Genomic DNA, 115343 nt, shown 5'->3' with positions numbered 1-115343 from the left:
AATCTTTTAATATAAAATGAAGATTAAATAGTTGATTATTTGCCTTTGCTTGTAGTCGGGTGTTTTCTGTTTTTTCGCCTATTTCTAAAGCCTCTAATGCATACTTTTGAGCATCTTCTAGCTCATTTAGCTTCATACAAGTAGCACTTAATGTTATTAAGCTTCTTCCTTTGTTATAATCATCTTTAAGATTTGTAAATAATTTATAGGTTTCTAAGTGTATGTTTTTTGCCTCTATTAACTTATCGTTCAGGTAAAAAAGTTCTCCTTTGCTAAACAACAACAAAGCCCTGTTTTTAGAATTTTGTTTCTTTTCTAATAAACTATCTATTTTTCTTAATCCTTCTTTTGGTTTTTGTTGAGAAATACTATCAACAGCTAATAAATATTCTTGTAAATCTTTATCTACATCATTTCTTTTACAGGCTGAAAAAACTAAAAGGGTACAGACGATATATAAAAAGTAGCTTCTTTTAAACAATGGCATTTTTTTGTAAGTAATTAGCCAACTAAAATAATTATATATTTTCATTTCACCTCCTTATCCACCACTTTAACAAAACGTTTATAAAATAATAGTATGCGTTTATAAAACACCTAAAAGCCAGCCCCAAATTTCTAAGATATTTGACTAAAAAATTAAATTATTAATAATGAGTACAGTTGAAACTATAGAAGAAGTTATTAAAACAGGATCTTGTAATTTAACGAGTTTTGAAAAGATTGAGGAAATTTCTAAACCAAAGGTTAGTATTGATGGGGCTTATCTTTTAATTTATAATTGGCCAGACGATCCCAGTGGTGCTAACACTACTATTCACGTTGATCTTACCTATTTATTTATACATAACGACCAAGAATACAAAGCTGTAACAAGAACAAAGTTTTATGATTTTGATGTTGCTAAGTTTGAAAACTTACCTAAAAAATACTTTATAACCGAATATCATAAATTAGTAGAGCAAGCTTTGATATTATCTAAACAAAAAATAGAAGAAAAATTTGAAGAACCTTTAAGCTCTATTATTCCGTTTAGTTTTAGCCGAGAAGATTCTATTTTATTAGCTATAAATGCAGGATATTCTAGACAGATTGATTACGTATAGGCACCCAAACTAGGTGTTGATGATTCCCCTAACTCTCTCAGTTATCAATGTGCATACATTGGTAACTGATTTTTTTAGTCCTTTAATACAAACTCATACAGTTTACTGCTTCCTATTTTATCAGCTTCATCTGTTATATAAAGAGTTCTTTCATCTTTAAAAGTAACGCCTTCTTTTTGAGATATATGATTGAATGTGTGTTCTTTTACGTCTCCACTAAAAAAATCATCTCCGTTAAAATTAGTAAATACTAAAACAGATTGATGTGTTAGCAAAACCACTTTTTGTTTATCTGGTGATATTGCTGCTGCTGTTATTGCACAATGAACATCGTTACAGTTTGTATACTCAGATATATACCGAGCTATATACTCTCCTTTTGTAGCTGGAACTTTGTATAACATTGTTTTTCCGTGCTTATTTTTAACTCTACTTTTTGTAAAAATATAGAGAGCTCCATCTTTATAAATTAAAGACTCTGCATCAAAAAAACGGTCTTTCTTTTTAGGCGGAAACTTGGTTTGATTAGGGTATGAAAATTTTATTTTTTCTACCTCAACATCATCTCCATTTAACAAATCTTCTTCCTTTATTTTTAGAATTACTAAGTTCTTTCTTTTGTTATTATTGTTACCAAAATCGGCAATGTATATGTTTCCTTTGTCATCAGAAGTTATGTCTTCCCAATCGTGGTTTTTTACTGATAATACTCTTTTTTGTAATATCTTACCTTGGGTACTAACTTTAAATACTTTAGCTGCATTACCACTATCGTTATGCATCCATAGCATTTTTAAATCTTGGCTTTTCTCTACTCCTGAAACTTCCTTTAAATCTTCCGATAAATAAGACACTAACTTAAGCTGCCCATAATTGGTACAACTGGCAATTAATAAAATGGTTAATAATAAGAGAACTAGCTTTTTCATATTGGAGTATTTATGTTAACAAAGATAACTCTAAATACAATAAATAAGTAAACGATCTGCCTTGCTATATAACAGCATAAAAAAGGAGTAGAAACCTACTCCTTTTTTATGTTTAATCAACTATTGGTCTTGTATCTTCTTTTAAATAAGCGTTAATAACTATTGAATCTCCTTTTTTTATTCTAAGTTTTTTAATTTTAAGTGGTAGTAACCCTGGAGAAGATATTTCTATTTTATATTTATTATTAGGAATTGTTTTTATTTCTATGGGAAGTATATTTTCATTTTCATATTTACCAAGAATACAAACCCCATTAACCGTTACAAAAGCTAAAATTTTGTCTTTGTATTTATCATCATAAAAAGAATTGATAATTATACTTGAAAATCCACTTTTAGAACTATGTTTTTCTTGATAATATAAAGTAGAAGAATCTCTATTACTTCTAGTAGTAGCACAACCAGTTATAAATAGATAGATAGATAGATAAAATTACGGACATTTAGTACTTTTCGCATCGCTTCTTGCATATCTTTCATTTTTAATTATTTTTTGTATTGCTGTTTTTTTTTGTGCTACTTAATGCTTTATATGCATCTGAACTTTCCAACCCTCCCCAACTCATAGCAGTATAATACTCCATAAGCTGTTGGTGATTGTCGTAAGCGGAATAATAAAGAATAGATTTAAATAAGGAGTAGAAACCTACTCCTTATTTATGTTTAATCAACTATTGGTGTAGGGTCTTGCTTTAAGTAGGCATTAATAACTATAGAATCTCCTTGTTTGATAACCAAGTCTTTTATATTTATAGTTATTTTACCTATGAAAGCTATTTCCACATTATGCTTACCAACTCCAACATTAAACAAATTATTATTTAAAAAATGAATATTATTTAGCACGACTATTGGTGTAATTGGCTCATTATAAAAACCTTTATCAAAAGTATTTACTTTAAGTAATGTTTCTCTATTTTTAGATTTATAATTTTTAATCGTGTAATTACTAGTATTAATACTACCTATCTCTTTCACTTTGCATGATAGGAAAATACATAACACTATTATCCATAACTTAGGAATACTTAATCTTTTTCGAGTTACTTTTAGCATATCTTTTTTTTATTCCAAACAAAAGGGTAAAGCTTAATATACTTGTCCTTTATAATCTCTTAAATGGGCCTTTATAATTATAGAGTCCCCTAGTTCTATTCGTAAATCTTCAATTTTTAAGCCTACTTTATTAAAAAAATCAACAGAAATATCAAAACTACCAGCTTTAACATTAAATACTTTTTTCTTTTTGAAAATAAGGTTATTAATTCTTACTGTTGCAGGTATAGGATTCTCAAAAATTTCTTTATCATAAGTTTTTACTGTAATCCAAGAATCTAATGAATCTAATGTTTTAAACTTTTCTGTTGAATATTCACTTTTTTGCTGTTCTGAAATTTTTTTAACCCCACAGTTTATAAACATTAAAAACATAAATAAATAAATAATTTTATTTACATTTAGTACTTTTCGCATCACTTCTTGCATATCTTTCATTTTTTATAATTTTTTCTATTGCTGTTTTATTCGGTAGTTTTTTATAAGTATCTGACGATTCTAATCCTCCCCAACTCATGGCTGTATAATAGTCCATAGGTTGTTGTTGATTGTCGTAAGCGGAATAAAAAGAATAGATTTAAATAAGGAGTAGAAACCTACTCCTTATTTATGTTTAATCAACTATTGGTGTAGGGTCTTGCTTTAAGTAGGCATTAATAACTATAGAATCTCCTTTTTTTACAACTAGATCTTTTATAGTTATTGGTATTTTACCAATATGAGAAATCTGTATGTTATGCTTTGATTCTACTACGTTAAATGTTTTAATACCATCATTAAAAAAATATAATTTATTAATCTTTATAATAGGTATAAGTTTACCATATGAAATTTCATTATCATATGCATTTATAGTAATCCAGTTATCTGATGATTTAAATTTTTTTATTTCATAACTGGAACTCGGTATTTTATTATTAATAGTATTTTTACTTGTATGACAACTCATTATAAGTATACAAGTAAATAAACAAATAAAATTACGGGCATTTAGTACTTTTTGCATCGCTTTTTGCATATCGTTCATTATTAATTATTCTATCCAAACTAAACTCGAACAAATAACTTTCCATTTAGATTTTTCTTTTTTGAGCAACATAAAATTTCCACCATATCTTTGAGTATTATAATATAATGCCATAGTATTATTTCTAAATAAGATAGGTACCGAAATATGGGAAGTTTCAATATCTTTCTTTTTTCTCGTTACTTTTTCCTTTATATCTAATGGTAGTTTATATAAATTTACAACTTCTAGTTGTTGTTTCTTTAAAAAAGATATTTCATCAGGCGTTATAACTTCATTTTCGCAAAATTGAAATTCCATTTCATTAGAAATATAAGCCTCTATAGGCTTTTCTAAATCATTAACTATTGTTTTATAATAAATATTATTATTTGATGAGTGAAGAATTTCATTTAAAACATTTATTTGATTTTCACTAATTAATAACTTTTTCGAAGAGCATGATATCGTTATTAAATAAATAAAGAAACAAATAAAATTACGGACATTTAGTACTTTTCGCATCGCTTTTTGCATATCTTTCATTTTTAATTATTTTTTGTATTGCTATTTTTTTGTGCTACTTAATGCTTTATATGCATCTGAACTTTCCAACCCTCCCCAACTCATAGCAGTATAATACTCCATAAGCTGTTGGTGATTGTCGTAAGCGGAATAAAAAGAATAGATTTAAATAAGGAGTAGAAACCTACTCCTTATTTATGTTTAATCAACTATTGGTGTAGGGTATTGCTTTAAGTAGGCATTAATAACTATAGAATCTCCTTGTTTGATAACCAAGTCTTTTATATTTATAGTTATTTTACCTATGAAAGCTATTTCCAGAACCATCTTCAAGAATGTATTTTCGCTATTATTAATATCAAATAATATATAAATAGTTTCTTTCTTTTCTTGACTATATATACTGGAGATAGATAAATTTTTCATATATCTAATTTATTTCATACCATATTTCAACCTCAATAAACGTTTTGTTTTTTACTAAAAAATATACTTTATAACCATCATTTTTAAAGTATGTAAATAATTCAAAATCATAAAACATGTTATTATCGTAATAAGCGCCTGACTTTTCAATAATTTTTTTTTAAACACTGTTGTTTTTGTCTTATTTTTATGTTTTTTAATATTTTTTTTTCTTTAAAGTAAACAATATCTTCCTTATTATCTAGATCTTTTATCGTATAATAAAATTCCTTCGTTACTGGGTTTTGTAATCTTTTAGATATCGTTTTATCATATTTAATAAACAAGGTATCTTGTTTTTCTTCTTGTGCTCTCACAAGAAAGGAACTAGTTAGTAGTAAGATAATAAATAAATTTTTCATGATTAATCATCGATAACATCAATTACTTGCATTTTTATATACGTTTTTTTACACACAAAAAAAATAACATAATTACTTAAGTAACTACTTAATGTCCAATCATCTATTTTATCATTAAAATTATTAACTAAAAAGTCTTGAAAATTAATTGGTTCAGTTTTTTTTGAAATATTAGTATATTTATTTTTCTCCTCAAAACGAATATATTCGGAAGATCTATGCTTTCTGTCTTTAATTAAGTAGCTAATTTCCCTACTAACTGGATTTCTTCTTTTTAAAAAGATATCTTTATCATATTTAATAAATAATGTGTCTTTTATTTGTTTAGGGTATTTTTTTTTGTTAGCATATTTTATTGGGTAAAATGAATGATAATAATTTTCATATGGACTTTGTCTTATTTTAATAAAATCATTATCATCCGTAGTAAAAAAAACTTTATATTTATTAAAAAGTTCTTTTTTTAAAATATTAACATCTACTATTTTATTGTATTTTCCAGGATAGTAAAACTTCCTAGTCTCAACATATTTTTTTAATGAAAAGACCTTTTTAGGAGACAAATTATAGAGAGTATCTACTGCTTTTAGCATAAAATACCCTTGAGTATTAGTTAAATTAATATTTTTTAAAATTTCGTTTTCATAATCTTTATATGATAAATCCCACCATTTCTTATAATCGTCATAAAAAAGCACATAATTTTTATCATATTTAAAAAAAATAGTGTCCTGTTTTCCCTCTTGTGCTTTCACAAGAAAGGAACTAGTTAGTAGTAAAATAATAAATAAATTTTTCATGATTATTGTGGACAGTTTTTGGTTAAACTATAAAAATAGATATCTAATGCTTCTTTTAATGCCTTTTTTTTAGTATCTGACAACTCTGTATATGCTTGAACGTCGTGACCTTTCAATCCTTGCCAAGCCAAAGCTTCGTATAAATTATCGAGTGATTTGGCACCATCTTGTGACAAGTAATTGTACTCTCTTAACAAAATAGCTTGGTGTATTTCTTTTAAGGCAGTAGCCATGGAATTTACATACAGTTTTGCCATGCTTTCATGTTGAAGATTATTAGGCTTAAAGTTTTCACTTTTAAACTTATTGTATGTTTCTTTAAAATCTTTTATATCCGAGTTACTAATACCTTCTTTAGTATATAACTTTCTAAACATATCGGCATGAATATATTCGTGGAGTATGGTTCGAATACCCGACAACACGGAATTATTAGAAATTTTATCTGCACTAATTTTAATATAAATCATATCATCGCCTTTTGTATATGAGGTTTCTCCATTTACATAATCATTAACATTAGTTGAAAATATTTTATCAACGGAAGAAATATTAATATTAAACTCAGAAACTCCTTCAAAATTCGCTAATAAATCTTTTACAAAAGTATTACCATCTTTTGTTAGCTTATCATGCAAACATTTTATTTTTTCGTCTTTTATTTCATTTATAATTCTATCATCAAAATCTACTTCACCACCATTCGCTAACGCTTTAATGGCTTGTTCGGCAAATGTTTTGGCTTCTGAGGTAAGTTGTTTATTTTCATCTTCATTTGCTATAATAAAGTTTACTATTTTAAAAGACTCTAGTGGATGTGTATCTATCCATTCTAACTCTGAATCACTTAATGTACCTCCTAAAGATTTGTTTATTCCTAATGCTGTATCTGTATAAATAGCTTCCGTAGGATCAGTTTGTGCTGAACCTGATGAGCCTCCTGAATCTAACCCTCCACTTACTCCATCTAAATCTCCAGGTTCCCCATTACTGCCTCCTCCACTACAACTAAACTCCATATCGTACCCTAACAAAGGACTTCCTTTACAACACCATGCTCCTGAAGGAGCATGACCATTGGCACTTCCACCACAGCCACAAGGTGCATAAAAAGCTTTTAATATAGTTTCACAAGACGATTTTGAAGCATAACTCTTTTTGGAACGCCCTTCTTTATCTATTAACTCAAAACTTCCTTCATACTTCTCTTTTTTATTTGATAACCAATTAGAAGACGGTGTATACTTAATCACACCTACATATAATTTTCCTTTATATTCTTGAAATAACAAATTAAAAAAACTATGTTCTTCTTTCTCTAAATTAGTAATTATAGGAAAAGTATAGGTTTTTATCGTATCATTATAAAATAAAATTCCTTGTGAGGTATACACCTTTAATATATAATTATAAGGTATAAACTCATTTACCTTTTTTTGCTCACTACTCCTTATAAAGTTTTTTTCAAGTACATTGTATAATTCTTCATTTGATAAAACTTCCTTTAATGTTATTTTCTTTTTAAAGTATTTTTGAGGAATTCCAAAATGTTCATTTTCTAATCCGTGATTAACTTCTTCTTGCTTTTCACAACTCCATAACAACAACGAAACACCAAACAGGAAAACACCTAATTTTAAAAGGTTAGCAATTTGTTTCTTTCTTTTTTTCATTTTTTTTTTACTTAAATTAATTACAATTTTTTATTCAAAAGTAGTTGGTCATAGTTTTTTATACAATAAGGGTTTTCCCTAGTTCACTTAAATTCTTCTCAGGGATAACCCTGAGTTTTCTTTAACATTTCAATATAAAACCTTAATTTACTGCTACTTGAACTCAAAGTAAAGTATAAAAAATTAGAAACAGGTAAGTCAGTGACTTACTAAAAGTAGGTCAGTGACCTACTTTTTCAGTACGTCAATTGTACGGTTATCAGTATTTTAACTCTCAAAAAAAAGGCTTTTTATACATTTTTTCATAGAAACCATCAGCGAAGCTCGTTGAACGTTCCTCAACGCAACAAAACCATCAGCGAAGCTCGCTGAACGTTCCTCAACATAACAAAACCATCAGCGAAGCTCGCTGAACGTTCCTCAATACAACGAAACCGTCAGCGAAGTTCGCTGAACATTCCTCAACACAACGAAACCGTCAGCGAAGTTCGCTGAACATTCCTCAACATAACAAAACCATCAGCGAAGCTCGCTGAACGTTCCTTTAAATAACAAAATTCTCCATAAGTATCTTCACAACCTACTTAGTAGGCAAACTTTAACAATTGTTAACTTTTTTAGAAACTTTTATACTCTTAAATTGCTAATGCTATGAAAGTTACCAAATCACTTTCTATAAATATTTAGTATTAATTTAAAAAATTAGCTTATGAACAGTCCGTATTTAAATCGGTATCGTAACGGTGAATATCTACAATACATGAAAGATATTTTACAACTTGTAAACTTACAAGATGTTGATGCATTAGCATTAACAAACCCCACTAACGAATTAACAACTATTGTTAATCGTATTGATTCTTTGTACCAACAAGTACAAGGTAGCAGCCTAACACAAGAAATAATAGCCCTTGACACTAGAAGAGATAAAGCTATTACAGGAATTAGAACACTTGTGAGTGCTTATACTAATCATTTTAACGAAGCTACAATAAGTGCCGCAAACGCACTACTTGCTACAGTAAATACTTATGGCACTGATATAGCTCGTAAAAGTTACCAAGAACAAACCGCTATTTTAGATAGTATTAGTAAAGATTTTGAAACTGAACCTGAGCTTATTCAGGCTATTTCTTTACTTGATATAGCTACTTGGGTTGCTGAATTAAAAAATGCTAATACCGAATTTTCTGCCAAGTATATTGAGCGTGTAGGTGAAACAGCAGCTTCACCAGAAAACAATATTCAAGAGTTGCGTACTGAAGCTTCACTTACTTACAGAAAACTTGTATTACATATTGAAGCACATGCAACACTTTCTGAAAATGAAGCCTACCCAACCTTACTTAATGAGATTGATGTGTTGGCTAAGCAATATAATTTGGTAGTAGATAACAGATCCAAGTCTAGCACCCCTGCTACTGAAGAAGCATAACATTAGTTGATTTCGTATATCTTTTATAGCATACAAAAAGGCTCCTGAGTTATTCAGGAGCCTTTGATATGTTCTTATAATATATAATTATAAGGTTACTGTTTTTCCTATACTATTTGAATAGGTTTTATTGGTAACAGTATCAACAAAGTTCCAATCAGTTTGTATACCTGCAGCTGTTACTGTAAGTTTCATATATCCTCTTTGAGATAAATTACCGTATTGTAAATCGTCTATTAACAAGCCTAATGCAGCTTCTAAATCTGTTGCAGACGCTCCTAAATAAGTTTCTAGTCCTGGTGACGATACTGAGCTTGTAGCTACTTCTACTGCTACTTTTTCTCCAGAATTATCTTTTAAATCGCTATACCACGCATTGTGAGTATCTCCTGCTAGCACCACTACATTTTTACTTTTAAAGCTTGCTAAAATGCGTTCTCTTTCCATAAAATAACCATCCCAAGCATCTAAGTTATACGGTAATACCGTTTCTATTCTTGCTTTCTCTTCTGCTGTTAACGTAGGATCGTTTTGTAAAGCTCTTGTTTTAATCGTTACCAACTCTGTAATAGAGGTTTTAAGCAAATTAAACGTTTCTTCACTTGCTGATCCTGTAGCAGATACTTCTGCCAATAGTTTAGCTAAGAGTGTTAATAGTTCGGCAGGAATTAACATTTTTCCCATTAAAACTTGCTGTCCTATAATTTGCCACGTACTATTACTAGCTGCTAATTCACTTTCTAACCACCCTAATTGGGTAACTCCTAAAAGTGTACGTTGCGGATTTAACCATGCTTGTTGAAAAGCTGCTGAATCAAATGCTCCATTTTCACCGTAAAATGCTGAATATTCTAGCTGCTTATCTCTTCCAATAATACGCGTATCTAACATAATTAAATCTACCAAACTACCTATTTTTAAGTTTCTGTAAATAATTGAATTATCTACAAGATTCGTCATGTTAGGTAAGTATTCGCTGTATGCTTTTAACGCATTTTGTTTTCTTGAAGTAAAGCTTCCTTCATCTTCTTGATGGTTTTCAGCTCCGTCTTTATACGTATCGTTTGCTACTTCATGATCGTCCCAAACACAGATAAAAGGTTTTCTTCTATGTAACTCTTTTAATTGCTCGTCTGAACGATATTGACGGTAACGGGTACGATAATCATCTAACGAAATAATTTCTCCTTTAGGCTCTGGTGTTCTAAACGAACCGTAAGTGTTCTCACCATACTCATAGATATAATCTCCTAGATGGATAACAACATCTGCATCAGATTTTTTTATCTCTTCGTATACGTTAAAGTAACCGTAAGCAAAGTTTGCACAAGATGCTACTGCTAACTTTACTTCGCTTATTGATTCGCTAAACGTTAGGGTTTCTCCTACTGGTGATGTTGCTTTATCGTCAGCACTTACAAAACGGTAGTATAATTTTTGTCCTGCGTCTAAATCTTTAATTTCAACAGCTACAGTAAAATCTCTTGAAGCATCGGTAGTTACTTCTGCTTGACGAACAACCTCTTTAAAGTTTTTGTCTTTTGCTATTTGCCAAATTAAGGTTGCCGAAGTTTGTTTGGTACTATAACGAGTCCAAATAATAACTTGTGAGTTTGTAGGATCAAAACTAGCAACGCCTTGCTCAAAATTTTTCTCTGCTAAGTTATCTGGAATTGGTAATTCATCAATATCATCATCTTTACAACTAATAAAATTAGGGACTAAAAGTAGTCCTCCAGTTGCTAATAATGAGTTTCTTAAAAAGCTTCTTCTTTTAATGTTAGTCTTCATACGTAAGGGTCATTTAATTTCCCTGCATAAGTACTATTTCAACATTGCTTTAACGTTAACTAACCTTTACTAAATAAATGAAGTTACTACCAACCTCCAGTAGCACCACCGCCGCCAAAGCCGCCGCCGCCGAAACCTCCTCCGAAGCCACCGCCACCTCCAAAACCTCCTGACGATCCTCCACCGAAGCTTCCTCCGCCAAAACCGCCTCTTCCTGCGTTGCTTAAAATAATGGTTTCTAAAATACCTCTTGCAACATCTGATTTCCTGTAGCCTCTTCCACCACCACGGTTTCCTTTACTACCGCTTGAAATAATGATAAAAAATACTATAAGAATGATGATAAAGATAATAAAGCTAAAATCTGTTTTTTTAGATTGTTTTCTAGAGCCTTTATATTCACCACTCATTACCTTAAAAACAGCATCTACTCCACTGTTTAACCCAGCGTAATAATCGCCTTGTTTAAAGTAAGGGATAATGTCGTACTCTATAATTTGTCGAGAAACATAATCGGTTAATAAGTGTTCGGTTCCATAACCTGTTCTGATGGTTATTTTGCGATCGTCTTTTGCCAGTAACATGAACACTCCGTTATCCTGCTCTTTGCTTCCTCCTATTCCCCATTCATGCGCCCAATTGGTAGCTAAATACCCTATTTCTTCACCTTCGGTTGAACTTATAATTGCCACTACTACTTGTGTTGAAGTAGTATCAGCATATTTAATTAGCTTATTTTCTAAGCTTCTCTTTTGATTGGGTGATAAAAGGTTGACATAATCGTAAACACTTGTTTGAAACTTAGGGGTCTCAGGAATTTGAAACCCTTGTGAGAAAAGAGTGTGTCCACATAAAAATGCAACAAAAAAAAGAACAACTTTTAAGTTCTGCAACTTGTTTGTTCTTTTATATAATGACGTTAATTTTCTTATCATGTTTCTTCCTTCTGTGAAGGTTTTAGCCTTTTGATATTTCATTACTTAGCTCATCTTCATCATCGGTAGTCCAAGGGAAGTGAGCCTTTAATTCTTTTCCTGCTTTCAGCACACCATCTATAATTCCTTGTTTAAAGTTTCCTTGTTTAAACTGATTTTGGATGGCTTCTTTAGTTGTTTCCCAAAAATTTGTAGGAACAACTGCATTAATACCTTCATCACCATAAATTACAAACTTATGGTCATCAACAGCAATGTATATTAATACACCGTTTCGCTGTTGGGTATTAAACATTTTAAGCATTTGAAATACTTCTAGTGCTCGGTCATAATGAGAAACCTCGGTAGTCTTTTCAATATGTACACGAATTTCACCAGAAGTACTTCGTTCTGCTTGCCTAATAGCTTGAACGATTTCCTCTTCTTCTTTGGCAGTAAGAAAATCTTCTACTTTAGACATATTTTTTAGAATTTAAAATCTACATCAGGAGCATTCTCTGAACCTGCATCTGATTTGTAACGCGTCATTTCTGTTAAGTTAAACATACCTGCTAGCATGTTTCCTGGAAACATTTTAATGTGCTTATTGTAAACATTTACAGCTTCGTTGTAACGATCACGTGCTACATTAATTCTATTTTCTGTTCCTTCTAACTGACTTTGTAATTCTAAGAAATTTTTGTTTGCTTTGATATCTGGATAACGTTCTACAGACACTAATAACTTAGATAAAGCTCCGCTTAACCCTGTTTGTGCTTGTTGAAACTGTGCCATTTTTTCTGGCGTTAAATCACCAGCATTAATATTTACTGAAGTTGCTTTTGCTCTTGCATTAATTACGTCTGTTAACGTGCTTTTTTCAAAATCGGCAGCTCCTTGTACAGTCTTAACTAAATTACCAATTAAATCGTTTCTTCGTTGGTAAGAACTCTCTACATTAGACCATGTAGTTTTAGCATCTTCTTGGTATGTTACTGCTGTATTATAAAATCCTTTCGCCCATGAATAAATTCCAAATACTAGAACTCCTATAATAATTAAAGGCACTAACCATTTTTTCATAATTTTTGATTTTTTGTAATTATAATTGATTTTTGATTTTTATTAACTCTGCTTTTACAGTTTCTAATCTACTAATAATTTCCTGATTATTTAAGACTCCCTCTGGGTTTTTCTTTAGCTTTTGTTTTGCACCATCTAAAGTAAATCCTCTTTCTTTTACAAGGTTGTAAATAATTTTAAAGTTTTTTACGTCTTCTTGTGTAAACAACCGATCGCCTTTAGCATTTTTTTTAGGATTGATAATTTCAAACTCTTTATCCCAAAATCGTATAAGTGAACTATTCACCCCAAAAGCTTTTGCAACTTCTCCTATTTTGTAATATCGTTTATCGGGTAAGTCTACATACATTTTTCACAGCTTGTTACGTGTTTAGTCATACGACTGACCTTTTTGTTGTGAAGCCTTTTGCATAGCTATAAACTCCTCTGGAGTTAAATCTCCATAATAATAGTAAATAGGGTTTACAGGTCTTCCGTTTTTATGCACTTCGTAGTGTAGGTGTGGTGCTGCCGAACGACCAGTGTTTCCAACATAACCTATTAAATCACCACGTTTTACTTTTTGTCCTCTTCTGGCTAAAATTTTACTCATGTGAGCATAAATGGTTTGGTACCCATATCCATGATTTATATAAACCACTTTACCAAAAGTAGAACTTCTGTGTGCTTTTTTAACAATACCGTTTCCTGATGCAAAAATTGGTGTACCTGTTGGAGCAGTAAAATCCATTCCGTTATGCATGCGCCACGATTTTAATATAGGGTGTAAACGCATTCCATAACCTGATGCCATTCTTTTTAAATCTTGATTTTTTACAGGCTGAATAGCAGGTATTGAAGCTAACATTTTTTCTTTTTCTTTGGCTAGCTCAACAATCTCATCCAATGATTTTGATTGTACTACCATTTGTTTTGATAAAATGTCTAACTCCTTAGTTACTTTCTTTACCATTGAACTATTATCAAAACCGTCTAAGTGTTTATATCTGTTAACACCTCCAAAACCAGCTTTTCTTTGCTCTTCTGGTATTGGACTAGCCTCAAAATATGTTCGGTAAATATTGTTATCTCTTTCTTGTAAATCGGTTAAGATTTCAGCGCTTTCTTCCATTTTTTTTGAAAGCAACTCATAATGTAATTTTAAGTTTTCTAATTCTCTCTTTTGAGCTCGCTCTTTTGGAGACATTAAAAACTGGCTAAAACCTATAAAACCAAAAAAAGCAATTAATAAAAAACTAAGTAGCCCAAAAAAAGTTTTCTTATACTTTTCACTTCTTTTAACCTCTATCTTTCTATATGATAAAGTGTCTGGGTCATAATAATATTTTACTTTTGCCATAATGCTAAATGTACTATTTTTGTGCTTTTTAAATTAAGCATCCTTAGAGGGGATGTACAATTTGAAAACTCACAAATTTACAAAATCTTTTAAAACTTCTTTTTATAAGCAGTTTTTTAAACATATTTTAACAAAATCCAGATACCCAGAGTTGTATGAAATCTCAAGATATTAGAGCTAAATTTTTAGATTTTTTTAAATCAAAACAACACGAAATAGTTCCTTCAGCACCAATGGTGTTAAAAAACGACCCTACTTTAATGTTTACCAACGCTGGTATGGTGCCATTTAAAGAGTTTTTCTTAGGAAACTCAACTCCTAAAAATGGTAGAGTTTCTGATAGCCAAAAGTGTTTACGTGTTTCTGGTAAACATAATGACTTGGAAGAGGTTGGTTACGATACTTACCACCACACCATGTTTGAAATGTTAGGTAACTGGAGTTTTGGTGATTACTTTAAGAAAGAAGCTATTGCTTGGGCCTGGGAATTATTAACTGAAGTTTACAAAGTAGATAAAGACATTTTGTACGTAACTGTTTTTGAAGGTGATGAAAAGGATGGTACAAAAATGGATCAAGAGGCATACGATATTTGGAAGCAGTACATTGCTGAAGATCGTATCTTAATGGGTAATAAAAAGGATAACTTCTGGGAAATGGGCGAGCAAGGTCCTTGTGGTCCGTGTTCTGAGATACATGTAGATATTCGTTCAGCAGAAGAAAAAGCTAAAGTTGACGGAAAATCGTTAGTAAATGAAGATCATCCTCAGGTTGTTGAAATCTGGAACTTAGTATTCATGCAATACAACCGTAAAGCAGATGGTTCTTTAGTTGAACTTCCTGCGAAACACATCGATACTGGTATGGGGTTTGAGCGTTTATGTATGGTTTTACAAGGTGTTCAATCTAACTACGATACTGATGTTTTTACTCCTTTAATTCGTGAAATAGGAACAATTACTGGTGCTAAATATGGAAAAGATGAAAAAATTGACATTGCTATTCGTGTAATTGCCGACCACGTTCGTGCTGTTGCTTTTGCTATTGCAGACGGTCAATTACCAAGTAATAATGGTGCAGGTTATGTAATACGTAGAATTTTACGTCGTGCTATTCGTTATGGTTTTACTTTCTTAAACCAAAAAGAGCCTTTTATTTATAAGTTAGTAGAAACTTTAGCATACCAAATGGGAAGTGCTTTCCCTGAAATTAGAAAACAAAACACTTTAGTACACAATGTAATTAAAGAAGAAGAAACTTCTTTCTTACGCACATTAGATCAAGGGTTATTATTATTAGACCAAGTTATAGCAACTACTAATGGTAAAACTGTATCTGGTAAACGTGCTTTTGAATTATATGACACCTATGGGTTCCCTTTAGATTTAACGCAGTTAATTGCTCGTGAAAAGGGGTATGAAATTAATGAAGAGGAATTTAATGCAGGTATGAAAGCTCAAAAAGAGCGTTCTCGTGCAGCTTCTGCAAGTGAAACGGGTGATTGGGTTGTTTTACTAGACGATGATGTTGAAGAATTTATTGGATACGACATACTAGCTACTAATGTAAAACTTACTCGTTACAGAAAAGTTAGTACCAAAAAAGGTGGTGACCAATATCAACTGGTATTCAACATGACTCCTTTTTATCCAGAAGGTGGTGGACAGGTTGGTGACAAAGGATATATTGAATCTCCTAATGGTGATATTATTTACGTGCTTGACACCAAAAAAGAGAATAATGTTATCATTCATTTTGCTAAGAATTTACCTAAAAACTTAAACGAAACTTTTAAGGCTGTTGTAAATAAAGAACATAGAAGTTTAGCTGCTAGTAATCACTCAGCTACTCACTTATTACACCAAGCTTTACGTACTATTTTAGGAGATCATGTAGAACAAAAAGGTTCGTTGGTTAGTCCTGATTATTTACGTTTTGATTTTTCTCACTTCTCTAAAGTAGACAATGATCAATTAGAGGCTGTTGAGGAATTCGTAAATGCTCGTATTCGTGAAAATCTTCCATTACAAGAGCAAAGAAATATACCGATGCAACAAGCTATTGACGAAGGTGCTGTAGCTTTATTTGGTGAAAAGTATGGAGACAGTGTTCGTACCATTCGTTTTGGACAATCAATGGAATTATGTGGAGGTACACACGTACAACAAACTGGTGATATTTGGTATTTCAAAATAAAATCGGAAGGTGCTGTTGCTGCTGGTATTCGTCGTATTGAAGCAATTACTAATGTAGCTGTTGGTAATTATTTTGAAGATGTTGAGCGTAATTACGATGCTGTAAAACAGTTATTAAAGAATCCTAAAGATGTAACCAAATCAGTTAGTAGCTTACAAGACGAAAATGCTGCTTTAAAAAAGCAAGTTGAGCAACTATTAAAGGATAAAGCTAAAAACATGAAAGGCGAACTTAAAAACCAATTACAAGAGGTAAATGGAGTTCAGTTTTTAGCAACTAAAGTAGATTTAGACCCTAACAGCATTAAAAACTTATTATTTGAATTGGGTGGAGAAATTAACAATTTATTTGTAGTATTTGCCACTGCCCCTTCTGCTGAAAAGGCTATGTTAACTTGCTATATATCTAAAGACTTGGCTAATGAAAAAGGATATGATGCAGGAAAAGTAGTTAGAGAATTAGGAAAACTAATCCATGGTGGTGGAGGTGGACAAAACTTCTTTGCTACCGCAGGAGGTAAAAACCCTGGTGGAATTCCAAAAGCATTAGAAAGAGCAAAAGATTATATCGCTTAATACATACTAAAAAGGTTCAGAAAATTCTGAACCTTTTTTATTGCAGTGCATTTTTATATGTACTTATCGCTCGTTCTCTCGCAAACTTGTGTTCTACCATTGGTTGCGGATAGGTTAGTTCATCAAAATCTTTTATCCATTTTCTAACATACTGCAAATCTTTATCAAACTTTTTTAACTGTGATTCTGGGTTGAATACTCTAAAATACGGAGCTGCATCGCAACCCGTACCTGCTGCCCATTGCCAATTTCCGTTATTTGCTGAAAGATCATAATCCAACAGCTTTTCTGCAAAATACGCTTCTCCCCAACGCCAATCTATTAATAAATGTTTACATAAAAACCCAGCAGTAATCATTCGTACTCTGTTATGCATGTATCCTGTTTCATTTAACTCTCGCATACCTGCATCTACCATAGGATACCCTGTGTTACCTTCACACCATTTTCTAAACTCTTCTTCCTTATTCCTCCAAGGAACTGCATCGTACTTTTGTTTGAAGTTCTGAGTAACTACTTTTGGAAAATGATATAAAATCTGCATAAAAAACTCACGCCAAATCAGTTCACTTAAAAAAGTTTCGTTTGTTGTTAACGCAAATCGAACCATTTTTCGAGTACTTACCAATCCGAAACGCAGGTATGGCGACAAGTATGAAGTTTTATCTTCAGCAGGAAAATCTCTCACCTCATCATACAAATCTAAATTAGATAAGTTATATGGTTTTACTTTAATTGTACTTTCTTCAAAACCTACGAAAGCTAATGATGGAAATTCAGATGAAAACTGATAAAAGTTAACAAAGTCAATCGTAAAACCTTGTGTATCTTTCTTTTCAAAAAAGTTTTGCAACCATTTGTTTTTATAGGGTGTGAAAACTGTATATGGAGTTCCGTCGTTTTTTAAAACTTCGTTTTCTTCAAAAATTACTTGATCTTTAAAAGCATTAAATCTTATTCCTTTTGATGTTAAAAAGTCAGCTATTTCCTTGTCTCTTTTAGTTGCGTAAGGTTCGTAATCTTTATTTGTATAAACTCCCTGAATTGTATATTCTTCTATAAGTTCCCTCCATACTTCTAAAGGCTTTCCTTTTTTTATTATAAGAGATGATTGATGTTTTCTTAACTCTTTATCTATTTTTTGTAGCGTTTGATAAATAAACGTTACACGCGCATCATTTTTAGGAAGATTTTCTAAAATATCTTTATCAAAAATAAATAATGGTATTACCTTATGACCTGATTGTAGGGCTTCATGTAGTCCTTTGTTATCTTCTAAACGTAAATCTCGACGAAACCAAAAAACCGATACTTTATTTTCCATTAAATAGTTTTTCTAACGTACTATAACGATGTTCAAAAATTCCTTTTAACTGCCTTTTTATAAAGATTGACTGGGCTATATGCCCTAAAAAACCAAAAGGTATTTTGTATGATATTTTGTCTTTCATCAATGTTTTTCCATTTGGCAACTCTTCAAACCAGTGTTCGTGATGCCACATGCTATAAGGACCGAATCGCTGTTCATCTATAAAAAACTGTTGTTCTTTTACCTGTGTTATTTCAGTAACCCAACTAGACTTTATACCTGGTAAAATCCCTACTTTGTAGGTAATTATTTGTCCTGCATACGCTTTTTTATCAACTTCAGAAGTAATTTGAAACCCCATGTGTGAAGGGGTTATTTTTTGTAAGTTTTCTGGAGAACTAAAAAAATCCCACGCTTGCTTCAACGGAACGTTTAAAATTTGCTCTGTTGATAAAGTATAAATTCCTGAATGTTTTTTGAAATGAATCATTATAACAGTTTGGTGATTTTCTTACTCATTGGTTTGGTAATTGAATAAAAAACATCAATTAGCCTTCCTTCTTCATCTACCAAATATTTTTGAAAATTCCATTTTACTGAAGAGCTCATTTTTCCATTTTTCTCTTTTTGTGTTAACCATTGGTACAACGGGTGTTGATTTTCTCCTTTAACCTCAATTTTTTCTGTCATAGGAAAATCTACTCCATAGGTTACACTACAAAATGATTGAATTTCTTTTATTGTTCCTGGTTCTTGCCCACCAAATTGATTACATGGTAAACCTACAATTACTAACTTATCTTTGTGTTTTGAGTATAGTTCTTGTAAACCTTCATACTGATTTGTAAAGCCACATTTTGATGCTACATTTACAAATAGTATTTTCTTTCCTTTAAATTGATTAAGGTCTAAATTTTCCCCATCAATTCCCTCTATTTTTATATCGTATAACGATTCTTTAGGAGCAACTGTTTGTGCTTTTCCTGAAAAACTAAATAATGCCATGATTAAGAATATTTTTACTGTGTTCATTTTATTGAATTGCTATTTTTATTATTTCTAACGAAAATTTTTCATCCTTTTTGTTTCCTATTAAAACTGCTACTTCTTTTATTTGGTTAGCAGAAAAATTACCAAAATTTAACTTTCTACCTCTAAAAGCGGGATAAAATCCTTTTAGTGGTAGTACAATTTCTTGTTCTTGTTTGTTGGTTCTGAATGCTTGCACATAAGAATAACGTTGAGATTCGTCTGACTTTAATCGTAATTGATATTGCTTATCATCTCCTTTTACTCTTAATATAATTTTTGAATGTTGGTCATTTAAATTTATAGCCGTTGACATTCTGGTCATAGCAAACCCTCCATTATTCTCAGTTGAAACTCTTCCTGAGAAAACAAGATTTCCTTCATTATTAATCTTAACGGATGAATTAGAAACACCGCCCATTACAGTATCGTTAGTGATATACCACTTTTGTGTGTTGTTGTCTTTATCAAAAATTATAATTTCATCATTCAAACACATAAGAAAACTTAGAATTAAAAACCATTTCATTTTCTACATTTTTACACTTACAATTCCAGCATCAATGGGAATTATTTGTCCTGTCATTGACGCAGCTGCGTCTGAAAGTAAAAAGGTTGCTAATCCTGCTACTTCTTCTGCTTTTAAATATTTTTTTAGCGGATGCCTATTTTGTAAACTTTCTTGTTGTTTTTCATTTCGTAATAAACGAGCAGCCAATGGTGTATCGGTTACTGTAGGAGCAATGGCATTAAATCGGATTTTAGTTGCATATTCTGCCGCTAATGATTTTGTTAATCCTTCAATTGCTGATTTACTTGTTGCGACACTTGCATGAAAAGGCATTCCTAAAAACGAAGCTACAGTACTAAACAACACAACGCTTCCATTATTTTTTGTCAAAGCCCCTTCATAAGCTTTCAGTGTTTTAATTGCTCCTATTACGTTTATTTCTAAATCAGCTTGAAAATCAGCTATTTTTAATCTTGAAAATGATTTTAAATTAATGCTTCCCGGGCAATATACCAATCCATGTACTTCCTCTAACTCTGGAAGTCCATCTTTTGTTATATCACAAGTGTAATGTGTTATATGTTGATGAGTTTCTGGCTGGGTTCTACTTATATTGATAATTTTATGAGTGTCTTTTAAATCATCAATAATTGCTTTACCAATACCGCTACTGCCTCCTACTACTACAATTGTTTTCATAATTACGCTTTTATTAAATGATTAATCATTCCTTTAAATACAAATGCGTGAAAAGGTAAAACGCTATACCAATACATTCTCCCCAAAATTCCTTTGGGTCTAAAAATGGCTCTTTGATGTAGCCTACCTTTTTCTATTTTAAATTCTAACCATGCTTCACCTGGTAACTTCATTTCAGCAAATAAAATCAATCGTTTATTTTTTTTATCTGCTAACAATACTCTCCAAAAATCGAGTGGGTCTCCTGGCTCTAATTCTGTGGGATGTCTTCTACCTCTTCGCAATCCAACACCTCCAAAAAGTTTATCCACGTATCCTCTTATCTTCCAAAGAGAATTAAACTTGTACCACCCTGTTTCTCCTCCGATGCTCCAAATTTTGTGTAATGTATTCTCCTCGTTTTGTATTTCTCTAACTCTTATATCTTTAAAACAGCCGTATTGAGGTATTTGTATATGTTTTGCCAATTGATCGTGAAAAATTCCACTACTCATGGCATCTTTCCAGCTAGAAATTACTTCGTTTTGCTCTATTTTTTGAAACGCTAGTGCTACTGCTTCTTTATAGGTTATGGGCTCCACATTAAGTAACGTATTAATGTTACTTGGTTTTGCGATTACTTCAACCTTCATACTATCCACTAGGGCTTGTGCTAGGTTAAAAGATGTAGATGTTACAAAATACAGCCAATAAGAAGATAGTTTTGGTGTTAATACTGGAAGTGTATAAATGTATCTTTTAAACCCTCTTACCTCTGCAAACTGTAACAACATTTCCTTATAAGTTAATATCTCAGGACCGCAGATGTCAAAAGATTTATTGTAGACCTCTTTAACTTGTAAACTGTTCTCTAAAAATGCTAATACATCTCTAACTGCAATAGGCTGTGTTTTCGTTTTTAACCATTTTGGTGTTACCATTACTGGAAGCTTTTCTACAATATCTCTTATAATTTCAAAAGAAGCACTTCCACTTCCTACAATAATTCCTGCTCTAAAGGTCGTTAAGGCATAACTGTTTGATTGTAACTCTTTTTCTACTTCGTATCTTGATTTTAGGTGCTTGGACAGCGAATTGTCATTAACTATTCCGCTTAAATACACCACTTGCTTACAATTAGTAGATTCTACTAGTTTTTTAAAATTCTGTGCACAGGTTAATTCTAAGTTTTCAAAATTTTCTGATGTCGTCGCCATCGAATGAATTAAATAGTACGCAGCATCGATATCTTTAGGAAAAACTGTATTTTCTGTATTTAAAAAATCTACTTTTATAAAAGTAACATTCGGATTATTTTCAAACTCATCTGGTATTCTATCTAAATCACGAACACAACAGACTAATTGATGGTTATTTTCCAGCAACCTAACAATTAATCGTTTTCCTATATAACCTGTTGTGCCTGTAACTAAGATCTTCATTCCTTTGGTCTTTGATATGATAATCTTGTATAGTTTTCTGCAACCATATAGGTATCTAATCCATTAATTGCAGCTACTTTTTCTTTGGATAGGTTTAAAAAACCATCTTCTGAAAGCATATTGTCTTTAAAATACAAATCAGTAACTTTTCCTAGAACTAAAATAGTTCCGTTAGCTTTTATATGATGTTCTTCTAAAAACTTCATTCCTATTTGTAAGGGTGAATCTGCTACAAATGGAGCATGGAAGTTGTTTTTAAATTCTTCCGAAAGTGCTGTTTTATCAAATTCTGAAATTTCTGACGGATATTTAGCCGAGGTATGATGCGCCTCTTCTATCATTGCTTCATTAATAGCATTAATTGTGTAGTAACCCGTTTCTTTGATATTGTTATATGTATTCCTCACAACGGTTGTAGGACGCAATACAAAACCTAGTATTGCTGGGCTTGAACCATAATGCACTACAGAGCTAAACACCGCTACATTGGTAATATCGTCATTAGATTTTGTCGCAATAAGATTTGCTGGTTTGTAACCAGAAATACTATTCATCAAATTTATTTTATAAAGATGAGGAAACTCGTCTATTTCTTGACGCGTAAAATGCATTATATTGTATTAAAATTATTTATTTTTACCTTGTTTGCTTTTAAATCGTGCATTAGGTTATACAAACCAAAAAATGTTCTATTAATATAAATAAAGTGTTTTGACCCTCTATTTCCGTTCATCTTTTTTAGTTCTGTACTCTTGGCATATTTTTGACCTAAATCAGCTATTTTTCCGAAGAAAACGGCATCAGAAAAATCAAATTCTTCTTGCTGAAAAGGTTGTGTAAAGAGTGATAACATCTCATAAAAAAGCGACTTAAAAAAGGTTATTTCTTCTGGAGTATCGTCTTTTCTTAAAATTTCTAACTCATACAGTTTGCTTTCAAAGAAAGCAGGATTATCTATATTCTCTCGTTTTGCTAATTCAAAATAAGGCACATAAAAACTTTCAGGAACTTCTTTCATGCATCCAAAATCAATTACAATAAGTTCGTTTGATTTGGATACTAAAAAGTTTCCTGGATGCGGGTCTGCATGTACTTTTTTTAGCTTGTGCATTTGGTACATGTAAAAATCCCACAAAGCCTGCCCTAGTTTGTTTGAAACATCTTCAGTTTGTTCTTCTTTAGTAAATTCTGACAGGTGAACCCCATCCATCCAGTCCATCGTTAAAATTCTATCTGATGACAAGTCTGGATAGTAGCTTGGAAATTTTAAATTTGGAATATGTTTACATGCATCAGCAATTTCATTACTCTGAGCTAGCTCTAATTCATAATTAGTTTCCTCCAAAAGCTTGTCTTCAACTTCTTTGAAATATTCGTCAGAGCCTTCGCCTTTGATGTTAAACATTTTCATTGCAATGGGTTTTACCATCGCTAAATCGGTTGAAATACTATCCGCTACTCCAGGGTACTGAATTTTTACAGCTAACTTTTTTCCGTCTTTCGTCGCTTTATGAACTTGTCCTATGCTTGCTGCATTTACTGATTCTGCTGTAAACGTGTCAAAAACTTCATTAGGTGTTTTGCTGAAGTATTTTTTAAATGTTTTGGTTACTAAAGGTCCTGATAATGGTGGTACTGAAAACTGAGATAATGAGAATTTTTCTACATAAGCATTGGGTAAAATATTCTTTTCCATACTTAGCATTTGCGCTACTTTTAATGCTGAACCTTTTAGCTCTTTTAACCCATCATAAATATCGGTAGCATTATCTTCATTAAGCTGCTTTTTAGCTTCCTCTTCTGATTTAGTGATTTTATTACCGTAATATTTAGCATAATTTACACCTACTTTTACTCCTGTTGAAACTAGTTTTGTAGCTCGTTCTATTTTTGAGGTTGGTATTTTATTTAGCGTTTTCATACCATTGGTGATTTTTCTTTCCACAAAAACTTTGCTAAATCAATCACACTTTTTACAGGTGCTATTTGCTGAATATCAAAACTTGCTTTGACTGATTTTTCTATAAAAAGATCTGTTTTTTCAAAGCTAGGTGATTCATCATCTATCCAAAATTTTAAGATCATTAGTAACTGCATCCAATATCCTTCTGCAACAGTTTTATCTTGAATTTTATTTACTTTTTCATTTTTAAAGTCAATTTTTTCAAGATCTAATCCGTTTACAAAATCAATAAATTCTACTCGCAACTCTTTCAATACAGATAATCTTGAAAAGTCGGTTTTCATTTCCTTGAATTGTAACAACACGTACGATCTGTTAGCTGTTAACAGTTCAAAAAAAGTAAAGTAAAAACTTAATAATTTATCTTTTGATGAATAATCTTTGTATGCTTCTGTTTTGTGTAATAAGTGAATAGTTTCTTTAGCAAAAACTCCGAAAATAGCTTTTTCTAAACTTTCAAAACTTGAAAAATGTTTGTAAAAATCTGCCTCTTCAAAGTTGTTTTCTTGTGCGAAAGAAAATATGGAGTTTGGTTTACCTGCTGATAGTACAGCGTTCATATACCATTCTATTATTTTTTCTTGAGTTATATTCTTTTTTTTTGCCATGATTTAATTGTTTAATACGATGTATGCGTTGAGACTAGTTGCAATCGTCATCCATATTAGATATGGAAGAATAAATAGTGTATACCATTTTACTTTTTTTAAATACTCAAAAGTGAAATAACCTACAAGTATCCACAATAAAGCGATTACTACTAAACCTAGTTTTGTTAAATGTTGATTGAAGAAAATATAATTCCAGCTTACATTTAAAATCCATTGGTCTATATATAAAATGAGTGCTTTTTTGTTTAAAAATCCATGTTGAAAACTCACTCTAGTCATATATACAGAAAACAATACCATAATGGTTGTCCATGCTGCTCCAAAAACCCAACCCGCTGGTGTCCATGGAGCTTTGTTTAAAGATAAGTACCAATCTGTTCTTGGTCCTTCGTTCATTAACCAAGCTCCAATAGCTAAAGCTGAAAAATTAGCTATTAGGAATATTAAAAATCGTATGTATTTATTTTCTTTCAAGTTTTTTTCTTTTTAAAGAATTGAAGATTAACTGTACTGAAAACAACATTGTAAATGCATAAAAAATGTCTTCAATAGGTATCGTAAAAATTCTAAAATCTAAATTCTCTGCGTTATTGTACCAAACTACTGGCTCTTCTATAAAGCTTCCTGTTAAAATTCCGTTGACAAGTAAAAAAGGAACTAATATTACCAAGAAGCTTGGGTAATATTCTTGTAACGTATTCAAATGATATTTTAACGCATAGCCCAACAGCAATAAGAATAGTATGAAGTTAACTGTTGTATACCATTTTCCGAAGTTAAAAACCAATAATAAACTCACTAAAACTATGAGTAAAAAGCTTATGATTACTGTCATTGACTTTGACATTTTAAACTTTGGATATAAAAATTTTAATGCTTCATGTGTAAATAGACATGCATAGGGTATACAAAAGAAGAACATCCATTCTTCTATTGGCATGTGCAGTAATTTTAAGGATAAATGGTAATCAGGGTTAAAACCCCACACTCCTATTTGCGTAAACCAACTGTCCCAAATCAAAAAAAACAAGGCGACTAATAAAATACTAAGCGCTGCTTGTTTGAAATATTGTATAAAGTGTAATTTTTTTTCAAAAACACTATATAATAGCGGAATACTTAAACTACCTAGGTTTAATATTAGATACAAATACTGACTCACTGTCTTTTATTAAAGTATTTAAAGGGCACAAACAACATACCGAAACATTCTCCGTCGTGTTTTCCCAAATGTTTATGATGAATTTTATGTGCTTTTCGTAATCCTTTTAAGTATTGGTTATTTGTTTTGTCAAACCACTTAAACCTTCTGTGAATTAATACGTCGTGTACCAAGAAATAAGCTATACCATAAAACAATATTCCCAGACCTATAAAGAACAAAACATTTAATTCTGGATGAATTCCAAAGTAAAAAAGCAACATACTAGGAATAGCAAAAACCACAAAAAAGGCATCGTTTTTTTCAAACACATGTGGATATCCTGGTTGATGGTGATCTTCATGTAAATACCATCCAAAACCATGCATTACATATTTATGAGTACACCAAGTAACTCCTTCCATAACAATAAATGTTAGTGCAGTAACTGCTATGTAAATTGCTATATTCATAATGATGTATTGTTAATTATATATGTATGTAAATAATTTGTACTGTCTTTTTTTTGGAGTTCTTCTTTTAAAAACTGTTTATCTTTTTTTATAGAAGACTTATATCCTAAAATACTTGGTGTATTTTCTTGTATTACTAAGCGAACATATCTTAAATGAATGTTGTTAGGATTCTTTGAAATTAGTGTTTCTAGTTTATGCTTTTCTGTATTAAAAACTTTCAATTTACTCCACGGCATCATTTTATATTTTGCCTGTTTCATTTGTAAAGAAATTACGTAGGCTTGTATACTTACTTCTTTACTCTTTTTATATTTTTTTATGTAAGATAACTCTGCTTCTTTTGTAGCTAATTCATGGTACTCTATAACAAAATTAGGTGCATTATTGAAGCCTATAATCGACATAAAAAACAGTACTCCTAAGATACCACTTTTTATCATATTAAATTCAATTTATACCTTACATAACTTCTTGCTAGAAGATTAATTTTCATAGGGTTTGAAATTCGAATTCTAGTATCCATAATTTTTGTTGAAGGCGTATCTTGTAGCTTCTTTAACAACTTTTTATAATATCTATACGCCATGTAAACTCCGAATTTTGCTTCAACTGGCAGCTTTAAAATACCGTTTTTATAAGCAAAGTCAAAATCGTCTTCTATTTCTTTAATAATCGTATTTTTTCCTTCCGCACTTAAATCCCCAAAATTGATATTTGGAAAATAAGACCTATTCAATTCATTAAAATCTTCTTTCAGATCTCTTAGAAAATTCACTTTTTGAAATGCTGACCCTAAACGCATTGCGGGCTCTTTTAGCTCCTCGTACTTTTGTTGATTTCCATTTACAAAAACCTTTAAACACATTAATCCAACAACATCGGCAGAACCATATATATATTCATTATACTCTTCTGTAGTTGTATATTCTGTTTTGTACAAATCAGCTTTCATACTTTTTAAAAACGACTGTACTAAATCATCAGAAATTTTATACTTATTTACAGTATGTATGAAAGAGTTTAGAATAGGGTTTAAACTAATTCCTCTATTCTTCGACTCGTAATAATCTCTTTCAAATTTTAGTAATAATTGTTCTTTATCATACTCATGAAAAGAGTCTACTATTTCATCCGCAAAGCGTACAAAACCGTAGATATTATAAATATCAGCACGTATTTTTGGTGATAACATCTTCGTGGCTAACGAAAACGAGGTACTATACTTTTGAGTTACTAACTTACTACATGCGTAAGAAACCTCATCAAACAATTGTTTCATCTTTGTACGTTTTTAAAATTAAATCTGAAGCTATTTTTCCTGAAATTAAAGATGGGGGAACTCCTGGTCCTGGTACTGTTAACTGCCCCGTAAAGAACAAATTCTTTACTTTTTTACTTTTTATTTTTGGTCTTAAAAATGCTGTTTGTGTTAAAGTATTCGCCAATCCGTATGCATTTCCTTTGTAAGAATTGTATTCCTTAACAAAGTCATTTACACAAAAGCTTTCTTTAAAAAGCACATGCTCTTTTACTGATTGATTTGTTAATTTCTCTAACCTTTCTATTATAATATTAAAATAGCGCTCTCTTAGCTCTGGAGTATCTTCTATACCAGGTGCTAATGGAATTAAAAAAGTAGCAGCTTCTTTTCCATTGGGCGCAAAAGAACCATCTGTTACTGAGGGAAAGCTCGCATAAAATAATGGTTCTTTTGGCCAACTAGGAACATCATATATTGTTTTTGCATGCACATCAAAATCTGTATCAAAAAACAGAGTATGATGGCATACATTTTTTAATTTCTTATCAAAACCTACATAAAAGAGTAATGATGATGGTGCAAATGTTTTTTTATCCCAGTAACTTTCAGAATATTGTCTTAGATATTTAGGCAATAAAGTTTCTGTATGATGATAATCTGCTCCACTTAACACTACATCAGATTCCATTAGTTTTCCATCTACCGCAACACCAATTGTTTCTCCCTTGTCATTTACTACAATCTCTTCAACATTTGCATTGGTTTGAAACGTTACTCCTAAACTAGTAGCTAATGTAGTCATAGCTTCAATTACTTTGTACATACCTCCTTTAGGATGCCATGTACCTAAGCCAAAATCAGCATAATTCATAAAATTGTAAAAAGCAGGTGTATTACTAGGCTTTGCACCTAAAAACAATACTGGAAACTCTAAAATTTGAATCAGCTTCTTACTTTTAATTTTCTTTCTTACTTCATGTCTAATGGTAGAAAAAAACTGAAATATTTTACCCATAGTAACTGGAGTTACTAATTCTAAAGGAGAAACACCAGGTTTATAAACTAAATCATTTATAGAAACATCATAATTGTATTTTGCTGATTTTAAAAAAGACTTCAGGTGTTTTGAACTTCCCTTTTCTTCTTTTTCAAAAACCTCATAAATCTCATCTAGTGTTCCTGGAACTATAATTGAATCTTTTTCTCCAAAGTACACTTCATAAGCCGGATTTAATCTTTCTAACTCATAGTAATCTGATGGCTTCTTACCAAAATCTGCGAAAAACTTTTCAAAAACATCTGGCATCCAATACCATGTAGGACCTATGTCAAAAGTAAACCCTTCTCTCAACAATTGTCTTGCTCTCCCACCAATGGTAGCATTTTTTTCTAACACAGTTACTTCATACCCAGCCTTAGCTAAATAACATGATGCCGACAAAGAAGAGAATCCTGAACCTATTATGTATACTTTTTTTTTCAAATTATTTCTTATAAATATAATTAAATTAACTACGAGTGAAAATATTTTTTCACTCGTAATCAACACATTACTATAAAACTAAGGTAAAAGAACACTATCTACTACATGGATTACTCCATTAGTTCCTTGCACATCGGTTAAAGAGATTACAACTGACTGCCCTGAACTTGTATCTAATTTTGCTCCGCTAGATAAATCAACTGTAACTATATTGCCATCAAACATTGTAATTTCTTGATTATCACTTAATTCATCTGACTGTACATTTCCTCCCGCAAACACATGATACTTTAATACTGCTTCTAATGTTGCAATAGGAATATCTGCTAATGAATTCCAAGAACCATTACTATCTAACAATGCTTGAAATGCATCATTTGTAGGAGCAAAGATTGTATATGGTCCATCCTCTTTTAATAAAGAAACAAAGTCTGTAGTATGACGGCTATCTGTTAACGCTGCTACCAAAGAAGTAAAACCACTATTATTTAATGCTAAAGTCACTACATTAGCAGGTAACATTACTTTATCTATTGTGTGTATAACTCCGTTTGAAGCCATAACATCTGTAGCTATTGGTTTTGAATCTCCATTGAACTCCACTGCTCCATCAACTTCTACTTGTAATGACAACATCTCATCATTTGGACCTGTTGATAAGGTACTCACATAAGTATTAGATAAATCTGCCGCTTTTACTTCACCACTTATCACATGAAATAATAATACCGCCTTTAATGTTTCTACTGGAATATCATCTAATGAATTCCATGAGTCATTACTATCTAACAACGACTGAAATGCTGCATCAGTTGGAGCAAAAACAGTAAAAGGTCCATCAGCTTGTAATGCTGATACTAAATCAGCTTTTTGCAAAGCAGACACTAGAATACTTAGATTTGAATCTGCAACCGCAATATCAACTATAGACTTTGGCTTTTCTATAATCGGATCATCATCACTACATGATGTTAATAAACCAAAACTTAAAAACAAACCCAAAAACAACACCGAGGTCAAATTCTTTACTTTCATAATTTCACACTTTAAATTATTGCTTACTCTTATTTTTTATAGTCTACTTTTCAGCTTCGGCAGACTTTGTTTATTTTATATCAAAAAACATTAAACAAAATTAGTTTCATTAAAAAAATATGTCTTGAAAATCAAAACATTAGTCAAAATTACATTTTTTGTCTAACAAAAACAAATAAAAGATAAACAAAATTAAGTTACTCAAAAAAAATTAGAACTGATTTAAAAAAATTTTAAGAGAAGAATACACTGTTATTTTAGCTTTAAAATCTATACTATCAACAGCCATCGCTTTGTTTCCTATAGCTATCAATTCATGGTTAGTATTTTCAAGTACAGCTTCAATTTCTGAAAAATATTCTTCTATTTTATCATCATAAGGCTGAACTGTCATAGATGTAATAAAACAAACTTTCGATTTACTTTTAAAAAAACAATCTAAATTATCTAAAGGTAGACTTTGGCCTAAATAAATCGTGTTATACCCTCTTAGTATAAGCTCATAATTTAGGTACATCAATCCTAATTCATGAATCTCATTTTCAGGTAAGAACAACACATAACTCGTTTCTGAATTATTATTAGAGTACTCTAACTTCTCTATGTTTATTTGAATTTTTTGGACAATTAAATTCGAAATAAAATGCTCATGCGCTGGCAACAACGTGTCTGTTTGCCACAACAATCCTATATGATTTAAGAAAGGTACAAAAACATCTTTGAAGATTTCTCTAAACGTTTTTCTTTTAAGCAACCTATTGTAAGCATTGTTAAATAACGTTTTATCAAACTGAAACATTGCCAACTTAAAAGAGTTTATTGCTTCGTCATTTACAGCCATTTTAAAAGCCAACTCTCTAGCCTTTAAAACAATTGTATCATCAGACATTTCAGCAATCTTAGAAATCTTTATATTGTTTTTATTCAACAACACTACATTAAGCAACTTCTGTAAGTTTTCAGAAGAATAATAACGAATATTTGTATCTGTCCTATCAGGTGATAACAGATCATATCGTTTCTCCCAAATTCGAATAGTATGAGCCTTAATTCCTGAAATGTTTTCCAGGTCTTTAATTGTGAAAGTAGATTTTATATTGTTCAATTTATTCTAAATTCTTTTGAACAAAGATACAAATTTTCATAAACTACAAACTTATAGTGCTTCTTATGAATATTTTATACTTATTTTTGGTAGCTATTTTTCTTAAAAATCATGAATTTTCAGACACAAATACCACTTACAAAACAAAAACATAATCAAATTAGTTATCAATCCAAATTATTATTGCTTGGTTCTTGTTTTTCTGAAAATATTGGTAATAAACTTGATTATTATAAGTTTCAGTCAAAACAAAATCCTTTTGGTATTTTATTCCATCCTAAGGCTATTGAAAATTTAATTACAAAAGCCCTAAACAAAGAAAAATATACTGACAAAGATGTTTTTTTTCATAATGAACGCTGGCACTCTTTTGAAGCACATTCAAGTTTAAGTACTATGAATAAAAATGAATTATTAAACAGCTTAAACTTATACATACAACAAACTTTTGAACAACTACAAAACACCACACACCTTATCATTACACTAGGTACCGCATGGATATATCGAGAAATTATCTCGGATACATTAGTTGCTAATTGCCATAAAGTTCCTCAGAAAAAATTTTTAAAAGAATTATTAAGTGTTGACGAAACTTCTGAAAGCTTACAAGCTATTAATTCTCTTGTAAAATCAGTTAATAAAAACATATCGGTTATTTATACAGTATCACCTGTTCGTCATCTTAAAGATGGTTTTATGGAGAATCAACGAAGTAAAGCACATTTACTTTCAGCTATTCATGAAGTAGTAGAACCAAGAAGTGCTATTTACTATTTTCCTTCGTATGAAATTATGATGGACGAGTTACGTGATTATCGTTTTTACAATGAAGATATGATTCACCCGAACCAAACAGCTATTAATTATATCTGGGAAAAGTTTAAAGAGGTTTGGATTATGGAAGATTCATATCAAACCATGCAACAAGTTGATACCATTCAAAGAGGATTAAACCATAAACCCTTTAATCCAAACTCTGAAGCACATCAGTTGTTTTTAAAAAAGCTACAACAAAAAAAGGAAACACTTTTACAAGCATTTCCTTTTATAAAATTCTAATCTTTATATATTTATTTTACTAAATATTGATCTACATTTTGCCATGGACCTCCGTTAATTACATCAACCCCATGGTTTTGTAAAAACTGTGCTGCTTGCCCGCTTCTACCTCCACTTCTACATACTGCTATTACTGGCTTATCCCACGATTTAATTTCCTCTACATTTGTAGGAATCGTAGCTAACACAATATGCTTAGCTCCTTCGCTATGCCCTTCATTCCATTCCGCTAAAGTTCTCACATCTAACACAATCGCTCCTTTAGCTAAATATTCCTGTATTTCGTTACTCATATTCTTCTTTCTAAATAAATTAAATAATCCCATGTTATACTTCTTGGTAATTTTCCAACAAAAGTAAACCGTTTTCTATTAACGTAGTGTAACTCTTGTTACTTTTCATGTTTTCAAGATATTCACGTAACGTTTGTTTTATTGAAAAATTGTTTAGTGTTGCCAATTCTAACAACTCTAACGGCAACAACCAATCATTTTTAAACTTCGATTTTACTTCTGTAAAAATTTCCTCAATATCTTCTTCAGAAACCATGCCACCCTCTCTTAACTCTCTTACTCTGTCATACAAACCGTATAACTTTCTATCTGAATCAGAATATTGAATTTTATGCGTTTTAGTTTCCGATACTTTTCCTATATCTCCAAACGAAGCTACATCAGCAGATCCAGCAAAAGCCGACACTACCTCAACACCAACTGCCATATCATACACTCCCCAATCTGGGTGAAATAATAATGTGTCACCATGAGTTACAGTACAGTTTTTAAAGGAAATCAATAGAATTCTACCTCTTAAATCTCTTGTTCCTGTAATAACTTCTCCAACTACTTTTACCCCTCCTTCAAATTCTAACGTAACTTGTTCTCCTTCGTAAATTCCATACGCTTTTAAATCACGCGGACTCATATTTTCTATCGGAATATTAATTCCTTTTAACTTTCCTATTGGACTACCAAAACCTTCAGCATGATAATTTATACCGTGACCTATTAACTCTTTATCTCTATTTGCTAAGGCAGTAGGTCCTGTAGTTTGCACATAAATAGCTTTGTTATTCTCATCTGTTATTACATTTGTAAAAACACCTGATATCTGAATACCAGTACTCAATTCAATAGTTCCTAAATTTTTAGAATCTATTAGTTTTTCTATTCCTTTTAATCCTCCAGTTCGTATTGCCATTTTATTAGCAAACTGTTCCAATACCAAACTTAAATGAGCAAAGTCTGGCGTAACAAATAATTGAGGTTGAGGTTTTGTAATATCAAAGCTTACATTAGCAGCATCTAATGTATATGGAACTTTTTCTACTTCATCTTTCATACACCATTTGCTTTCTCCTATAGAAGATAACAATCCAGCTCCATAAATTTTCGGATCATCAAGAGTTCCTATCAATCCATACTCAACTGTCCACCAATGTAGATTTCTTATTTGAGCCATTTCCGAAAGCTCTCCCATATTATCTTGTAACCACTCCACTTTTTCTTGCGCTTCATCAATTTCTTTTTGAGTAGAATTTGGATCTTCTTTTAAGATAGATAACAAACGAATGGCTTCATACATTTCGTAATCTTTTGCTGAAGAAATCGCTTTCGCTCCAATTTCTCCGAAACGACGTAAATACTCAGCATATTCTGGGTTTGCTATAATTGGCGCATGCCCTGCAGCTTCATGAATAATATCAGGAGCTGGTGTGTATTCGATATGATCTATCGTACGCATGTCAGATGCAATCACTAACACGTTGTATGCTTGAAACTCCATAAAAGCATTTGGTGGTATAAAACCATCAACAGATACTGCTGCCCAACCTATTTCTTTTAAAATACGGTTCATTCCTTGCATATGAGGAATTTTCTCTACGGAAATACCTGTCTTTTTCAATCCATCTAAGTACGAATCATGCGCTACTTTCCCTAAATAATCTACGTTCATACGCATTACATAACGCCATACTGCTTGGTTCTGAGCAGTATATTCATCGTACGGTTGTTTTACCACAAATTTATGTAAGTGCTTGGGTAACTTCTTAGTAACTTCGTTTAATTCAAAGTGAGGCTCCATAATGTTGTTTGTTTTGCTGTGTAAATTTAAGTTTTTTATAGTTCACAAAAAATTGATATCCGTTAAATTATATATTTTGTACTTTTACTTTTGGGACTAATAAAACAACTTATTGATGAAAATTAAAGGAGGCTTAAAAACTCGTTTACTTATAGGTATAGCTATAGTTGCTTTTGCTTATTTACGTAAATGCAGTCAACAAGAGGTAAACCCTTACACAGGAAAAACACAAGCAGTTAGCCTATCTCCAGAACAAGAAATCGCTATCGGACTACAACAAACTCCTGTAATGACTCAACAGCATGGAGGTTTATACCCTAACGAAAATGCTCAAGCACTTGTAGACAAAGTTGGTGCAAAACTTGTAAACAACACGATAGCTAAAAAATCTGGCTATCAGTTCGATTTTCATTTATTAAGAGACGAAAAAACTATTAATGCTTTTGCTTTACCAGGCGGACAGGTTTTCATTACTCATGCTCTGTTTTCTCAACTAAAAAACGAAGATCAATTAGCAGGAGTTTTAGGACATGAAATTGGTCATGTTTTAGGAAAACATTCTAATGAACGAATTACTGACGCAAATTTTTGGAAGCTTTTAACCATGGGAGCTTCTGTTGGTGCTGATTTAGGACAATTAGCTAATAATATTGGACAACAAACTTTGTTAAAGAACGGTCGTGGTGATGAACTAGAAAGTGATGAATTAGGCGTAAAATTAATGATTGATGCGGGTTATAATCCTGAAAACTTAATTGGTGTAATGGAAATTTTAAAAGCTGCAGCAGGACCAAATAGAATTCCTGAGTTTCAAAGTACGCATCCTGATCCTGAAAACAGAATTGAGAAAATTAAAGAGGCTATTCGTAAGTATAGAAAATAATTATTTGTTTTATAAAACAAACAGAAATGAGAAAAACACTTTATGAAACTGAAAAATTAAAAATTGAACATGAATGGGAAGATACATTCCTAATAAATAAGTCAACAAATCAAATACTTTTAAAAGATGATTTTTATGGAGATCCCGACTGTGGACTCATAGACAAGAATAATAAATGGGCTGTGATTGGAGGAGACCACTTAACTATTTGGACCCAAAAATCATGGAAAAGAATTGAGAATGAAGATTTAAAGTGGATACATTCATTAAAATATGTAAATGATGATATTTTTAGAATTTTAATCGATCCTTGGAGTGAAAAACCAGCAATTTGGGAATTTAACTTAAAGACTTTTGATTACAATAAAATTCGAGATTTTAATGACTATAATGGAAGATTGTATCAAGACCAAGTAACCTGGTAAGACATAAAGTTGAAAAAAGAAACAAAACCCAACTGGTTAAGAAGAGTATTCTCTACCTTTTATTCTTTGGGATATTAATATACATTGCTTTTGTTTTTGTGAATTCCTAAAATATTCCCCAAAAATCTTTCTTACTTTTGCAGTGCAACACACAACAAATGAACAAGAAAGTAATTTTAATGATTTTGGATGGATGGGGAATTACCCAAGATCCAAAAGTATCGGCCATATACAACGCTAAAACCCCATTTATAAATTCGTTATACGATAAATTTCCTCATGCACAGTTAAGAACTGATGGCGAACATGTTGGTTTACCTGTAGGACAAATGGGAAATTCTGAAGTTGGGCATATGAATTTAGGTGCTGGTAGAATTGTATATCAAAACTTAGCTAAAATCAACAAGGCTGTAAAAGATGGAACTTTAGCACAAGAAAAGGAACTTCTAAACGCTTTTGAATATGCAAAGGCAAACAATAAAAATGTTCATTTTTTAGGATTGGTTTCTAATGGAGGAATTCACTCTCATATTGACCATCTAAAAGGACTATTATCTGCAGCTAACAATGTTGGTTTAGATAATGTTTATCTACATGCTTTTACTGACGGACGTGATTGTGATCCAAAATCAGGAAAATATTTCATCAACGACATTCAAGAACATATGCAAGAAACTACGGGTGAATTAGCTACAATCACTGGTCGTTACTATGCTATGGATCGTGATAATCGTTGGGAACGTGTACAGCTTGCTTATGATGCTTTAGTGAATGGAGAAGGCTCTTTTTCTTCGGATGCTTCAACTAGCATTCAACAAAGTTATGATACAGACGTTACCGATGAGTTCATCAAGCCTATAATTATGGTTGATGAAAACAACCAACCAAAAACTACAATTAAAGAAGACGACGTTGTTATTTTCTTCAATTTTAGAACCGATAGAGGACGTCAATTAACAGAAGCTTTGAGTCAAAAAGATTTTCCTGAGTTCAACATGAAGAAATTACCATTGTATTTTGTTACTATGACAAATTATGATGACACATTTAACAATATTCATGTTATTTACGACGGAAAAAACATTGAAAACACCTTGGGTGAAGTATTAGAATCAGCAGGAAAAAGTCAAATTAGAATTGCTGAAACAGAAAAATATCCACATGTAACTTTCTTTTTTTCTGGTGGAAGAGAAGAAGAGTTTAAAGGAGAAAAACGTTTATTGTGTCCGTCACCAAAAGTAGCTACTTATGATTTAAAACCTGAGATGAGTGCTTATGAGATTCGAGATGCTATTGTTCCTGAACTACAAAGCGGTGATGTTGATTTTGTGTGTTTAAACTTTGCAAATGGTGATATGGTAGGACATACAGGAGTTTTTGAAGCTGCTGTTAAAGCCTGTGAAGCGGTTGATGATTGTGTAAAAGATGTAATTACCACAGCACTAGATAACGACTATACTACTATTTTAATTGCAGATCACGGAAACTGTGAAACAATGATTAACCCAGACGGAACACCACATACAGCTCATACTACCAACCCAGTCCCTATGATTTTAATCGATAAAGAATTAAAATCAATAAAAAGTGGTATTTTAGGCGATGTTGCTCCAACTATTTTAAAACTAATGGGTGTTGAGCAACCTGAAGAAATGACACAACATTCGCTTATTTAAAAATTAATCTTATGAAAAAAATCGTATACCTTTTTGTAGCCTTACTTATTGTTTCTTGTGCGTCTACTCCTAAAAACCTAGCAACCAAAAACGAAAACGGAAATTTAGTTGGTATCGCTACTAAAAAAGACTTTCAGCAAGAACCATATGGGAGTGATTGGTTCAACGATTTTTATTCATATTACGAAACAGACAAGGGTACCGTAGAAAAACTAAAACCATACTTAAAAGACATAAAAATAAAAGGGTTTATGGGAACTTGGTGTGGAGATAGTAAAAGAGAAATCCCTAATTTTTATAAAATTTTAGACGAAGCAGAATTCGACTATAAGAACCTTGAATTGGTTACTGTAAACCGTCAGAAAAAAGCTAACGGACTAGAAGAAGGCTTTAATGTAATTAGAGTTCCAACCTTTATATTTTATAAAGATGGAAAAGAAATTGGTCGTTTTGTAGAACATGCTATTGAAGATAGCTCAGTTGAAGAAGATTTCTTAAAAATACTATCTGGTCAAGAATACAAACATCCATATCAAAAATAACTGTAAATTTGCGCCTCAATATTTTTACCATGATTAAACCAAAAACTAGAGAAGAAATTGAATTAATGCGCGAAAGTGCTTTAGTAGTATCAAAAACTTTAGGTATGCTTGCCAAAGAAGTAAAACCCGGGGTTACTACATTGTATCTTGATAAACTTGCCGAAGACTTTATTCGTGAGCAAGGTGCCATTCCTGGTTTTTTAGGCTTGTATGATTTCCCTAACACTCTTTGCATGAGTCCAAACTCACAAGTAGTTCACGGAATTCCAAATAACACACCTTTACAAGAAGGTGATATCATTTCTATTGATTGTGGTGCTATAAAAAATGATTTTTATGGAGATCATGCCTATACGTTTGCTGTAGGTGAAATTGCTCCTGAAACTCAAAAACTACTTGACGTTACTAAAGAGAGTTTATATGTAGGTATTCGTGAATTTAAAGTAGGAAATCGTGTTGGAGATGTAGGATTTGCTATTCAAAACTTCACTGAAAAGCATGGCTATGGTGTTGTTCGTGAATTAGTAGGTCACGGATTAGGACGTAAAATGCACGAAGATCCTGAAATGCCTAACTATGGACGCAGAGGACGAGGTAAAAAATTTATTGAAGGTATGGTAGTTGCCATTGAGCCTATGACAAACTTAGGAACACAAAAAATTCGCCAACACAGTGACGGATGGACCATCACTACTTTAGACAATAAACCTTCTGCCCACTTTGAGCACGATGTAGCTATTATTGATGGTAAACCTGAGTTATTATCTACCTTTAAGTATATATACGATGCGTTAGGTATTGAAAGTAATGAGGAAGACGAATTCAGACAACAACCATTAGTCTTATAATTTGTGTCTTTATTTAAAGTAATACTAAATACAATTCCAAGACCAATATTAATCAAAGCTAGCTATTGGGCACGCCCAATTATAGCTTGGTGGTTAAAAGGAGATAATTTTACGGATCCTATCGATGGAAAATCGTTTCGTAAACTTTTACCTTATGGATATGGAAAACAACGTCCGAACGCACTTTCCCCTTCTACATTGTCGCTTGAAAGACATCGTTTAATGTGGTTGTTCTTGCAACAAGAAAGCAACTTTTTCTCTTCTGAGAAAAAACTAAAAGTATTACATATTGCTCCAGAGCAATGTTTTTTAGATCTTTTTAGAAAACAATCGAACCTAGAGTACACTACTTCTGACTTAGAATCACCTATTGCTGATGTAAAAGCAGATATTTGTGACCTTCCTTTTGAAAACAATTCTTTTGATGTAGTATTTTGTAATCATGTATTAGAACATATTTCTGACGACACGAAAGCAATGCAAGAATTGTATCGTGTAATGAAAACTGGTGGGTTTGGTATTTTTCAAATTCCTCAAGATTTATCTAGAGAAGTTACTTTTGAAGACAATTCGATTACAGACCCCAAAGAGCGTGCAAAAATATTTGGCCAGTATGACCATGTTCGCGTATACGGTCGTGATTACTTTAACAAACTACGTTCTATAGGTTTTACAGTTGATGAAATAGACTATACAAAAAAAATCGCCCCAGAAAAACTAGAACGATTTGCTTTAATGAAAGGCGAAATTTTGCCTGTATGCTATAAAAATTAATTAGTATACTCTGCTAACTCATTTGCTTCATTATGATATAGTAACACCACCTTTAACTCTGGGTGTTCTTCTAAAAATACTTTTGTTTTCTCTAGGCCCATTGCTAAAAAAGCAGTAGCATAAGCATCTACATCAGCGCAATCTCCTTTTAAACGAACTGACACGCTTAATAAGTTACTTTCCTCTGCCAATCCTGTCTTTGCATTTACCGTATGTACTATTTTTTTTCCTTCAGCATTTACCTTGTATTTTCTATAATTTCCAGAAGTTGCCATTGACTCGTTATCCAATTCAATTACTTTTTGAATAGAGCGTGTTCCGTCAACATTTGGTTTTTCAATAGCCACTTTCCATAATTTTCCATCTTTTGTACCTCTAGCTCTAATCTCACCTCCTATTTCTACTAAATAATCATGAACATTTTTCGATTCTAAAAATCTACCTACCACATCAACACCATAACCTTTAGCGAAAGCATTTACATTAAACTCTATATCTGAGCTTTCTCTATGAACTTTTCTATCCTTTAAAGAAACTTTATCAAACCCCACATGTTCCATTAAGGCTGAAATTTCCTCAGTAGTTAGATTCTTTTTTTCCTTACCTGACCCAAATCCATATGCATCAATCAATCTTCCTATAGTTGGATCAAAATACCCATCAGTTTCTTTATAAATTTTTTTAGCTTTTTCAAACACTTCAACAAACATATCATCAACAACTATTGTAGTATCTCCTTGATTAATTTTTGAGATATCAGAAGTAGGCATATACGTTGACAATGATTTATTTACCAAAACAAACAGACTATCAATGGTTTTTTGATAGTCTTCACTACTCACATAAGTAATATGGTAAGTCGTTCCAAAAACAGCTCCTTGAAGCTTCGTTATATTTTGTTTTTTTTCTTCTTTACAAGCTATTACTAACAATAATAAAACTAATAAAAGCGTTATCCTTTTAATCATCTTTAAAAATTTAGTCACAAAAATAATGCTTTCACACTTCATAAAAGATTGTTAATTCTCTTTTTTGTGTCTTCATTTTTATAAATTTGCTTAACTATTAATAAATACATCTAAAAAAAATCAGAATAAAATGAGAAAAATATTTTTATTCCTTACTGCTTCAATTTTACTAGCATCATGTGCTTCAACAAAAGAGTTAGAAGCTATTAAAGCTAAACATGAACAAACGAAAGAAGAGTTATTAGCTGTAAAAGCTAACTTAACAAAATGTTTAGTTGAAAAAGAAAATTGTGAAGACAAAGCATTTTCTTTAGAGTCTAGAGTAACAGAATTAAAGAAAGATAAAGAAAATACGTTACAACAAGTTGAGAATTTAACTGTATTAACTCAAGGTGCTAATGATAACATTAAGGAAACACTAGCTCAATTAAGTAAAAAAGATAAGTACATCAACAAAATTAGAGAAGCTGCTTCTAAGAAAGATTCTTTAAACTTAGTAGTTGCATTCCACTTAAAAAGAGAATTACAAGACGGTATTGATGATGAAGACATCGAAGTTAATGTTGAAAAAACAGTAGTATTTATTTCAATCTCTGACAAGTTATTATTTAAAAGCGGAAGTTACACTATTAACGACAAAGCTTCTAAGGTGTTAGAAAAAGTTGCAACTGTAGTTAACGGACAACCTCAAATGGATGTAATGGTTGAAGGACATACAGACAACACTCCTGTTTCAGCTGGATCAGCATTGAAAGATAACTGGGGCTTAAGTGTTTTACGTTCTACTGCTATTGTTCGTGAGTTACAAGGAAAATATAATGTAGCTCCTGAAAGGTTAATCGCAGCTGGTAGAAGTAGCTATGTTCCTTTAGTAGAAAACAACAGTCCTGCTAACAAAGCTAAAAACAGACGTACAAAAATCATTATTTTACCAAGACTAAATCAATTCTTTGATTTATTAGATCAAAAAGTAGAATAGTTTTTAAACATATAGATTAAAAAGCGTGCCATGTGCACGCTTTTTTTATACGTTTTGCTTAGCTAAAATAAATAGTAAAAAAATTAAACTAACACGCTATTTGTCAATCAAATAATTAATCGTACATTTGCAGACCTTTTTAAAGGATAAAATTAAATTATTAATAAACAAAAACTAATCGTGTAATTATGAACACATTAAGTTACAAAACAGTATCAGCTAATAAAGCTACCGTAAACAAAGAGTGGGTTTTAGTTGATGCGGACGGGCAAACATTGGGTCGTCTAGCTTCTAAAGTTGCAAAACTTATTAGAGGTAAGTACAAGCCAAATTATACTCCTCACGTAGATTGTGGAGACAACGTTGTTATTATCAACGCTGAAAAAATCAACCTAACTGGTAAAAAGTGGACAGATAAGTCTTACATCCGTCACACAGGTTACCCAGGAGGACAAAGATCATTAACTGCTACAGAAATGTTCGAAAAAGATCCTACAAGATTAATCGAAAAGGCAGTAAAAGGTATGTTACCTAAAAACCGTTTAGGTAGCGCGTTATTCAAAAATTTATATGTTTACGCAGGTACAGAGCATGGTCAAGAAGCTCAAAAACCTAAAACTATTAACCTTAACGATCTTAAATAATTATGGAAACTGTACACAAAATAGGTAGAAGAAAAACAGCTGTTGCTCGTGTTTATGTTTCTCAAGGAAGTGGAAACATCACTATCAACAAAAGAGAGTTTAAAAACTATTTCACTACTCCAACTTTACAATACAAAGTTCAACAACCTTTAATGTTAACTGAAAACTTAGAGGCTTACGACATTAAAGTAAACGTATATGGTGGTGGTGTTACTGGTCAAGCTGAAGCTATTCGTTTAGCGATTACTAGAGCATTAGTATCAATTAACGAAGAAAACAAAGCTGTATTAAAACCAGAAGGATTATTAACTCGTGATCCAAGAATGGTTGAACGTAAGAAATTCGGTCAGAAGAAAGCACGTAAGAAATTCCAGTTCTCTAAACGTTAATGTTTTACTGAACTTGTTTCAGTATTTAAATGTTTCGAGACTGTTATTTATAAATCAATTTTTAACAGTTTAGTATCTAAATATTTCAGACTTAATAACTACTGAAATATTGCGAAAACAGAACGTAAACACATTTATTAAAATGGCAAACATTCAAGAATTATTAGAAAGTGGTGTTCACTTTGGACACTTAACTAGAAAGTGGAATCCTAACATGGCTCCATACATTTATACAGAGCGTAATGGTGTTCACATCATCGATTTGTACAAAACTTCAGCTAAAATTGACGAGGCATCTGCTGCGTTACAAAAAATAGCTAACTCAGGACGTAAAATCTTATTCGTTGCAACTAAAAAGCAAGCTAAAGATATCGTTGCTGAAAAAGCTAAAGCTGTAAACATGCCTTACATTACTGAGCGTTGGCCAGGTGGTATGTTAACAAACTTCGTTACTATTCGTAAAGCCGTTAAGAAAATGACTGCTATTGATAGAATGAAGACTGATGGTTCTTTTGATGCATTATCTAAAAGAGAAAAATTACAAATTACTCGTCAACGTGAAAAATTAGAAAAGAACTTAGGTTCAATTTCTGATATGACTCGTTTACCAGGAGCTTTATTTGTAATTGATGTAAAGAAAGAACACATTGCTGTTGCTGAAGCACAAAAATTAAACATTCCAATCTTTGCAATGGTTGATACAAACTCTGATCCAAGACCAATCGATTTTGTAATTCCTGCAAATGATGATGCTTCTAAATCTATCGATAAAGTATTATCGTATGTAACTGATGCAATTGCTGAAGGCTTAACTGAAAGAAAAGCTGACAAAGAAAAAGCTAAAGCTGAAAAAGCAGCCGACGCTCCAGCAAAAGAAGAAGCAAAATAATTTTTAATTTAAAGGTTTCATTACATTGAAACCTTTAAATTTTTACAACTTTGTACAACAATATATTTACAACTAAAAAATAACGATAGAAATGTCAGTAAAAATTAGCGCTGCAGACGTAAAGAAATTAAGAGAAACTACCGGAGCTGGTATGATGGATTGTAAAAAAGCATTAGTAGAAGCTGAAGGTGATTTTGATAAAGCTATTGAAATTTTACGTAAAAAAGGACAAAAGATTGCTGCTAAAAGAGCGGATCGTGAGTCTACTGAAGGTGTAGCAATCACTAAAATTAGCGATGACAACACATATGGTGTTGCTATCGTATTAGCATGTGAAACAGATTTCGTAGCTAAAAACGATTCATTCAAAGCTTTAGCGCAAGAATTTGTTGACATCGCTTTTAACCACAAAACAAAAGAGGAGTTTTTAGCTGCTGATTTTGGTGGTGTAACTGTTGCTGAAAAATTAATCGAGCAAACAGGAGTTATCGGTGAAAAAATCGATATCACTGCTTTCGAAAGAATTGAAGCACCATACGTAGGAGCTTACACTCACGTTGGAAAAATTGCTGCAATGGTAGGTTTAACTGCTGTTGTAGATAACGCTGCTGAGTTAACTAAAGACTTAGCTATGCAAGCTGCTTCAATGGGAGCAACTTCTTTATCTTACAAAGATTTTGATCCTGCTTATGTAGCTTCTGAAACTGAAGCTAGAATTGCTGCGATTAAAAAGGACAACGAAGAATTAGTACGTTTAGGTAAAACTTTAAAGAACGTTCCTCAATTTGTTTCTCGTTTACAATTAACTGATGAAGCTTTAGCGAAAGCTGAAGAAGAAGCTAAAGAGCAATTAAAAGCTGAAGGTAAACCAGAACAAATCTGGGACAAAATCTTACCAGGTAAAATGGAAAGATTTATCTCTGACAATACAACTTTAGATCAAGAACAATGTTTATTAGATCAAAAGTTTATTAAAGACGAAAAGAAAACTGTTGCAGAATATGTTTCTACTTACGGTGACGTTGAAGTTAAAAACTTCGTAAGAGTTACTTTAGGATAATTCTCAACAACAATTTTATATTAAACCATCCAATTTTTGGATGGTTTTTTTTTATGTCTTAAAATTAGAATAAAAAAAATATGTAGCTTTGCACAACTTTCAACAAAACAAATGCAATACAAAAGAATTCTTTTAAAATTAAGTGGTGAGGCACTGATGGGTGAACGTCAATATGGTATTGACCCAAACAGACTTAAAGAGTATGCCCAAGAGATAAAACAAGTTATAGATAAAGGAGTAGAAGTAGCCATTGTTATTGGTGGTGGAAATATTTTTAGAGGAGTTGCTGGTGCTAGTCAAGGTATGGACCGTGTACAGGGTGACCATATGGGAATGTTAGCTACTTGTATTAATGGATTGGCTTTACAAAGTGCCTTAGAAGATCAAGGAATTCACACACGTTTACAAACTGCTATTGAAATTAAAGAAATTGCAGAACCTTATATAAAACGTCGAGCTAATCGTCACTTAGAAAAAGGACGTGTAGTAATTTTTGGTGGAGGAACAGGAAATCCGTATTTTACAACCGATACAGCAGCTGTTTTAAGAGCTATTGAAATTAACGCTGATGCTATTTTAAAAGGTACACGTGTTGATGGTATTTATACAGCCGATCCAGAAAAAGATAAAGATGCTGTTAAATACGAAAACATTACATTTAAAGACGTTATTGAAAAAGGTCTGAAAGTAATGGACATGACAGCTTTTACATTAAGTGAAGAAAACAAATTACCAATTATTGTTTTTGATATGAACAAGCAAGGAAATCTTTTAAAGCTTGTTTCTGGAGAAAACATTGGAACAATAGTTGATAACGAATAAACCGAAAAGTTACCCTCAACCTATTTGAGGTTTTTAAATACGAACAAAATGAACGAAGAGATTGATTTTATTTTAGATTCGACTAAAGAGGCAATGGACAAAGCTATTAGCCACTTAGAAAAAGAGTTAGTAGGAATTAGAGCTGGTAGAGCAACTCCTGCTATGCTAAGCACAATTATGGTAGATTATTATGGCTCTCAAACACCATTATCGCAAGTAGCAAACGTAAATACTCCTGATGCTAGAACTATATCTGTTCAACCATGGGAAAAGAATATGTTACAAGAGATCGAAAAAGCTATTATGCTTGCAAATATCGGTTTCAACCCTATGAATAATGGAGAAAACATTATAATTAATGTGCCACCGTTAACTGAAGAGCGTCGTAAAGGCTTAGCTAAACAAGCAAAAGCAGAAGCTGAACATGCAAAAGTTGGAATTCGTAATGCTCGTAAAGATGCTAACAACGAAATTAAAAAAGTTGATATATCTGACGATATGAAGAAAAATTCTGAAGCTGAAGTTCAGAAATTAACTGATGATTATGTGAAAATAATCGACGAAAAGTATGCTGTTAAAGAAAAAGAAATTATGACTGTATAATTTCTTTTAAGAAATAGTTAAAAAAGAGCGTCATATGACGCTCTTTTTTTCGTTTAATTCATTCATTTAGCATAACTTTGCTGAAATTTTTTTTGGATGACTTTTTGGACTAAAATCGCAGGGTTCTTATTGCGAAATCGTTACTTAGTTTTAATTACTATTGCTATAATTACAGGACTTTTAGTCACTCAGATGAAATATATGCGCTTCTCCTATACAGAAGCCAACTTACTTCCTACCGATCATGAGGTAAACATTGAATACAACAAATTCTTAGATATTTTTGGAGAAGAAGGTAATCTCATCATTTTAGGTGTAAAAGATTCTACAATATTTACACCTGCTAAATTTAATGCATGGAATAAACTTGTTAAAGACTTAGACAGCTTACCACAAGTAGATTTTACTGTTTCTGTTGCTGATGTTCAGCAATTAAAGGCCGATAGAAAAAAAAGAAAATTTGTCGTTGAGCCACTGTTTGAAGAAGCTCCATCTACTGATGAAGAAATTAAAAACATAAAGAAGCAACTTTTTGAGAAACTTCCTTTTTATAACAACTTATTATACAATGATAAAGGTACTTTACAAACAGCCATTTATTTAAATAAGGATATTGTAAACACTCCTATTCGTAAAGATTTTGTTTTTGATGTTTTAATACCAACTATAAAATCTTTTGAAAAAGACAATAAAATAGATGTTCGTGTTTCTGGTATGCCTTACATAAGAACTCTAAATTCTCAGAACATTACTGATGAAATGGGAATTTTTGTTATTGGTGCATTATTAATAACAGCTATTATCTTTTTCTTCTTTTTCCGTTCGTTTAGAGCTACATTTATTACGCTACTCGTAGTAAGTATTGGAGTAACTTGGGCTTTTGGTTTCATGGGATTATTCCGTTATGAAATTACCGTACTATCAGCGTTAATTCCGCCTTTAATTATCGTAATTGGTGTACCGAATGCGGTTTTCTTAATAAACAAGTATCAACAAGAAGTAAAAAAACACGGAAATCAAGCAAAATCATTACAACGTGTAATTTCTAAAGTTGGAAATGCTACATTAATGACCAACATTACTACTGCTTCAGGTTTTGCAACTTTTATATTTGTTAAAAGCAGGCTAATGCGTGAGTTTGGTGTTTTAGCATCTGTAAATATCATTAGTATTTTTATTCTAGCATTATTAATCATTCCGATTATATACAGTTTTATGCCACTACCGGAAAAAAAGCATTTAAACCACCTAGAAAAAAAATGGATGGGTAATGTTGTTTCTTGGATGGAACGTATGGTAAAAAAACAACGAATTGCTATTTATATTACTACAGTTTCAATAATCATTTTTAGTATGATTGGCTTATACATGATTCGTGTATCAGGAAGCTTGATTGAAGATATGCCTAAAGGAAAACAGTTTTATAAAGATATTAAGTTCTTTGAATATGAATTTGGAGGAATTATGCCTTTAGAAATTTTAATTGACACTAAGAGAGAAAAAGGTGTTATGAAGCTTTCTACATTAAAAAAGATGGAAAAGCTTAATGAAACTATTGAAACTTTTCCTGAATTATCAAAACCTATATCTGTTACAAATCTTGTAAAATACTCTAAGCAAGCTTACTATAACGGAAACCCTAAATATTATCAATTACCAACAAGTCAAGAGAAGAGTTATATTTTCTCATATACTAAAAACTCTGATAGTAACTCTGGTATGCTGAAGAACTTTGTAGATAGCACAGGACGTTACGCTCGCATAACTACGTTTATGAAGGATATTGGTACCGATAAAATGGACATTATCCAGGATCGATTACAGGCTGTAATTAACAAGCAATTTCCAGGTGAAAAATTTGACGTTTCATTAACAGGTAAAGCATTAGTATTTTTAAAAGGAACTAACTATTTAATTAAAAACTTGGTTATATCTCTATCGTTAGCGATTATATTAATCTCAATATTTATGGCATGGATGTTCCGTTCGCCACAAATGATATTAATCTCACTAATACCTAATATGCTTCCACTACTAATTACAGGTGGGTTAATGGGATTCTTTGATATCCCTATAAAACCTTCAACTATTTTGGTGTTTAGTATAGCCTTTGGTATTTCGGTAGACGACACTATTCACTTCTTAGCAAAATATAGACAAGAATTGCTAGCAAATAACTGGAAAATAAAACCCGCTGTATACTCAGCTTTAAGAGAAACAGGAGTTAGTATGTTCTATACTTCAATAGTCCTTTTCTTTGGCTTTTTAGTCTTTACAGTTTCTAGCTTTGGTGGTACTATTGCATTGGGAGGTTTAGTTTCTATTACATTATTGTTAGCCATGGTTTCAAACTTACTATTGTTACCTTCTCTCCTACTTTCTTTCGAGAAAAAGATAGCAAACAAAAAAGTTTTAAAGGAAACTAAATTCAAAATATTACCTCCAAAAGAAGATAAATAAGACTAGTATTAGGAGAATTATACTTAGTTTACAAATGCTTGCTTTTCTATTAAATTTAGTGAGTAAAAGTTAACTCTTTATTCTTGTGTCTCTTTATTGCTAATTAACAGCAAAAAAGTATCTTTGCTTGATTTTATTGAAGATATAAAGACATGAAAAGAAGTAGCGTTAAAGATTTATTACAATCTGACAAATTTTTACAAGAAGTACACGTAAAAGGATGGGTAAGAACTTTTAGAAGCAATCGTTTTATTGCTCTAAATGATGGTTCTACTATAAATAATATTCAGTGTGTTGTAGATTTTGAAAATACCGACGAAACTTTATTAAAAAGAATAAATACTGGAGCTGCAGTTAGTATACAAGGTACTTTGGTAGAAAGCCAAGGTAAAGGGCAAACAGTAGAAGTTCAAGTAAACAATTTAGAGATTTTAGGAGATTCAAATCCTGATGAATATCCAATTCAGCCTAAAAAACATAGTTTAGAGTTTTTACGTGAAAATGCACATTTACGTGTAAGAACTAACACTTTTAGTGCTGTAATGCGCTTACGTTCTGCATTATCATTTGCAGTACATCAGTACTTCCAACAAAACGGATTTTACTATGTAAATACTCCTATTATTACTGGTTCTGATGCTGAAGGTGCTGGTGAAATGTTTAAAGTAACTCAATTTGAAGCAAACAAAGCTCCTGTAAACGAAGAAGGTGAAATAGACTACTCTAAAGATTTCTTTGGAAAAGAAACTAACTTAACTGTTTCTGGTCAATTAGAAGGTGAAACCTATGCGATGGCATTAGGTAAAATATATACTTTCGGGCCTACTTTTAGAGCTGAGAACTCAAATACAACACGTCACTTAGCAGAATTCTGGATGATTGAGCCAGAAGTAGCGTTTAATGATTTAGATGCTAATATGGATTTATCTGAAGACTTTATTAAGTACGTATTACAATATGTGCTAGATAACTGTAAAGATGATTTAGCTTTCTTAGATAATCGTTTAGCACAAGAGGAAAAAACAAAGCCTCAAGCACAACGTAGTGAAATGGGCTTAATTGAAAAATTACGATTTGTTGTAGACAACAACTTTAAGCGTGTAAGCTATACAGAAGCTATTGACATTTTAAGAAACTCTAAGCCTAACAAAAAGAAAAAATTTCAATTCCCTGTTAACGAATGGGGGGTTGATTTACAATCTGAACACGAACGCTATTTAGTAGAAAAGCACTTTAAGTGTCCTGTAATTTTATTTGATTATCCAGCAAATATAAAAGCGTTTTACATGCGTTTGAATGAAGATGGTAAAACAGTTCGTGCCATGGATGTTTTATTCCCTGGAATTGGTGAAATGGTAGGAGGTTCAGAAAGAGAAGAACGTTTAGATGTTTTAAAAGAAAAAATGGCTGAACTAAATATTCCTGAAGAAGAGTTATGGTGGTATTTAGATACTCGTAAGTTTGGTACCGCAGTACATTCTGGTTTTGGTTTAGGTTTTGAACGTTTAGTTTTATTTGCAACAGGAATGAGCAATATTCGTGATGTTATCCCTTTTCCAAGAACACCACAAAACGCTGAGTTTTAAAAAAATCATAAAACTTATAAATATCAATCGTCATTCCTTTACGAATGACGATTTTTTTTGTCCTATTTCATATCTTTGTATATATGCTAAAACAAAGTTTACATCAAAAATTACTTCAAAAATTATCTCCACAACAAATACAGTTGATGAAGTTAATTCAGTTGCCTACGCAAGCTTTTGAAGAACGTTTGAAACAAGAAATTGAAGAAAACCCCGCATTAGATACTGGTAAAGACGAGCCCGAAAATTTTGAGGATAGTTTAGCCAATGATGTTGATTATGACGATTCGGGTAATGAAAAAATAGATGCTGAAGATATAAACATTGATGAGTATTTAAGCGATGATGAATATCCTAGTTATAAAACACAAACCAACAACTATTCTTCAGACGATGATGATAAACAAATTCCTTATGCAGCAGGTACTAGCTTTCATCAATCATTAAAAAATCAATTAAACACTTTTAGAATCGATGAAGAAGAACGTGCTATTGCTGAATTTTTAGTGGGTAGTATAGATGATAGCGGATATATTCGTAGAGATATTATTGATTTAGTTGATGACCTAGCCTTTACTCAAAATGTTTTTACTACTGAAGAAAAAGTACAAGATGTTTTGGTAAATGTTGTTCAAAAGTTAGATCCTACTGGTGTTGGTGCTTTAAACTTGAAAGAATGTTTAATTATTCAATTAAAAGCTAAATCTGAGAATGAAAGTAGAGCATTAGCTATAAGAGTTTTAGAAGAAGCTTTTGATCATTTTGTTAAAAAACACTACAAGAAACTTTTAGAAAAATTCAGTATTTCTGAAGAACAATTAAAAGATGTTATTAGCGAAATAAGCAAACTAAACCCAAAACCAGGAAGTTCATACGCTGGAAATAATAAAATTGCAGAGCAAATAGTTCCTGATTTTTCAATAAAAATTATTGATGGCAACTTAGATTTAACTTTAAATGCTCGTAATGCTCCAGAATTACATGTTTCTAGAGAATATAATAACATGCTAAAAGGGTATCAAGACTCTAAAGAGAAAACTAAATCTCAAAAAGATGCTGTACTCTTTATAAAGCAAAAGTTAGATGCTGCAAAATGGTTTATTGATGCTATAAAACAACGTCAACAGACACTTTTAGTAACCATGAATGCGATTATGCATCGTCAGGAAGAATATTTTTTAACAGGAGATGAGCGTAAGCTTAAGCCTATGATCTTAAAAGATATTGCCGATGAAATTAGCATGGATGTATCAACAGTTTCTCGTGTTGCTAGTAGCAAATATGTTTCTACACCTTATGGTACAAAATTGATTAAGGAATTCTTTTCTGAATCGATGAAAAACGACCAAGGAGAAGATGTATCAACTAGAGAAATTAAGAAAATATTAGAAACTGTAATTAAAGAGGAAGACAAACGAAAACCTCTTACTGACGAAAAATTATCTAAAATTTTAAAAGAAAAGGGGTATCCTATTGCAAGAAGGACTGTTGCAAAATACCGTGAACAATTAGACATTCCTGTCGCAAGATTACGTAAAGAGATTTAATGCGTTGGCATAAATTCATATCAACTATTCTTCATCCTATTGTAATGCCTACTATTGGGATTATTCTGTACTTCCTACTTTCACCAATAACTTTAAACAAACAGCAGCAATACACAATATTAGCAATAGTTTTTATTGCTACATATCTTATACCAATGCTTCTACTTGTTTTCTTAAAGTCTATTGGCTATATAAAGTCTTTTCGAGTACACAGCATCAACGAACGAAAGTTCCCTATTTTCTTTATGATGACTTTATTTTTGATTTTAGGAAAAATGTTTGCTAGCATGGGTATTGTAAAAGACATTAGCTACCTGTTTTACGGAACTGTATTTGGTTTAGGCTTTATTTACTTGCTATTTCCTTTTAAAATTAAAGGAAGCCTTCATTTATTATCCATGGGTGTTGCTGTTGGATATTTCTTATTGTTTCAACAAATACAAGCTGTTTATGTACTCCCTATAATTATATCGTTTATTTTCTTGTCTGGTCTTCTGGCAAGCTCTAGATTACATTTAAAAGCTCATACTGTTAGAGAAGTGTATCTTGGTTTTTTTATTGGCTTAATAGCTCCTTTTATGGCTTATTATGTGTTATAGAAGATAAAAACTTAAACCAAGTTTAACTATTTTACTATTTATTGGCTTTCCATTCAAGCTAACATCTTTAAACATTGGTGATAAACCGTAATATACGTGAAAATTAAATGTACCGTAACCTGCAGATAAAGTTAAACCTGTTTGCCATTTGTTATATTTCTCAGCATTTGAAAAACTAACCTGACCTGTTGGAGAATCATATCTAAAGCTATTACTTATATTATAAGAGACTTTAAAACCTAAGTAAAAACGCCAAAATGAGTATGTATTTGCATCTGAAGATCGCCATCTAAATTGGATAGGTACCTCTAAATTGTGTAGCTTTATTTTATTAGATGTAATATCAGGGTCAGTTTCATACTCTTTTACATTTCCATCTAATACTTTTAATTCATGACTGAATGAATCATAGTTATACCCTAATCCAATGGCAATAGCTGTTTTGCCTTTTCTATTTAAAGGAATGTCTTTCATATAACCTAACGCCAACCCGTATGAGAACCCCGTTCTGCCAAGTTCTTCGGGTTGATCTTGTAATAAGTTGTATGTAATATCAATATACAGTTGATCTTCCCAATATTTGTCACCCAACTGTAAAGAATCTTTCTGACTAAAAATATTTAAAGACAGAAAAAAAACAAAAAAACTTAAAATGTACTTCATAGATAATTATCTAACGATAAATATACCTTTTTTGTATAAAAAAAGAGCAATCTAATGATTGCTCTTTTTATTTTATTTAAAAGTAATTACTTCTTAATAACATCTCCTTTATGCGTAGATAAACTTAATTTAAGAGCGTTAACATCTCTTAACTTTTCACGAATATCGGCTAATGTACCTACACTCGATTCTCTATCTGCTTTTATAGAAGTTGTCATAAAAGGTACTTCTGCTTCAGAAACATTATCTCTTTCAAGATATATAAACGAAGGTACTTCATCTGGAGTAGCTATTTTGTCGTTTAATTGTATTCTGTTATATCCTGTACCATACTTTGGGTCTTTAGCTTTACCAACATAAATTGTACTCACTAAACTTTTACGCTCAAGCTTTTTTACTTCACTTGCACTTGGTAAACGAGGTGAATCAATTTGTAAATCTGTTTCTCTCATGGTAGTAGTTACCATGAAGAAGAATAATAACATAAAAACAATATCTGGTAAAGATGCCGTAGATACTGCTGGCAATCCTTTTTTCTTCTTTTTAAATTTAGACATACTCTATTGTTTTACTATTATTGAACATTTGTTGGGTCTGTATCAGAAATAATTTGAGGGTAACTCGCCTTGATATCTTCAACTTTCTTTCTTAATGACTCATCTTTTCTTGCACTGTCTTTAAAAGCTTGTTCTAACTCAGTAAAGCTCATACCATATTTTTCTTGGCATAATCTGTTACGTAATTCAGTATAAGCTCTTAACAACTCATTTTGTACAGCTACATACGTACCATACTCAGTACCTCTATCACTCTCAACAGAGATTACTGCTTTAGTTGGATGATCTGATGATTCAGGATCTTTATCACCTTTACAGTAATTACAAGTAGTTCCTACTTCCATTCCTGGCATTGGGTTACCAATACCACCACCATTATCAATAAATTTAATAGCAGCATCTTTTAAGTCTTTCAACTCCATCGCCTGATCTTCAACTAAAAGTTGATTATTTCGGTTGATGCTAACTTGAAAAATATTTTTTTCTTTAATAATTGGTGGCTTTACATCAGTTTTTTCAGCTAACTTTTTAGGGATACCTGAATCAACATCCATTGTAGTTGTTACAAGGAAAAAGATAAGTAGCAAGAAGGCAATATCTGCCATCGAACCTGCATTAATTTCTGGGTTTTCTCTTCTTGCCATATTAACTTACGATTTAACGATTCCTTTTAATAAATCCCAAACAAAGAATGCTCCAGCTATTCCTCCTAGGATAATGCTGTATGTAATTCCTGTTCCTACCCATTTAGATGTACTTCCTTGAGCTGCTAATTCTCCTCCATCTGCTCCAATTACTTGTGCATCTGAAGACAAGAAATAAGATACAGCAAAAAGAACTGCTAATGCTAAAACACCTAATAATACCTTTTTTAATGCTGCAGGGTTTTTAAACATCCCCCACATTGAGGCTGCAACTGCTGTTACTACCACTCCAATCAATAACCAGTAAGAATAAGTTACTAAAGGAGAAACAGCACTTGATACTGCTTCTACATCTTCTTTATCTATTCTTGCTACATTTAAGAACAATGCAGCACCGATTAGTGAAATTGCAGCTACTAGTAATGTTAATATTTTACTATTCATATTGATTGATTATTTTTTATACTTAGCTAATAAATCGATTAAAGAGATAGATGCGTCTTCCATATTGTTAACGATACTATCAATCTTCGAAATAATGTAGTTATAGAAAATTTGTAAAATAATCGCTACGATAAGACCAAATACTGTTGTTAATAATGCAATTTTAATACCACCTGCTACTACTGCTGGAGAGATATCGTTTGCTACAGCAATTCTATCGAATGCATCAATCATACCAATTACAGTACCCATGAACCCTAACATTGGTGCTAATGCGATAAATAAAGATAACCAAGAAACGTTTTTCTCTAATAATCCCATTTGTACTCCACCGTATCCTACTACAGCTTTTTCAGCAGCATCTAATCCTTCATCAGCTCTTTCTAAACCTTGGTAAAAGATAGAGGCAACAGGACCTTTTGTATTTCTACAAACTTCTTTAGCAGCTTCTACACCACCTGAACTTAATGCTTCGTCAACGCTAGCTACTAATTTTTTAGTATTAGTTGTAGCCATGTTTAAATAAATAATTCTTTCAATTGCAATAGCTAAACCTAATATTAAGGCTACCAATACAATTCCCATAAACTTAGGGTCTCCTTCAATAAAACGTTGCTTTAACTCTTGGTGAAAAGTTTTCTCAGCTTCTTGAGCATAAGTTGATTGAATAGCTCCTAAAAACATAAATCCTGTAATAGTTAGGATATTTACTACTTTTTTCATTTTGTTATAATTAATTTTAAATAGTTAACGGGTTAAAAATACAAATTTTACCATGAAAAACTTAATTTTTTATAAATAAGTGATTCTTTACTTGTACTTATTACGCTTTTAATTTTACAGAGTGGCAAGTAACAAAAAAATGTTGGTACATTAAAAAAAATCTATAGGATTTCTATTAACCACACCTTTTTTAACTCTTTTCTATAGTATTTCAAGCAGTTACAAACACAAAATTAACGATTTATTTACAAACTACGCCATTTCTCCTCTTAGTGGTGTTTGAAAATAATGCGTAAATTCTTCTTTTGAAAGCTTTTCTCCTAACAAATACATCATTTTAGCAATGGCTGTTTCTGTTGTAATATCCTTACCATCAACAATACCAATACGTTTTAATTCTGAACTTGTTTCATAATGTCCTAAAATTACACTTCCTCCTTTACATTGAGTTACATTGACAATATAAATTCCTTTGCTTACCGATTCCTCTAATAAATCAACAAACCATTTTTCGGTTGGTGCATTTCCTGATCCGTAAGTTTCTAAAATAATACCTTTTAAATCCGGAATATTCATAAAACTTCTTACTACAGACTCTGTAATACCAGGAAATAACTTTAAAATAGCTACGTGATTATCAAGGCTCTTTCTTACTACTAAATCACTTTGATTTTCTTTAGGTTTAAGTAATAATGGATAATTAAAGTTTAAATGCACTCCACTTTCTGCTAGGGGTGGATAATTCATAGAAGCAAACGCTTCAAATTGTTCAGCATTTATTTTTGTAGTTCTATTAGCTCTGTATAGTTTATACTCAAAATACAACCCTACTTCCTGAATAACAGGCTTTCCATTTTCATAGGCTGATGCAACTTGTATAGATGTAATTAAATTTTCTTTAGCATCTGTTCGTAAATCTCCTATGGGTAATTGTGATCCCGTAAAAATCACAGGTTTTTGTAAATTTTCAAACATAAAGCTTATTGCTGACGACGTATACGACATGGTGTCTGAGCCTGTTAGCACTACAAATCCATCAAACTTGTCATAATTATCAGAGATTATTTCTGCTATTTGTATATAATAAGCTACACTCATATTAGAAGAATCAATAGGTTCGTCAAAAGATATCGTATTGATTTCACAATTAAGCTGCTGTAATTCTGGGATTTTACTTGATATTTGACTAAAATCAAACGCTTTTAATGCTCCAGTATTATAGTCCTTTACCATACCAATAGTTCCGCCTGTGTAAACTATTAAAATTCTAGGTTGATTTGCCATTTTGACATTTTTTTATACCGTTAATAATTTGGAATAATTTATGTTGTAAATTTAACCAACAAAAATGATACAAAATTTTAAAACTATATAGATTATGATAGGATTTTATATTCTAATTGGTATTATATCTCTTTTCAGTTGGTTAGTGAGTAATACATTAAAAAGCAAGTTTAAAAAATACTCTCAAGTTCATTTACGAAATGGAATGAGTGGTGCTGAAATTGCTCAAAAAATGCTAGTTGACCATGGAATTTCTGATGTACAAGTAATTTCTACACCAGGTAGGTTAACAGACCATTATAATCCACAAAACAAAACTGTAAACTTAAGTGAGGCTGTATACAACCAACGAAATGCTGCCGCTGCCGCAGTTGCTGCACACGAGGTTGGACATGCGGTACAACACGCTAGAGCCTATCAATACTTACAAATGCGTTCTAAGCTAGTACCTATGGTAAGCATTACCTCACGTTTTTCTCAATGGATGGTAATTGGTGGTATTGCTTTTGGTGCTGCTTCTGGTAGTACAGGTATTGGTTTTTATATAGCACTAGCTGGTTTAGCTTTTATGGCTTTAGGTACTATTTTCAGCTTTATAACCTTACCTGTTGAATATGATGCAAGTAATAGAGCCTTAGCTTGGTTAGAGAATAAAAACATGGTTACTCGTGAAGAATTAGCTGGATCTAAAGATGCTTTAAAATGGGCTGCAAGAACTTATTTAGTTGCTGCTTTAGGTTCTTTAGCTATGTTATTATATTGGGCTTTACAAGTTTTAGGAAATAGAGATTAATTTTCAGTGTATTATATACACAATAGTTTAAAAATGTAACAACGAATAAAAACCCATTTTGATAAAATCAAAATGGGTTTTTATTATTCTCTTTTCTACAGTCTTTACTCTAAAGACTAGTCATTAAGTTTCAGTACTGCCATAAACGCCTGCTGTGGAATTTCTACATTACCAACTTGACGCATACGTTTTTTACCTTTCTTTTGTTTTTCTAATAATTTACGCTTACGAGAAATGTCTCCTCCATAACATTTTGCAGTTACATCTTTACGTAAAGCTTTAACCGTTTCACGGGCGATAATTTTTGCACCAATAGCAGCTTGAATAGGAATATCAAATTGTTGACGAGGAATCAATTCTTTTAGCTTCTCACAGATACGTTTTCCAATTGAATACGCATTACTATCATGTAATAAAGCTGAAAGTGCATCAACTATTTGTCCGTTAAGTAACATATCTACACGAACTAATTTCGATTTTTGCATTCCTATTGGATGGTAGTCAAACGACGCATAACCTTTAGACACGGTTTTTAATCTATCATAGAAGTCAAAAACGATTTCTGCCAATGGCATATCAAATATTAATTCAACTCGCTCTGGAGTTAAATAGGTTTGATTTACAATCTGTCCTCTTTTTTCAATACAAAGCGACATTACTTGTCCTACAAAATCAGCCTTGGTAATAATTGAAGCTTTAATAAATGGCTCTTCTACTCTATCTAATTTTGATGGATCTGGTAAATCTGATGGGTTATTTACTATAATAACTTCATCAGGATTTTTCTTCGTGAATGCATGGTAACTTACGTTAGGAACCGTAGTAATTACCGTCATATTAAATTCACGCTCTAAACGCTCTTGAATAATTTCCATGTGTAACATCCCTAAGAATCCACATCGGAAACCAAAACCAAGTGCTGCTGAACTTTCTGGTTGAAATACCAATGAAGCATCATTTAACTGGAGTTTTTCCATCGAAGCACGAAGCTCTTCATAATCTTCAGTATCTACTGGATAAATTCCAGCGAATACCATTGGTTTTACATCCTCAAACCCTTCAATTCTATCTGTAGTTGGATTTGCAAAATCTGTAATAGTATCTCCTACTTTTACTTCTTTTGCTGCTTTAATTCCTGTAATTAAATACCCAACATCTCCTGTTTTTATTTCGTTTTTTACAACTTGACTTAATTTCAAAGTTCCTACCTCATCTGCTCCATACTGTCTACCAGTAGCCATAAACTTTATTTGTTGATTCTTTTTGATAGAACCATCAATTACTCTAAAGTAAGTTTCAATCCCTCTATATGAATTGTATACTGAATCAAAAATCAATGCTTTTAAAGGCGCGTCAGGATTTCCACTAGGCGCAGGAATTTTTTCAATAATCGCTTTTAAAATATTATCTACTCCGAATCCCGTTTTTCCACTTGCATGAATTACATCCTCAGGTTCACACCCTAATAAATCTACAATATCATCTGTTACTTCTTCAGGGTTAGCTGAAGGTAAATCTACTTTATTTAATACTGGAATAATTTCCAAGTCATTTTCTAACGCCAAATACAGGTTAGAAATAGTTTGTGCTTGAATACTTTGTGCCGCATCTACTATTAATAATGCTCCTTCACATGCTGCAATAGAACGAGAAACTTCATAAGAAAAGTCTACGTGACCTGGAGTATCAATTAGGTTTAGTATATAATCTTCACCTTCATAAACATAATCCATTTGAATGGCGTGTGACTTAATGGTAATTCCACGTTCACGTTCTAAATCCATGTTATCAAGTAACTGATTTTGTTTTTCACGCTCAGTAACTGACCCCGTATAGTCTAACAATCTATCTGCAAGGGTACTTTTACCATGGTCAATATGTGCAATAATGCAAAAATTTCTAATGTTCTTCATCAATATAAAGTTTCTCAAGCCATTTCTAGATATGCAACATAAACTTTTGTTTACTCAATATCTATCATGGATTCATTCGTCGTAATTCTAACTACTTGTAATTTGCAAAGATACTTTATTTGCAGGCTACTACAAACAAAATAAATAGCGAAAATTAAACATCATTTTTAACTTATTTAACTAAGTATACCACCACATATACCTAATCCTATTATCAGATATAAAACTGCTAGTATGTAAAATATTTTTGAGGCTGTTTTACTTTTTTTTCTAATAGCTGCTCCAATAACAGCTAGTAACACGGGTGGACCAAACATAATTAAACCTATAATCACGAATAAACCTGAAAGGTCGCCTACTTCTAAAAATACCATATCCTTTTTCTTATATTTCTTGTCTTAACTTTTCTAAATATTCTTTTTTGTCATCCCTATAAAAGAGATTCATTGTCTCAAAAGGAATAATTTTATTGTCTTTATCTACTATGTGTACACATGATTTCTTTACAGCTCGTACATCAAAATTATAAGCATCAATAAATTGCATGATTATAACTCTAAATAAATTGTCATATCCTAACTCTGGCGCATCAATATTTGGTAAACAACACATTATTGATTTTAAATTTTCTTCTGCTACTTCAACAGAATTCCCTGTACTAAATAAATCTATCATTTTTCCATGCAAGGCTTCATCTTGCTCGTAAATAATTGTGTTTTTACTATTATCTAATAAGTCATTTGGATTAATATAGCGTGTTAACGGAAACACTTCTCCTCCCAACTTAAGAGCATACCCCATTACCAACGCATCAGGATTACAAGGTACTGGAATTAAATCGTCAGTATTGAAAACATCAGTTTGCTCCATGATTTTTCTTCTGACTTCTGTAAGCGTCATTCTATCTGTTTCTAGATTAAAACTTTCTAATCTTCCCGCTATTTGTGTTGGTTGGAAAGTAACACCACGAACACATTTTTGTTGTAAAGCATAATCAATTACTTTACCTATTTCGTGATCATTTAATCCTTTCTGAAGAGTTACTACTAAAGTTGTTGATAAATTCAACTTATTTAAGTTATCAAGTGCTTGCTTACGAATACTATTTAAATCTGCCCCTCTTAATTCTTTCAGCACACTATCTTCAAAAGAATCGAACTGTAAGTATACTTCAAAATCTGGCGTATACGTTTTCAATCGTTCAGCAAAAGCAAGATCCTTGGCTATTTTTATTCCGTTTGTATTTAACATTAAATGCCTTATTGGAAGTGATTTTGCGTAATCTAAAATTTCCCAAAACTGTGGATGTATCGTTGGTTCTCCTCCACTAATTTGGACTACATCTGGTTCTTTCTCATTTTTCACTACGGCATCTAACATCGCTTTTACTTCTTCTAAAGTTCGATGACGTCCATAGGTAGGTGACGAACCAGCATAACAGGTGGGGCAAGTTAAATTACACCTATCCGTAACCTCAACAACAGTTAAACATGAATGTTGTTCATGATCTGGACACAAACCACAATCGTAAGGACATCCATAATCTGTTTTAGTGTTAAACGTATAGGGCATTTCACTAGGTTTATTGTAGTTTCTGATATTTTTATAATACTCAATATCATCTGCTATTAACACTTTTGAATTTCCATGTTCTCTACAGCGTTTAAGCATATAAACCTTGTCATCTTCAAAAACAATTTTTGCATCTACTCTTTTTAAACATTCAGGGCACAAGCTCAATGTAAAATCATAGTAGTTATATTTTCTTTCTGGCATTTTTTTAATTATAAATTTGTGAAGTCAAAAGTATTGATAGAAACCAATGAAACTCTTTGGAAGTTTACTTTTGTTGTAAAACTAACACCATTAATTTCTTAGTTTAAAATCTTTTTTAGTTATATAAATACCTTCAAATTTTTCCCATTTAGTATCAATAATTTTCTCAAAATAATTACGAAGAAATTTTAAGTTTTGTCCTTTTACATTAGTCGTAACATTTAATAGTTTTTTAAGTTTTTTCTTTTTTCGAGCGAAATAAAAACTATAGAAGGCCATTGCTAGTTTACTATTTAAAATTGACACTGCATTATCAAAATTAAAATACTCACTTTTAGGATTATTAAGGTAATATTCAAAATAATCTTGAGAGTAAGTTAAATGAATATCATCCTTTTTATAACCTGAATAAACCAAAAGAGCTAAATCACTCATCCCTAAACCCATTTCTAAATTGACAAGATCAAATTGGTCTTCAGGTTTACAATAAGTAAAATTATCAATTTCATTTTTATACTCAACAAGCATTAATTGATATAACTCTTTTACCGAATCACTAGCTCTTTCAATCATAGAAGATAACGTATCTTTTATAAGACTAAAACCATCGTATTCTTCCCAAGTATGATAAATAGACTCATCAACAGAAGAGAAGTTAGCGAAAAAGTCACCTCCACATCCATCAATCCCTATATAATTTAATGGAGATATTAATGTGACAGCTTCACATGGAGCCAAACCAGAAAATAAATCATCTGACATCTCTAACATTGAAGGTCTTGCTGCGTCAAAATATTGAGTTCTATCACTTGTATATTTCACTTCTTCAAAACCATGAAGAGGAAAAATAAACAATGACTTAAACAAATTCATACTAGGATTACACCCTTGGGCTCTTTTATACTTTTCATAAAAAAGTGGCACTTCTGTACCATAAAATTTTATAAGAAAGTCTTTACTCTCTTTGAAATTTTCTATTATAAACTTCTCAGTTTCTGATTTCATATTTTTTTATTGCTTTAATTTTTAAAAAAAAGTTACCGGTAAACACATCTTTCTTAACTGGTAAATTAACCCAATTTTAGGTTTGGGAATATACAAAAAACCTACTCATATGCATTAAAGTGAAAGTAAGAGATAGTTATAGATTCACAAATATCAGGTACAGAAACATTTTCTTACATAGGTAAAACCAAAACAACTATTAAAGTGAGACCGAACGAACAGGGAAATAACTTAAACTGTGAGAGATCTACAACTTTTACGTATGTAATATACATAACAAACTATACATAGCATTTGAATAGTACTTAACCCTAACACAAAAAAGGTATTGGGTTTTAAAAACTCTATACAAAAGCGAAAACCAAAGTATGCCAACATAAAAATCTTAAAAAGTTCTCCTGATTGTAATTGGCATTTCCTTTGTATGTATTTTAAACTGATAAACAACATTATTAAAAACACTAATTCATATAATGCAACTGGATGCCTTAACACTCCATCCCCTAAATCCATACCTAAAAAAGAAGTAGTTTCAATTCCATAGGTAAACTCATTAATTCCTGAAAGAAAACACCCTATTCTCCCTATAAAAATTCCAGTAATTATTGGCAATACAAACAAGTCACCAGATGATTTCGTTTCTCCTATTATTTTTTTCGCAATTTCTACACCTAATAAACCTCCAAATAAACCTCCCATAATAGTTTTTACATTCAATAATTGAATGATGTTTCTTGCTGAAAAAGTTACTAAAGGATTTTCTAATACTCCTACTAGACGAGAACCAATAAAAGCTCCTACAGCAGCTCCTAAAATAATTGACAATCTGTTATTAGAAGAAATATAATCTTTCCTTTTCTTACGTAAGAAAACATAATAACGAAAAGCTAAAAAGAATGCTAAATATTCAAGAACAAGATGAATATTAACCGTGTAACCGAACAAAATGGGCTCAAAAGGCAGTTTCAATAAAAAAGTTTGTGAGTTAAAAGACGAAATATACGTAATTACTCAAAAAAAAGTAACTTTGCAGCATGATAAAAATAGGTAACATAGAACTTCCTGATTTTCCGCTATTGTTAGCGCCAATGGAAGATGTGAGTGATCCACCGTTTAGAGCTTTATGTAAAGAAAACGGTGCTGATGTAGTGTATACTGAATTTATTTCTTCGGAAGGATTAATTCGCGATGCAGCTAAAAGCGTAATGAAATTAGATATCTACGAAAAAGAACGTCCTGTTGGGATTCAAATTTTTGGTGCTAACCTAGACTCGATGTTGCGTTCTGTAGAGATTGTTGAAAAAACAAATCCGGATATTATTGATATTAATTTTGGTTGTCCTGTTAAGAAAGTAGTTTCTAAAGGTGCTGGGGCTGGAATATTAAAAGACATTGACTTAATGGTTTCTCTTACTGAAGCCATGGTTAAACACACTAACTTACCTATTACCGTAAAAACTCGTTTAGGTTGGGATCATGATTCTATTAGAATTGTTGAAGTTGCCGAACGCTTACAAGATGTAGGTTGTAAAGCTATCTCTATTCATGGGCGTACACGTGCTCAAATGTATAAAGGTAATGCTGACTGGGCTCCTATTGCTGAAGTGAAAAATAATCCTAGAATGCATATTCCTGTATTTGGAAATGGTGATGTTGATTCTCCTGAAAAAGCTATGGAAATGCGTGACAAATACGGACTAGATGGTTGTATGATTGGTCGTGCTTCTATTGGATACCCTTGGTTTTTTAATGAAGTGAAACATTATTTTAAAACTGGTGAACATTTATCTAAACCAACTATTTCTGAACGTGTTGATATGGCACGCCGTCATTTAGAAATGGCTATAGATTGGAAAGGTGAACATTTAGGTGTTGTAGAAACGAGAAGACACTACACAAACTACTTTAAGGGAATTCCACATTTTAAAGAACATAGAATGAAAATGGTTACTTCTGATGATCCTAAAGATGTTTTTGCTGCGTTTGACGAGGTACAAGCTAAATTTGGAAATGCAACAATTCCTGAAATAGGATAAGTTAACGTTTTATCGTTCAATAAAACTTTTTGAAATTCTAGAACTTGCAATTTTTGCTGCTAAATATCCTAAAGCTGAAATTGTAACAACTACTACTAGTAAGTTTAACCACTTAAACTCTACTGGGTATGCTAAATTTTGTGTAATCATTAACAACTCAAAGCGTTGTTGCATTAATACAAGAATTACACCTAGAACAATTCCTATCCCCATTCCCACGAGTGTTAACAAGAAACCTTGTAATACAAATATCTTTTTTATATCTTCTATACTACTTCCTAAGTTAAAAAGAGTTTTTAGGTTTTGACGTTTATCAATAATCATCATGATAATTGACCCTATCACATTAAACAAAGCAATAGCAACAATTAACGTAAAAATTAAATATGAGATAAAGTTTTCAGTATTTATTACTTTATAATACAACGTATTTAACTGTGTACGTGTTTGTACCTTTAACTTATCTCCTAAAATGTTTTGCAAATTCTCTTGGAATGTATCGAGGTTTACTCCTTCTTTTAAGCGTAACTCAACTCCTGTTATTTGGTTATTATCGTAACCTAATAACTCTTGTGCAAGTGATGCCTCAGTAAATACATATTTATTTTGAAATTCTTCAGATCCTGTATACACACCTACTATTTGTGTTGAAACCGATCGAAAAGCATTATTTGCATTGATAAATCCTTTTCCTGGTTTTGGCACTAAAATTTGAAGTGCTTCACCAAAATTAAAAATCCCCAACGATAGTTTATAAGATATTCCGTATCCTACTACTGCTGTATTTTTATATTCTTCATCAATCCAAGTACCTACTGTTAGCAAAGAATCTGTCGGAATAATTTTTGAGTAATTTGAATCAACTCCTTTAATTTGGGCAATATGCTCTTTATCTTTATACTTTAAAAAAACACGTTCTTCTACTACTTTTGAAGCAGCCTCTATCTCTTCATTTTGTTTTAAAACATTATCTATTTCTTGTGTATATTGGAAAGATTTTCCTTTTGAAGCCGTAATTTTTATATCTGGATCTGATGCATTAAGTAATGAATCACTAAAAGTTTTTAATCCTGAAAAACCAGACAATACAACAAACAAAGCCAAGGTACCTACTACAACACCAAAAACAGCTATTGCTGTAATAATATTAATTGCGTTGGTACTTGTTTTAGAAAACAAGTATCGTTTAGCTATGTATAAAGAAAAGTTCAAGCATTAATAAATTTAGCTAGCCAATGTAACAAAAATTATTAACGTTTTTGACGACGAGGCAAAACATCTGGATTTTTTATCGGGTCGACATCTTCTCCTTTTAAAGACTTGTCAATATCCTCAATATAATCCAAACTATCATCTCCAAAGAACAGCAATTCTGGCATTCTTCGTAATTGATTTTTTGTTCGCTGTGCTAATTCATGACGAATTAAAGGTGTATTAGATTTTACTCCTTCAATAATTTCGTCTCTTTTTTCTGAAGGGAAAACACTTAAGTATACTTTTGCCACTCCCAAGTCGGCAGTAACCGAAACTTTAGAAACCGATATAATCACTCCCTTCATTCCATCTTGAGCAGCACGCTGTAAAACGTCTACTAAATCCTGTTGCAACACTCCTGCTATTTTTCGCTGTCTATTTGTTTCTTCCATGTTGCAAATTTAAGCATAAAATTACGGAGTGTAAATTTTATTTTTTATCGCATACATAACCAAGCCTACTCTATTTCTTACATTTAACTTTGTAAATAGACTGTCTCGATAACCATCGATTGTTTTTGGGCTTAAAAACATTTTTTCTGCGATTTCTTTATACGTCAATTCCGAGCATGCAAGCTTCATAAAAGTTATTTCATTGTCTTTAAAGGCAAAGTTATTTCTTGAATTTTTCCCTGAAACGGAATCTAACAATAGCGTGGTAACATTTTTGGTGTGATAAAATCCGTTATCCATCATTTCTAACAACGCTTTCTCTAGGATTTCTTTTTTGGTATCTTTTAACAAGTACCCTACAGCACCAGCTTTTAGCATTTTTAAAATAGTACCATCAGCGTCTTCTACAGACAATGCCATAACATGTACTTGTGGGTAGTTATTCACTATCCACTCTGTAGTTTCAATACCGTTCATCACTGGCATATTTACATCTACTAAAACTAAATCTGGTATGTTTTTAGGCGATGCTAAAAACTTTTCTTCGACTTCTTTACCATTTTTGCAAGTGTAAAGCACCTTAAATTTATCAAAAGTATTTACCATACCTTCAATAGCTTGTGACAATAACGTATGATCATCTACAACAACAACTGAGTATTTCATAATTTTGTGGGTTATATTGGTTATTAGTTGTTGGGGAAATACACTAAGGTTCTTTAAATATAGTAATTTATTATTAAACTTGTGCCTTTTTGGGGCTCTGACATAAACTTAGTCTCTGCGTTAATTAGCTTGGCTCTGGCTTTTATGTTTTGTAACCCTAAACCTTTTAACCTCACTCTTTCCATGTCAAAACCTACCCCATTATCTTGAGCTTTTACCTCTATTGATTCTTCTTTATAAGTTAAAAAAACTTCCAGTTTAGATGCTTTAGAATGCTTTATAGTATTAGAAAAAAACTCTTGAAGAATTCTAAAAATAACTATTCCATGTTTTTGGTTAACCTCTTGCTCTTCCCCTTTAATTGTTAATCTAGCATCAATATAGTTTAGCCTATTAAATCGCTCAATTTCTAAGTTTAATGCTTCTTTTAATTTTATATTATTAATAAAATCTGGATTAATAATTTTTGACAGCGCTCTTACTTCCGTCAAGCTTTTTGCTATAATTTCAGAAATTTCTTCCATACTTTCAGGAGAAGCATGTTGTAACTGTATTTTAGCTAAAGTTAGGAGTTGCCCTATATTATCGTGCAACTCCCAACTAATATTTCTTAAGGTCTCTTCTCTTATTTCTATTTGAGTCTCAGCAATTTCTCGTTCGTAACGTTTTTTGTTTTTATCCCTTTCTTGCAACAATTTATTCTTACGGCGTTGAAATACCGTAAACAATGTTAATAAAAAAATAACAATGATAACAATTACTATTGTAGTGACTATTAATATTCTACCTTCTTGTTGCTCCATACTAATCCAAAAGATATAATAACATTCATTAAAACAATTAACACATATAAAATTGGCATTAGTGATCTATCTTTCAAAAAATTCCAAAAACTAAAAAAAGGAATTGATGGTAAATAAAAAACAATAAATGCTACAGAAACCCAAAACGAAAGAAGTTTTTTATAGTTAATAATTTTATCAGACATTAAAAGTTCTCTGAGATGCAAAAAAACTAAAACGCCAACATTTACAGAGCCAACAACTATCATTGTAAACAAATAGCTCTTATTAAAAAAAGTTGCTATCCAAATTAAAATTGTTAATCCATACAATATGTAACTTATGACCAAATACCTTTTCTCTACTATTAAGTTTCTGTACATAAAAAAAATCAAAGAAAACTTCATTAAATTATAAAAATGATAAAGCGAGAAATTATTCCTTATGTAAAACCCCAATAATTCTACTACTGTTGTAGTACTTAATATCAACAATAAAAGTAAGTGAAATAAATTATTACCTCCTCTTTTGAAAAAATAAAAATACATCCCTAACAAAGAGACTATTACGTATGAATATAGCGGTAGCTCTGAAAGCATTAATATGGAGGTTTTAAATATCCACTATTTCCAGCTCCGCTTAATAATTCTTCATCTAAAGGTGAAGCAAACATAAATCCTGCTTTATTTTCTCTCACAGTTTTTAATCTATAATTGTAATCATCTCTCTTCCCTTTCTCAAACTCTTCTCTTGTATTATATATCCATTTATACCCATGCTTTTCTAGCATTTCTTTAAACGTTACTAATTTCCCTTGTTTTGCTGATTGTACAGGGTCAAAAGCTATTTGTTCTCCATTAACTGTAGTTGTAGGAATATAAATCAAACTACTATAGCTTTTCCCAGTATCTTTATGATTTTCTTTAGCTGTAGAAATAAAACTAATCCCCGTAATTTTAATTTTTGCTTTTTTACTTAGGTTTTCTACATGCCCCAAATACTTTTTAAATTGCACAAAGTCAAATGTATTAGCACGTGTATCTTCATACCCTAAAGCTTCTTCTAGTGGAGCAATTCTTGTTCTATCATAACTTGATAGCATTTGAATGACTTCCTTATAGTTTAACATTTCTTTTGTTCTTCCTTCATCAGAATAACAAAAAGTACCTTCTGGCACTTGAGACTGCCAATCGTCACAATCACATTTATTGCCATTTATCTTATCACATGAAATAGCAAAACTCATTACAAGAGTTAACAATAATAATTTAAGTTGGTTAGTGTTTTTCATAATAAAATTGATTTTTTGATTTTCTAAATATAACGGCTTATTTCTTAATAAAAAAAACGGAATTACTCAGAAACCCTTTAAAACCTGAGTTATCAACTGGTTACTTAACCTTCCACAACCCACAAACAGGAAAAACCCCTTACCTCTACAAATGTTTTAACTATTCATTTTTCATGGCATAAACTCTTGTTTTTTTCTTGCAAAAAAAGTTAAACACCTACTAAATAATAATATTTTATGTAGTAGATGTTTTCTGTTTCTTATCCTATCTGAAACTAAATCTTTAACTTAGTTAATGAGGTGGTGCCAGTTGCCCCAAGTTTCCAGACATACTTTCTTCATCTAGCTTTTCTCCCCTTTTTAAAAAATTTTCTTTTAAACTTTTAGGAAAGTTATTTCTATTCTCATAATCCTCTTTGCTATCATATATCCAATTATACCCATAACTTCCAAGCATTTCTTTCATGGTTACAATTTTGTTCCCAGTAGAAACCTCTGGTGCAAAAGCTATATTCTCTCCCTTAATATTTGTCGTTGGCATAAACATAACTGTTTGATAATTTGGCGTGCCACGCTCCATCTTTTTAGGATATGATGCTGATACAATTTTAATACCTGTTAATTTTATTCCTTTTTCTTCAGAGATTCTCTTCATATATGCCAAATACGTCTCCAAAGTTTCAATAGTATAAAAGTTAACTCGAGTATCTTCATAGCCTAAAGCTTTTTCTAAAACAGGTTTTCTTGTTTCATCATAGTGTTCTAACATAGCCACCATTTCTTTATACATAAGTAAATTTTGTGGTTTTGCAGTTTTTACTGTTTTTTCTGCTAATACGTCTTCTGTTTTATCTTGACTACAAGATACTAGGCATAAAATTGCACTCGCCATTAATGGCAATACATAATTTTTCATTTTTATAAATTTTTAAATTAAACTTTTGTGCTATTGATACTTTGACAAAAACCGGCGTACCTTCGGAAATACATAAAACAACCTGTAATACAAGATTGTAGAGAAGTGATTTTTATTAAATTTTTCATAGCATTTCAAATCTAATAATAATAACTACATAAAACAAAAACTTTTATTCCCTAAAATATACAGGAGAAAAATCTCCTTTAAAACCTAGGGCTATCACAACACTTTTACAGTTCTACTCCTCTAAACTGTACTCTCAATTTCATTCAACTTTGCCTTCAGTTATTTCGAAATACTAGGCGAACACCGAAAAGCCTAATTATAAACAGAGTAGGTACACAAAATAAAAAATATGCCAAATTTAGTTCCAGAATTAAACAGTTTAGACTTCAACGTATATGTTGGAGGACCTTTACAAGCTGCAATACAAGCACAAACAGCAGCTTCAATGGCCACTGTAAATTTTATTAAAGAAGTAGGATTTGAAAAAGACAATGACCCTGCTACTCCAGATGAATTACGTTATGTAGATTTTAACTATAAAAAGTCAGTTCCTAATCCACATCTTGGAAAAACACCTCAGCAATTAACTGACGAAGGATTACCATCAAGTACAGATGTAAGTAGTAATTTTATTGAAAGCGAAATTGAAATCAAAGTACCATTTTTAACAATGCTTACCATTCCATCAATTCGTATTGATGAAGTAAACATTGATTTTAATGCGCGTTTAAGTTCTACTGAAACAAGAAATGTATCTTCTGAGTTTGCAGCTAGTGCAGAATTAGGAATCAATTACAAAATCGTAAACTTTAAAGCTTCTGCATCTTACAAAAGAAACACATCTCAAGGCGTTAAGGTTGATAAAACATATAATCTTGGGGTAAAAGTTCGTGCCGTGAACGACGAATTACCTGAAGGGTTAAGTAGAATTTTAAATATGCTAGAGGACAGTATTGCTGCTGTAGCTTAACATTGATAACGAGGTTGTACCGTACCAAACCGTACAACCTCTTTTTAAAAATTTTTATTATGATAAATTTAAATGAATATTTAGGGGGAATCGCTACCAGCATTGCAGAAGCACGTTTAATGTCTGATTTGAAATCTTTGGAGATTGCTGAGAAGTTTTCACGTCATGAACTCTTGAAACATTTTTCTATTCCTCGTTTTAAAGCACAAAATATTGAACTCACCATTCCTGTAGCGATTGGAGAATTAGAAGAGACATATGAAGCCGATTATGAACCTATTGATAATATTGCTTTCAATTCGCAGACCTACACAATTTTAAAAGATGCTTCAAAAATTACTTCTTTTGACAGAAAAACGTCTACTATACTTCGTTCAGTAATAGCACAAAGAACAGATGAACTTGAAAAAAATATAAAAGCTACAGGAGAAATCGCCCCTGTATTATCAAGGTTTTCACAACAATTATCTGAAGAATTCATCTCTATTTATAATGAAAAAGTAAGTTACGACGTATTAGTTAAAAAACTTAATTCAGAATTAAGACCATCTATTAAAAGTAGACAGATAACTCAAAAAAACACAAAAGTTATTGTAGAAGCTCATAAACTAAACGAAATCAAACCTGAAAATATAGTTCAGATTAAAATGACTTTAAATGAAGAAGGTATGGAGTGGTATACTTCAGAAAATGAAGATGGTGTAAGAGAAACCAAACTATTACCAGAATAGTTATGAGAAAATCAATTACAAAAATAACTAGTCAACTCAAAACTCAATTGAATGAAATACATGAATTGGCGAATCAAATTGAGAAAAAAAATACACAAAGCACTAAAAATATTCGCAATTGGTTGTTAGCTACAGAAGAAGTTTTAAAAGCACTCAACTTACCAGAGTCATCAAAATTTGCAGTTAAAAGAGCCATGTTAAGTTCATTTATCCCTGATAGTAGAAATAAGAAAAAAGAGACTCTACAATTAGGAGCATCAACATTAACAGAAGCTCAACAAGACTTATGGGAAATATACACTCCCTATGCTACCATTTTAGATAATTCAACAACTTTGATAGAGCAACTTTTAGCAGTAATTTACCAAACCAAGCAGTTTAAATACGACACAAATGAAGATTTTACGCAATTCCTAGAACAAGTTTGGAGCTTTTGTTGCAATCATGAACAACTTAAAGGAATTAGCTCACAAATACTTTCAATGATAAATCAATCAGACGTACTTATTATTATGGCTGAAAAAATAGCAATAGAAAGTTTATAGATAGTTCGCTATATTTTTTACTTTTACGTTATGAACAAAATTGAACATATTGGTATAGCCGTTAAAGATTTAGAAAAATCTAACTCATTATTTGCTTCTCTTTTTGGAGAATCTCATTATAAAATTGAAGAAGTTGCTAGCGAAGGTGTAAAAACTTCATTTTTTAAATCTGGCCCTAATAAAATTGAATTATTAGAAGCTACAAAGCCCGAGAGCCCTATAGCAAAGTTTATAGAAAAAAAAGGAGAAGGAATTCATCACATTGCTTTTGCTGTTGATAACATAAAAGAAGAAATTAAACGTTTACAAGATGAAGGTTTTACTGTTTTGAATGAAACTCCTAAAAAAGGAGCCGATAATAAACTAGTAGCTTTTTTGCATCCTAAAACTACCAATGGTGTACTTATTGAGTTATGCCAAGAGATAGAAGAATAGGAACAGTTTAAAAATTAAATATTTGTATCTTGCAACGCCTTAAAATCAGTATTTACTAATGACAACCTCTTTTGATTCTTTTCAAAAACGCCGATTACAATCTTCATACATATCAGTAGTAGTAAGTATTGCTTTAGTACTTTTTATGATTGGTGTTTTAGGTTTAGTTCTTTTAAAATCAACAAAAGTTGCGAATCACTTTAAGGAAAAAGTAGTTATGACGCTTTTCTTAAAAGATGAAGTAGCTGATAAAAACATTAAAAGTCTTAAGGAATCAATTAAAAAAGAGACGTTTGTTAACAAGGTTGTTTATATTTCTAAAGAAGACGCTGCCAAAGAGTATAAAAAAGATTTAGGTGAAGATTTTTTACAGTTTTTGGGAGATAATCCTTTAAAAAATGGAATTGACATTTATCTAAAAGCAGATTTTGTGACTCCTGAAAAAATGAGTGAACTTGAAAAGTCTTTTGATAAAAATAAATTTGTTGCTGAAGTAAGCTATGACAAACCATTAGTACAATTACTTACCAAAAACATCCAACGTATTAGTTTTTGGTTATTGGTGTTAAGTGGTTTTTTCGGATTAGTTGCTATTATTTTAATAAACAGCTCTATCCGATTGTCAATTTATTCAAAACGATTCAACATAAAAACCATGCAAATGGTTGGTGCTACTAAGAGCTTTATCCGTAGACCTTTTATTTGGCAAAGTATTAAGCTAGGATTATTAGGTGCTTTTATAGCAATAAGTGGATTGGGTATTTTAATTTATTATGTAGATAAATACATCCCTACATTAGAACTACTTACAGACTATGTTGCTTTAGGTTATGTAGCTGGAGGAGTTATACTTGTTGCTTTTTTTATTACATGGATTAGCACTTTCTTTGCTACACAACGATTCTTAAATTTACAAACCAACGATTTGTACTACTAAAATATTTATGAAAAAAGACAATTCACCAAAACAAGAGTTTCTATTCGGTAAACGAAACTATATCATTATGCTTATTGGTATTGCTGTAATTGCCTTAGGGTTTATTTTAATGGCAGGCGGCGGTAGTGATGACCCTAATGTATTTAATCCAGAAATATATAGTTGGCGTAGAATTCGTTTAGCTCCTACCTTAGTAATTATCGGATTGGGTATAGAAATTTATGCTATTTTTGCCAATCCTAAAAAATAAGCATGGATTTATTAGAAGCAATTATCCTTGGAATTATCCAGGGTCTTACTGAATTTTTACCCGTTTCCTCTAGTGGTCATTTAGAATTAGCTAAAGCTTTATTTGGAGATACTTCTGTACCTCAAGAAAGCCTAACATTTACTGTGGTTTTACATGCTGCAACAGCATTAAGTACTATTGTAGTATTTAGAAAAGAAATTGCTGAGATTTTTAGAGGTTTATTTCAGTTTAAATGGAATGAGGAAATGCAATTTTCTGTAAAAATTATTCTTTCTATGATTCCTGCTGTAGTAATTGGGTTAGCCTTTGAAAAAGAATTGGAAAGCTTTTTTGGAGGGAAAGTTTTATTAGTAGGTTTTATGCTTTTAGTAACTGCTGTACTACTTTTATTAGCTGATAAAGCTAAGAACACTAACAAAAGTGTTTCTTTTAAAAGTTCAGTAATTATAGGAATCTCTCAAGCAATTGCCATGTTACCTGGAATTTCACGTTCGGGAGCGACTATTTCAACATCTGTTTTATTAGGTGTAGACCGAACCAAGGCAGCTCGTTTTTCTTTTTTAATGGTTGTACCTTTAATTTTAGGCAAAGTTGCTAAAGATATTTTAAGTGGTGATATTAATTTTCAGAGCTCAGAAATTGTTCCTTTATCTGCTGGATTTATTGCAGCTTTTATCTCGGGATTATTAGCATGTACTTGGATGATAGCCCTAGTTAAAAAGAGTAAATTATCATATTTCTCATTATACTGTGCTATTGTAGGTTTAATTGCCATTGGCTATTCTTTATTTTTCTAGATGACTGCAGAAGATTACAAAAACGGACAGGTTTTATTGATTGACAAACCTTTAGAATGGACTTCTTTTCAAGTAGTGAATAAGCTACGTTGGCATATCCGTAAACGTTTTGACATTAAAAAAATTAAAGTAGGACATGCTGGAACGCTTGACCCTTTGGCAACTGGTTTGTTAATTATTTGTACTGGTAAACAAACTAAAAACATCAACGAGTATCAGGGACAAGTAAAAGAATATACGGGTACGTTTGTTGTGGGGGCTACCACACCAAGTTACGATTTAGAAACAGAAATCAACGAAACGTTTCCTATAGAACATATAACAGAAGAATTACTGCATAAAACTACGGAGCAATTCACAGGAAAAATTCAGCAAAAACCACCAATTTTTTCTGCCATTAAAAAGGATGGAAAACGTTTATACGAGTTGGCTCGCAAAGGTGAAACTACAGAAATTAAAGCTCGAGAAGTAGAAATTAACGAGTTTGAAATCACTAAAATTGATTTACCTAATGTTGAATTCAGAATTGTATGTAGTAAAGGAACTTATATCCGTTCTATTGCCAACGATTACGGAGAAGCATTAAATTCTGGAGCACATTTATCTGTATTACGAAGAACCAAGATTGGAGATTTTTCTGTAGATAATGCTCAGAGTGTTGATGAGTTTATAGAAAACTTATAAAAATCGGCTATACCAACTTTCTGTAATAGGTACTTCCCAGTAATTTTCTAATTCTATTTTAGTTTGTACTAAATTATCAAAAACTATTGTTTTAGCTGATACAGACTTCTTTTTAAGCAACTTTTTAAATTCTTTGACATCTTTGTACTGAATAAACTCCCCTTGCTTAAAACACACATTCATTTTGTCTAACAACTCTACTTCATATTCTTGTTGTAGTTGTAAAATAAATGCTACTTGTTTATCAATATCTGCATTCGTTAATATTGAACCTTCTTCCGCAGAAAAGATAATAAAACGATTGTATTTCAGTTCAAAAGAAGCTTTGAAATCAGCATCTTCAGACTTCCACCCACCTATAAAGTCTTGTAACTTTTCTTTTAGCCCGTCAATTTCTTGCGGGTAAAATTTTCGACTTGATGGATATACCCAAACTTTTGCCTCTTCTGATAAACTACTGAATTCTACAAACATATTTATTCCTTATGGACGCAAAGATACAGAAAACAATTCCCCTTTTTGATAAAAACAAAAAGGGGAATTTCTAGCTTTTTTATGCACTATATTACTGAAGCATTGACACTAAATCTTCTTGTGTATTTTCTCCTTTATTTTTGTTATACCAAACTTGTAAATCTGTTTTAAAGTCAGCATCCAAACTACCATGTTTTTCTTTATAATCAACAACCATTTTAGTTGCTGTGGTAGGTCTTGGTCCCCATGTGTTGATTACTTCGTTCTCCTGATTTAAAGCAATTAACTTAGGTATTGATCTTCCTCCATTCGTTAAAAATTTATCCATCAACTCTAAATTTTCATCTCGTAAAACTAGTTTTAAATTGATGTTTGGATTTTCTTCTGCTATTTTATTAATTACAGGTAAGTTTTGTGCTGCATCACCACACCATCCTTCAGTTAATACTAACCAAGTTTGTGGTTCTTTTACATCTTTAATTTTAGCAAGTGTCTCTTTAGTAAGTTTTACTGTTTTATCTAAACGTTTCATACGTTTATCATTTAACTTACTATAGTTTAATAAATCATCTGATTGATTAAGTCCAGTAGATTTTCCTTGCGACAATAAATCACTTACTAAATCTCTATATTCATTATAAGACAGTGCCTTTTCTAAGCTATTTTGAATAATTTTTTTCATCGTAAATATATTGTTATTACAAAAGTATTTTATCTATAGTGAATCCTAGGTAACCTAAGTTACAATTCACTATAAAACTTGAATAACATAGACGAAAACACAAATACAACCTTACACTTCAGCTGACTCTTGAGCTTTTGCTTGCAAATTGGTAATAATATCTTTAGTCATAGAAGCTAAATCAAACTGATGTCTCCATCCCCAATCTTTTCTTGCTGCTGAATCATCAATTACTTGAGGCCAACTGTCTGCAATCGCTTGTCTAAAGTCTGGATTATATGTAATGGTAAACTCTGGAATGTATTTTTTAATTTCAGTAGCTATTTCAGCTGGTGTAAAACTAATTGCCGCTAAGTTGTATGAAGTTCTTGTTTTAATATTCTCTTCATCTGCTTGCATTAATTGAATAGTCGCATTGATAGCATCGTCCATATACATCATTGGTAAGCGTGTATTTTCTGATAAAAAGCACTCAAAAGTTCCTTTTTTCAATGCATCAAAGTAAATATCAACAGCATAATCAGTCGTTCCTCCACCTGGCAAAGTTTTCCAGCTTATAATTCCTGGATAACGGATGCTTCGTACATCTACCCCATATTTATCGTGATAATAATTACACCAATGCTCTCCTGCTACTTTACTTATTCCATAAACCGTAGAAGGTTCCATAATTGTTTGCTGTGGTGTATTCATTTTTGGTGATGTTGGTCCAAAAGCAGCCATTGAACTAGGCCAATATATTTTTTGAATATGCTTTTCTCTAGCTAATTCCAATACCGCTAACAACGAAGTCATGTTTAAATCCCAACCTTTCAATGGATATTTTTCTGCAGTTGCAGATAACATTGCCGCCATTAAATACACTTGGGTTACTTTATATTTTTGAACAACACTTAAAATTTGCTCTTGGTTGGTAGCATCGATGATTTCAAAAGGTCCAGAACTCATCATTTCTGCATTTCCTTCTCTAATATCGGAAGCTATTACATTATCTGCTCCATAAATAGAACGCAATTTTTGGGTTAATTCTGTTCCTATTTGCCCGCAAGCTCCTAAAATTAATATCGTTTCACTCATTTTAAATTATTCAAAAATAGATGTTTGCAAAGTTATTAAATTTAAGATTTCGCAAAAAGTATTTATTCTTTTTTAACTATCTACAAAAGAGACTGCTAATCTACTGATTTCAAACTTCTAATTTAATTCTACAAAGAATGCCAAGTAAAATATGTACTTTTATCGCTTAATTATTTTATTAAAATGAGTCGTTTTTTATTTGTTATTGCTTCATTCTTTTTTTTAGTTACTTCTTGTAAAAAAAAGGGAGAACAAAAAGAAGAATTACCTACTAAAACTGAAATGAATATTTCGGTTAAGCATACTGATTACTCTAAAATAAATGAAAAATATATTGATAAAATTAAACCTTGGAAAGAATATTTTATAGTTGAAGATTTTTTACAAGAGTTACAAAATACAACACCTACTGAGGCTTTAAACAATGCTTTGGAATTAAAAACTCTTACCAAACAATTTAAGGATAGTTTAAATATAGAACCTCTTAAAACACCTGCTTTTAAAGCTCGTATTAATGTTTTTGAAAATGAAACTTTACGTTTAGCGGATATGACTTTTATTCCGTCAATATCTGCAAATCAGGTTAACAGTCAGGTTGAAAAAATTATGATGCTTTTTAGTAGTGTTAACGATAAGATTAATACAGTTTACACTAAGCAAAAGTTTGATAGTGAAATAAATCTTGATAGCCTATTTAAGAATCAATAGTTTTTAAGGCTTCGTATATTAAACTACTTTCAAACCCTCTGTATAAAAGATAATCAGCAATTTTCTTTTTTCTTTTGAAATGGTTTGTTTCAGAAACTGATGCATTCTTTTTTTCGACCAAATTATATAAGGTTTTGATATACTCCTCTTCGTCGATTTCTTTCAGAGCTGATTTTATGTTATAAGCGGAGATATCTCTAAATTTCAATTCTCTAACGATTCGGTCTTTTCCCCATTTTTTAATTCTGAATTTCCCTCTAGCAAAACTTTTTGAAAATCGTTCCTCATTCAGGAAATTGTGTTCTAATAAGTGTAATAAAATATGTTCTCTTGCTTCTGGAATTAAGTTATAATCTTTAAGTTTTTTCTCTACTTCTTTATGACATCGATCTTGGTAAACACAATACTGCTCAATCTTCCTTTTTATTTCTTCAACTGTAAAAACCGGTTTGCTCATAGCACGAAAATATAAATTCTATTTCCATTGATTCAAAAAAGAGACTACCTTTTCTTTATAACTAGCACCTATTGGAATTTCTTTTGAATTTATTTCAATATCGTTAATTGTAAAAGCAGATATTTTATTCGTATTGATAATATAAGATCTGTGAACTCTTAAAAAATTACTATTTAATTTTTCTTCAATATCGCTTATCTTATACTTAGTTACAACACGTTTATCATTAACTGTATGAACTTTTACATAATCTTTTAAGCTCTCTATAAATAATATATCTCCAATAAAGACTTTGTGGTACTTACTTCCTGATTTCAGTAACAAAAACTCTTCTGTGTTTTCGTTTTCTTTGGTTATAGACATATCACTCTCCTTTATTGACCTCAAAAAACGATCTACAGCTTTAAAAAAACGCTCAAAAGTTATTGGTTTTAATAAGTAATCTAACACTTCCAAATCATAACTTTCAAGAGCATAATCTCTGTAAGCTGTTGTAAAAATTGTTTTTGGTGGGTTTTTAATTGTTTTTAAAAAGTCTATTCCTGTAATATTAGGCATTTTTATATCTAAAAACAGTAAATCTATTTCTTGAGAACTTATAACTTCAAATGCTTTAAGTGCATTGTCACAGCTCCCCACTATTTCTAGTGCCGGTATTTTTGAGATGTGATTCTCTATTAATTCTCTTGCTAAAGGCTCATCATCAACCACTAAACATTTTACTTTCATCAACTACTTAATTTGAATAAATTTTTAAACCTACCTTAAATTCATTTTCTTCATTCTCTATTATCAAACTATATTGGTCTTGATAGATTAAATCTAATTGTTTTCTAACGTTTGACAAACCTATACTCTCTTTTTTGAGAATATAATCTTTGGAAACCGTATTAGATATTTTAAAGTTAAAACTATTCTCTAAGCTTAAAAGCTCAATTTTAATTTCTGGCGACCCACTATCTTCTCCTGCACCATGTTTAAAAGCATTTTCAACTAACGATAACAATATCAATGGTGGTATTTTGATATCTTTTTCTACATTATTTATCAAAGAAACTTTTAAACGTGAGTCGTACCTTAGTTTTTCTAACTCTATATAATTTTCTATCAATTGTATTTCATTAGAAAGTAACACAAACTTAGTATTACATCTATACAAGACATAATCTAACATTTCCGATAGTTTCCCTATTGAAGTTGGTGTTTTAGGCGAATTACTCAAAGATAGACTATAAATATTGTTCAATGTATTGAATAAAAAATGTGGGTTTAATTGCGCTTTTAATGTTTTTAATTCTGCTTCTGTTTTTTCTTTTTCAAATACTAGTTCTTTTTCTTTAACTCTTTTATAATCCAGAAAATATTTTACAGAAAGGAAAACCAAAGTTGTTAAATACATATTTGGAATATAACCAAACAACAACTTTTTCCAATCAGTTAAAATCTCCAAAAGGGGCTCTTGTGTAAAAACTCCTTTTCTTATTAATGTTTCTCCTACATGCACAACCAAAACCCTGTTGAACGCTGCTAATAAATATGTTCCTATTAAAAACAAAACAACTGTAATTATATATTTTTTCTTCAATAAAAACTTCGGAATAACATAATAAGCTATGAAATAGGATATAATTATCTTGGGAATCATATGACATAGAGACATTACAAAGGTTCCTAAAAAAGAAAACTCTTCTTGGTATATAAGTGAGTCTTTAGGAAAGTCTAAAACAAGAAACACACACCAAAATAGTACGTGTTGTAACACCCTACTCTCTGAAAAAAACTTAATAACTGCTTCTCTTGTAATCATAGTTTGTAAATATATAAATACCTTGAGTACTTATAACTCCAAATCGACAAACTTGGTCTTTTACCTCCTGAATAAAGCTTTTTTAAGCCTTAAATTGTTCATCTATTAAACAATCCTCTATACGTCGATTATTTGTAGTCTTTTATCTATTACAACAAACCCGCATGTCTTTTAAATTCATCTTTGCTGCATAATTCAAATATTAAGTAATAATGAAAAAGCCTTTATTTACTCTTCTACTATTTATTTCTATTCAGTTATCTGCTCAAATAACACTTACAGGTAAAGTTGTAGAAAGAAACACCAAACAACCTTTAGAATTTGCCACTATAATTTTAACCAATCCAACAACAAACAAAGTTGTTGCTGGAGAATCTACTAATAGCCAAGGAGAATTTTTAATGAATATTAAAAAAGGTCAGTATAATATTAAAGTGGAGTTTATTGGTTTTAAAAATCATTCAATAAACAATATTTCACTAACCAAAAACCAATCACTTCAAACTATCCTTCTTCAAGAAGACTTACAAGCCCTAGATGAAATAGAAATTACAGCCGAGAAATCTACCACGGAGTACAAACTAGATAAACGTGTTTTTAATGTTGGTAAAGATTTAATTTCTAAGGGTGGTTCTGTTAATGATATTTTAAACAATGTTCCATCAGTAAATGTAGATATTGAAGGAGGTATAAGCTTACGTGGCAATCCGAATGTTCGTATTTTAATTAATGGAAAACCTTCTGTTTTAACAGCAAACAACGGCTTAGAGTCAATTCCTTCCGAAAACATAGAAAAGGTTGAAGTAGTTACCAACCCTTCCGCTAAGTACGATGCTAGTGGAACAGCTGGAATCATCAATATTATCTTAAAGAAAAGTAAAAGTGGTGGTTTTGGTAGCTCTTTACAGCTAACTACTGGAATTCCTGATAATCATAATATCAACTACAATATGAACTACAAAAAAGAGAAATTTAATTTATTTTCTAATATTGGATATCGTTATATGTCTTTCGATGGAAATGGTTACTTGAACAGAACTAACCTCGATAATGGGACAGTAACCTCTTACTCTAACAGAGTTACAAATACTACTAGAAGCCGTAGTACTTTTAATCTTTATTTTGGAAGTGATTATTACATTAATGATAAAAACACCCTTACTCTAAGTTACTACCATAGAAACAATACAAGTAAAAACAAAGTTGATTATACTTTTAATTTTTTAGACAACACGCAACAAACAGATAGCATTCTTACTACACAAGAATCATATAGAGAGCCTCAAAAAGCCAATCAAATTGAACTAAATTACGTAAAAACGTTCGCCAAAAAAGGACAAAAATTTACTGCTAATTTTCAATATGATTTTTGGAATGATGACGAAAATGAATTAGTTAAAGAACAACAACAATTTCCTACAGCTTCGGCTATAAATATTCTACAAAGTAGAGACATAGAAAGTAGTAAAGATTTTTTATTTCAAACTGACTTTAAAATACCCATCTCAGAAAAATCACATGTAGAAATGGGAATAAAAGGAGAAATTAGAAACATTGATAGCGATTATAAGGTTTGGGACAATACTGTTTTAATTGATAGCTTAAACAACTTATTAAGGTATAACGAACGTATTTACGGAGCCTATATTCAATATGGAAACAAAAAAAATAAACTTCAATACTTATTAGGCTTACGTGCTGAACATGCCAATACTGGAAGTACCGATAGAAACAATCAATTTAAAACTAGTAAAAAGTATACTGATTTATTTCCTACTGCCCATTTTACATACAGCTTTAATCAAGCTACTAATTTGCAATTAAGTTATAGTAGAAGAATTAGACGCCCTAGTTTTTGGCACTTAAACCCTTTTGGTGGAATTTCTGACCGCAGAAACATACGCGTAGGTAATCCTGATTTAAACCCAATGTATACAAACTCTTTCGAATTAGGTTTATTAAAAAGATGGAGTAAATTCACCTTAAACCCTTCTATATATTACCAACGAACTACTAATGTGTTTGAAACTTTGGTTGTAACAAACTCTTTTGGAGCTTTAATTTCCAAACCTATTAACTCAGGAACTGAAAAAAGATTTGGTGCTGAATTAGCCATTCGATATTCTCCTTATAAATGGTGGAGACTATCTAGTGAATTCAACTATTATTCTTTCGACCAAAGAGGAATATATACTGTTGATGACAACACATGGTCTACTCGTTTAAACTCTAGAATGAAGTTTTCAAGATTAACTATTCAATCTAGCTTAAATTATCTTGGAGAAAGACAGAGCGGACAAATATTTACTGAAGCTCAGTATAGAGCCAACATCGGAGTAAGTAAAGACTTTTGGAATGACAAAGCTACACTTACTTTAAACATGAACAATATTTTTGATTCTAGAGTAAGTAAACAGTTAATTACTGGTAAAAATTACACAGCAACAAGGTATAACAAACCTGTTGGTAGATACTCTTCTGTAACTTTTACTTATCGATTTAACAGAACAAAAAAGGACAGAGATCGATTACCTGATTAATTATTGTTCTACACAATTAAAAAAGGGTTAAAAGTAATTTACTTTTAACCCTTTTTACAGTTAACAAAAAATCAATTATAAAACGCTACGTAACCACATTTTAAACTTAGTGATTAAGTAGAATAATATCGGTACTACAATTAATGTCAAGAAAGTTGCTATGAATAATCCATAAATAACAGTCCATGCTAATGGACCCCAGAAAATTACATTATCCCCTCCAACATATATATGTGGATTCAACTCACTAGCTAAGGTAAAGAAATTAATATTTAAACCTGTTGCTAATGGAATTAACCCTAAAATGGTTGTGATTGCCGTTAAAAGTACTGGACGTAAACGTGCTTTTCCTCCTCTAATAATAGCTTCTCCTAAAGTATGTACATCTACAAACTCATCAGAAGACAATCCATGTTCTACTTTTTTACGATCAATTAATAACTGGGTATAATCGAGCAGTACTACCCCATTGTTTACCACAATACCTGCCAACGAAATAATTCCCATCATGGTCATCATAATTACGAATGGTTTTGCCGTAATAATTAATCCTCCAAATACTCCTATTAAACTCAAGAAGATTGCTAGCATGATGATTGCTGGCTTAGAAACTGAGTTAAACTGGAAAATTAAAATCAAGAAAATTAATCCTAAACCTCCAAAAAATGCTTTCATTAAGAATGCCATCTGTTTGTTTTGCTCTTCAATTTGTCCTGTATAGTCAACTTTTACCGAATCTGGTTTTTCAGTAAATGTCTTCATTTCATTTTGAATTTTTGAAACAATCGCTGCAGCATCTGTATACCCTGGTGCTAAAGCAGAATATACGGTTACCACTCTTTTTACATCTTTATGCTTAATTGCACTAAATCCTGAGGTATTTGTTTGTTTGGCTACTGCCGATACAGGAATTTCTTTAATCGTTCCTGAAGACATATCTCTAAAAGTAATTTTCTGATTAAAAATTGCACTTTTATTATACCTGTTTTCTTTATTAAAACGAACATAAATATCATAGTCATCACCATCTTCTTTGTAAATACCCGCTTTAGAACCAAAAATAGCATTACGCAATTGGTTTCCTACTTGCGATGAACTTACTCCTAATTCTCCTGCTTTTTTACGATCAACATTTACCAACATCGATGGTTTAGATTTGTTTACATCAATCTTTAATTCATCAATACCTGCAATACTTTTTGAGTTGATGAAATCTCTCATCTTTTCTGCAGTGTTGATTAATTCTGCATAATCATTTCCTTCTAGCTCAATATTAATAGGGTATCCTGCTGGTGGACCTACCGCTTCTTTTTCTACTGAAATTTCTAATCCAGGGTAAATTCCTCTTAATGCTTCGGTTACTTTTCGTTGTAATTCTTTACTGTCTGCACCTCTACGGTATTTGTACTCACGCATAGAAGCTGTTATCTTTCCTTTATGAGGCATTTCTGCTGTTGAACCTCCATCTGTTTGTGGATTTCCAGAACCAGCTCCTACTTGTGAAACAGCACTTTCTACTAAGAAATTATAACCGTTATCAACATATTCTGGCGAGTTTAATACTTTATACACACGCTCTTCCAAATCTTTCATTATCAGATTTGTCTTTTCAATATCAGTTCCTTGTGGATATTCGATATAAACAATAATCTGGTTTGGTGTGTTATCTGGGAAAAACTCAACTTTTGTACGTTGACTTCCTATTGAGGCTCCAAAACCTCCAAAAGCAATAAATAATAAAACAAACGTACCTAAAGAAATAACATACGGCCTCCAGCCTCTTAGAGCTGCTCTTAACATTCTTTCATAAAAACGTTCCCATCGTGGTAATACTGTATTTTGAAAACGATTTGCCCACGGACGTAATGCCAATCGATATACCCACAACATGATAGCTGTAAAAATCATTACAGTTCCTAATGCTCTATAAGTTCCCCCTAATAGCGCTATTAACAATCCTATCACTGCCATTACTGACGATAAAATTATAATACGTCTTAAAGGCATGTTTTTATCTTCAACACTCATAAATTGTGACACCAATACTGAGTTAAAGAAGATAGCTACAAATAATGAAGAACCTAATACTACAGATAATGTTACAGGGAAATAAATCATAAACTGCCCCATAGTTCCTGGCCACATTCCTAACGGAATAAAAGCTGCTACTGTTGTTGCTGTAGAAATAATAATTGGAAATGCAATTTCTCCAATCCCCTTTTTAGCTGCTTCAATCCTGGGCATACCTTCATCCATTAAACGGTATACGTTTTCAACAACCACAATACCATTATCTACCAACATTCCCAGTCCCATAATTAATCCGAAAAGAATCATGGTATTCATCGTATATCCTAGCCAACTCAATATCATTAGTGACATGAACATTGACATTGGTATCGCAAATCCAACAAATAAGGCATTTTTAAACCCTAAGAAGAACATTAGTACTAATACTACTAAAATTACCCCAAAGATGATGTTATTTACCAAATCATCTACCTGACCAATAGTTTTTGAAGATTGATCGTTAGCGATGGTTACTTTTAAGTTACTTGGAAATATATTGGCTTTAGTATCTTCTACAATTTTCTGAATTTTTTCAGCAGCCTCTACCATGTTTTTCCCTGAACGTTTTTTTACATCCAGCATTACTACAGCTTCTCCAAACTCACGAGCATACGTAGTTTTATCTTTATCTTTAAAAGAAACTTTTGCAATATCTTTAAGGTAAATTGAATTTCCTTTTTCTGATTTTACTACAAAATCTTGTAATTCTTGTGGATCTTCAATTTCTCCTAAAATTCTAACAGTACGTCTTTGTCCACTAGCAATTAAATTACCTGCAGACATTGTTAAGTTACCTCCGTTAATTGCATTAATTACATCTTGGAAACTTACTTGCGCTGCCATCATTTTGTAAATATCAACTGCTACCTCAACTTCTTTTTCTTCAGCACCACGGATATCTACTTTTTTTATTTCTTGTAAATCTTCAATTTCATCTTCTAAATACTCACCAAACTCTTTTAATTTATCTACTGGATAATCTCCCGAGATATTGATATTTAGAATTGGCATTTCTTCAGAAATACTTAGTTCAAAAACATTTGGTTCTACTTTAGCTCCGTTAAACGTAGGCCAATCTTCTCCAGACGTTTCTTGATCTATTTCATCTTTTACTTTTTGTTTAGCTTGATCTACTGATATGTTTTCGTCAAACTCAACAACCACCATTGAATAGTCTTCTTGAGATGTAGAGGTTATTTCTACTACATTACTTACCGTTTTAAGTCTATCTTCTAACGGGTCGGTAATTAACTTCTCTATGTCTTCAGCTGTATTTCCTGGGTACAGAGAACTTATATAAATTTTGGTTTCTCTAATTTCTGGGAAATTTTCTCTTGGCATACTTAAAAAGGCAGAAATACCTGTTATAAGTATCATAACCATCATTACATAGATAGTTGTTTTATTATTTATTGCCCAAGAGGATAAACCAAACTCTTTATCTACTTGTTTTTTTTGTTTTTCAGTCATTAGACGGATAATTTTTGGTGTCTTATTTTACTTCTTCTGAAAGAGTTAATACCTTAACCTCTTGTCCGTTTTTTACACTACGAGCTCCTTCTTCAATAATTTTTGTTCCGTTTTCAATTCCGCTTAGAACTTCAATAATATCTCCTTGTGTTTTTCCTGTAGTTATAATTGTTTGTTTAGCGGTTCCGACCTGATCTTTTAAGTCCTCTACCACATACACATATTGTTCTCCATTAGCATTTTCTGAAATAATACTTTGAGGAATTAAAATTGCTTTCTCATTTGAGTAATCATTAATTTTTAACTTAGCTGTTAAGTTTGGTTTTATGCTTCCATCTTTATTTGGAACTTCAACTTCTACTTTAAAAGTTCTGTTTGCTGGATTAATAAAGTTACCTGCTTGACGAATTTTAGAAGTTAACTTTTCTCCTAATACTGGAAACTCAACCTCAACATTTTTTCCTTTCTTAATTGACGTGATATAACTTTCAGGTACATCTGTTTCGATATACATATTTTTTAAGTTTACAATTCTGAAAACTTCAGAACCCATTCCTGGTGCTACTACTGTTCCTTGCTCTTTTATTACGTCATCAATTACTCCTGAAAAAGGTGCTGTAATTACCGATTTTGCTAACTGTCTTCTTAATTGACTAACCGCATTGGTTTGTGCTTCATAGTTAGTTTTAGCTTGTAAAAACTGAATTTCAGATCCTATTTTTTGTTCCCACAAACGTTTTTGGCGTTTATATGTTGTTTCTGCTAATGCAGCTTGTGCTTCTATTTGAGCTAACTGATTAGCCAAACCTCCATCATCAATTTTCGCTAAGGTTTGTCCCTTTTTAACATACTGCCCTTCTTTTACGTAAATACGTGTTAAAAGCCCTGGCATTTCAGGATAGATAAGTACATTTTGTTTTGTTTGTACTGCTCCTTGTAACTCTAAATAGTGATCAAAAACCTCTTCCTTAGCAGAAAGCACTGTAATTAATGGAACTTTTTTATTGGTATCTAACTCAGAAATTTTATCGTTTAAAACCTTAATTTCATCAGATAGTGTTTGCATTTGTGTGTCTAACGATGCTTTTTTCTCTCTAATTTTCGCTAAATCATTAGATGCTATTACGTCTTGTACAGACTGCTCTTTTTTACCTCCACATGAGGCTAAAAGCAATGTAATTGCGAATAGTGAATATATTTTTCTCATTATAGTTGATTTTATTTTAGTGGTATGTTTAATGCGTTTTCTAATTGTGCTTTTTTAGCAATTACGTTTAACATTGATTGTACGTAATTGTTTTGCTGCGTGTATAACTGATTTTGTGCTTGTAGCAAATCAAAACTTGAAGAAATTCCTTCAAAAAACTTTACTTGTTGCTTTTTTTCTATTCGCTCAGCTAACGCTAAATTTTTCTTAGCTGTTTCGTAGTTTTCAATTCCTAATTGATACTCACTTTTAGCTCTCTCTACCTGTAAGTTTAGCTTCTGCTTTGCTTCTTCTAATCGTATATCTGCATTTTCTAATGCTATTTTTGCTTGTGTTGTTCTAGAGCTTCTTCCAAAAGAACTGAAAATAGGCACATTTAATGTAACTCCAAATAACGAATAGTCAAACCATTTTTGATTACTGTCTAAAAAGTTAAAATCGTCTGAGTTAGCATTAGCACCATAGTTTATAAATGCTGATAAACTAGGTAAAGCTTTACTTTGTTCTAACTTCATTAATAAACGCTTACTTTCTCTGTCGTTTTGAGCTATTTTAAAATCAATATGGTTATCGATATTAAATTGGGTAGCTAACAAACTTAAGTCGGTGTTATCAATAACTAAATTATCTAATGTAGAGGTTAATGTTAGTTTAGTTTCAATTGAGTTTCCTAAAGAAACATTCAACATTTGATATGCTATTTCCTTTAGTCGTTCAGCATTTCTTAAGTTACTTTCAACATTACCTAAAGTGATTTGTAATTGTTCTACATTTTCTAACTCTGTTAACCCATTATCATAAGTCTTTTGAGTTTCATTCAAGTTTTTCTCTAGTACTTTTTTATTGTTCTCTAAAATCTCAATTGATTTTTCAGTAACCAATACATTTCCATAAGCATTAATAACAGCTTCGCGTGTTGCTAATTCTGTTTTTTCTTTTGCTTGCTCAGAGATTTTCAAATATGTTTTTGCTGATTGTAACCCTACCAAATACGAACCATCAAAAATTAACTGAGATAACGTTACCGATGCATTCATTGTTTGTTTTGTTCCAAATCTTAAAGGAATAAAACCTGTTGGTATTGTTACCTCATTACCATTTCTTACAACCCCATCAAAATATTCTTCAACAATATCTATTGTACTTTGAGTATTATCAAAAGCTGCAACAGGCAATAAAGACACTTGCTGTTTTATCCAGTTTTGATACTCTACATTACCATTAATTTGTGGCAAACCAATAGTGGTAGTTTCCCACTTTTTCTTTTTAGCTGCTTCTATATCATTTAAGGACACTTTATTGTCGTAACTGTTTTTTATAGCATAATCAATTGCTTCTTGCATTGACAAACTCATTTCTTTTTCTTGAGCAATGATATACCCTGTAAAAAAGAACACAAATACACCATATATGTATTTCCTCATTGTTTTTAGTTTTTATTTATTTTTCTTAATTGTTTTTCTAATTCTTCTACTCCTTTTTGAGTTGCTATTGCTCTAATATGATATTCTAAAATTTCATATTCAATTTCCATAACCTCTTGCATATCGTTACTATACAATTCGCTTTCAAACACACCAAAAACCAGTGTGAAATAAAAATTGACTAAAAGCTCACCTTTTATGTTTGCTCTATACAAACCTTGTTCAACTCCTTTTTTTAAGTTGTCTACATTACAATCTCTAAACATACACACCTCTCGTTCTATTAGTTTTGTATACGTTTCTGGATAGTATTTTTTTAATTGATACATTGGTGAAGTTTTTGCATTTTTAAACATTTCTTTAAAAATTGCTTTCACTGCAAATTCTTCTTCTACAGCATTGTAATTTTGACTTTTTACTGTATCAATCGTTTCGCTAATTGTATTATGAACCGATTCTGTACTAGCATCTACCAAAGCTGTTTTATTTGAAAAGTACTTGTACAATGTTTTTTTAGACATCCCAAGTTCTTTCGCAATATCATCCATCGTTGTGCTTTTAAACCCAAGGGTTAAAAACATTTCTCCTGCTTTATTAATTATTTTATCTCTCATAATTGTTTGCAAATGTACAACAGGAAACTCTAGAAACAAAAAAAGTTTCCAGAGTTTTAATCTTTTTTTAACATTACGTTATAGTTAAAATTTATCTTTACCTTATTTTTACAAAAAATTTCAAATTTGGACATATTATCATATCAATCAGACTTTATAACTTTTTTAGAATCTCAAAAATTTTCAAGAGAGCCTAAAAACCTTTATGAACCAGTAGATTACATATTAGGATTAGGAGGCAAAAGAATTAGACCAATCTTAACCTTAATTGCTGCTGATGTTTTTTCAAACGATTACCAGAGTGCATTACCAGCTGCTTTTGCTGTTGAAGTTTTTCATAACTTTACTTTAGTGCACGATGATATAATGGATGATGCTCCTTTAAGGAGAGGAAAGGAAACTGTACATGAAAAATGGAATATAAACACAGGTATATTATCGGGGGATGCTATGCTTATTTTAGCATATCAATACTTTGAAAACTATGAACCTGAAATTTTCCAAAAACTAGCGCAATTATTTAGCAAAACTGCTCTAGAGGTTTGTGACGGTCAGCAATTAGATGTTGATTTTGAAACCAGAAATGATGTAACTATTGATGAATACATTAAGATGATTACATTAAAAACCTCTGTTTTAGTTGCTGCTGCTTTAAAAATGGGTGCTATCGTTGCTAAAGCTGATGAAGAACAAGCTCAACACTTATACAACTATGGATTAAACCTAGGAATTGCTTTTCAGTTACAAGATGATTACTTAGACACTTTTGGCGATCCTGAATCTTTTGGTAAACAAGTTGGTGGAGATATTATAGAAAATAAGAAAACATACCTTTATTTAAAGGCTTTAGAAGTAGCAAATGGTACTGACAAAGACGATTTATTAAATCTTTATAACGAAAAACAAAAAAATAACACTGAAAAAATAGCTACAGTTTCAACTATTTTTAAGGAGAATAACATACCAGAAGAAACACACAAACTTATTGAGTACTATACAGATAAGTCTTTCGAAAGCTTAAATCACCTTAACATTTCTGATAAGCACAAAGAAGGCTTACGTGCTTTTGGTAAAAATTTAATGAGCAGAAAAGTGTAAAAAAATAGGTTTTTATTTAAAAAAGTTTTTATTTTTGCAATCCAAATTTAACGGGTCCTATAGCTCAGTTGGTTAGAGCACCTGACTCATAATCAGGGGGTCCATGGTTCGAGCCCATGTGGGACCACCTTTAAAGCATCAACATTTAGTTGGTGCTTTTTTGTTTTTACTAATTACTTAAAAAAGGATTCTATTAATTTTTAATTCATCTTTTTTTTTCAATCATTCACTAAACCAAAAACTACAGACAACTCATTTTCAACACCAAAAAAACAAAAACACATATTTTTTTTGTATCTTTAAGTCACTCCTCGAAAAGATTTTTTCTAAGAATAAATTATCAATTTACTAGCGATTTAATTTTACAGTATAACCAACGTGTTGAATTAATCAACAACAAACAGATAGAATGAAACAAAACTAACACTTACAACTCTTCATTAGTTATAGCACTCTCAGTAAATCTTTATCGCACAAACTTTATAGAGATGACTACTAAAGAAACCGAACTTAAAGAAAGTATAGGCTTATTTGCTACAAAAAAAGAGCCTAGGAAATCTTTCGCTACTTATCAAAGAAATCAAAATAAATTCTACCTCAGCACTTTAAACTTAATTGATAGAAAAGCAGCAATTATGCTAAAAGTAAACGCTACAATACTTTCAGCATCTGTTATTTTCTTCAATTATATTACCGAAATTCACTTCGGTATTAAAATTGCCGTTATTCTAATTATAACATCGTTTACTTCTTTAATATTCTCCATATTAGCTTCTAAACCTAATAGTTTAGCCTTTTACAAGAGGTTTAAAAGAGATGTTGTTTCTAAGTACAAAAAAAGAGAAGAAAACCTTTTTATGATTGGTATGTCTAGCGGTAAAACTTTGGAAGAGTATGAAAAAGCTTACAACAAAGTTTTAAATAGTCAAGAATTACAAATAGGCAATCAAGTTCGAACCATGTTTTTATTAGAAAAAGAAATGAAACGTGGTTATTTTTATTTAGAACTAGCCTATAGTAGTTTTTTAATAGGACTTCTTATTTTAATTATAATACTCTTTTTTGCTAATGTTTAAACTTTTTCAATAAAAACTTTAACCTAAAACCCCTTTAATAAGGCATTTAGAGAGTATTCTTCAGTTTTATAGTCTAATTTTCATTATTTTTAATAATAATTAATTGACACACATTTAATTACAATATTAAAATCAACTTATGCTACGTTTTAATTTGATAATTGAGCAGTTGAAATCTTTTTTTATAGAAATTGGGGAATTAGCTTTTTTTACCGCTCGTTTCTTTAAAGAAGCTTTTAAACGACCTTTTGAAATAAAGGAGCTAATGTTACAATGTTATCAAATAGGTTATCGTTCATTACTGTTAGTTAGTATTACTGGTTTTATAATAGGTTTGGTTCTTACTTTACAAACTCGCCCAACTTTAATGGAGTTTGGTGCTGTATCTTGGATGCCTTCTATGGTTGGTATTTCAATTATAAGAGAAATAGGTCCTATCATCACTGCTTTAGTATGTGCAGGTAAAATAGGTTCTGGTATTAGCGCCGAATTAGGTTCTATGCGTGTTACCGAACAAATAGATGCTATGGAGGTTTCTGGTATAAATCCTTTTAAATACTTAGTAGTTACTCGAGTTTTAGCCGTTACTCTCATGCTCCCTTTACTAGTAATTATAGCTGATACTGTTGCTTTGTTTGGGTCTTTTTTAGTTGAAAGCACAAAAGGAGATGTCTCTTTTATTTTGTATTTTAATCAAGTATTTGATGCTATAAAGTTTGGAGACGTAGTTCCAGCTACAATAAAGTCGTTTTTCTTTGGAGCTGCAATAGGAATTATTGGTTGCTTTAAAGGGTATAACTGTAAAAAAGGAACCGCTGGTGTTGGTAAAGCTACAAACACAGCTGTAGTAACTGCTTCTTTATTACTTTTTATTATTGATTTTATAGCTGTTTTTGTAACTGATATCTTTTTTGAATTATGACAAATACCCTTAACAAAAAAGTAGTTCTAGAAATTAAAGACTTATACAAAGCCTTTGGAGATAACCATGTGCTTAATGGGTTTAATATGCAACTTTATGAAGGCGAAAATTTAGTAGTCATGGGAAAGTCAGGGTCTGGAAAATCGGTTATGATTAAATGTTTAGTAGGTTTAATGGAAGCTGATGAAGGGATTATTTCAGTGATGCATCACGATATAACCAAACTAGACCAAGAGGCTTTAGATATTTTACGAACCGACATAGGTTTTCTATTTCAAGGTAGCGCACTATATGACTCTATGACTGTCCGTGAAAATTTGGAGTTTCCATTGCGAGGCCGTACAAGAAAAAATAAAAAATTAATTGATACTGAAAAACTGGTTATTGAAGCTTTAGATAATGTTGGATTGACACACACAATAGACATGATGCCTTCTGAATTGTCTGGAGGTATGAAACGACGAATTGCTTTAGCACGAACCCTTATTTTACAGCCAAAAATTATTTTATATGATGAACCTACAAGTGGACTGGATCCTATTACTGCGAAAGAAATTATTATCTTAATGCAAGATATTCAAAAGAAATACAACACATCATCACTAATTATCACCCACGATGTAGATTGTGCACGTGTTATTTCAGATAGAATGATCTTACTTATTGGCGGTATTGATTATGCTACAGGAACATTTAAAGAATTATCTAACTCTGAAGATCCTAAGGTTAAAGCTTTTTTTAAATAAAAATTATGAAAACAACAAACTCACAAAAATTTAGGTTAGGATTATTTGTATCTATAGGTACAATTCTTTTTGTTTTTGCTATTTACCTCATCGGGCAACGTCAAAGTATGTTTCAAGAAAACTTTACTATTAGTGCTTACTTTCAAAATGTTAATGGATTACAAAACGGAAATAATGTTCGTTACTCAGGAATAAACATAGGGACTGTAAAAGACATAACTATGATTAATGATTCTACCATAAAAGTAAATATGGTAATTGATAAAAAAATAGCCATTCATATAAAGAAAAATGCTGTTGCAACTATAGGTTCTGACGGGTTAGTTGGGAATATGATTGTAAATATCGTTCCAGGAAAAAAAACAGAAGCTTTAATTAAAAATGGAGATGTCATTAGGTCTTATAACAAAATTGGAACAGATGATATTCTAAACACCTTAAGTGTTACCAATAAAAATGCAGCAATACTTACTGCCGATCTCTTAAAAATAACCGACAAACTATTAGAAGGTAAAGGTACTTTAGGAGTTTTACTGAACGATACCATTATGGCAAAAGACATGAAACAGTCTGTTAGCAACTTAAAGAAAATAAGTTACCAAGCATCTAGTACAATTAATGAATTAAATCAAGTTATAACTTCGTTAAAAACAGACGACGACACCGTTTTAGGGGTGTTAATTAATGATTCTATTTCAGGTAAAAAATTAAAATCTATCTTAAATAATATTGATGCATCAAGTGTAAAAATTGATAGCCTTGTAGAAAATATTAATGTTTTGGTTGATGATTTTAACTCAAGTAAAGGAGCTTTTAACTACATCACTAAAGACACCTCTTTGGTTAAGAGTTTAAAATCCACACTTCAAAATATAAACGAAGGAACAGAAAAATTTAATGAAAATATGGAAGCTTTTAAGCACAACTTTTTAACAAGAGGATATTTTAGAAAATTAGAAAGACAAAAGAAAAAAACCGAAAAGAATAAATAACTTGTTCTGCCCCCTTCAAGCAATATTATTCTTTCTTTTTTGAATCATCTTTTTTAAAACCAATTTTCCTCCTTGATTCTTGGTCTTTTCTTTTTAACTCCGCTTCTAACCTTTTATACCTACTTATATCTTTAATAGTTACAACCACAGCAGCAATATAATTTTCATTATCAATTATAGGTCTTCCGCTCAACAAAACCCTTCTAACTTCATTCGTTTCTTTGTTCATTAATAACACATCAATATCGTTAGTTATTTTACCTTCTAAGGCAAGTTCAGCTGGTAGGCTTTGAACAGGAAAAACCTTTCCATCATATGAGTTTAGCACTTTAAAATGATCCGAAAAGTCAACAGATATTTTTGAATCATCTTCTATACCAAAAAGCTCATTAGCAACCTCGTTAGCCAATATAACCTGCTTATCAGTATTGGCAACTAACACACCATCACTAATGTTTTCTATAATCATATTCAACTTTTGCTGATTCTCATACAACTCATTCATTCTTTTTTTATTCTCTTCTTGAAGTAATAAATCTTTAGTAATATCTCTAGCCACAGCATACAACGTCCCTGTATTTGTATCTGAAGTGGCATTCCAAGACAACCATTTAATACTTTTATCCTTACAAATCCATCTATTATTAAAACTTACTAAATTTGCTCCTTCTTCTAACTTTTTAATTGCATTTTCAGTCTTTTCAAGATCTTCAGGAAAAATATAGGTAGCAAACGGAGTATTCAAAAGTTCTTCACCTGTATATCCTAAAAGATTACTTAAAGAAGAATTAACTTTTAAAAACTTCTCATTAGATGCTATAACTAAGCTATCTGTAGAAATATTGAAAAAAGTGTCCGCCTCCTTTTGCGATTCCATAATTGTCTTTCTTTCTGTGATATCTGTAGAGATACTTCCAATAGCATATACCCTATTAGAAATATCAAACAAAGGAAATTTTACTGATAAATATGTATGCTTTCCGTCAGACTGCTCAATTTCCTCCTCCATTTGAATTTCTTTTCCCAGCTTCAAAGCCTCTAAGTCAGCGTCAAGATACCTGTCTGCTAATTCTTTTGGTAAAATGTCGTGATCCGTTTTCCCTATCAAATCTTTATCATATACTTCAAAAATTGACTGATACTTCTTATTCACCAGCATATACTCGCCATTTATCTTTTTTACTGATATAGCATTTGTTGTATTATCAATTATTGAGTGTAATAGTTTTTGACTTTTTAAAAGTTCTTCTTCCGATTTTTTTTTGGCTTTTAGTTGCTCTTTTAAAATAAAAAAAACTGTTGTTAACATTCCCAAAATAACAACTATCAACCCTAATGAAACCCAATTCCAAAAACCATTATCAGTAGTAAAATTTATTAAATAAACAACACCTAAAGCTATAACCATAATACTATTTATGATATAGCCATACAGATTTTTTCTTTCCATTGAAGTCTTCATTTATACACTATAATTTAATATACTAATATATTGAAATTTAAGAACATAAAAAACAGCTCCTATTACTTAAACTACTAAAAACTAAGCTTTTTAAAGAAAATCAATTCCTACACCCAAATTTCCTAAATTTTATTTTTTTACTTCTAACCTTCATTTTTTATCATCCTTTTGAAAAACTAACCTAAAAGAAGTATCATCAAAAAACATTATAGATTTTTTTAAATAATTCATAAAACATCTTATGCCCTTTTAATTAAAAAATTCAACACTCAAAAGCTCTTCTTTTTTGAAAACCCCTTTTTAATCAGTATCTTTGCACTCTTATGATAAAAAAACTCAAAGACAAAAAGAATAAACGAGTATTCAGTTTTAACTTTTTAGTTTTTAGGAATCAATCAGATAAATTCATTCCTCCTTCAAAATAATTACCATTTTTTTAAGCTAGAAAGAGTTTTCTCTTATCCTTTCACTTGAAAATGTGCTTTTACGAGTACACTTTCTTCACACTTATTAATATCAACAATGAATTTCACAAAAAAAAGCCTAGTCTTAGTTGCTTTTTCTTTTGTTACAGTTATGTTTTCACAAGAAAAGCCTGAGGTTAAAATTGGCGGAGCACTTCGATTTAACTACAACCTATCTTCTTGGAAAGACGGTCAAAAAAAACGTGGAGGCGATTTCGGTTTCGACGTCTTTAGAATTAATGCTAAAGCAAAATACAAAGGAATAAAGCTAAATGCTGAATATCGCTTTTACTCACAAAGTTTTGGAGGTGGCATGCTTAAACAAGGCTGGTTAGGGTATGACTTTAACGAAAAAGACAACATTCAATTAGGATTAACACAAGTGCCTTTTGGTATTACTCAATACAATTCTCATAGTTGGTTTTTTGGTATTAATTATTACCTAGGACTAGAAGATGACCATGATATGGGGGTAAAGTTTACCCATAAAGGAAAAAAATGGGAATACGCCTTAGCTTTTTTTAAAAATGCTGAAGAACTTAATTTTGGAAGCAACTCTGATGTTTCTGATAGCAGATACTCATACGATGTTGCCTCTATAGACATTGATGGAGACGGAAGTCTAGATTTAAGATACAAGGAAACAAATCAATTAAATGGTAAGGTAAATTATCACTTCGGTAACAAAAGTATTCAACATAAAATAGGGCTTTCTGCACAATATGGAGGTCTTTATAATTTAGATACTGAAGATACATCTAGCCATCATGCTTTTGCCTTACACTATCAACTAAACGCAAAAAACTTTGATGCTAAAGCACAAGTATCTACCTACAAATACAATACAAAGAATACTACTTATAACGATCTTATAGCCTTAACTGCTTATGGAGCTCCTTACCTTACTGCAACAGAAGCAACAACATATACTTTAGGCGCTGCTTATACCTTCCCTGTAAAATGGAAACCTATTTCTAGTATACAAGTTTATAACGATTTTGGTTACATGGATAAAGCAGCTGTTGATTTTGAAGACAGTTTAATGAATGTATTTGGTTTCTTAGTAACTGCTGGTAATGTTTATACTTATATAGATTTTGCCGCAGGAAAAGATCATCCTTGGTTAGGCCCAGTATGGACAAATGCTTTAGCAAACGGAACACCTAATGCTGATTGGGACATGAGATTTAACATAAATATCGGATACTATTTTTAATAGCATAAAACATTAACACATGAAAAAAGCAAAAAAAATAATTAGAAGTGACGAGCGGAAATCAATCTTTGGACTTGAAGTTAACGGCCCTGTATTCTTTACTTCTTCTATAGTAATAATACTAAGTGTAGCTTTAACTTTACTTTTTAAAGAAAGAGCCCAATCATATTTTGATACAGCACAGAGTTTTATAGCCAACAAAACTGGCTGGTTATTTATCTTAGCCGTTAACATCTTTGTTGCCTTTATGCTTTATTTAGCTTTTAGTAAATATGGAACTTTACGTATTGGTGGGGCTAAAGCAAAACCTGAATTTTCAACTACCTCTTGGTTTTCTATGCTCTTTAGTGCTGGTATGGGTATTGGGTTACTTTTTTGGAGTATTGCTGAACCTGTTTATCATTTATCTTCACCTCCTCTAGCTGACCCTAATACCGCTGCTGCTGCTAAAGAAGCTATGAATGTTACTTTTTTACACTGGGGGCTACATGCTTGGGGAATTTATGCTTTAGTTGGTTTGTCTTTAGCTTATTTTACATACTCTAGAGGACTCCCATTAACAATTCGCTCTGTATTCTACCCTTTCTTAGGAGATAGAATTTATGGTAGAATTGGTGATGTTATAGATATTTTTGCTGTTTTGGCTACTGTTTTTGGACTAGCAACGTCTCTTGGACTAGGCGTTAAACAAGTTGCTGCTGGTTTAGAGCATGTTTTTGGTTTAGATTCAGGTATTTCATTACAAATATGGCTAATTGTCGGAATTACATTAATAGCCACCATTTCAGTAGTTTCAGGAGTTGACAAAGGAGTAAAGTTTTTAAGTGAAATGAATATGCGTATCGCTGTACTTTTATTACTTGCTGTAGTAATTTTAGGTCCTACTATTTTCATCTTAAAATCATTTGTACAAAACACTGGTAGTTATGCAAACGACTTAATCAATCTTTCTACATGGGCTGAAGCCTATACTGGAACGGAATGGCAAAACTCATGGACTATTTTTTACTGGGGATGGTGGATTGCTTGGTCTCCTTTCGTAGGTATGTTTATAGCTCGTGTATCTAAAGGAAGAACTATTAGAGAATTTATTCTTGGAGTATTGATTGTTCCTACATTAATTACCTTATTTTGGATTACGGCTTTTGGAGCAACTTCGTTACATGAAATTTTAGGAGGAGACCCTACTATTGCAGAGGGGGTGAATGATAATGTTGCTACCGCTCTTTTTGTGTTTTTAGAAGACTTCCCATTTTCAATGGCTTTAAATATTATCGCTATTATACTTATTGCTAGTTTCTTTGTTACCTCATCAGATTCTGGTTCTTTGGTAGTTGACAGCTTAACTTCTGGTGGTAAAATTGACGCTCCTGTAGGTCAAAGAATATTTTGGGCTCTTGCAGAAGGTGCTGTAGCCGCTGTATTATTATTAGGCGGAGGTTTAAAAGCTCTCCAAACAGCTTCTATTGCTACAGGTCTTCCTTTTACCCTACTTTTGTTATTAATGTGTTACTCTCTTTTTAAAGGATTAAGAGAAGATTATAAGGAATACCTTAAACGCTTAAACCAAAAAGAAAAGGAGGAATACCAGGAAACTGTAAAAAGATTAATAGATTCGAAAAAACAAAAATCTTAAATTATGAAAATTAAAAATATACTAGTAGCCTTAGACCTTTCTGAACTAGATGTTACACTTATTAAGTACTGTAGCATGCTCGCTAAAAACCATGAAACAGAAAATGTATATTTTATTCATAATGTAAAAAAGTATGAAATAAGTAATTTATTTTCTGAACAGTTAGAAAACATAAGTATTGAAGACATCATTGAGGAAGAGTTAGATAACAGTATTAGCAAGCACTTTGATAGTGATTGTAATTATGAATTATTAGTTTCTGACGATGCTTACACAGAAAGCTTAATTAGTTATGTTGCCAATAAATACCACGCTGATTTAATTATTTTAGGTAATAAAAACACCTATAAAGGTTCTGGATCTGTTTCAGGAAAGTTATTACGAATGGCAAAGTGCAACATTCTTTCTATTCCTAAAGAAGCTAACCTTAATCCAGAAAACCTAATGGTTGCAACCGACTTTTCTTCAGCTTCTCTTAAAGCTTTTAACACAGCTTCATCTATCAACAACAAGAAAAAATCTATTTTAAAAGCATTAAATGTTTTTAAAATTCCTCAGCTATTTTTCCCTTACATAAAAGTAGATAAGGCTCGTGAAAAAGTAGAAAGACATGTTGATTTACAGTTTGAAAAACTACTTCATAAAACAAAAGCCTCAAACATAGAAACTATTAAAGCTTCAGCAGGTGAAGATAGCATTCCTGAAAAAATAAGGGCAATTGCTGAAAAAGACAAAACTGATATTTTGTTTGTTGCAGACAAAGGTCATAACAACTTTACTTCTCTTTTAGTAGGAAGTGTTACAGAAGAGTTGTTTACTCATGATTTACATGTCCCTTTATGGGTAGTAAAACGTTACATCGCTTAAATTATAAAATAAAAACGGAGTTCAATATTGAACTCCGTTTTTATTTATTATTGATTTAATCCTTTTTTTTCTGACTTGGCTATCTTCTTTACGGTAGTAAAAAGCGTTTGTTTTAAATTTTTATATTCTTTTAAAAATTCACTAAACATTACTATTAACTTTCTATGTTCATTCTTGTACACTTCTTCCTCTACTACTTCATCAACTCCATCTACCATTACTTCTAAACCTCTTTCATGAGCTTCAACAAGTTTGATTAACTCTTCTGTTTTTTTTCTTGAACTACTCAACAGTTCTACTATTTTAGTTGTTTTTTTAAATTGATCTGGTGCTATAAGCTCAAAAATATATTTTCGTATTAAGTCCTCAAAAAAGAGTTGTTCATCTTTTAAAAATGAAAGTTCAGACAACCATTGTTTTGACGTTAAATGCATATCTTCTGCACTTAACCATTCTACATATTTTAAGTGTGTTTTTGTTGTTTTCATCGAGTTAGTTTTTAGGTTAAACTTCTATATCATTAACTCTTTTATAGCATGTAGTTTTGGAATACATACATTCCAATTGTTTTCTCTTTGTATTTTCAATCTAAAAGCATCTAAAGCCGTTTGTTCACCATGTATAAGAAACACTTCTTCAGGTATGTTTTTAATATCACTTAACCAATTTAACAAGTCTCCTTGGTCTGCATGTGCAGATAAACTTTCTATGCTCTCTACTCTTGCTTTAACAGGAAAGTATCTTCCATAAAACTTTATTTCATGACATCCTTCTTGCAACTGCCTTCCTCTTGTTCCTTCTGCTTGATACCCTACTAGTAAAACTGTTGTTGTTGGTTCATCTATTAATTGTTGTAAATAAGTTAAAACTCTACCTCCTGTTACCATTCCACTTCCAGCAATTATTATTTTCGACCTAGGGTCATCAATAGTTTCCCATGTTTCTCTATAAGATTCAATAATATTTATATGGTTACACATTGCTTCGTATTCATTCATGGGTAGTTTATGCCATTGTGGATACCTTTTAAAAACCTCCAAAACATTATTTCCCATTGGGCTATCAACAAAAATTGGTATGCTTGGTATTTTATTTTTCTTATACAGCTTCCATAAAACATACATTAACATTTGTAATCGCTCAACAGCAAAACTAGGAATGATTAAATTTCCTTTATTTACAATTGTTTCTCTGATTAACGCTGATAAAATTTCTTCTATATTTTCTTTTGGATGTAACTTATGACCATAGGTACTCTCTATAAAAAGATAATCTGCCCATACTGGTTTTTTAGGAGCTTCTAGTAAATAGTCATTCACTCTTCCTACATCTCCAGAAAACACAAATCTTTTTTCATTGATATTTAATTCTATAAAAGTAGCCCCTATAATATGCCCATTGTATTGAAATCTGTAAGAGATTTTTTCAGAAAAAGAAACCCATTTCCCTTCTTCTTCAACTTGAAACAAGCTCATGGCGTTTTCTGCTTCAGTAACTGTGTAAAAAGGTAATACCGGATTATGTTTACTATAATTTTCTTCGGCAGCTTTTTGCGCTTCTTCTTCATGGATTTTAGCACTATCTCTTAAAATAATTCCTGCAATAGCCAATGTTGGAGCTGTTCCTATAATTCTACCTCTAAACCCTTGCTTATATAACCGTGGTAAAAACCCCACATGATCTAAGTGTCCATGAGTTAATAACACAACATCTATTTTTTCAACATCAATAGGAAGTTCAGCCCAGTTTAATTCTCTAAGCTCTTTCAGACCTTGAAACATGCCGCAATCAATCATAATTTGCTTTCCACAAGCTTCAATCAAAAACTTTGATCCTGTAACAGTTCCAACTGCTCCTAAAAAATGAACTTTAGCAAAATTTAGCATACTTCTTTTTTAAGCACTACACAATTGTTGTATTTCAGATAAAATTCTAGTTTTTCTGGTATCTGAAACACCTAAATGATCTAAATAAAAGCTATCTTTTATCAACTCTCTACAAAGCACTACATCTCTATTCAATAAAAACTGTTTCTCCCTTTTAGTTAAGAGTGTAGAAACTGTTATTGGATATAATCCTAACCTATCAATTATATCTTTTAGGCTATTTTCTTTCGGGTAGTCCCAACTTAACAGATACAACCCTGCACAATTACCATATTGTGTAGCGTCTTCTGTAAATCGGGTATTTGTTACAACCCAACCTTGAGTTAGCGTTGTTTTATGCTTATTAAAAGTATTCCAATAATTTCTAACATCATTATATCTGGAATGTATATATAAAGGAACTTTTACATTACACACAAAGCCTTGTTCACTATGAAACTTACACTCTACAACAGTAGTTTCATTATTCTTATGAGCTAACACATCAACCTCGTGTTGTACACACTCACCTTGCAAAATTTCTCCTACTTTTACCTTATACCCTGAGTATTTTAAAACTGCTGCTATAAAATATTCAAAAGGATAACCTGTAGGTCCAAGTTCGTATATTGCTTTTTTAAGTTTATACTTTGAAGCAAATACATTCTTTTTTTTCTTTAGTAAAGCAAAGGCTCTATTATAAATTTCTTTAGTTGTTATTCCTTCGTACAATTCACCTTGAACTATTTCTATAATTTCTGACACTAAAGTATCATCTGCCCCAGTTCTTTTAAGTGACTTTTTTAATTTCGCTAAAGAAAACTCTACAACTTCACCAGAAGCTTTTACTATTGTTATTTTATTTGGACTAGTTTCCATTTTTAAAGAAATCTCTAACTAAAGCCTTTACTTGGTTGTCTGTCATACTATCAACTCTTTGCACTTTTTTAACCTTTGCATTTAATTCTTTATGAGAGCTTTCCAACTCTTTCTTAAATTTTTCAAAAGTTTCAGCAGGACCAAAAATGGCTAATAAATCAGCATTGTTAACTTCTTCTGCTAGCTCATTAAAATATCTTTTCGTTTGATGTTTTTCTCTTTCTAAATACTTACTATCCTGAACCACATCTTGCGGACCTCCCTTAAATCGAGTTCCTGATCCTCCGTGAATACGAAACGTTTCTATATTAGAAGGTATCGTTTTCATGTTTTCTGTTCCATTTTCAATGGTTACAACAAGAGCTTTCTCTTTATCTAACCAAACTCCTACGTTTTTCATTGTTTTGTTTTTTAGTTTCTTAAATCATGTAACACCAACACAGGTACCTTTAACTTATACCCTATTTCCTTTACTAATGGTTTAGAAAATATAGTATCAAAAAATGCGTGCTTTTTATTTATAAAAGCTACCATATCACTTTCTCTACTTTCTACAAAACATTTTATTGCTGTAGACACTGTTACACAAGATAATGTATGAAATGAAAATTTTAACCCTTCAAAATATTCATTCAACATTTCTTTGTGTTCTTTTTGATTTTCATCTATATCTCCATTATTAGTAATATGTAATACTCTTAAAGATGCATTACAAGCTCCAACTATATCTATTAAATACTCTAATTCTCTTTTTTTATAATGTGTTCTGTAACTAGTAGGAAAAACAATTTCTTTGGGTATTTGCTTCTTAGCTTTTTTTGGCACTACTAAAACAGGACAATTACGAATCTTCTCCATTATCTGTATTGCATTACTTCCAAATACAGAACTACTATCATTAGTTAATCCTTTCGTTGCCATTACAACCATTTCTATATCTTTTTGCTCCACTATTTCCTCGGTTGCACTCAATAGTAATTTATTTTCCAGTGAGATATAATCAAACTCATGAAAAGGATTCCCTTCTTCTTTTGACGCTATTAATTTTGATATTTTATTCAGTCCTTCTAATGATTTTTTCTTTGGCTCATCATACCCTTTCTCTCCTGGCTGAGGAGGAACCAAATCCTCTATTAAATTATACGTTGTCTTAAAAATATTTAACACATAAAAGCTACATCTTTCAGTTCTAAAAAGCTCTAAAGCATATACGATTGCATTATATGATGCTTCAGAAAAATCGGTTAGTAGTAAAATCTTTTTTTTCATTTCAATTAAAATTCAGTTAAAAAGGAACCATACCATAAGCTTCATTCAACAAAAACAACCCTAAGAAAAACAACAACACATATATGGCCTGTATAAACTTTAAATTGGTTTGTTTTAGCAACTTAATAGTTTGCTTAGGAAAAGTAAATAGGATAACACCTTTAATTAAAGCCAACCAACCAAATAGAGTTACTAACAATTTAATATTCGCCTCCCATATATTATGAGCCAATACATTAAGTAAGCCTATTATAATTGCAAACAATGAAAGAATAATTAAAAACCGAGCATCCTGTAAATTATCAACTATTTGTTTTACTCTTTTAGGATTAAAACTCAGTACAAAGAAGAAAATAATACAGTACCATCCCCAGAACTTTAGTAAAAAGACTGACACATCCATAACTTATTAATTTACACCTTACCCAAAGATACAAATATAACTTGTTGATTTTCATGACTTTTATCATGAAAATGATTAATAATTATATATTAAAGTAGTTATTCCTGAAAAACACTTCTTTTTTCTGGGTGTTTTTTCCCTTTATACATGATTCGTAAAGTATTAAATTTACTAGCTTTAAAAATTAACCTAACTTATAAAATGAAAAACAACAAACCCTTCTTTATTTTAATGCTTATTACTGCTTTTATTTCTTCTTGCAGTATTCTCAAAACAGCTCCTTATGATCAATACTCATTTCAAAAAACTATTGAAATAAAAATAGACGCTACTCAACTCATAGAAAAAGCTGAAAACTCTTATCAGGAAAACAGCAAGGAAATTGAAGAGTTACAAAATGAGATTGCCAAAATTGTTGAGTACGAAAAGTACAAACCTAACAACGAGATAACCTATAAAATGTGGTTATTATTAGCAGACCAAGACAAAAACTTACTTGCTGGCTTTTTAAAACGATGGAAAGAAAAAGACAAGCTTTCACCTTTTTTTATTACTGAAGCTAAAGGACAAATAACTGAAGCTCTCAACCTTTTACTACAGTATGAAAGTAAAAAAGAGCCTGCTACTAAAAATCAATTATTACAACTTCTTTCAAACAATTAATCTGCTATGGATTTCGAAAAAATATTACAAGAATTAAAAAAATCATTAGTCTCATTATTTAGTGAAAAGTTTGGTGAGTTTTCACAAGAGTCAAAAAAAGACATTGAACTATTTTTAAATGAATCAAAGGACAAACTAGAAAGATGGGCTTCTTTATTAGCACAAGGTAAACTTACCTTAGAAGATTTTGAATGGCTGGTAGAAAGTCAAAAAGATTTATTTAAAATGAAAACTTTACAAGCTGCTGGGGTATCAAAAATAAGCTTAGGACATTTTAAAAACAAAGTTGTTAAAACTATTGTTAGCACTATAAAAACCTTAGTTTTTTAAACATAAAAAGACCATGAATATTTATTTGTTCATGGTCTTTATTTTTCCTTGACGTTCTTCAACTAAAAATTTGGGGTTTTCTTGAAATTTCTTCCAAAGAGATAGTAATTCTTTAAAAATAGGCATTTCTATAGCTCTATCTCCGTATTGAATAATTAGATATGACAACAAGTTATAACAGGCTGTATACTCTCCACAAGCAATAACAGTATTTAACATATCATTTACTTTATCTTTTTTCGTAAACCATAAAGTAGTACCAAATGATGTACTTTTATGTGAATTTTTAATAATTGCTTCACTTATTTCGCCTGTATGCTTCATTATCTCTTCCCAACCTCTCTCGTTCTCTGGTCGAGTTGTTTGATTCCCTGAAGCATCTTTACATCGTAGCTCATACACTGTAGATGTGATTATTTTATTAGGAAAAGTACTATAAATAGCGTTTGCATGTTGTCTTCTATCATTTTTAAGAAAAACCACACTTGCCATTCGAACCAAAGATTTTGCTCTGTTAAGTATATAAAAACCTACTCTTCTTGGTGGTAAATACAATCTTTGATCTACACCTGTTTCATTTTGCATTAATTTGGATAATGAGAAAAACAAAAAATGAATAAATACCAAAAAAGCTAATATTACAACGCTTATCGTATACCAAACCATCATTTTTTGCACTCCAAAAAATACAGTAGCTATCAACACAAACAATAAAGTAAAAGCACTAGATACATAAGACACATATTTACTAAACCATGAATCGGAAGCAAACTTAAAGCCTTCTCCAGGATATGGTGAAGAAACATCGCACAAGAAATATAAATCATGACGTTCGGGTTTCCCTTCACATTGATTCTGTGCTTCTGACACAAAAACAGAAGCTCCTTGATTATCTACAATACCACCATCCATCAACCCTACTTCTTCTAAATCATTGTGCTTTGGAGTAAAGTCATACGGAAACCCCATCGGCTCAAATCCTCCTGGAAAAGCTGTGGAAGCTGCGATTACATCTCCTAACTTTATATCATCTATTACTCCTTTATATTTGCTATGTACCTTTCCGTTTCCAAACCTTTTTTGATTCCCTTTAATATTTTGAAATCTAAACTGATGTGTACTATCAAAATCCGTAGCATTAAAAACGACTCTTTCTAAGTGTGTTTCACCTTGACTTATTACATCTTGAACTTGCCCTAGAGTTGCTTGATTTGTTAGTTTATTATATTCTATAGCAAAGGCATTAATCGGATTCTTTCGCTTGTGCTTATTCTCTGGCTGATTCCAAATTAACTGCCATCTTAAATGACTCAATGCATTACTTGTCAACTCATCTTTTGCTAACCATTTATAGTATTCATCAAAAAAAACTTGAAAATCTTTTCCTTCAATTTGAGATTGCGCATACTTAACCCCAGTAATTGTTCCTCCTGAAACTGTAGAAATAGCTTTTACATTTTCTAACAATCCTACTTTTTCTAATAACGATAATGTTCCTAAAGAAAAACAAGCTGCTCTATATCCTCCTCCTGAAAAACATAAGGCTATAGATTTAAATACCTCCATAGTTTTAGTTCAATTTTATACTTTCAAGCTATGCTCTTAAACCATGAAGTCTAGCAACATATTTACCAATTACATCAAATTCCAAATTAACTTTAGTACCTATTTTAAAGTTTTTAAAAGTTGTATGCTCATATGTATATGGAATAATAGCTACACTAAATTCATCCTTTTTAGAATTTACCACCGTTAAACTCACCCCATTAATTGTAATTGAACCTTTTTCAATAGTAACATTTGTACCATCAAAATCATATGAAAAAGTAAACACTGTACTTCCTTCTGCATCTTCTATGCTTTTACATCTACCTGTTCCATCTACATGACCTTGTACAATATGTCCATCTAATCGAGCTCCTAACTTCATTGCTCTCTCAAGATTTACTTCATCTCCTACTTGTAAATCACCAATATTCGTTTTGTCTAACGTTTCTTTAATCGCTGTAACAGTATACTCATCCTTATCAATTGCTACAACTGTTAAACAAACACCGTTATGTGCTACACTCTGATCTATTTTTAATTCATTGGTTATTGTACTTTTTATTGTGAGGTGTAAATTTTCTTTTTCACGCTCAATACCTTTAACAATTCCAAGAGTTTCTATTATTCCGGTAAACATTCTATAAAAATTTAGTTACTTTTGTTAGCATCAAAAATACAACTTTACCTACGAAAGTAAACTATGGATAAAGCTAACAAAATTATTGTCGGAATTTCGGTTGGGGACATCAACGGAATTGGTATCGAAATTATCTTAAAAACATTTGAAGACAAACGAATGCTTGATTTTTGTACTCCTGTTTTATTCGCTTCAAATAAACTAATTTCATATCATAAAAAGGCTTTAAGACTTAATACCAATATCCATGGAATTGCTTCTTTAGATAAACTTGTACATGGAAAGGTTAATTTATTAAATAGCTGGAAAGAAGAAGTTAAAATAGATTTAGGTAAGATTACTGAAGATGGAGGTAAATTCGCCTTAAAATCATTACAAGCCGCTGTTGGAGCTTTAAAAAATAATCAAATAGACCTTATTGTTACCGCCCCTATTAACAAAGAGAATATTCAATCTGAAGAATTTAAATTCCCAGGTCACACAGAGTATTTAGAAGAAAACTTTGATGGAAAAAGCTTAATGATTTTAATGACTGATGAATTACGTATTGGTTTAATTACGGGTCATATTCCTGTATCTAAAGTAGCAGAAGCAATTACTCCAGAACTAATTAAGTCTAAAGTTGAGATCATGTACAACTCATTAAAACAAGATTTCAACATTAGTAAACCTAAAATTGCAGTATTAGGATTAAATCCACACTGTGGTGATAATGGAATAATTGGCACCGAAGACGACGAAATTATTCGTCCAACTATTACAGAAATTAAAGAATCCGGTAAATTAGTTTTTGGTCCGTATGCAGCCGATGGTTTTTTTGGTTCAAAAACCTATGAACAATTTGACGGAGTTTTAGCCATGTATCACGATCAAGGTTTAGCTCCTTTTAAAGCTTTATCGTTTGGAAATGGTGTAAATTTCACTGCTGGTTTGAGCAAGATAAGAACCTCCCCTGACCATGGAACTGGATTTGATATTGCAGGTAAAAATAAAGCCAACCCTACGTCTTTTAAAGAAGCCTTATTTACCTCATTACAAATATTTAAGAACAGAAAAGAGTATCAAGAACTTACAAAAAACGCATTAAAAGCAAAATAGTTCATTTTTTTTACTCAAAACATAAAAGTAAAAACATTTTTTATATCTTTGCACGCTCAAATTGATAGTTGTAGATGAAAGACTTAAAACAATTCAACATACCTTTTGTAGGTTTAAAAGAAGGAAGTCATTTGTTTGAATATCAAATTGACAAAACGTTCTTTGAAGCATTTCAGTTTGACGAGTTTAACAACACCAACGTAAAAGCTGATATTACATTTGTTAAAAAAAGTACTTTACTGGAGCTATCTTTTAACATAAACGGGACAGTTAATGTTCCTTGTGATATTACTAATGAATTATTTGACTTACCAGTTAATGGTAATTTAAATTTAGTTGTTAAGTTTGGACCTGAGTTTAATGATGAACACGATGAAATTTTGATACTTCCACACGAAGCTTATCAAGTAAATGTATCTCAATACATATATGAGTTAATTGTGTTATCAGTACCTAGCAAAAGGATACATCCAGATGTTGTTGATGGTACTATGCAGTCAGATGCTTTGAGAAAATTAGAAGAATTAAGAATAAACGAAGAAAAAACTGTTGAGGAAGAATCAACAGACCCTAGATGGGATAAATTAAAGGATTTACTAACAGATAAATAAGACATAAAATGGCACATCCAAAGAGAAAAATATCTAAAACTAGAAGAGATAAGAGAAGAACTCACTATAAAGCTTCTGTACCTCAAATAGCTGTTGATCCTACAACTGGAGAAGCTCATTTATACCACAGAGCTCACTGGCATGAAGGAAAACTTTATTACAGAGGTCAAGTAGTATTAGAAAGTGCTGCTGCTGAGGCTTAAAAACTAGTTTAAAAAATTAAAAAACCCTCTACTTTGAGGGTTTTTTTATGTTTTTACATCAAAAAATACTCTTTTTGATGTTTTTTTCTATAAAAAAGTGAAATAATTTTCATTACTTTGAAAACTCGTTTTACTACAAAACAAACAACTATGACTAAAATAACTGCAGCTATAACAGCGGTAGGAAAATATATTCCAGAATATGCTCTAACCAATAAAGAGCTAGAAACAATGGTGGACACCAATGATGAATGGATTACTACCAGAACAGGAATCAAAGAAAGAAGAATCTTAAAAGGTGAAGGTCTTGGAACTTCTTTCATGGCTATAAAAGCAGCAGAAGATTTACTTCAAAAATCAAACACAAAACCTGAAGATATCGACATGGTAATTGTAGCAACCGCTACTCCAGATATGCCTGTAGCTTCAACAGCTGCTTATACTGCGTCTAAGATAGGAGCCGTAAATGCTTTTTCTTACGATTTACAAGCTGCTTGTTCAAGCTTTTTATACGGTATGTCTACTGCCTCAAGTTATATTGAAAGTGGTCGATATAAAAAAGTATTGTTAATTGGTGCCGATAAAATGTCATCAATTATTGATTATAGCGATAGAGCTACTTGTATCATATTTGGTGATGGCGCGGGTGCTGTTTTATTTGAACCTAATAACGACGGTTTAGGGTTGCAAGATGAGTATTTAAGAAGCGACGGAATTGGTCGTGAATTCTTAAAGATTGATGCAGGTGGATCAATTTTGCCAGCATCAGAAGACACTGTTAAAAATAAACAACACTTTGTTCACCAAGAAGGGAGAACTGTATTTAAGTTTGCTGTTTCTAACATGGCTGATGTTTCTGAAAAAATGTTAACCAGAAACAACTTAACAAAAGATGATATTCAGTGGTTAGTACCACATCAAGCTAATAAAAGAATCATCGAAGCTACTGCAAATAGAGTTGGCTTAGAAGATGATAAAGTAATGATGAATATTCATAAGTACGGAAATACTACTTCTGCTACTTTACCGTTATTGCTTGCTGACTATGAAAAAGAGTTGAAAAAAGGAGATAATTTAATTTTTGCTGCATTTGGTGGTGGCTTCACATGGGGAGCTATCTACTTAAAATGGGCATATAACTCATAACTAAACAACTAAAATTTAGGAAAATGGACATTAAAGAAATTCAAAGTCTTATAAAATTTGTAGCTAAGTCAGGTGCAAGTGAAGTAAAGCTAGAAATGGAAGATATTAAAATCACCATTAAAACTGGAAGTGATACTCCTGAAACTACTATTATTCAAGCTCCTGCTCCTGCAGCAGCTCCACAAATGATAGCCCCTGCTCCTGCTGCACAGCCAGCTACTCCAGCTGCAGCCCCAGTAGCAGCTGAAACTACAGACGACTCAAAATATGTAACTATAAAATCACCTATCATTGGTACTTTCTACAGAAAACCTTCTCCAGACAAGCCTAATTTTGCTGAAGTAGGAACAGAAGTAAAAGTTGGTGATACTGTTTGTATCATTGAAGCAATGAAGTTATTTAACGAAATTGAATCAGAAGTATCTGGTAAAATCGTTAAAGTATTAGTGGATGATTCTTCTCCTGTAGAATTTGATCAACCATTATTTTTAGTAGACCCATCATAATTTTTGGTTTAGAAGTTTTAAGTTTAGAAGTTTAGCTAAATGCTAAACTCTTAAACAACTAAACCCAATAAACTCATAAACTAAAAGACATGTTTAAAAAGATATTAATTGCCAATAGAGGCGAAATCGCGCTACGTGTAATTAGAACCTGTAAAGAGATGGGTATTAAAACAGTAGCTGTATATTCTAAAGCAGATGCTGAAAGTTTACACGTACGATTTGCTGATGAAGCTGTTTGTATTGGGCCTGCTCCAAGTAGCGAGTCTTATTTAAAAATGGATCGTATCATTGCTGCGGCAGAAATTACAAACGCTGACGGAATTCACCCAGGATATGGTTTCTTAGCTGAAAATGCTAAATTCTCAAAATTATGCGAAGAGCACGAAATTAAGTTCATCGGAGCTTCTCCTGAGATGATTGATAGAATGGGAGATAAAGCAAACGCTAAAGCTACCATGAAAGCTGCTGGTGTACCATGTGTACCAGGTAGTGATGGTGTAATCACTACTTTTGAAGATTGTGAAAAAATCGCTGTAGAAACAGGGTATCCTGTTATGTTAAAAGCATCTGCTGGTGGTGGTGGTAAAGGAATGCGTGCTGTTTGGAAAGCTGAAGATTTAAAAGATGCTTGGGATTCTGCAAGACAAGAATCTAAAGCAGCATTTGGAAACGATGATATGTATATGGAGAAGTTAATTGAAGAGCCTCGCCATATCGAAATTCAAGTAGTGGGTGATGCTTACGGTAAAGCTTGTCACTTATCTGAAAGAGATTGTTCAGTACAACGTCGTCACCAAAAATTAACTGAAGAAACTCCTTCTCCATTCATGACAGAAGAATTACGTGATGCTATGGGAGCTGCTGCTGTTAAAGCTGCTGAGTACATTAAATATGAAGGTGCTGGTACGGTTGAGTTCTTAGTAGATAAACATCGTAATTTCTACTTTATGGAAATGAATACTCGTATTCAGGTAGAACATCCTATTACTGAAGAAGTTGTTGATTACGATTTAATTCGTGAGCAAATTTTAGTTGCAGCTGGTGTGCCAATTTCTGGTAAAAACTACAAGCCACAATTACACTCAATAGAATGTAGAATTAATGCAGAAGATCCATATAATGGATTTAGACCTGCGCCAGGAAAAATAACCTCTTATCATGCGCCAGGTGGTCATGGTGTTCGTATCGATACTCACGTATATGCAGGATATATGATTCCACCAAACTACGATTCAATGATTTCTAAGTTAATTGTTACTGCACAAACTCGTGAAGAAGCGATTAACAAAATGAAGCGTGCATTAGATGAGTATGTTATTGAAGGTGTAAAAACAACTATTCCTTTCCACAGACAATTAATGGATCATCCAGATTACGTAGCTGGTAATTATACCACTAAGTTCATGGAAGATTTTGAAATGGAAAAATAACATATTTCAACATAGAATAAAAAATCAGTGAGTAACTTCACTGATTTTTTTATTTCATAAATTCGCATAATGAATTTTTTATACAATTTACTTCTTGCCATAGTATCTATCTTACTTCCAATTGTAGCTTTATTCAACAAAAAAATAAAGCTGTTTTACCAAGGGAGAAAAGAAACGTTTTCTAAACTCGAAAGTATTTCTAAAACTGATAAAGTAGTTTGGTTTCATGCTGCTTCTTTAGGAGAATTTGAACAAGGAAGACCTATTATTGAGGAGTTGAAAGAGCTCTATTCAGATTATAAAATTGTGGTTACATTTTTTTCTCCTTCAGGATATGAGATCAGAAAAAATTATCCATTAGCCGATGTTATTTGCTATTTACCTTTGGACACTAAATCGAACGTTAAAAAATTCATCAAACTAGTGCATCCTGATGTAGCTATCATGATTAAATATGAGTTTTGGCCTAACCTCCTTTCTGAATTAAAAAAGCATGGTGCTCCTACAATTTTAATTTCAGGAATTTTTAGAAAAAAACAATCCTTCTTTAAATGGTATGGAGGTTTTATGCGTGGAAAATTGACGGCGTTTAATCACTTTTTTGTGCAAAACGAAACTTCTAAAAACCTATTAAATTCTATTGATTTTCACAACGTAACCATTGCTGGTGATACTCGATTTGATCGTGTATATGATATTTTACAACAAGACAACTCTTTAGAGTTTATTTCTGAGTTTAAAAACAGTCAGTATACCGTAATTGCAGGAAGCACTTGGAAAGAAGATGAAGAATTGATTATCAATTACATTAATAATAACGCTACTGATGACGAAAAGTTTATTATTGCTCCACACAACATCAACCAAAAACAGATTAAAGAACTACAGAGCTTAATCAACAAGAAAACGATTCTTTTTTCTGAAAAAGAAGAAAAACTGCTATCCAATTATCAAGTTTTTATAATTGACACAATTGGGTTACTTACCAAAATTTACTCTTATGCTGATGTAGCTTACGTAGGCGGTGGACTCGCTACTGGTTTACATAATATTTTAGAACCAGCGACATATGGTGTTCCTGTTATTTTTGGTGGTAATAAATACAATAAGTTTCAAGAAGCAATTGATTTAGTTGAAATAGGAGGTGCAAAGACCGTTACAAATACTAACGAATTTTCTAGTAATTTTGCTTTATTGAAATCAGGCAAAAAACTAAGAGAGCAAATGGGGAATGTTAACCACAATTACATTTTAAAAAATGTGGGGGCAACAAAAACCATTATCACTTATTTAAAAAACATATTATAATGGATTTTATATTACAACCATGGCCTTGGTATGTATCTGGGTCACTTATTGCTATAGTACTTTTTTTGTTTTTTTACTTCGGAAAAAATTTTGGGGTATCAACGAATTTAGAAACTATGTGTACCATGGTTGGTGCAGGTAAAGTTTCTGATTATTTTAAGAAAGATTGGAAAGAGCGTGACTGGGCTATTTTCTTTTTAGTTGGTTTATTAATTGGAGGTTATATCGCTATAAACTTTTTATCTTCTACATCAGGAGTTGACTTAAATCCAACAACTATAAATGAATTAGCTGATTTGGGGTTTGCTGATGCAGGAGAAACCTATGTACCAAATGAAATCTTTAGTATTGATAATATGTTAACCCCAAAAGGCTTTGCTATTTTATTAATTGCAGGACTTTTAATTGGTTTTGGAACTCGTTATGCTGATGGTTGTACTTCTGGTCATGCTATTACAGGGTTAAGCAGCTTTCAATTGCCTTCTTTAATTGCTGTAATTGGTTTTTTTATTGGTGGTTTAATTATGATTTGGGTGCTATTCCCTTTAATATTTGGTTAAAATGAAGAATTTAAAATTTTTAGTTATAGGTATAGTTTTCGGAATTATTTTGTCTAAATCTGAAGCAGTTTCTTGGTATCGAATTTATGAAATGTTCAAGTTTCAATCTTTCCACATGTATGGTATCATTGGTTCTGCTGTAGCTATCTCTGCTATATTTATGTATTTCTTTAAAAGTGGAAAAATTAAAGATTACTTAGGGAACCAAGTTAACGTCAAAGAGAAAAAGAAAGGTTTTATTAGAACTTTAGTTGGCGGTACTATCTTCGGATTAGGCTGGGCTTTAGCAGGCGCTTGTCCTGCTCCTATTTTTGTTTTGATTGGACAAGGAATACTCCCAATGATTATTGTGCTCTTAGGAGCTCTTATAGGAGCTTTTATTTATGGTGTAATAAGTAAAAAATTACCTCATTAATATATAAAAAACCTTGGACAATATTCATCCAAGGTTTTTTTGTTACTTCGTCGTTATATCTATAAGATATGGTTTTAATGGATACCCTTCTTTAGATTGAAAAAAATCAGTTACTAAAATTTGTTGTTTAAGTTTTGGTTTTAACTCAATTTCATAAAACAATTTAGTTCTATCTTCCGACCATCCTTTAAAACTTGTCACACTTAACAAATTTGGCTCTCCTAACGGACCTAATCTTAGATTCATTATTTTTTCATTCATTGGTTTAGAAAATTCAATAGTCAATGTTCTTATAGCTGAATCCACATCAATGTCATTATTCTTAAATTCTTTTATAGAAACGACATAAGGTCTATGCTTTTCATTTTCTTTTCTTATTTCAGAAATTGGTTTATCAAAAAAATTAACTGAATCTACAAATTCAATGATGGTTTCGTCACTACTATAATCTAATTCTATCAGTTTTTTTATTGCCAAGTTTTTATCTTTATCAAAATCATTATAGTATTTTTCAGCTATTTTATATCCAATAAAATACCCCAAATCTCTCTGATTAAATTTATTTGGCATTGAACTCCATAACCAATACGAATTAGTTTTATTAAACATTTCAATTTCAAATTGATCTTTAATAGCTTGAGTATTTTTCTTACCATACTCTAGACCTTCCATACTTGACTTTTCTCCTAAAGCTTTTTCAGCAACAAACTCTGCTACTCCTTCATATAAGCTTGCTACTAATAAACTCTCTTTAAAAAAAGATTTT

At 31.5% G+C, this 115343-nt stretch carries 125 protein-coding genes and 1 tRNA gene (2 of these 126 running past the window's edge); 53 read left to right on the top strand and 73 right to left on the bottom strand.

The annotated features are described in order from the left end of the window. Positions 1–487, bottom strand: partial view of a tetratricopeptide repeat-containing sensor histidine kinase gene (locus ACTPNM_RS04170; protein ID WP_440120743.1) — the 5' portion only. It extends 1349 nt beyond the left edge of the window; the window shows 487 of its 1836 coding nt (coding positions 1–487); its start codon is at positions 485–487; its stop codon lies off the left edge, out of view. A gap of 166 nt (positions 488–653) precedes the next feature. Between ACTPNM_RS04170 and ACTPNM_RS04165 the strand changes: the two genes are divergently transcribed. Beyond that, positions 654–1106, top strand: coding sequence for a hypothetical protein (locus ACTPNM_RS04165; protein ID WP_051435895.1), 453 nt, complete (start codon positions 654–656; stop codon positions 1104–1106). Positions 1107–1180: 74 nt separating this feature from the next. Here ACTPNM_RS04165 and ACTPNM_RS04160 read toward each other — a convergent pair whose 3' ends face one another. The 9 genes from ACTPNM_RS04160 to ACTPNM_RS04120 form a co-directional block, all read right to left on the bottom strand. Further along, complete coding sequence (locus ACTPNM_RS04160; protein WP_440120742.1) at positions 1181–2035, bottom strand: SdiA-regulated domain-containing protein; 855 nt, start codon at positions 2033–2035, stop codon at positions 1181–1183. 723 nt (positions 2036–2758) lie between these two features. Beyond that, on the bottom strand, positions 2759–3151 hold the full coding sequence (locus ACTPNM_RS04155; RefSeq protein WP_440120741.1) for a hypothetical protein: 393 nt from the start codon (positions 3149–3151) through the stop codon (positions 2759–2761). Between the two features lie 33 nt (positions 3152–3184). Then, positions 3185–3589 carry a hypothetical protein gene (locus ACTPNM_RS04150; RefSeq protein WP_440120740.1) on the bottom strand — a complete coding sequence of 135 codons (405 nt, stop codon included), beginning with the start codon at positions 3587–3589 and terminating at the stop codon, positions 3185–3187. Then, positions 3543–3686 (bottom strand): hypothetical protein, encoded by a 144-nt coding sequence (locus ACTPNM_RS04145; RefSeq protein ID WP_440120739.1) that lies wholly within the window; start codon positions 3684–3686, stop codon positions 3543–3545. Before ACTPNM_RS04145 ends, ACTPNM_RS04150 begins: the two co-directional genes overlap by 47 nt. 78 nt (positions 3687–3764) lie before the next feature. Next, positions 3765–4178 (bottom strand): hypothetical protein, encoded by a 414-nt coding sequence (locus ACTPNM_RS04140; RefSeq protein ID WP_440120738.1) that lies wholly within the window; start codon positions 4176–4178, stop codon positions 3765–3767. 6 nt (positions 4179–4184) lie between these two features. Continuing rightward, a complete protein-coding gene (locus tag ACTPNM_RS04135; protein WP_440120737.1) occupies positions 4185–4703 on the bottom strand; it encodes a hypothetical protein in 519 nt (172 codons plus the stop codon). 180 nt (positions 4704–4883) lie between these two features. Continuing rightward, entirely contained in the window at positions 4884–5108 is a 225-nt protein-coding gene (locus ACTPNM_RS04130) for a hypothetical protein (protein WP_440120736.1), read from the bottom strand. A gap of 403 nt (positions 5109–5511) precedes the next feature. After that, positions 5512–6309, bottom strand: coding sequence for a hypothetical protein (locus ACTPNM_RS04125; protein WP_440120735.1), 798 nt, complete (start codon positions 6307–6309; stop codon positions 5512–5514). Between the two features lie 2 nt (positions 6310–6311). Continuing rightward, positions 6312–7982, bottom strand: coding sequence for a hypothetical protein (locus tag ACTPNM_RS04120; RefSeq protein WP_440120734.1), 1671 nt, complete (start codon positions 7980–7982; stop codon positions 6312–6314). A 709-nt stretch (positions 7983–8691) separates the two neighbouring features. On the opposite strand from ACTPNM_RS04120, the gene ACTPNM_RS04115 reads away from it, so the two are divergent. Beyond that, a complete protein-coding gene (locus ACTPNM_RS04115; RefSeq protein ID WP_440120733.1) occupies positions 8692–9417 on the top strand; it encodes a DUF6261 family protein in 726 nt (241 codons plus the stop codon). Positions 9418–9504: 87 nt separating this feature from the next. Here the strand turns inward: ACTPNM_RS04115 and ACTPNM_RS04110 are convergent, their stop codons facing one another. From ACTPNM_RS04110 to ACTPNM_RS04085, 6 genes are all read right to left on the bottom strand, one after another. After that, a complete protein-coding gene (locus tag ACTPNM_RS04110) occupies positions 9505–11208 on the bottom strand; it encodes an alkaline phosphatase D family protein (RefSeq protein WP_440120732.1) in 1704 nt (567 codons plus the stop codon). 86 nt (positions 11209–11294) lie between these two features. Continuing rightward, complete coding sequence (locus ACTPNM_RS04105) at positions 11295–12185, bottom strand: TPM domain-containing protein (protein WP_440120731.1); 891 nt, start codon at positions 12183–12185, stop codon at positions 11295–11297. Then, entirely contained in the window at positions 12166–12603 is a 438-nt protein-coding gene (locus ACTPNM_RS04100) for a TPM domain-containing protein (RefSeq protein ID WP_099215775.1), read from the bottom strand. Before ACTPNM_RS04100 ends, ACTPNM_RS04105 begins: the two co-directional genes overlap by 20 nt. 5 nt (positions 12604–12608) lie before the next feature. Further along, positions 12609–13205, bottom strand: coding sequence for a LemA family protein (locus ACTPNM_RS04095; RefSeq protein ID WP_415414118.1), 597 nt, complete (start codon positions 13203–13205; stop codon positions 12609–12611). A 19-nt stretch (positions 13206–13224) separates the two neighbouring features. Beyond that, positions 13225–13554, bottom strand: a complete 330-nt coding sequence (locus ACTPNM_RS04090) for a MerR family transcriptional regulator (protein ID WP_047790038.1) — start codon at positions 13552–13554, stop codon at positions 13225–13227. Between the two features lie 21 nt (positions 13555–13575). Next, positions 13576–14544 carry a M23 family metallopeptidase gene (locus ACTPNM_RS04085; protein WP_440120730.1) on the bottom strand — a complete coding sequence of 323 codons (969 nt, stop codon included), beginning with the start codon at positions 14542–14544 and terminating at the stop codon, positions 13576–13578. A 155-nt stretch (positions 14545–14699) separates the two neighbouring features. On the opposite strand from ACTPNM_RS04085, the gene alaS reads away from it, so the two are divergent. Continuing rightward, positions 14700–17315: an alanine--tRNA ligase gene (gene alaS, locus ACTPNM_RS04080; RefSeq protein WP_440120729.1), complete on the top strand. Its 2616-nt coding sequence runs from the start codon at positions 14700–14702 to the stop codon at positions 17313–17315. Positions 17316–17352: 37 nt separating this feature from the next. Here the strand turns inward: alaS and ACTPNM_RS04075 are convergent, their stop codons facing one another. The 17 genes from ACTPNM_RS04075 to ACTPNM_RS03995 form a co-directional block, all read right to left on the bottom strand. Then, complete coding sequence (locus ACTPNM_RS04075; RefSeq protein WP_440120728.1) at positions 17353–18639, bottom strand: cryptochrome/photolyase family protein; 1287 nt, start codon at positions 18637–18639, stop codon at positions 17353–17355. Continuing rightward, positions 18629–19114 carry an SRPBCC family protein gene (locus tag ACTPNM_RS04070; protein WP_440120727.1) on the bottom strand — a complete coding sequence of 162 codons (486 nt, stop codon included), beginning with the start codon at positions 19112–19114 and terminating at the stop codon, positions 18629–18631. The genes ACTPNM_RS04075 and ACTPNM_RS04070 overlap by 11 nt, the downstream gene beginning before the upstream one ends. Beyond that, on the bottom strand, positions 19114–19656 hold the full coding sequence (locus tag ACTPNM_RS04065; RefSeq protein ID WP_440120726.1) for a glutathione peroxidase: 543 nt from the start codon (positions 19654–19656) through the stop codon (positions 19114–19116). The genes ACTPNM_RS04070 and ACTPNM_RS04065 overlap by 1 nt, the downstream gene beginning before the upstream one ends. 1 nt (position 19657) lies before the next feature. After that, a complete protein-coding gene (locus ACTPNM_RS04060; protein ID WP_440120725.1) occupies positions 19658–20182 on the bottom strand; it encodes a CIA30 family protein in 525 nt (174 codons plus the stop codon). 3 nt (positions 20183–20185) lie between these two features. Beyond that, positions 20186–20863, bottom strand: coding sequence for an SDR family NAD(P)-dependent oxidoreductase (locus ACTPNM_RS04055; protein WP_440120724.1), 678 nt, complete (start codon positions 20861–20863; stop codon positions 20186–20188). A gap of 2 nt (positions 20864–20865) precedes the next feature. Continuing rightward, the gene (locus ACTPNM_RS04050; protein ID WP_440120723.1) at positions 20866–22284 is read right to left on the bottom strand and encodes an SDR family oxidoreductase; all 1419 of its coding nucleotides are present in this window, start codon (positions 22282–22284) and stop codon (positions 20866–20868) included. Next, on the bottom strand, positions 22281–22838 hold the full coding sequence (locus ACTPNM_RS04045; protein WP_440120722.1) for a flavin reductase family protein: 558 nt from the start codon (positions 22836–22838) through the stop codon (positions 22281–22283). The genes ACTPNM_RS04050 and ACTPNM_RS04045 overlap by 4 nt, the downstream gene beginning before the upstream one ends. A gap of 56 nt (positions 22839–22894) precedes the next feature. Then, positions 22895–24205 (bottom strand): ABC1 kinase family protein, encoded by a 1311-nt coding sequence (locus ACTPNM_RS04040; protein WP_440120721.1) that lies wholly within the window; start codon positions 24203–24205, stop codon positions 22895–22897. Continuing rightward, positions 24202–24855: a TetR family transcriptional regulator C-terminal domain-containing protein gene (locus tag ACTPNM_RS04035; protein WP_440120720.1), complete on the bottom strand. Its 654-nt coding sequence runs from the start codon at positions 24853–24855 to the stop codon at positions 24202–24204. The genes ACTPNM_RS04040 and ACTPNM_RS04035 overlap by 4 nt, the downstream gene beginning before the upstream one ends. Positions 24856–24858: 3 nt before the next feature. Then, positions 24859–25332, bottom strand: a complete 474-nt coding sequence (locus ACTPNM_RS04030) for a TspO/MBR family protein (protein WP_440120719.1) — start codon at positions 25330–25332, stop codon at positions 24859–24861. Next, entirely contained in the window at positions 25319–26020 is a 702-nt protein-coding gene (locus tag ACTPNM_RS04025) for a lycopene cyclase domain-containing protein (protein WP_440120718.1), read from the bottom strand. The genes ACTPNM_RS04030 and ACTPNM_RS04025 overlap by 14 nt, the downstream gene beginning before the upstream one ends. Continuing rightward, the gene (locus ACTPNM_RS04020; protein ID WP_440120717.1) at positions 26017–26472 is read right to left on the bottom strand and encodes a beta-carotene hydroxylase; all 456 of its coding nucleotides are present in this window, start codon (positions 26470–26472) and stop codon (positions 26017–26019) included. The genes ACTPNM_RS04025 and ACTPNM_RS04020 overlap by 4 nt, the downstream gene beginning before the upstream one ends. Beyond that, positions 26469–26915, bottom strand: coding sequence for a hypothetical protein (locus ACTPNM_RS04015; RefSeq protein ID WP_440120716.1), 447 nt, complete (start codon positions 26913–26915; stop codon positions 26469–26471). The genes ACTPNM_RS04020 and ACTPNM_RS04015 overlap by 4 nt, the downstream gene beginning before the upstream one ends. Further along, complete coding sequence (locus ACTPNM_RS04010; RefSeq protein WP_274640782.1) at positions 26912–27754, bottom strand: phytoene/squalene synthase family protein; 843 nt, start codon at positions 27752–27754, stop codon at positions 26912–26914. Before ACTPNM_RS04010 ends, ACTPNM_RS04015 begins: the two co-directional genes overlap by 4 nt. Further along, the gene (locus tag ACTPNM_RS04005; RefSeq protein WP_440120715.1) at positions 27738–29219 is read right to left on the bottom strand and encodes a phytoene desaturase family protein; all 1482 of its coding nucleotides are present in this window, start codon (positions 29217–29219) and stop codon (positions 27738–27740) included. The genes ACTPNM_RS04010 and ACTPNM_RS04005 overlap by 17 nt, the downstream gene beginning before the upstream one ends. Positions 29220–29297: 78 nt before the next feature. After that, positions 29298–30254, bottom strand: coding sequence for a fasciclin domain-containing protein (locus ACTPNM_RS04000; RefSeq protein ID WP_440120714.1), 957 nt, complete (start codon positions 30252–30254; stop codon positions 29298–29300). 211 nt (positions 30255–30465) lie between these two features. Beyond that, entirely contained in the window at positions 30466–31359 is an 894-nt protein-coding gene (locus ACTPNM_RS03995) for a MerR family transcriptional regulator (RefSeq protein WP_274640785.1), read from the bottom strand. Positions 31360–31470: 111 nt separating this feature from the next. On the opposite strand from ACTPNM_RS03995, the gene ACTPNM_RS03990 reads away from it, so the two are divergent. Beyond that, complete coding sequence (locus ACTPNM_RS03990; protein ID WP_440120713.1) at positions 31471–32421, top strand: GSCFA domain-containing protein; 951 nt, start codon at positions 31471–31473, stop codon at positions 32419–32421. Positions 32422–32432: 11 nt separating this feature from the next. Here the strand turns inward: ACTPNM_RS03990 and ACTPNM_RS03985 are convergent, their stop codons facing one another. Next, positions 32433–32714, bottom strand: coding sequence for a rhodanese-like domain-containing protein (locus ACTPNM_RS03985; RefSeq protein WP_099216052.1), 282 nt, complete (start codon positions 32712–32714; stop codon positions 32433–32435). A gap of 34 nt (positions 32715–32748) precedes the next feature. Continuing rightward, positions 32749–34506, bottom strand: a complete 1758-nt coding sequence (locus tag ACTPNM_RS03980; protein WP_440120712.1) for an aromatic amino acid hydroxylase — start codon at positions 34504–34506, stop codon at positions 32749–32751. A 115-nt stretch (positions 34507–34621) separates the two neighbouring features. On the opposite strand from ACTPNM_RS03980, the gene ACTPNM_RS03975 reads away from it, so the two are divergent. The 6 genes from ACTPNM_RS03975 (at position 34622) to ACTPNM_RS03950 (ending at position 39654) form a co-directional block, all read left to right on the top strand. After that, entirely contained in the window at positions 34622–35389 is a 768-nt protein-coding gene (locus ACTPNM_RS03975; RefSeq protein ID WP_440120711.1) for a M48 family metalloprotease, read from the top strand. Between the two features lie 26 nt (positions 35390–35415). Continuing rightward, positions 35416–35814: a hypothetical protein gene (locus ACTPNM_RS03970; protein WP_440120710.1), complete on the top strand. Its 399-nt coding sequence runs from the start codon at positions 35416–35418 to the stop codon at positions 35812–35814. A gap of 158 nt (positions 35815–35972) precedes the next feature. Beyond that, on the top strand, positions 35973–37490 hold the full coding sequence (gene gpmI, locus ACTPNM_RS03965) for a 2,3-bisphosphoglycerate-independent phosphoglycerate mutase (protein ID WP_440120709.1): 1518 nt from the start codon (positions 35973–35975) through the stop codon (positions 37488–37490). 11 nt (positions 37491–37501) lie between these two features. Beyond that, positions 37502–38032, top strand: coding sequence for a thioredoxin family protein (locus ACTPNM_RS03960; protein WP_440120708.1), 531 nt, complete (start codon positions 37502–37504; stop codon positions 38030–38032). A gap of 29 nt (positions 38033–38061) precedes the next feature. Further along, positions 38062–38880, top strand: coding sequence for a type I methionyl aminopeptidase (gene map / locus ACTPNM_RS03955; RefSeq protein WP_440120707.1), 819 nt, complete (start codon positions 38062–38064; stop codon positions 38878–38880). Between the two features lie 3 nt (positions 38881–38883). After that, the gene (locus tag ACTPNM_RS03950; RefSeq protein ID WP_440120706.1) at positions 38884–39654 is read left to right on the top strand and encodes a class I SAM-dependent methyltransferase; all 771 of its coding nucleotides are present in this window, start codon (positions 38884–38886) and stop codon (positions 39652–39654) included. Here the strand turns inward: ACTPNM_RS03950 and ACTPNM_RS03945 are convergent. Continuing rightward, positions 39651–40622: an FAD:protein FMN transferase gene (locus tag ACTPNM_RS03945; protein ID WP_440120705.1), complete on the bottom strand. Its 972-nt coding sequence runs from the start codon at positions 40620–40622 to the stop codon at positions 39651–39653. The two genes, ACTPNM_RS03950 and ACTPNM_RS03945, sit on opposite strands and share 4 nt — an antisense overlap. Positions 40623–40752: 130 nt before the next feature. Between ACTPNM_RS03945 and ACTPNM_RS03940 the strand changes: the two genes are divergently transcribed. From ACTPNM_RS03940 to ACTPNM_RS03890, 11 genes are all read left to right on the top strand, one after another. Then, positions 40753–41601, top strand: a complete 849-nt coding sequence (locus ACTPNM_RS03940) for an OmpA/MotB family protein (RefSeq protein ID WP_274640795.1) — start codon at positions 40753–40755, stop codon at positions 41599–41601. A 188-nt stretch (positions 41602–41789) separates the two neighbouring features. Then, complete coding sequence (rplM, locus tag ACTPNM_RS03935) at positions 41790–42245, top strand: 50S ribosomal protein L13 (RefSeq protein ID WP_274640796.1); 456 nt, start codon at positions 41790–41792, stop codon at positions 42243–42245. A 2-nt stretch (positions 42246–42247) separates the two neighbouring features. Further along, a complete protein-coding gene (gene rpsI, locus ACTPNM_RS03930) occupies positions 42248–42634 on the top strand; it encodes a 30S ribosomal protein S9 (protein ID WP_028892298.1) in 387 nt (128 codons plus the stop codon). A 142-nt stretch (positions 42635–42776) separates the two neighbouring features. Then, the gene (rpsB, locus tag ACTPNM_RS03925; protein WP_274640797.1) at positions 42777–43523 is read left to right on the top strand and encodes a 30S ribosomal protein S2; all 747 of its coding nucleotides are present in this window, start codon (positions 42777–42779) and stop codon (positions 43521–43523) included. A 91-nt stretch (positions 43524–43614) separates the two neighbouring features. Beyond that, positions 43615–44583 carry a translation elongation factor Ts gene (gene tsf / locus ACTPNM_RS03920; RefSeq protein ID WP_274640798.1) on the top strand — a complete coding sequence of 323 codons (969 nt, stop codon included), beginning with the start codon at positions 43615–43617 and terminating at the stop codon, positions 44581–44583. Between the two features lie 111 nt (positions 44584–44694). Continuing rightward, positions 44695–45405, top strand: a complete 711-nt coding sequence (pyrH, locus tag ACTPNM_RS03915; protein WP_125065931.1) for a UMP kinase — start codon at positions 44695–44697, stop codon at positions 45403–45405. A 48-nt stretch (positions 45406–45453) separates the two neighbouring features. Next, on the top strand, positions 45454–46008 hold the full coding sequence (frr, locus tag ACTPNM_RS03910; protein WP_440120704.1) for a ribosome recycling factor: 555 nt from the start codon (positions 45454–45456) through the stop codon (positions 46006–46008). Positions 46009–46104: 96 nt separating this feature from the next. Beyond that, positions 46105–48468, top strand: coding sequence for an efflux RND transporter permease subunit (locus ACTPNM_RS03905; RefSeq protein ID WP_440120703.1), 2364 nt, complete (start codon positions 46105–46107; stop codon positions 48466–48468). A 152-nt stretch (positions 48469–48620) separates the two neighbouring features. After that, positions 48621–50054, top strand: a complete 1434-nt coding sequence (gene asnS, locus ACTPNM_RS03900) for an asparagine--tRNA ligase (RefSeq protein ID WP_440120702.1) — start codon at positions 48621–48623, stop codon at positions 50052–50054. An 83-nt stretch (positions 50055–50137) separates the two neighbouring features. Then, positions 50138–51601, top strand: coding sequence for an RNA polymerase factor sigma-54 (rpoN, locus tag ACTPNM_RS03895; protein WP_274640802.1), 1464 nt, complete (start codon positions 50138–50140; stop codon positions 51599–51601). After that, a complete protein-coding gene (locus ACTPNM_RS03890; protein WP_440120701.1) occupies positions 51601–52200 on the top strand; it encodes a hypothetical protein in 600 nt (199 codons plus the stop codon). Before rpoN ends, ACTPNM_RS03890 begins: the two co-directional genes overlap by 1 nt. Here the strand turns inward: ACTPNM_RS03890 and ACTPNM_RS03885 are convergent. The 6 genes from ACTPNM_RS03885 to ACTPNM_RS03860 all read right to left on the bottom strand — a co-directional run bounded on the left by ACTPNM_RS03885 (position 52195) and on the right by ACTPNM_RS03860 (position 56515). Further along, a complete protein-coding gene (locus ACTPNM_RS03885; protein ID WP_440120700.1) occupies positions 52195–52863 on the bottom strand; it encodes a porin family protein in 669 nt (222 codons plus the stop codon). The genes ACTPNM_RS03890 and ACTPNM_RS03885 overlap by 6 nt on opposite strands. 86 nt (positions 52864–52949) lie before the next feature. Beyond that, positions 52950–53420, bottom strand: a complete 471-nt coding sequence (locus tag ACTPNM_RS03880; protein WP_099215733.1) for an ExbD/TolR family protein — start codon at positions 53418–53420, stop codon at positions 52950–52952. A 17-nt stretch (positions 53421–53437) separates the two neighbouring features. Next, complete coding sequence (locus ACTPNM_RS03875) at positions 53438–54064, bottom strand: ExbD/TolR family protein (protein WP_274640805.1); 627 nt, start codon at positions 54062–54064, stop codon at positions 53438–53440. Positions 54065–54070: 6 nt separating this feature from the next. Continuing rightward, entirely contained in the window at positions 54071–54508 is a 438-nt protein-coding gene (locus ACTPNM_RS03870; RefSeq protein ID WP_099215732.1) for a hypothetical protein, read from the bottom strand. 9 nt (positions 54509–54517) lie between these two features. Further along, positions 54518–55231 carry a MotA/TolQ/ExbB proton channel family protein gene (locus ACTPNM_RS03865; protein ID WP_121146257.1) on the bottom strand — a complete coding sequence of 238 codons (714 nt, stop codon included), beginning with the start codon at positions 55229–55231 and terminating at the stop codon, positions 54518–54520. Between the two features lie 252 nt (positions 55232–55483). Next, on the bottom strand, positions 55484–56515 hold the full coding sequence (locus ACTPNM_RS03860) for an asparaginase (RefSeq protein ID WP_440120699.1): 1032 nt from the start codon (positions 56513–56515) through the stop codon (positions 55484–55486). 94 nt (positions 56516–56609) lie between these two features. Here ACTPNM_RS03860 and ACTPNM_RS03855 point away from each other — a divergent pair, with 94 nt between their 5' ends. Then, positions 56610–57308, top strand: coding sequence for a zinc metallopeptidase (locus tag ACTPNM_RS03855; protein ID WP_099215729.1), 699 nt, complete (start codon positions 56610–56612; stop codon positions 57306–57308). Between the two features lie 116 nt (positions 57309–57424). Here the strand turns inward: ACTPNM_RS03855 and lepA are convergent, their stop codons facing one another. From lepA to ACTPNM_RS03835, 4 genes are all read right to left on the bottom strand, one after another. Next, a complete protein-coding gene (lepA, locus tag ACTPNM_RS03850; RefSeq protein ID WP_047789984.1) occupies positions 57425–59221 on the bottom strand; it encodes a translation elongation factor 4 in 1797 nt (598 codons plus the stop codon). 384 nt (positions 59222–59605) lie between these two features. Continuing rightward, positions 59606–60997 carry a radical SAM protein gene (locus tag ACTPNM_RS03845; RefSeq protein ID WP_440120698.1) on the bottom strand — a complete coding sequence of 464 codons (1392 nt, stop codon included), beginning with the start codon at positions 60995–60997 and terminating at the stop codon, positions 59606–59608. 90 nt (positions 60998–61087) lie between these two features. Beyond that, positions 61088–62002, bottom strand: coding sequence for a hypothetical protein (locus tag ACTPNM_RS03840; RefSeq protein WP_440120697.1), 915 nt, complete (start codon positions 62000–62002; stop codon positions 61088–61090). A gap of 231 nt (positions 62003–62233) precedes the next feature. Further along, the gene (locus ACTPNM_RS03835; RefSeq protein ID WP_440120696.1) at positions 62234–62971 is read right to left on the bottom strand and encodes a prolipoprotein diacylglyceryl transferase; all 738 of its coding nucleotides are present in this window, start codon (positions 62969–62971) and stop codon (positions 62234–62236) included. Between the two features lie 65 nt (positions 62972–63036). Between ACTPNM_RS03835 and dusB the strand changes: the two genes are divergently transcribed. Next, positions 63037–64038 carry a tRNA dihydrouridine synthase DusB gene (gene dusB / locus ACTPNM_RS03830; RefSeq protein ID WP_440120695.1) on the top strand — a complete coding sequence of 334 codons (1002 nt, stop codon included), beginning with the start codon at positions 63037–63039 and terminating at the stop codon, positions 64036–64038. Positions 64039–64047: 9 nt separating this feature from the next. On the opposite strand, the gene ACTPNM_RS03825 is transcribed toward dusB, so the two are convergent. The 7 genes from ACTPNM_RS03825 to ACTPNM_RS03795 form a co-directional block, all read right to left on the bottom strand. Further along, positions 64048–65250 carry an ABC transporter permease gene (locus ACTPNM_RS03825; protein WP_440120694.1) on the bottom strand — a complete coding sequence of 401 codons (1203 nt, stop codon included), beginning with the start codon at positions 65248–65250 and terminating at the stop codon, positions 64048–64050. Positions 65251–65288: 38 nt separating this feature from the next. Next, entirely contained in the window at positions 65289–65684 is a 396-nt protein-coding gene (gene rbfA / locus ACTPNM_RS03820) for a 30S ribosome-binding factor RbfA (protein WP_047789979.1), read from the bottom strand. 21 nt (positions 65685–65705) lie between these two features. Continuing rightward, positions 65706–66350 (bottom strand): response regulator transcription factor, encoded by a 645-nt coding sequence (locus tag ACTPNM_RS03815; RefSeq protein WP_440120693.1) that lies wholly within the window; start codon positions 66348–66350, stop codon positions 65706–65708. Positions 66351–66403: 53 nt separating this feature from the next. Further along, the gene (locus ACTPNM_RS03810) at positions 66404–67153 is read right to left on the bottom strand and encodes a sensor histidine kinase (RefSeq protein ID WP_440120692.1); all 750 of its coding nucleotides are present in this window, start codon (positions 67151–67153) and stop codon (positions 66404–66406) included. Beyond that, on the bottom strand, positions 67126–67338 hold the full coding sequence (locus ACTPNM_RS03805) for a hypothetical protein (RefSeq protein ID WP_440120691.1): 213 nt from the start codon (positions 67336–67338) through the stop codon (positions 67126–67128). Before ACTPNM_RS03805 ends, ACTPNM_RS03810 begins: the two co-directional genes overlap by 28 nt. 392 nt (positions 67339–67730) lie before the next feature. Beyond that, positions 67731–68423, bottom strand: a complete 693-nt coding sequence (locus tag ACTPNM_RS03800; RefSeq protein WP_440120690.1) for a hypothetical protein — start codon at positions 68421–68423, stop codon at positions 67731–67733. Positions 68424–68715: 292 nt separating this feature from the next. Next, positions 68716–69339, bottom strand: a complete 624-nt coding sequence (locus ACTPNM_RS03795; protein ID WP_440120689.1) for a hypothetical protein — start codon at positions 69337–69339, stop codon at positions 68716–68718. 358 nt (positions 69340–69697) lie between these two features. Between ACTPNM_RS03795 and ACTPNM_RS03790 the strand changes: the two genes are divergently transcribed. From ACTPNM_RS03790 to truB, 8 genes are read left to right on the top strand one after another with little or no spacing between them, the layout of a single operon-like run. Further along, positions 69698–70318 carry a DUF2589 domain-containing protein gene (locus ACTPNM_RS03790; RefSeq protein ID WP_099215714.1) on the top strand — a complete coding sequence of 207 codons (621 nt, stop codon included), beginning with the start codon at positions 69698–69700 and terminating at the stop codon, positions 70316–70318. Positions 70319–70377: 59 nt separating this feature from the next. Next, positions 70378–71049 carry a hypothetical protein gene (locus ACTPNM_RS03785; RefSeq protein WP_440120688.1) on the top strand — a complete coding sequence of 224 codons (672 nt, stop codon included), beginning with the start codon at positions 70378–70380 and terminating at the stop codon, positions 71047–71049. Positions 71050–71051: 2 nt separating this feature from the next. After that, positions 71052–71594: a hypothetical protein gene (locus tag ACTPNM_RS03780; RefSeq protein ID WP_440120687.1), complete on the top strand. Its 543-nt coding sequence runs from the start codon at positions 71052–71054 to the stop codon at positions 71592–71594. A 30-nt stretch (positions 71595–71624) separates the two neighbouring features. Beyond that, entirely contained in the window at positions 71625–72029 is a 405-nt protein-coding gene (gene mce / locus ACTPNM_RS03775; RefSeq protein WP_440120686.1) for a methylmalonyl-CoA epimerase, read from the top strand. A gap of 58 nt (positions 72030–72087) precedes the next feature. After that, on the top strand, positions 72088–72966 hold the full coding sequence (locus ACTPNM_RS03770) for a cell division protein FtsX (RefSeq protein ID WP_099215710.1): 879 nt from the start codon (positions 72088–72090) through the stop codon (positions 72964–72966). Positions 72967–72973: 7 nt separating this feature from the next. Then, a complete protein-coding gene (locus tag ACTPNM_RS03765) occupies positions 72974–73216 on the top strand; it encodes a DUF3098 domain-containing protein (protein ID WP_047789969.1) in 243 nt (80 codons plus the stop codon). A gap of 2 nt (positions 73217–73218) precedes the next feature. After that, positions 73219–74013, top strand: coding sequence for an undecaprenyl-diphosphate phosphatase (locus ACTPNM_RS03760; RefSeq protein WP_440120685.1), 795 nt, complete (start codon positions 73219–73221; stop codon positions 74011–74013). Next, positions 74014–74697, top strand: a complete 684-nt coding sequence (gene truB / locus ACTPNM_RS03755; protein ID WP_440120684.1) for a tRNA pseudouridine(55) synthase TruB — start codon at positions 74014–74016, stop codon at positions 74695–74697. On the opposite strand, the gene ACTPNM_RS03750 is transcribed toward truB, so the two are convergent. The 3 genes from ACTPNM_RS03750 to ACTPNM_RS03740 all read right to left on the bottom strand — a co-directional run bounded on the left by ACTPNM_RS03750 (position 74692) and on the right by ACTPNM_RS03740 (position 76930). After that, positions 74692–75171 carry an ABC transporter ATPase gene (locus ACTPNM_RS03750; RefSeq protein ID WP_440120683.1) on the bottom strand — a complete coding sequence of 160 codons (480 nt, stop codon included), beginning with the start codon at positions 75169–75171 and terminating at the stop codon, positions 74692–74694. The genes truB and ACTPNM_RS03750 overlap by 6 nt on opposite strands. 91 nt (positions 75172–75262) lie before the next feature. Beyond that, a complete protein-coding gene (locus ACTPNM_RS03745; protein WP_440120682.1) occupies positions 75263–75853 on the bottom strand; it encodes a thioredoxin family protein in 591 nt (196 codons plus the stop codon). 111 nt (positions 75854–75964) lie between these two features. After that, positions 75965–76930, bottom strand: a complete 966-nt coding sequence (locus tag ACTPNM_RS03740; RefSeq protein WP_099215704.1) for an NAD-dependent epimerase/dehydratase family protein — start codon at positions 76928–76930, stop codon at positions 75965–75967. Between the two features lie 183 nt (positions 76931–77113). Between ACTPNM_RS03740 and ACTPNM_RS03735 the strand changes: the two genes are divergently transcribed. Next, positions 77114–77638, top strand: a complete 525-nt coding sequence (locus tag ACTPNM_RS03735) for a hypothetical protein (protein ID WP_440120681.1) — start codon at positions 77114–77116, stop codon at positions 77636–77638. Here the strand turns inward: ACTPNM_RS03735 and ACTPNM_RS03730 are convergent. The 3 genes from ACTPNM_RS03730 to ACTPNM_RS03720 are packed head-to-tail and all read right to left on the bottom strand — an operon-like array spanning position 77625 to position 79902. Further along, positions 77625–78095 carry a regulatory protein RecX gene (locus ACTPNM_RS03730; protein ID WP_440120680.1) on the bottom strand — a complete coding sequence of 157 codons (471 nt, stop codon included), beginning with the start codon at positions 78093–78095 and terminating at the stop codon, positions 77625–77627. The genes ACTPNM_RS03735 and ACTPNM_RS03730 overlap by 14 nt on opposite strands. 18 nt (positions 78096–78113) lie before the next feature. Beyond that, positions 78114–78824, bottom strand: a complete 711-nt coding sequence (locus ACTPNM_RS03725) for a LytR/AlgR family response regulator transcription factor (RefSeq protein ID WP_440122818.1) — start codon at positions 78822–78824, stop codon at positions 78114–78116. Between the two features lie 7 nt (positions 78825–78831). Beyond that, complete coding sequence (locus ACTPNM_RS03720; protein WP_440120679.1) at positions 78832–79902, bottom strand: sensor histidine kinase; 1071 nt, start codon at positions 79900–79902, stop codon at positions 78832–78834. 212 nt (positions 79903–80114) lie between these two features. Between ACTPNM_RS03720 and ACTPNM_RS03715 the strand changes: the two genes are divergently transcribed. Continuing rightward, positions 80115–82442: a TonB-dependent receptor domain-containing protein gene (locus ACTPNM_RS03715; protein WP_440120678.1), complete on the top strand. Its 2328-nt coding sequence runs from the start codon at positions 80115–80117 to the stop codon at positions 82440–82442. Between the two features lie 75 nt (positions 82443–82517). On the opposite strand, the gene ACTPNM_RS03710 is transcribed toward ACTPNM_RS03715, so the two are convergent. The 4 genes from ACTPNM_RS03710 to ACTPNM_RS03695 are packed head-to-tail and all read right to left on the bottom strand — an operon-like array spanning position 82518 to position 89227. After that, complete coding sequence (locus ACTPNM_RS03710) at positions 82518–85982, bottom strand: efflux RND transporter permease subunit (RefSeq protein WP_440120677.1); 3465 nt, start codon at positions 85980–85982, stop codon at positions 82518–82520. A gap of 22 nt (positions 85983–86004) precedes the next feature. Then, the gene (locus tag ACTPNM_RS03705; RefSeq protein ID WP_440120676.1) at positions 86005–87189 is read right to left on the bottom strand and encodes an efflux RND transporter periplasmic adaptor subunit; all 1185 of its coding nucleotides are present in this window, start codon (positions 87187–87189) and stop codon (positions 86005–86007) included. Between the two features lie 11 nt (positions 87190–87200). Continuing rightward, positions 87201–88613 (bottom strand): TolC family protein, encoded by a 1413-nt coding sequence (locus tag ACTPNM_RS03700; RefSeq protein WP_440120675.1) that lies wholly within the window; start codon positions 88611–88613, stop codon positions 87201–87203. A gap of 5 nt (positions 88614–88618) precedes the next feature. After that, positions 88619–89227, bottom strand: a complete 609-nt coding sequence (locus ACTPNM_RS03695) for a TetR/AcrR family transcriptional regulator (protein ID WP_274640830.1) — start codon at positions 89225–89227, stop codon at positions 88619–88621. 126 nt (positions 89228–89353) lie between these two features. On the opposite strand from ACTPNM_RS03695, the gene ACTPNM_RS03690 reads away from it, so the two are divergent. The 6 genes from ACTPNM_RS03690 (at position 89354) to ACTPNM_RS03665 (ending at position 94061) form a co-directional block, all read left to right on the top strand. After that, positions 89354–90325 (top strand): polyprenyl synthetase family protein, encoded by a 972-nt coding sequence (locus ACTPNM_RS03690; RefSeq protein ID WP_440120674.1) that lies wholly within the window; start codon positions 89354–89356, stop codon positions 90323–90325. A gap of 53 nt (positions 90326–90378) precedes the next feature. Beyond that, positions 90379–90452, top strand: a tRNA-Ile gene (locus ACTPNM_RS03685). A gap of 361 nt (positions 90453–90813) precedes the next feature. Next, the gene (locus ACTPNM_RS03680) at positions 90814–91401 is read left to right on the top strand and encodes a hypothetical protein (protein ID WP_440120673.1); all 588 of its coding nucleotides are present in this window, start codon (positions 90814–90816) and stop codon (positions 91399–91401) included. Between the two features lie 139 nt (positions 91402–91540). Continuing rightward, on the top strand, positions 91541–92323 hold the full coding sequence (locus tag ACTPNM_RS03675) for an MlaE family ABC transporter permease (RefSeq protein ID WP_440120672.1): 783 nt from the start codon (positions 91541–91543) through the stop codon (positions 92321–92323). Then, positions 92320–93069 carry an ABC transporter ATP-binding protein gene (locus ACTPNM_RS03670; RefSeq protein ID WP_440120671.1) on the top strand — a complete coding sequence of 250 codons (750 nt, stop codon included), beginning with the start codon at positions 92320–92322 and terminating at the stop codon, positions 93067–93069. Before ACTPNM_RS03675 ends, ACTPNM_RS03670 begins: the two co-directional genes overlap by 4 nt. 5 nt (positions 93070–93074) lie before the next feature. Continuing rightward, on the top strand, positions 93075–94061 hold the full coding sequence (locus ACTPNM_RS03665) for an MlaD family protein (RefSeq protein WP_440120670.1): 987 nt from the start codon (positions 93075–93077) through the stop codon (positions 94059–94061). A gap of 25 nt (positions 94062–94086) precedes the next feature. On the opposite strand, the gene ACTPNM_RS03660 is transcribed toward ACTPNM_RS03665, so the two are convergent. Then, entirely contained in the window at positions 94087–95511 is a 1425-nt protein-coding gene (locus tag ACTPNM_RS03660) for a PAS domain S-box protein (RefSeq protein WP_440120669.1), read from the bottom strand. Positions 95512–96045: 534 nt separating this feature from the next. On the opposite strand from ACTPNM_RS03660, the gene ACTPNM_RS03655 reads away from it, so the two are divergent. Genes ACTPNM_RS03655 through ACTPNM_RS03645 form a run of 3 tightly spaced genes read left to right on the top strand, consistent with a single transcriptional unit; the run spans position 96046 to position 99706 of the window. After that, positions 96046–97203: a hypothetical protein gene (locus ACTPNM_RS03655; protein ID WP_440120668.1), complete on the top strand. Its 1158-nt coding sequence runs from the start codon at positions 96046–96048 to the stop codon at positions 97201–97203. A gap of 19 nt (positions 97204–97222) precedes the next feature. After that, complete coding sequence (locus ACTPNM_RS03650) at positions 97223–98839, top strand: BCCT family transporter (RefSeq protein ID WP_274640943.1); 1617 nt, start codon at positions 97223–97225, stop codon at positions 98837–98839. Between the two features lie 3 nt (positions 98840–98842). Next, positions 98843–99706: a universal stress protein gene (locus ACTPNM_RS03645; RefSeq protein WP_440120667.1), complete on the top strand. Its 864-nt coding sequence runs from the start codon at positions 98843–98845 to the stop codon at positions 99704–99706. A gap of 47 nt (positions 99707–99753) precedes the next feature. Here ACTPNM_RS03645 and ACTPNM_RS03640 read toward each other — a convergent pair whose 3' ends face one another. From ACTPNM_RS03640 to ACTPNM_RS03615, 6 genes are read right to left on the bottom strand one after another with little or no spacing between them, the layout of a single operon-like run. After that, a complete protein-coding gene (locus ACTPNM_RS03640; RefSeq protein WP_440120666.1) occupies positions 99754–100194 on the bottom strand; it encodes a hypothetical protein in 441 nt (146 codons plus the stop codon). Positions 100195–100218: 24 nt separating this feature from the next. Further along, positions 100219–101592 (bottom strand): MBL fold metallo-hydrolase RNA specificity domain-containing protein, encoded by a 1374-nt coding sequence (locus ACTPNM_RS03635; protein ID WP_440120665.1) that lies wholly within the window; start codon positions 101590–101592, stop codon positions 100219–100221. Between the two features lie 9 nt (positions 101593–101601). Continuing rightward, positions 101602–102450 (bottom strand): restriction endonuclease, encoded by an 849-nt coding sequence (locus tag ACTPNM_RS03630; RefSeq protein ID WP_440120664.1) that lies wholly within the window; start codon positions 102448–102450, stop codon positions 101602–101604. Next, on the bottom strand, positions 102440–102850 hold the full coding sequence (locus tag ACTPNM_RS03625; RefSeq protein WP_440120663.1) for a hypothetical protein: 411 nt from the start codon (positions 102848–102850) through the stop codon (positions 102440–102442). The genes ACTPNM_RS03630 and ACTPNM_RS03625 overlap by 11 nt, the downstream gene beginning before the upstream one ends. A gap of 11 nt (positions 102851–102861) precedes the next feature. Then, on the bottom strand, positions 102862–103719 hold the full coding sequence (locus ACTPNM_RS03620; protein ID WP_440120662.1) for a universal stress protein: 858 nt from the start codon (positions 103717–103719) through the stop codon (positions 102862–102864). Positions 103720–103735: 16 nt separating this feature from the next. After that, positions 103736–104122 (bottom strand): hypothetical protein, encoded by a 387-nt coding sequence (locus ACTPNM_RS03615; protein WP_274640936.1) that lies wholly within the window; start codon positions 104120–104122, stop codon positions 103736–103738. Positions 104123–104323: 201 nt separating this feature from the next. Here ACTPNM_RS03615 and ACTPNM_RS03610 point away from each other — a divergent pair, with 201 nt between their 5' ends. After that, complete coding sequence (locus ACTPNM_RS03610; RefSeq protein ID WP_440120661.1) at positions 104324–104785, top strand: hypothetical protein; 462 nt, start codon at positions 104324–104326, stop codon at positions 104783–104785. A gap of 6 nt (positions 104786–104791) precedes the next feature. Next, positions 104792–105115, top strand: a complete 324-nt coding sequence (locus ACTPNM_RS03605; protein ID WP_440120660.1) for a hypothetical protein — start codon at positions 104792–104794, stop codon at positions 105113–105115. A 21-nt stretch (positions 105116–105136) separates the two neighbouring features. Here the strand turns inward: ACTPNM_RS03605 and ACTPNM_RS03600 are convergent, their stop codons facing one another. Together ACTPNM_RS03600 and ACTPNM_RS03595 are read right to left on the bottom strand one after the other, a co-directional pair. Continuing rightward, positions 105137–106681, bottom strand: a complete 1545-nt coding sequence (locus tag ACTPNM_RS03600) for a patatin-like phospholipase family protein (protein ID WP_440120659.1) — start codon at positions 106679–106681, stop codon at positions 105137–105139. A gap of 28 nt (positions 106682–106709) precedes the next feature. Beyond that, a complete protein-coding gene (locus ACTPNM_RS03595) occupies positions 106710–107300 on the bottom strand; it encodes a riboflavin synthase (RefSeq protein WP_440120658.1) in 591 nt (196 codons plus the stop codon). Positions 107301–107363: 63 nt separating this feature from the next. On the opposite strand from ACTPNM_RS03595, the gene pdxA reads away from it, so the two are divergent. The 9 genes from pdxA to ACTPNM_RS03550 all read left to right on the top strand — a co-directional run bounded on the left by pdxA (position 107364) and on the right by ACTPNM_RS03550 (position 114577). Continuing rightward, on the top strand, positions 107364–108398 hold the full coding sequence (gene pdxA, locus ACTPNM_RS03590; protein ID WP_440120657.1) for a 4-hydroxythreonine-4-phosphate dehydrogenase PdxA: 1035 nt from the start codon (positions 107364–107366) through the stop codon (positions 108396–108398). Between the two features lie 74 nt (positions 108399–108472). Then, positions 108473–109009: a YceD family protein gene (locus ACTPNM_RS03585; RefSeq protein WP_440120656.1), complete on the top strand. Its 537-nt coding sequence runs from the start codon at positions 108473–108475 to the stop codon at positions 109007–109009. 8 nt (positions 109010–109017) lie between these two features. After that, positions 109018–109212: a 50S ribosomal protein L32 gene (gene rpmF, locus ACTPNM_RS03580; protein ID WP_047789948.1), complete on the top strand. Its 195-nt coding sequence runs from the start codon at positions 109018–109020 to the stop codon at positions 109210–109212. 150 nt (positions 109213–109362) lie between these two features. Next, the gene (locus ACTPNM_RS03575; RefSeq protein ID WP_099214636.1) at positions 109363–110358 is read left to right on the top strand and encodes a beta-ketoacyl-ACP synthase III; all 996 of its coding nucleotides are present in this window, start codon (positions 109363–109365) and stop codon (positions 110356–110358) included. Between the two features lie 23 nt (positions 110359–110381). Then, on the top strand, positions 110382–110864 hold the full coding sequence (gene accB / locus ACTPNM_RS03570; RefSeq protein WP_440120655.1) for an acetyl-CoA carboxylase biotin carboxyl carrier protein: 483 nt from the start codon (positions 110382–110384) through the stop codon (positions 110862–110864). Positions 110865–110953: 89 nt separating this feature from the next. After that, entirely contained in the window at positions 110954–112294 is a 1341-nt protein-coding gene (gene accC / locus ACTPNM_RS03565) for an acetyl-CoA carboxylase biotin carboxylase subunit (protein ID WP_440120654.1), read from the top strand. Positions 112295–112363: 69 nt separating this feature from the next. Further along, positions 112364–113602: a 3-deoxy-D-manno-octulosonic acid transferase gene (locus tag ACTPNM_RS03560; protein ID WP_440120653.1), complete on the top strand. Its 1239-nt coding sequence runs from the start codon at positions 112364–112366 to the stop codon at positions 113600–113602. Then, positions 113602–114162 (top strand): YeeE/YedE family protein, encoded by a 561-nt coding sequence (locus ACTPNM_RS03555; protein ID WP_440120652.1) that lies wholly within the window; start codon positions 113602–113604, stop codon positions 114160–114162. Before ACTPNM_RS03560 ends, ACTPNM_RS03555 begins: the two co-directional genes overlap by 1 nt. 1 nt (position 114163) lies before the next feature. Then, on the top strand, positions 114164–114577 hold the full coding sequence (locus ACTPNM_RS03550) for a DUF6691 family protein (protein ID WP_440120651.1): 414 nt from the start codon (positions 114164–114166) through the stop codon (positions 114575–114577). Positions 114578–114619: 42 nt separating this feature from the next. Here ACTPNM_RS03550 and ACTPNM_RS03545 read toward each other — a convergent pair whose 3' ends face one another. Beyond that, positions 114620–115343, bottom strand: the 3' portion of a protein-coding gene (locus ACTPNM_RS03545) for a hypothetical protein (RefSeq protein WP_440120650.1). The gene runs 587 nt beyond the window's last position; 724 of the gene's 1311 nt are visible here — the last part of the coding sequence; its start codon lies off the right edge, out of view; the stop codon is at positions 114620–114622.

This window comes from Tenacibaculum sp. Ill (assembly GCF_051938915.1).
GTDB classification, from domain to species: domain Bacteria; phylum Bacteroidota; class Bacteroidia; order Flavobacteriales; family Flavobacteriaceae; genus Polaribacter; species Polaribacter larymnensis.
Note: the sequence above shows the minus strand (reverse complement) of the source record. Positions and strands in the feature narration are given on the sequence as shown.

What these genes read in the sequence shown, in the direction of transcription:
- ACTPNM_RS04165 (WP_051435895.1), top strand. Translation starts at nt 654, where the DNA reads ATGAGTACAGTTGAAACTATAGAAGAAGTTATTAAAACAGGATCTTGT.
- ACTPNM_RS04160 (WP_440120742.1), bottom strand. Translation starts at nt 2,035, where the DNA reads ATGAAAAAGCTAGTTCTCTTATTATTAACCATTTTATTAATTGCCAGT.
- ACTPNM_RS04155 (WP_440120741.1), bottom strand. Translation starts at nt 3,151, where the DNA reads ATGCTAAAAGTAACTCGAAAAAGATTAAGTATTCCTAAGTTATGGATA.
- ACTPNM_RS04150 (WP_440120740.1), bottom strand. Translation starts at nt 3,589, where the DNA reads ATGAAAGATATGCAAGAAGTGATGCGAAAAGTACTAAATGTAAATAAA.
- ACTPNM_RS04145 (WP_440120739.1), bottom strand. Translation starts at nt 3,686, where the DNA reads ATGGACTATTATACAGCCATGAGTTGGGGAGGATTAGAATCGTCAGAT.
- ACTPNM_RS04140 (WP_440120738.1), bottom strand. Translation starts at nt 4,178, where the DNA reads ATGAACGATATGCAAAAAGCGATGCAAAAAGTACTAAATGCCCGTAAT.
- ACTPNM_RS04135 (WP_440120737.1), bottom strand. Translation starts at nt 4,703, where the DNA reads ATGAAAGATATGCAAAAAGCGATGCGAAAAGTACTAAATGTCCGTAAT.
- ACTPNM_RS04130 (WP_440120736.1), bottom strand. Translation starts at nt 5,108, where the DNA reads ATGAAAAATTTATCTATCTCCAGTATATATAGTCAAGAAAAGAAAGAA.
- ACTPNM_RS04125 (WP_440120735.1), bottom strand. Translation starts at nt 6,309, where the DNA reads ATGAAAAATTTATTTATTATTTTACTACTAACTAGTTCCTTTCTTGTG.
- ACTPNM_RS04120 (WP_440120734.1), bottom strand. Translation starts at nt 7,982, where the DNA reads ATGAAAAAAAGAAAGAAACAAATTGCTAACCTTTTAAAATTAGGTGTT.
- ACTPNM_RS04115 (WP_440120733.1), top strand. Translation starts at nt 8,692, where the DNA reads ATGAACAGTCCGTATTTAAATCGGTATCGTAACGGTGAATATCTACAA.
- ACTPNM_RS04110 (WP_440120732.1), bottom strand. Translation starts at nt 11,208, where the DNA reads ATGAAGACTAACATTAAAAGAAGAAGCTTTTTAAGAAACTCATTATTA.
- ACTPNM_RS04105 (WP_440120731.1), bottom strand. Translation starts at nt 12,185, where the DNA reads ATGAAATATCAAAAGGCTAAAACCTTCACAGAAGGAAGAAACATGATA.
- ACTPNM_RS04100 (WP_099215775.1), bottom strand. Translation starts at nt 12,603, where the DNA reads ATGTCTAAAGTAGAAGATTTTCTTACTGCCAAAGAAGAAGAGGAAATC.
- ACTPNM_RS04095 (WP_415414118.1), bottom strand. Translation starts at nt 13,205, where the DNA reads ATGAAAAAATGGTTAGTGCCTTTAATTATTATAGGAGTTCTAGTATTT.
- ACTPNM_RS04090 (WP_047790038.1), bottom strand. Translation starts at nt 13,554, where the DNA reads ATGTATGTAGACTTACCCGATAAACGATATTACAAAATAGGAGAAGTT.
- ACTPNM_RS04085 (WP_440120730.1), bottom strand. Translation starts at nt 14,544, where the DNA reads ATGGCAAAAGTAAAATATTATTATGACCCAGACACTTTATCATATAGA.
- alaS (WP_440120729.1), top strand. Translation starts at nt 14,700, where the DNA reads ATGAAATCTCAAGATATTAGAGCTAAATTTTTAGATTTTTTTAAATCA.
- ACTPNM_RS04075 (WP_440120728.1), bottom strand. Translation starts at nt 18,639, where the DNA reads ATGGAAAATAAAGTATCGGTTTTTTGGTTTCGTCGAGATTTACGTTTA.
- ACTPNM_RS04070 (WP_440120727.1), bottom strand. Translation starts at nt 19,114, where the DNA reads ATGATTCATTTCAAAAAACATTCAGGAATTTATACTTTATCAACAGAG.
- ACTPNM_RS04065 (WP_440120726.1), bottom strand. Translation starts at nt 19,656, where the DNA reads ATGAACACAGTAAAAATATTCTTAATCATGGCATTATTTAGTTTTTCA.
- ACTPNM_RS04060 (WP_440120725.1), bottom strand. Translation starts at nt 20,182, where the DNA reads ATGAAATGGTTTTTAATTCTAAGTTTTCTTATGTGTTTGAATGATGAA.
- ACTPNM_RS04055 (WP_440120724.1), bottom strand. Translation starts at nt 20,863, where the DNA reads ATGAAAACAATTGTAGTAGTAGGAGGCAGTAGCGGTATTGGTAAAGCA.
- ACTPNM_RS04050 (WP_440120723.1), bottom strand. Translation starts at nt 22,284, where the DNA reads ATGAAGATCTTAGTTACAGGCACAACAGGTTATATAGGAAAACGATTA.
- ACTPNM_RS04045 (WP_440120722.1), bottom strand. Translation starts at nt 22,838, where the DNA reads ATGAATAGTATTTCTGGTTACAAACCAGCAAATCTTATTGCGACAAAA.
- ACTPNM_RS04040 (WP_440120721.1), bottom strand. Translation starts at nt 24,205, where the DNA reads ATGAAAACGCTAAATAAAATACCAACCTCAAAAATAGAACGAGCTACA.
- ACTPNM_RS04035 (WP_440120720.1), bottom strand. Translation starts at nt 24,855, where the DNA reads ATGGCAAAAAAAAAGAATATAACTCAAGAAAAAATAATAGAATGGTAT.
- ACTPNM_RS04020 (WP_440120717.1), bottom strand. Translation starts at nt 26,472, where the DNA reads ATGAATATAGCAATTTACATAGCAGTTACTGCACTAACATTTATTGTT.
- ACTPNM_RS04015 (WP_440120716.1), bottom strand. Translation starts at nt 26,915, where the DNA reads ATGATAAAAAGTGGTATCTTAGGAGTACTGTTTTTTATGTCGATTATA.
- ACTPNM_RS04010 (WP_274640782.1), bottom strand. Translation starts at nt 27,754, where the DNA reads ATGAAACAATTGTTTGATGAGGTTTCTTACGCATGTAGTAAGTTAGTA.
- ACTPNM_RS04000 (WP_440120714.1), bottom strand. Translation starts at nt 30,254, where the DNA reads ATGAAAGTAAAGAATTTGACCTCGGTGTTGTTTTTGGGTTTGTTTTTA.
- ACTPNM_RS03990 (WP_440120713.1), top strand. Translation starts at nt 31,471, where the DNA reads ATGAATTTTCAGACACAAATACCACTTACAAAACAAAAACATAATCAA.
- ACTPNM_RS03985 (WP_099216052.1), bottom strand. Translation starts at nt 32,714, where the DNA reads ATGAGTAACGAAATACAGGAATATTTAGCTAAAGGAGCGATTGTGTTA.
- ACTPNM_RS03980 (WP_440120712.1), bottom strand. Translation starts at nt 34,506, where the DNA reads ATGGAGCCTCACTTTGAATTAAACGAAGTTACTAAGAAGTTACCCAAG.
- ACTPNM_RS03975 (WP_440120711.1), top strand. Translation starts at nt 34,622, where the DNA reads ATGAAAATTAAAGGAGGCTTAAAAACTCGTTTACTTATAGGTATAGCT.
- ACTPNM_RS03970 (WP_440120710.1), top strand. Translation starts at nt 35,416, where the DNA reads ATGAGAAAAACACTTTATGAAACTGAAAAATTAAAAATTGAACATGAA.
- gpmI (WP_440120709.1), top strand. Translation starts at nt 35,973, where the DNA reads ATGAACAAGAAAGTAATTTTAATGATTTTGGATGGATGGGGAATTACC.
- ACTPNM_RS03960 (WP_440120708.1), top strand. Translation starts at nt 37,502, where the DNA reads ATGAAAAAAATCGTATACCTTTTTGTAGCCTTACTTATTGTTTCTTGT.
- map (WP_440120707.1), top strand. Translation starts at nt 38,062, where the DNA reads ATGATTAAACCAAAAACTAGAGAAGAAATTGAATTAATGCGCGAAAGT.
- ACTPNM_RS03945 (WP_440120705.1), bottom strand. Translation starts at nt 40,622, where the DNA reads ATGATTAAAAGGATAACGCTTTTATTAGTTTTATTATTGTTAGTAATA.
- ACTPNM_RS03940 (WP_274640795.1), top strand. Translation starts at nt 40,753, where the DNA reads ATGAGAAAAATATTTTTATTCCTTACTGCTTCAATTTTACTAGCATCA.
- rplM (WP_274640796.1), top strand. Translation starts at nt 41,790, where the DNA reads ATGAACACATTAAGTTACAAAACAGTATCAGCTAATAAAGCTACCGTA.
- rpsI (WP_028892298.1), top strand. Translation starts at nt 42,248, where the DNA reads ATGGAAACTGTACACAAAATAGGTAGAAGAAAAACAGCTGTTGCTCGT.
- rpsB (WP_274640797.1), top strand. Translation starts at nt 42,777, where the DNA reads ATGGCAAACATTCAAGAATTATTAGAAAGTGGTGTTCACTTTGGACAC.
- tsf (WP_274640798.1), top strand. Translation starts at nt 43,615, where the DNA reads ATGTCAGTAAAAATTAGCGCTGCAGACGTAAAGAAATTAAGAGAAACT.
- pyrH (WP_125065931.1), top strand. Translation starts at nt 44,695, where the DNA reads ATGCAATACAAAAGAATTCTTTTAAAATTAAGTGGTGAGGCACTGATG.
- frr (WP_440120704.1), top strand. Translation starts at nt 45,454, where the DNA reads ATGAACGAAGAGATTGATTTTATTTTAGATTCGACTAAAGAGGCAATG.
- ACTPNM_RS03905 (WP_440120703.1), top strand. Translation starts at nt 46,105, where the DNA reads ATGACTTTTTGGACTAAAATCGCAGGGTTCTTATTGCGAAATCGTTAC.
- asnS (WP_440120702.1), top strand. Translation starts at nt 48,621, where the DNA reads ATGAAAAGAAGTAGCGTTAAAGATTTATTACAATCTGACAAATTTTTA.
- rpoN (WP_274640802.1), top strand. Translation starts at nt 50,138, where the DNA reads ATGCTAAAACAAAGTTTACATCAAAAATTACTTCAAAAATTATCTCCA.
- ACTPNM_RS03890 (WP_440120701.1), top strand. Translation starts at nt 51,601, where the DNA reads ATGCGTTGGCATAAATTCATATCAACTATTCTTCATCCTATTGTAATG.
- ACTPNM_RS03885 (WP_440120700.1), bottom strand. Translation starts at nt 52,863, where the DNA reads ATGAAGTACATTTTAAGTTTTTTTGTTTTTTTTCTGTCTTTAAATATT.
- ACTPNM_RS03880 (WP_099215733.1), bottom strand. Translation starts at nt 53,420, where the DNA reads ATGTCTAAATTTAAAAAGAAGAAAAAAGGATTGCCAGCAGTATCTACG.
- ACTPNM_RS03875 (WP_274640805.1), bottom strand. Translation starts at nt 54,064, where the DNA reads ATGGCAAGAAGAGAAAACCCAGAAATTAATGCAGGTTCGATGGCAGAT.
- ACTPNM_RS03870 (WP_099215732.1), bottom strand. Translation starts at nt 54,508, where the DNA reads ATGAATAGTAAAATATTAACATTACTAGTAGCTGCAATTTCACTAATC.
- ACTPNM_RS03865 (WP_121146257.1), bottom strand. Translation starts at nt 55,231, where the DNA reads ATGAAAAAAGTAGTAAATATCCTAACTATTACAGGATTTATGTTTTTA.
- ACTPNM_RS03860 (WP_440120699.1), bottom strand. Translation starts at nt 56,515, where the DNA reads ATGGCAAATCAACCTAGAATTTTAATAGTTTACACAGGCGGAACTATT.
- ACTPNM_RS03855 (WP_099215729.1), top strand. Translation starts at nt 56,610, where the DNA reads ATGATAGGATTTTATATTCTAATTGGTATTATATCTCTTTTCAGTTGG.
- lepA (WP_047789984.1), bottom strand. Translation starts at nt 59,221, where the DNA reads ATGAAGAACATTAGAAATTTTTGCATTATTGCACATATTGACCATGGT.
- ACTPNM_RS03845 (WP_440120698.1), bottom strand. Translation starts at nt 60,997, where the DNA reads ATGCCAGAAAGAAAATATAACTACTATGATTTTACATTGAGCTTGTGC.
- ACTPNM_RS03840 (WP_440120697.1), bottom strand. Translation starts at nt 62,002, where the DNA reads ATGAAATCAGAAACTGAGAAGTTTATAATAGAAAATTTCAAAGAGAGT.
- dusB (WP_440120695.1), top strand. Translation starts at nt 63,037, where the DNA reads ATGATAAAAATAGGTAACATAGAACTTCCTGATTTTCCGCTATTGTTA.
- rbfA (WP_047789979.1), bottom strand. Translation starts at nt 65,684, where the DNA reads ATGGAAGAAACAAATAGACAGCGAAAAATAGCAGGAGTGTTGCAACAG.
- ACTPNM_RS03815 (WP_440120693.1), bottom strand. Translation starts at nt 66,350, where the DNA reads ATGAAATACTCAGTTGTTGTTGTAGATGATCATACGTTATTGTCACAA.
- ACTPNM_RS03810 (WP_440120692.1), bottom strand. Translation starts at nt 67,153, where the DNA reads ATGGAGCAACAAGAAGGTAGAATATTAATAGTCACTACAATAGTAATT.
- ACTPNM_RS03805 (WP_440120691.1), bottom strand. Translation starts at nt 67,338, where the DNA reads ATGTCTGATAAAATTATTAACTATAAAAAACTTCTTTCGTTTTGGGTT.
- ACTPNM_RS03800 (WP_440120690.1), bottom strand. Translation starts at nt 68,423, where the DNA reads ATGAAAAACACTAACCAACTTAAATTATTATTGTTAACTCTTGTAATG.
- ACTPNM_RS03795 (WP_440120689.1), bottom strand. Translation starts at nt 69,339, where the DNA reads ATGAAAAATTATGTATTGCCATTAATGGCGAGTGCAATTTTATGCCTA.
- ACTPNM_RS03790 (WP_099215714.1), top strand. Translation starts at nt 69,698, where the DNA reads ATGCCAAATTTAGTTCCAGAATTAAACAGTTTAGACTTCAACGTATAT.
- ACTPNM_RS03785 (WP_440120688.1), top strand. Translation starts at nt 70,378, where the DNA reads ATGATAAATTTAAATGAATATTTAGGGGGAATCGCTACCAGCATTGCA.
- ACTPNM_RS03780 (WP_440120687.1), top strand. Translation starts at nt 71,052, where the DNA reads ATGAGAAAATCAATTACAAAAATAACTAGTCAACTCAAAACTCAATTG.
- mce (WP_440120686.1), top strand. Translation starts at nt 71,625, where the DNA reads ATGAACAAAATTGAACATATTGGTATAGCCGTTAAAGATTTAGAAAAA.
- ACTPNM_RS03770 (WP_099215710.1), top strand. Translation starts at nt 72,088, where the DNA reads ATGACAACCTCTTTTGATTCTTTTCAAAAACGCCGATTACAATCTTCA.
- ACTPNM_RS03765 (WP_047789969.1), top strand. Translation starts at nt 72,974, where the DNA reads ATGAAAAAAGACAATTCACCAAAACAAGAGTTTCTATTCGGTAAACGA.
- ACTPNM_RS03760 (WP_440120685.1), top strand. Translation starts at nt 73,219, where the DNA reads ATGGATTTATTAGAAGCAATTATCCTTGGAATTATCCAGGGTCTTACT.
- truB (WP_440120684.1), top strand. Translation starts at nt 74,014, where the DNA reads ATGACTGCAGAAGATTACAAAAACGGACAGGTTTTATTGATTGACAAA.
- ACTPNM_RS03750 (WP_440120683.1), bottom strand. Translation starts at nt 75,171, where the DNA reads ATGTTTGTAGAATTCAGTAGTTTATCAGAAGAGGCAAAAGTTTGGGTA.
- ACTPNM_RS03745 (WP_440120682.1), bottom strand. Translation starts at nt 75,853, where the DNA reads ATGAAAAAAATTATTCAAAATAGCTTAGAAAAGGCACTGTCTTATAAT.
- ACTPNM_RS03740 (WP_099215704.1), bottom strand. Translation starts at nt 76,930, where the DNA reads ATGAGTGAAACGATATTAATTTTAGGAGCTTGCGGGCAAATAGGAACA.
- ACTPNM_RS03735 (WP_440120681.1), top strand. Translation starts at nt 77,114, where the DNA reads ATGAGTCGTTTTTTATTTGTTATTGCTTCATTCTTTTTTTTAGTTACT.
- ACTPNM_RS03730 (WP_440120680.1), bottom strand. Translation starts at nt 78,095, where the DNA reads ATGAGCAAACCGGTTTTTACAGTTGAAGAAATAAAAAGGAAGATTGAG.
- ACTPNM_RS03725 (WP_440122818.1), bottom strand. Translation starts at nt 78,824, where the DNA reads ATGAAAGTAAAATGTTTAGTGGTTGATGATGAGCCTTTAGCAAGAGAA.
- ACTPNM_RS03720 (WP_440120679.1), bottom strand. Translation starts at nt 79,902, where the DNA reads ATGATTACAAGAGAAGCAGTTATTAAGTTTTTTTCAGAGAGTAGGGTG.
- ACTPNM_RS03715 (WP_440120678.1), top strand. Translation starts at nt 80,115, where the DNA reads ATGAAAAAGCCTTTATTTACTCTTCTACTATTTATTTCTATTCAGTTA.
- ACTPNM_RS03710 (WP_440120677.1), bottom strand. Translation starts at nt 85,982, where the DNA reads ATGACTGAAAAACAAAAAAAACAAGTAGATAAAGAGTTTGGTTTATCC.
- ACTPNM_RS03705 (WP_440120676.1), bottom strand. Translation starts at nt 87,189, where the DNA reads ATGAGAAAAATATATTCACTATTCGCAATTACATTGCTTTTAGCCTCA.
- ACTPNM_RS03700 (WP_440120675.1), bottom strand. Translation starts at nt 88,613, where the DNA reads ATGAGGAAATACATATATGGTGTATTTGTGTTCTTTTTTACAGGGTAT.
- ACTPNM_RS03695 (WP_274640830.1), bottom strand. Translation starts at nt 89,227, where the DNA reads ATGAGAGATAAAATAATTAATAAAGCAGGAGAAATGTTTTTAACCCTT.
- ACTPNM_RS03680 (WP_440120673.1), top strand. Translation starts at nt 90,814, where the DNA reads ATGACTACTAAAGAAACCGAACTTAAAGAAAGTATAGGCTTATTTGCT.
- ACTPNM_RS03675 (WP_440120672.1), top strand. Translation starts at nt 91,541, where the DNA reads ATGCTACGTTTTAATTTGATAATTGAGCAGTTGAAATCTTTTTTTATA.
- ACTPNM_RS03670 (WP_440120671.1), top strand. Translation starts at nt 92,320, where the DNA reads ATGACAAATACCCTTAACAAAAAAGTAGTTCTAGAAATTAAAGACTTA.
- ACTPNM_RS03665 (WP_440120670.1), top strand. Translation starts at nt 93,075, where the DNA reads ATGAAAACAACAAACTCACAAAAATTTAGGTTAGGATTATTTGTATCT.
- ACTPNM_RS03660 (WP_440120669.1), bottom strand. Translation starts at nt 95,511, where the DNA reads ATGGAAAGAAAAAATCTGTATGGCTATATCATAAATAGTATTATGGTT.
- ACTPNM_RS03655 (WP_440120668.1), top strand. Translation starts at nt 96,046, where the DNA reads ATGAATTTCACAAAAAAAAGCCTAGTCTTAGTTGCTTTTTCTTTTGTT.
- ACTPNM_RS03650 (WP_274640943.1), top strand. Translation starts at nt 97,223, where the DNA reads ATGAAAAAAGCAAAAAAAATAATTAGAAGTGACGAGCGGAAATCAATC.
- ACTPNM_RS03645 (WP_440120667.1), top strand. Translation starts at nt 98,843, where the DNA reads ATGAAAATTAAAAATATACTAGTAGCCTTAGACCTTTCTGAACTAGAT.
- ACTPNM_RS03640 (WP_440120666.1), bottom strand. Translation starts at nt 100,194, where the DNA reads ATGAAAACAACAAAAACACACTTAAAATATGTAGAATGGTTAAGTGCA.
- ACTPNM_RS03635 (WP_440120665.1), bottom strand. Translation starts at nt 101,592, where the DNA reads ATGCTAAATTTTGCTAAAGTTCATTTTTTAGGAGCAGTTGGAACTGTT.
- ACTPNM_RS03630 (WP_440120664.1), bottom strand. Translation starts at nt 102,450, where the DNA reads ATGGAAACTAGTCCAAATAAAATAACAATAGTAAAAGCTTCTGGTGAA.
- ACTPNM_RS03625 (WP_440120663.1), bottom strand. Translation starts at nt 102,850, where the DNA reads ATGAAAAACGTAGGAGTTTGGTTAGATAAAGAGAAAGCTCTTGTTGTA.
- ACTPNM_RS03620 (WP_440120662.1), bottom strand. Translation starts at nt 103,719, where the DNA reads ATGAAAAAAAAGATTTTACTACTAACCGATTTTTCTGAAGCATCATAT.
- ACTPNM_RS03615 (WP_274640936.1), bottom strand. Translation starts at nt 104,122, where the DNA reads ATGGATGTGTCAGTCTTTTTACTAAAGTTCTGGGGATGGTACTGTATT.
- ACTPNM_RS03610 (WP_440120661.1), top strand. Translation starts at nt 104,324, where the DNA reads ATGAAAAACAACAAACCCTTCTTTATTTTAATGCTTATTACTGCTTTT.
- ACTPNM_RS03605 (WP_440120660.1), top strand. Translation starts at nt 104,792, where the DNA reads ATGGATTTCGAAAAAATATTACAAGAATTAAAAAAATCATTAGTCTCA.
- ACTPNM_RS03600 (WP_440120659.1), bottom strand. Translation starts at nt 106,681, where the DNA reads ATGGAGGTATTTAAATCTATAGCCTTATGTTTTTCAGGAGGAGGATAT.
- ACTPNM_RS03595 (WP_440120658.1), bottom strand. Translation starts at nt 107,300, where the DNA reads ATGTTTACCGGAATAATAGAAACTCTTGGAATTGTTAAAGGTATTGAG.
- pdxA (WP_440120657.1), top strand. Translation starts at nt 107,364, where the DNA reads ATGGATAAAGCTAACAAAATTATTGTCGGAATTTCGGTTGGGGACATC.
- ACTPNM_RS03585 (WP_440120656.1), top strand. Translation starts at nt 108,473, where the DNA reads ATGAAAGACTTAAAACAATTCAACATACCTTTTGTAGGTTTAAAAGAA.
- rpmF (WP_047789948.1), top strand. Translation starts at nt 109,018, where the DNA reads ATGGCACATCCAAAGAGAAAAATATCTAAAACTAGAAGAGATAAGAGA.
- ACTPNM_RS03575 (WP_099214636.1), top strand. Translation starts at nt 109,363, where the DNA reads ATGACTAAAATAACTGCAGCTATAACAGCGGTAGGAAAATATATTCCA.
- accB (WP_440120655.1), top strand. Translation starts at nt 110,382, where the DNA reads ATGGACATTAAAGAAATTCAAAGTCTTATAAAATTTGTAGCTAAGTCA.
- accC (WP_440120654.1), top strand. Translation starts at nt 110,954, where the DNA reads ATGTTTAAAAAGATATTAATTGCCAATAGAGGCGAAATCGCGCTACGT.
- ACTPNM_RS03560 (WP_440120653.1), top strand. Translation starts at nt 112,364, where the DNA reads ATGAATTTTTTATACAATTTACTTCTTGCCATAGTATCTATCTTACTT.
- ACTPNM_RS03555 (WP_440120652.1), top strand. Translation starts at nt 113,602, where the DNA reads ATGGATTTTATATTACAACCATGGCCTTGGTATGTATCTGGGTCACTT.
- ACTPNM_RS03550 (WP_440120651.1), top strand. Translation starts at nt 114,164, where the DNA reads ATGAAGAATTTAAAATTTTTAGTTATAGGTATAGTTTTCGGAATTATT.